The organism is Arthrobacter sp. SRS-W-1-2016, from assembly GCF_002009585.1.
Classification (GTDB): domain Bacteria; phylum Actinomycetota; class Actinomycetes; order Actinomycetales; family Micrococcaceae; genus Arthrobacter; species Arthrobacter bambusae_A.
In genome coordinates this window covers 1-91,131 of sequence record NZ_MTPV01000068.1, presented here as the reverse complement: position 1 = coordinate 91,131, position 91,131 = coordinate 1, and the positions used below count along the sequence as shown (strand labels likewise).

At 64.3% G+C, this 91,131-nt stretch carries 81 protein-coding genes, 6 tRNA genes, 1 pseudogene and 1 riboswitch; of the genes and pseudogenes, 30 read left to right on the top strand and 58 right to left on the bottom strand.

Translation table 11 applies throughout. From position 1 onward, the window contains the following. Window positions 1–204 (top strand): hypothetical protein (locus BMF89_RS19065; RefSeq protein ID WP_139359741.1); only part of this gene is annotated, 204 nt, incomplete at its 5' end. On the opposite strand, the gene BMF89_RS19060 is transcribed toward BMF89_RS19065, so the two are convergent. Next, window positions 201–398: a hypothetical protein gene (locus tag BMF89_RS19060; protein WP_078108622.1), complete on the bottom strand. Its 198-nt coding sequence runs from the start codon at window positions 396–398 to the stop codon at window positions 201–203. The two genes, BMF89_RS19065 and BMF89_RS19060, sit on opposite strands and share 4 nt — an antisense overlap. Window positions 399–401: 3 nt before the next feature. Here BMF89_RS19060 and BMF89_RS19055 point away from each other — a divergent pair, with 3 nt between their 5' ends. From BMF89_RS19055 to fabF, 5 genes are all read left to right on the top strand, one after another. After that, the gene (locus BMF89_RS19055; RefSeq protein WP_078108621.1) at window positions 402–1,646 is read left to right on the top strand and encodes a helix-turn-helix domain-containing protein; all 1,245 of its coding nucleotides are present in this window, start codon (window positions 402–404) and stop codon (window positions 1,644–1,646) included. Between the two features lie 88 nt (window positions 1,647–1,734). Further along, a complete protein-coding gene (locus BMF89_RS19050; RefSeq protein WP_078108620.1) occupies window positions 1,735–2,664 on the top strand; it encodes an ACP S-malonyltransferase in 930 nt (309 codons plus the stop codon). Continuing rightward, complete coding sequence (locus BMF89_RS19045) at window positions 2,661–3,722, top strand: beta-ketoacyl-ACP synthase III (protein ID WP_078108619.1); 1,062 nt, start codon at window positions 2,661–2,663, stop codon at window positions 3,720–3,722. Before BMF89_RS19050 ends, BMF89_RS19045 begins: the two co-directional genes overlap by 4 nt. A gap of 108 nt (window positions 3,723–3,830) precedes the next feature. Then, a complete protein-coding gene (locus tag BMF89_RS19040; protein ID WP_028267518.1) occupies window positions 3,831–4,076 on the top strand; it encodes an acyl carrier protein in 246 nt (81 codons plus the stop codon). A 140-nt stretch (window positions 4,077–4,216) separates the two neighbouring features. Further along, window positions 4,217–5,452, top strand: a complete 1,236-nt coding sequence (fabF, locus tag BMF89_RS19035) for a beta-ketoacyl-ACP synthase II (protein ID WP_078108618.1) — start codon at window positions 4,217–4,219, stop codon at window positions 5,450–5,452. Between the two features lie 99 nt (window positions 5,453–5,551). On the opposite strand, the gene BMF89_RS19030 is transcribed toward fabF, so the two are convergent. The 17 genes and pseudogenes from BMF89_RS19030 to BMF89_RS18950 form a co-directional block, all read right to left on the bottom strand. Then, window positions 5,552–6,055: a DUF3145 domain-containing protein gene (locus tag BMF89_RS19030; RefSeq protein ID WP_078108617.1), complete on the bottom strand. Its 504-nt coding sequence runs from the start codon at window positions 6,053–6,055 to the stop codon at window positions 5,552–5,554. 259 nt (window positions 6,056–6,314) lie between these two features. Then, the gene (locus BMF89_RS19025; protein ID WP_253190898.1) at window positions 6,315–7,241 is read right to left on the bottom strand and encodes a tyrosine recombinase XerC; all 927 of its coding nucleotides are present in this window, start codon (window positions 7,239–7,241) and stop codon (window positions 6,315–6,317) included. A gap of 400 nt (window positions 7,242–7,641) precedes the next feature. After that, window positions 7,642–8,867 (bottom strand): annotated as a pseudogene (gene dprA / locus BMF89_RS19020) (DNA-processing protein DprA). An 11-nt stretch (window positions 8,868–8,878) separates the two neighbouring features. After that, complete coding sequence (locus BMF89_RS19015; protein ID WP_078108615.1) at window positions 8,879–10,420, bottom strand: YifB family Mg chelatase-like AAA ATPase; 1,542 nt, start codon at window positions 10,418–10,420, stop codon at window positions 8,879–8,881. Next, a complete protein-coding gene (locus BMF89_RS19010; protein ID WP_078108630.1) occupies window positions 10,421–10,777 on the bottom strand; it encodes a YraN family protein in 357 nt (118 codons plus the stop codon). Between the two features lie 128 nt (window positions 10,778–10,905). After that, window positions 10,906–11,250, bottom strand: coding sequence for a DUF2469 domain-containing protein (locus BMF89_RS19005; protein WP_028267525.1), 345 nt, complete (start codon window positions 11,248–11,250; stop codon window positions 10,906–10,908). A 78-nt stretch (window positions 11,251–11,328) separates the two neighbouring features. Then, a complete protein-coding gene (locus BMF89_RS19000; RefSeq protein WP_078108614.1) occupies window positions 11,329–12,063 on the bottom strand; it encodes a ribonuclease HII in 735 nt (244 codons plus the stop codon). Further along, window positions 12,060–13,004: a signal peptidase I gene (lepB, locus tag BMF89_RS18995; RefSeq protein ID WP_078108613.1), complete on the bottom strand. Its 945-nt coding sequence runs from the start codon at window positions 13,002–13,004 to the stop codon at window positions 12,060–12,062. The genes BMF89_RS19000 and lepB (BMF89_RS18995) overlap by 4 nt, the downstream gene beginning before the upstream one ends. Then, window positions 13,005–13,682 carry a signal peptidase I gene (gene lepB / locus BMF89_RS18990; RefSeq protein ID WP_078108612.1) on the bottom strand — a complete coding sequence of 226 codons (678 nt, stop codon included), beginning with the start codon at window positions 13,680–13,682 and terminating at the stop codon, window positions 13,005–13,007. It abuts the gene before it with no gap. A gap of 78 nt (window positions 13,683–13,760) precedes the next feature. Further along, window positions 13,761–14,120 (bottom strand): 50S ribosomal protein L19, encoded by a 360-nt coding sequence (gene rplS, locus BMF89_RS18985; protein ID WP_059387674.1) that lies wholly within the window; start codon window positions 14,118–14,120, stop codon window positions 13,761–13,763. A gap of 289 nt (window positions 14,121–14,409) precedes the next feature. Next, window positions 14,410–15,255 (bottom strand): tRNA (guanosine(37)-N1)-methyltransferase TrmD, encoded by an 846-nt coding sequence (gene trmD / locus BMF89_RS18980; protein WP_078108611.1) that lies wholly within the window; start codon window positions 15,253–15,255, stop codon window positions 14,410–14,412. Continuing rightward, complete coding sequence (gene rimM, locus BMF89_RS18975) at window positions 15,256–15,819, bottom strand: ribosome maturation factor RimM (RefSeq protein WP_139359740.1); 564 nt, start codon at window positions 15,817–15,819, stop codon at window positions 15,256–15,258. A 126-nt stretch (window positions 15,820–15,945) separates the two neighbouring features. Then, window positions 15,946–16,188 carry an RNA-binding protein gene (locus BMF89_RS18970; RefSeq protein ID WP_028267532.1) on the bottom strand — a complete coding sequence of 81 codons (243 nt, stop codon included), beginning with the start codon at window positions 16,186–16,188 and terminating at the stop codon, window positions 15,946–15,948. Between the two features lies 1 nt (window position 16,189). Continuing rightward, window positions 16,190–16,612: a 30S ribosomal protein S16 gene (rpsP, locus tag BMF89_RS18965; RefSeq protein ID WP_059387673.1), complete on the bottom strand. Its 423-nt coding sequence runs from the start codon at window positions 16,610–16,612 to the stop codon at window positions 16,190–16,192. 196 nt (window positions 16,613–16,808) lie between these two features. Then, on the bottom strand, window positions 16,809–17,252 hold the full coding sequence (locus BMF89_RS18960; RefSeq protein WP_171983558.1) for a hypothetical protein: 444 nt from the start codon (window positions 17,250–17,252) through the stop codon (window positions 16,809–16,811). A 69-nt stretch (window positions 17,253–17,321) separates the two neighbouring features. Further along, entirely contained in the window at window positions 17,322–18,200 is an 879-nt protein-coding gene (locus tag BMF89_RS18955; protein WP_078108608.1) for a VOC family protein, read from the bottom strand. A gap of 77 nt (window positions 18,201–18,277) precedes the next feature. Beyond that, a complete protein-coding gene (locus tag BMF89_RS18950) occupies window positions 18,278–19,372 on the bottom strand; it encodes an amidohydrolase family protein (RefSeq protein ID WP_078108607.1) in 1,095 nt (364 codons plus the stop codon). A gap of 93 nt (window positions 19,373–19,465) precedes the next feature. Next, window positions 19,466–19,573: riboswitch (TPP riboswitch) on the top strand. On the opposite strand from BMF89_RS18950, the gene thiC reads away from it, so the two are divergent. Beyond that, the gene (gene thiC / locus BMF89_RS18945; protein WP_078108606.1) at window positions 19,569–21,374 is read left to right on the top strand and encodes a phosphomethylpyrimidine synthase ThiC; all 1,806 of its coding nucleotides are present in this window, start codon (window positions 19,569–19,571) and stop codon (window positions 21,372–21,374) included. (Overlaps the previous riboswitch by 5 nt.) Window positions 21,375–21,416: 42 nt before the next feature. Here the strand turns inward: thiC and BMF89_RS18940 are convergent, their stop codons facing one another. Together BMF89_RS18940 and ffh are read right to left on the bottom strand one after the other, a co-directional pair. Continuing rightward, window positions 21,417–22,166, bottom strand: a complete 750-nt coding sequence (locus BMF89_RS18940; RefSeq protein WP_078108605.1) for an alpha/beta hydrolase — start codon at window positions 22,164–22,166, stop codon at window positions 21,417–21,419. A 106-nt stretch (window positions 22,167–22,272) separates the two neighbouring features. Continuing rightward, window positions 22,273–23,838 carry a signal recognition particle protein gene (ffh, locus tag BMF89_RS18935; RefSeq protein WP_078108604.1) on the bottom strand — a complete coding sequence of 522 codons (1,566 nt, stop codon included), beginning with the start codon at window positions 23,836–23,838 and terminating at the stop codon, window positions 22,273–22,275. Between the two features lie 151 nt (window positions 23,839–23,989). On the opposite strand from ffh, the gene BMF89_RS18930 reads away from it, so the two are divergent. Further along, window positions 23,990–25,390: a glucose-6-phosphate dehydrogenase gene (locus tag BMF89_RS18930; protein WP_253190897.1), complete on the top strand. Its 1,401-nt coding sequence runs from the start codon at window positions 23,990–23,992 to the stop codon at window positions 25,388–25,390. 87 nt (window positions 25,391–25,477) lie between these two features. On the opposite strand, the gene BMF89_RS18925 is transcribed toward BMF89_RS18930, so the two are convergent. Together BMF89_RS18925 and BMF89_RS18920 are read right to left on the bottom strand one after the other, a co-directional pair. After that, window positions 25,478–25,816, bottom strand: a complete 339-nt coding sequence (locus BMF89_RS18925) for a P-II family nitrogen regulator (RefSeq protein WP_028264639.1) — start codon at window positions 25,814–25,816, stop codon at window positions 25,478–25,480. Continuing rightward, window positions 25,813–27,153, bottom strand: a complete 1,341-nt coding sequence (locus BMF89_RS18920; RefSeq protein ID WP_078108602.1) for an ammonium transporter — start codon at window positions 27,151–27,153, stop codon at window positions 25,813–25,815. The genes BMF89_RS18925 and BMF89_RS18920 overlap by 4 nt, the downstream gene beginning before the upstream one ends. Window positions 27,154–27,377: 224 nt before the next feature. Between BMF89_RS18920 and BMF89_RS18915 the strand changes: the two genes are divergently transcribed. Further along, window positions 27,378–28,622, top strand: a complete 1,245-nt coding sequence (locus BMF89_RS18915; RefSeq protein WP_078108601.1) for an MFS transporter — start codon at window positions 27,378–27,380, stop codon at window positions 28,620–28,622. A 67-nt stretch (window positions 28,623–28,689) separates the two neighbouring features. Here the strand turns inward: BMF89_RS18915 and ftsY are convergent, their stop codons facing one another. The 7 genes from ftsY to coaD all read right to left on the bottom strand — a co-directional run bounded on the left by ftsY (window position 28,690) and on the right by coaD (window position 36,755). Continuing rightward, on the bottom strand, window positions 28,690–29,913 hold the full coding sequence (gene ftsY / locus BMF89_RS18910; protein ID WP_078108600.1) for a signal recognition particle-docking protein FtsY: 1,224 nt from the start codon (window positions 29,911–29,913) through the stop codon (window positions 28,690–28,692). Window positions 29,914–29,933: 20 nt separating this feature from the next. Further along, the gene (gene smc / locus BMF89_RS18905) at window positions 29,934–33,527 is read right to left on the bottom strand and encodes a chromosome segregation protein SMC (protein WP_171983556.1); all 3,594 of its coding nucleotides are present in this window, start codon (window positions 33,525–33,527) and stop codon (window positions 29,934–29,936) included. Between the two features lie 106 nt (window positions 33,528–33,633). Then, a complete protein-coding gene (gene mutM / locus BMF89_RS18900) occupies window positions 33,634–34,599 on the bottom strand; it encodes a bifunctional DNA-formamidopyrimidine glycosylase/DNA-(apurinic or apyrimidinic site) lyase (RefSeq protein WP_078108599.1) in 966 nt (321 codons plus the stop codon). 6 nt (window positions 34,600–34,605) lie between these two features. After that, window positions 34,606–35,337: a ribonuclease III gene (gene rnc / locus BMF89_RS18895; RefSeq protein ID WP_078108598.1), complete on the bottom strand. Its 732-nt coding sequence runs from the start codon at window positions 35,335–35,337 to the stop codon at window positions 34,606–34,608. A gap of 22 nt (window positions 35,338–35,359) precedes the next feature. Beyond that, on the bottom strand, window positions 35,360–35,563 hold the full coding sequence (gene rpmF / locus BMF89_RS18890) for a 50S ribosomal protein L32 (protein WP_028264646.1): 204 nt from the start codon (window positions 35,561–35,563) through the stop codon (window positions 35,360–35,362). A gap of 32 nt (window positions 35,564–35,595) precedes the next feature. Next, complete coding sequence (locus tag BMF89_RS18885; protein WP_059387665.1) at window positions 35,596–36,123, bottom strand: DUF177 domain-containing protein; 528 nt, start codon at window positions 36,121–36,123, stop codon at window positions 35,596–35,598. Between the two features lie 131 nt (window positions 36,124–36,254). After that, window positions 36,255–36,755 carry a pantetheine-phosphate adenylyltransferase gene (coaD, locus tag BMF89_RS18880; protein ID WP_078108597.1) on the bottom strand — a complete coding sequence of 167 codons (501 nt, stop codon included), beginning with the start codon at window positions 36,753–36,755 and terminating at the stop codon, window positions 36,255–36,257. A 46-nt stretch (window positions 36,756–36,801) separates the two neighbouring features. Between coaD and BMF89_RS18875 the strand changes: the two genes are divergently transcribed. Further along, window positions 36,802–38,091, top strand: coding sequence for an aminotransferase class I/II-fold pyridoxal phosphate-dependent enzyme (locus BMF89_RS18875; RefSeq protein WP_078108628.1), 1,290 nt, complete (start codon window positions 36,802–36,804; stop codon window positions 38,089–38,091). Window positions 38,092–38,093: 2 nt separating this feature from the next. Next, entirely contained in the window at window positions 38,094–38,882 is a 789-nt protein-coding gene (locus BMF89_RS18870) for a fused MFS/spermidine synthase (protein WP_139359739.1), read from the top strand. A gap of 40 nt (window positions 38,883–38,922) precedes the next feature. Here the strand turns inward: BMF89_RS18870 and rsmD are convergent, their stop codons facing one another. The 4 genes from rsmD to thiL are packed head-to-tail and all read right to left on the bottom strand — an operon-like array spanning window position 38,923 to window position 43,883. Further along, window positions 38,923–39,489, bottom strand: a complete 567-nt coding sequence (gene rsmD, locus BMF89_RS18865; protein WP_078108596.1) for a 16S rRNA (guanine(966)-N(2))-methyltransferase RsmD — start codon at window positions 39,487–39,489, stop codon at window positions 38,923–38,925. A 51-nt stretch (window positions 39,490–39,540) separates the two neighbouring features. After that, on the bottom strand, window positions 39,541–41,820 hold the full coding sequence (locus BMF89_RS18860; protein WP_078108595.1) for an ATP-dependent DNA helicase RecG: 2,280 nt from the start codon (window positions 41,818–41,820) through the stop codon (window positions 39,541–39,543). Then, the gene (locus BMF89_RS18855) at window positions 41,810–42,847 is read right to left on the bottom strand and encodes a DAK2 domain-containing protein (RefSeq protein ID WP_078108594.1); all 1,038 of its coding nucleotides are present in this window, start codon (window positions 42,845–42,847) and stop codon (window positions 41,810–41,812) included. The genes BMF89_RS18860 and BMF89_RS18855 overlap by 11 nt, the downstream gene beginning before the upstream one ends. A gap of 22 nt (window positions 42,848–42,869) precedes the next feature. Further along, entirely contained in the window at window positions 42,870–43,883 is a 1,014-nt protein-coding gene (thiL, locus tag BMF89_RS18850; RefSeq protein ID WP_078108593.1) for a thiamine-phosphate kinase, read from the bottom strand. A gap of 97 nt (window positions 43,884–43,980) precedes the next feature. On the opposite strand from thiL, the gene BMF89_RS18845 reads away from it, so the two are divergent. Then, the gene (locus BMF89_RS18845) at window positions 43,981–44,496 is read left to right on the top strand and encodes a DUF3515 family protein (protein WP_078108592.1); all 516 of its coding nucleotides are present in this window, start codon (window positions 43,981–43,983) and stop codon (window positions 44,494–44,496) included. Window positions 44,497–44,534: 38 nt separating this feature from the next. Here the strand turns inward: BMF89_RS18845 and BMF89_RS18840 are convergent, their stop codons facing one another. The 6 genes from BMF89_RS18840 to leuC all read right to left on the bottom strand — a co-directional run bounded on the left by BMF89_RS18840 (window position 44,535) and on the right by leuC (window position 51,326). Beyond that, window positions 44,535–45,656 carry a D-alanine--D-alanine ligase family protein gene (locus BMF89_RS18840; RefSeq protein WP_078108626.1) on the bottom strand — a complete coding sequence of 374 codons (1,122 nt, stop codon included), beginning with the start codon at window positions 45,654–45,656 and terminating at the stop codon, window positions 44,535–44,537. A gap of 89 nt (window positions 45,657–45,745) precedes the next feature. After that, window positions 45,746–46,798 (bottom strand): NAD(P)H-dependent glycerol-3-phosphate dehydrogenase, encoded by a 1,053-nt coding sequence (locus BMF89_RS18835; RefSeq protein ID WP_078108591.1) that lies wholly within the window; start codon window positions 46,796–46,798, stop codon window positions 45,746–45,748. Further along, the gene (locus tag BMF89_RS18830) at window positions 46,795–47,571 is read right to left on the bottom strand and encodes a lysophospholipid acyltransferase family protein (RefSeq protein WP_078108590.1); all 777 of its coding nucleotides are present in this window, start codon (window positions 47,569–47,571) and stop codon (window positions 46,795–46,797) included. Before BMF89_RS18830 ends, BMF89_RS18835 begins: the two co-directional genes overlap by 4 nt. Window positions 47,572–47,582: 11 nt before the next feature. Continuing rightward, window positions 47,583–48,908 carry a UDP-N-acetylglucosamine 1-carboxyvinyltransferase gene (gene murA, locus BMF89_RS18825; protein ID WP_059387657.1) on the bottom strand — a complete coding sequence of 442 codons (1,326 nt, stop codon included), beginning with the start codon at window positions 48,906–48,908 and terminating at the stop codon, window positions 47,583–47,585. 350 nt (window positions 48,909–49,258) lie between these two features. Then, window positions 49,259–49,861, bottom strand: a complete 603-nt coding sequence (gene leuD / locus BMF89_RS18820) for a 3-isopropylmalate dehydratase small subunit (RefSeq protein ID WP_078108589.1) — start codon at window positions 49,859–49,861, stop codon at window positions 49,259–49,261. 10 nt (window positions 49,862–49,871) lie between these two features. Beyond that, complete coding sequence (leuC, locus tag BMF89_RS18815) at window positions 49,872–51,326, bottom strand: 3-isopropylmalate dehydratase large subunit (protein WP_078108588.1); 1,455 nt, start codon at window positions 51,324–51,326, stop codon at window positions 49,872–49,874. Between the two features lie 112 nt (window positions 51,327–51,438). Between leuC and BMF89_RS18810 the strand changes: the two genes are divergently transcribed. Continuing rightward, complete coding sequence (locus BMF89_RS18810) at window positions 51,439–52,158, top strand: IclR family transcriptional regulator (protein ID WP_028264661.1); 720 nt, start codon at window positions 51,439–51,441, stop codon at window positions 52,156–52,158. Between the two features lie 69 nt (window positions 52,159–52,227). Next, window positions 52,228–52,791 (top strand): DUF1697 domain-containing protein, encoded by a 564-nt coding sequence (locus BMF89_RS18805; RefSeq protein ID WP_078108587.1) that lies wholly within the window; start codon window positions 52,228–52,230, stop codon window positions 52,789–52,791. 177 nt (window positions 52,792–52,968) lie between these two features. Here the strand turns inward: BMF89_RS18805 and BMF89_RS18800 are convergent. Both BMF89_RS18800 and BMF89_RS18795 read right to left on the bottom strand, forming a co-directional pair. Next, window positions 52,969–53,044, bottom strand: a tRNA-Glu gene (locus tag BMF89_RS18800). 141 nt (window positions 53,045–53,185) lie between these two features. Then, window positions 53,186–53,257 (bottom strand) — tRNA-Gln (locus BMF89_RS18795). 331 nt (window positions 53,258–53,588) lie between these two features. Here BMF89_RS18795 and BMF89_RS18790 point away from each other — a divergent pair. After that, window positions 53,589–55,052, top strand: coding sequence for a hypothetical protein (locus tag BMF89_RS18790; RefSeq protein ID WP_078108586.1), 1,464 nt, complete (start codon window positions 53,589–53,591; stop codon window positions 55,050–55,052). An 8-nt stretch (window positions 55,053–55,060) separates the two neighbouring features. Here the strand turns inward: BMF89_RS18790 and BMF89_RS18785 are convergent, their stop codons facing one another. The 4 genes from BMF89_RS18785 to BMF89_RS18770 form a co-directional block, all read right to left on the bottom strand. Then, window positions 55,061–55,774 carry an HAD family hydrolase gene (locus tag BMF89_RS18785; protein ID WP_253190896.1) on the bottom strand — a complete coding sequence of 238 codons (714 nt, stop codon included), beginning with the start codon at window positions 55,772–55,774 and terminating at the stop codon, window positions 55,061–55,063. Window positions 55,775–55,786: 12 nt separating this feature from the next. Continuing rightward, window positions 55,787–57,301 (bottom strand): glutamate--tRNA ligase, encoded by a 1,515-nt coding sequence (gene gltX, locus BMF89_RS18780; protein ID WP_078108585.1) that lies wholly within the window; start codon window positions 57,299–57,301, stop codon window positions 55,787–55,789. An 85-nt stretch (window positions 57,302–57,386) separates the two neighbouring features. Continuing rightward, window positions 57,387–58,163 (bottom strand): fumarylacetoacetate hydrolase family protein, encoded by a 777-nt coding sequence (locus BMF89_RS18775; RefSeq protein ID WP_078108584.1) that lies wholly within the window; start codon window positions 58,161–58,163, stop codon window positions 57,387–57,389. Window positions 58,164–58,218: 55 nt separating this feature from the next. After that, on the bottom strand, window positions 58,219–59,001 hold the full coding sequence (locus BMF89_RS18770; RefSeq protein ID WP_253190895.1) for an MBL fold metallo-hydrolase: 783 nt from the start codon (window positions 58,999–59,001) through the stop codon (window positions 58,219–58,221). Window positions 59,002–59,139: 138 nt separating this feature from the next. Between BMF89_RS18770 and BMF89_RS18765 the strand changes: the two genes are divergently transcribed. Then, on the top strand, window positions 59,140–59,874 hold the full coding sequence (locus BMF89_RS18765; protein WP_171983555.1) for an SGNH/GDSL hydrolase family protein: 735 nt from the start codon (window positions 59,140–59,142) through the stop codon (window positions 59,872–59,874). 59 nt (window positions 59,875–59,933) lie between these two features. Here the strand turns inward: BMF89_RS18765 and BMF89_RS18760 are convergent, their stop codons facing one another. From BMF89_RS18760 to ilvD, 10 genes are all read right to left on the bottom strand, one after another. Further along, window positions 59,934–61,046, bottom strand: a complete 1,113-nt coding sequence (locus BMF89_RS18760) for a branched-chain amino acid aminotransferase (RefSeq protein WP_078108581.1) — start codon at window positions 61,044–61,046, stop codon at window positions 59,934–59,936. Between the two features lie 135 nt (window positions 61,047–61,181). Next, a complete protein-coding gene (locus tag BMF89_RS18755) occupies window positions 61,182–62,273 on the bottom strand; it encodes a 3-isopropylmalate dehydrogenase (protein ID WP_078108580.1) in 1,092 nt (363 codons plus the stop codon). Window positions 62,274–62,584: 311 nt separating this feature from the next. Next, window positions 62,585–64,144, bottom strand: coding sequence for a methionine--tRNA ligase (gene metG / locus BMF89_RS18750; protein WP_078108579.1), 1,560 nt, complete (start codon window positions 64,142–64,144; stop codon window positions 62,585–62,587). A gap of 76 nt (window positions 64,145–64,220) precedes the next feature. Then, window positions 64,221–64,976: an ATP-binding cassette domain-containing protein gene (locus tag BMF89_RS18745; RefSeq protein WP_078108578.1), complete on the bottom strand. Its 756-nt coding sequence runs from the start codon at window positions 64,974–64,976 to the stop codon at window positions 64,221–64,223. Continuing rightward, complete coding sequence (locus tag BMF89_RS18740; protein WP_078108577.1) at window positions 64,973–67,777, bottom strand: FtsX-like permease family protein; 2,805 nt, start codon at window positions 67,775–67,777, stop codon at window positions 64,973–64,975. Before BMF89_RS18740 ends, BMF89_RS18745 begins: the two co-directional genes overlap by 4 nt. Before the next feature lie 210 nt (window positions 67,778–67,987). Continuing rightward, a complete protein-coding gene (gene serA / locus BMF89_RS18735) occupies window positions 67,988–69,583 on the bottom strand; it encodes a phosphoglycerate dehydrogenase (RefSeq protein ID WP_078108576.1) in 1,596 nt (531 codons plus the stop codon). A 184-nt stretch (window positions 69,584–69,767) separates the two neighbouring features. Next, entirely contained in the window at window positions 69,768–70,793 is a 1,026-nt protein-coding gene (gene ilvC, locus BMF89_RS18730) for a ketol-acid reductoisomerase (protein ID WP_078108575.1), read from the bottom strand. Window positions 70,794–70,875: 82 nt separating this feature from the next. Continuing rightward, window positions 70,876–71,388, bottom strand: coding sequence for an acetolactate synthase small subunit (gene ilvN / locus BMF89_RS18725; RefSeq protein WP_028264679.1), 513 nt, complete (start codon window positions 71,386–71,388; stop codon window positions 70,876–70,878). A gap of 2 nt (window positions 71,389–71,390) precedes the next feature. Further along, window positions 71,391–73,292, bottom strand: a complete 1,902-nt coding sequence (locus tag BMF89_RS18720; protein ID WP_078108574.1) for an acetolactate synthase large subunit — start codon at window positions 73,290–73,292, stop codon at window positions 71,391–71,393. 408 nt (window positions 73,293–73,700) lie between these two features. Then, a complete protein-coding gene (gene ilvD, locus BMF89_RS18715; RefSeq protein WP_078108624.1) occupies window positions 73,701–75,422 on the bottom strand; it encodes a dihydroxy-acid dehydratase in 1,722 nt (573 codons plus the stop codon). 288 nt (window positions 75,423–75,710) lie between these two features. Here ilvD and BMF89_RS18710 point away from each other — a divergent pair, with 288 nt between their 5' ends. From BMF89_RS18710 to BMF89_RS18695, 4 genes are all read left to right on the top strand, one after another. Next, a complete protein-coding gene (locus tag BMF89_RS18710) occupies window positions 75,711–76,760 on the top strand; it encodes a hypothetical protein (protein WP_078108573.1) in 1,050 nt (349 codons plus the stop codon). Window positions 76,761–76,912: 152 nt separating this feature from the next. Beyond that, window positions 76,913–76,988 (top strand) — tRNA-Lys (locus tag BMF89_RS18705). Window positions 76,989–77,058: 70 nt separating this feature from the next. Continuing rightward, window positions 77,059–77,134: transfer RNA gene (locus BMF89_RS18700), tRNA-Lys, on the top strand. A gap of 70 nt (window positions 77,135–77,204) precedes the next feature. After that, window positions 77,205–77,280: transfer RNA gene (locus BMF89_RS18695), tRNA-Lys, on the top strand. 84 nt (window positions 77,281–77,364) lie between these two features. On the opposite strand, the gene BMF89_RS18690 is transcribed toward BMF89_RS18695, so the two are convergent. After that, window positions 77,365–77,853: a MarR family transcriptional regulator gene (locus BMF89_RS18690; protein ID WP_078108572.1), complete on the bottom strand. Its 489-nt coding sequence runs from the start codon at window positions 77,851–77,853 to the stop codon at window positions 77,365–77,367. A 112-nt stretch (window positions 77,854–77,965) separates the two neighbouring features. Between BMF89_RS18690 and bcp the strand changes: the two genes are divergently transcribed. The 7 genes from bcp (at window position 77,966) to BMF89_RS18655 (ending at window position 87,030) form a co-directional block, all read left to right on the top strand. Further along, a complete protein-coding gene (gene bcp / locus BMF89_RS18685) occupies window positions 77,966–78,439 on the top strand; it encodes a thioredoxin-dependent thiol peroxidase (RefSeq protein ID WP_078108571.1) in 474 nt (157 codons plus the stop codon). Between the two features lie 127 nt (window positions 78,440–78,566). Continuing rightward, window positions 78,567–78,648, top strand: a tRNA-Leu gene (locus tag BMF89_RS18680). A gap of 133 nt (window positions 78,649–78,781) precedes the next feature. Further along, window positions 78,782–80,449, top strand: a complete 1,668-nt coding sequence (locus tag BMF89_RS18675) for an ABC transporter substrate-binding protein (RefSeq protein WP_171983554.1) — start codon at window positions 78,782–78,784, stop codon at window positions 80,447–80,449. Between the two features lie 79 nt (window positions 80,450–80,528). Continuing rightward, window positions 80,529–82,034 (top strand): malate:quinone oxidoreductase, encoded by a 1,506-nt coding sequence (locus tag BMF89_RS18670; RefSeq protein ID WP_078108570.1) that lies wholly within the window; start codon window positions 80,529–80,531, stop codon window positions 82,032–82,034. A gap of 64 nt (window positions 82,035–82,098) precedes the next feature. After that, window positions 82,099–85,320 (top strand): efflux RND transporter permease subunit, encoded by a 3,222-nt coding sequence (locus BMF89_RS18665; protein ID WP_078108569.1) that lies wholly within the window; start codon window positions 82,099–82,101, stop codon window positions 85,318–85,320. 127 nt (window positions 85,321–85,447) lie between these two features. Next, a complete protein-coding gene (locus tag BMF89_RS18660; protein ID WP_078108568.1) occupies window positions 85,448–86,569 on the top strand; it encodes an LLM class flavin-dependent oxidoreductase in 1,122 nt (373 codons plus the stop codon). Further along, window positions 86,566–87,030, top strand: a complete 465-nt coding sequence (locus tag BMF89_RS18655) for a MarR family winged helix-turn-helix transcriptional regulator (protein ID WP_078108567.1) — start codon at window positions 86,566–86,568, stop codon at window positions 87,028–87,030. The genes BMF89_RS18660 and BMF89_RS18655 overlap by 4 nt, the downstream gene beginning before the upstream one ends. An 11-nt stretch (window positions 87,031–87,041) precedes the next feature. On the opposite strand, the gene BMF89_RS18650 is transcribed toward BMF89_RS18655, so the two are convergent. Both BMF89_RS18650 and BMF89_RS18645 read right to left on the bottom strand, forming a co-directional pair. Beyond that, the gene (locus BMF89_RS18650; protein ID WP_078108566.1) at window positions 87,042–87,848 is read right to left on the bottom strand and encodes a transglutaminase family protein; all 807 of its coding nucleotides are present in this window, start codon (window positions 87,846–87,848) and stop codon (window positions 87,042–87,044) included. Window positions 87,849–87,926: 78 nt separating this feature from the next. Further along, window positions 87,927–88,742 carry a hypothetical protein gene (locus tag BMF89_RS18645; protein ID WP_078108565.1) on the bottom strand — a complete coding sequence of 272 codons (816 nt, stop codon included), beginning with the start codon at window positions 88,740–88,742 and terminating at the stop codon, window positions 87,927–87,929. 123 nt (window positions 88,743–88,865) lie between these two features. Here BMF89_RS18645 and BMF89_RS18640 point away from each other — a divergent pair, with 123 nt between their 5' ends. The 3 genes from BMF89_RS18640 to BMF89_RS18630 are packed head-to-tail and all read left to right on the top strand — an operon-like array spanning window position 88,866 to window position 90,934. Beyond that, the gene (locus BMF89_RS18640; RefSeq protein WP_078108564.1) at window positions 88,866–89,534 is read left to right on the top strand and encodes a DUF1684 domain-containing protein; all 669 of its coding nucleotides are present in this window, start codon (window positions 88,866–88,868) and stop codon (window positions 89,532–89,534) included. Between the two features lie 41 nt (window positions 89,535–89,575). After that, entirely contained in the window at window positions 89,576–90,424 is an 849-nt protein-coding gene (locus BMF89_RS18635) for a fumarylacetoacetate hydrolase family protein (RefSeq protein WP_078108563.1), read from the top strand. A gap of 18 nt (window positions 90,425–90,442) precedes the next feature. Next, on the top strand, window positions 90,443–90,934 hold the full coding sequence (locus tag BMF89_RS18630) for a GtrA family protein (protein WP_078108562.1): 492 nt from the start codon (window positions 90,443–90,445) through the stop codon (window positions 90,932–90,934). The last annotated feature ends 197 nt before the right edge of the window (window positions 90,935–91,131 follow it).

The window sequence follows — 91,131 nt, the reverse complement described above, 5'->3', positions numbered from 1 at the left end:
GCCGACGGCTTCGGATTCTCCGACACCCGCCAAGCCGCACGACGCTTCTTCAAAAACGACACCCACTCCATCGTCGTCAAGGCCTTGCAGCTCCTCGCCCGCCGCGGCGAAGTTGACGCCCAGGCACCGGCCCAGGCAATCGAGAAGTACAGCCTCCTCGATGTCAACGCCGGCACCACCGGCGGGGCGGGCGGCGAAAGCTAAGCCTCCAGCGAAGCAAAGCCAAGCGACATCTCGACGGCGGTCCACACCGAAAGGTGCGGGCCGCCGTCGGGCTTTAACGCTTTTGCCGACAAGCGCCCGCGGCGCCGTTCGGTGCGGTCGGCGCGTGACGCGTACCAATCGCAGTTGTAGCCTTCGCACAAATGGAGCTTGTGGATGATGCGCCGTATGCTCAAGGCATGGCAGAGCCGATTCAAACCCCCGCGAAACGTAAAGCGGCTGCGCGCACGGTAACACCGGAAAAGGCGGAGACCCTCAAGCGGCTCCGTGCCAACGTGGGGCAACTGTCCACCACCACCATGCGCAAGCTTGAGAAATCGTTGCCATGGTACAGCCGGCTGAGCTCCGACGAACGTTCAGCTTTGGGCCTGGTTGCCCAAAACGGAATCGCGGCTTTCGTGACGTGGTACGAACGGCCGAGCTCGCCGTCGTGGATCCTGACGGACGTCTTTGGGAATGCTCCTACCGAGCTGACCCGCTCGATCAGCCTGCAAAAGGCCCTCCAGTTGATCCGGATCGTCGTCGAAGTGGTCGAGGACCAGGTCCCGGTGATCGCACCCGAAGCCGACCAACCGTCCTTGCGCGAAGCGGTCCTGCGCTATTCGCGGGAAGTTGCGTTCGCCGCCGCGGATGTCTATGCCCGCGCCGCCGAGTCCCGCGGTTCCTGGGACACCCGGCTCGAAGCGCTCATTGTGGACGCCATCCTCCGCGGCGAGAATACCGATGCCCTTCGCTCCCGGATCGCGGCCCTCGGCTGGAAGGCACAGGAGCGTTTCACGGTGATGGTGGGAAATTCGCCGTCGGAACCCAGCGCAAGCTATGTGAGCGAGTTGCGACGGACCGCCGGACGCTACGCGGAGGACGCCCTGGTCGGCATCCAGGGCGACCGCCTCATCCTGATTCTGGGTGGCGTGCAGGACCGCGACACCGCGTACCTGAAACTCAGCGAACTCTTCGCACCGGGCGCGGTGGTCTACGGACCCGAGGCCGGCTCCCTCCTGGAAGCCAGCAGCTCCGCCCAGGCAGCCTTCGCGGGGCTCACCGCCGCCAAAGCGTGGCCGTCGGCTCCGCGACCGGTCGCCGCGGACGACCTTCTCCCGGAACGCGTCGTCTCAGGCGACGACGCCGCCCGCCGCTCCCTTATCAAGAACATCTACCGGCCGCTGCTCGCCGCGTCCAACGGCCTGGTCGAGACGCTCGGCACCTATTTGGAACTAGGCCATTCCCTCGAAGCGACTGCCCGCGAACTGTTCGTCCACGCGAACACCGTGCGGTATCGTCTCAAGCGCGTCTGCGACGTCACAGGGTGGGACCCGCTCCTCCCGCGGGAGGCTTTCGTGCTCCAAACCGCGTTGGTCGTGGGCCGGCTTTCGGCCCAGCCAAAGGCGACGCCGGAGCGTCACGGTACCCGATCCGCGGGTTGAACCGTTGTAGACTTCCTACAAACTGACCCAGTGAGCTTGGTGTACGCAAACACCAGTAGTTCACGCGGCAATTTGGAAAGCTGGTTACGTGCTTGCAATCGTCTGCCCTGGACAGGGCTCCCAGACCCCTGGATTTTTGGCCCCTTGGCTGGAGCTCCCTTCCGTAGAAGGCCATTTGGCCTCCCTGAGCGAAATCGCAGGCATCGACCTCAAGGCCCACGGCACCACCTCCGATGAAGAAACCATCAAGGACACTGCCGTCGCGCAGCCCTTGATCGTCGCCGCAGGCCTCGTTGCAGCGAAATCGCTGTTCGACGTCGAACTCAGCACCCTTCCGATCGTCCTGGCCGGCCACTCGGTCGGGGAAATCACGGCCTCGGCGCTGGCGGGTGTCCTGAGCGAAGAAGAAGCCATGACGTTTGTCCGCGAGCGTGCCAACAGCATGGCCGCAGCCGCCGCCGTCACCCCCACCGGGATGAGTGCCGTCGTCGGAGGCGATCCGGCCGAGGTGCTTTCCGCCATCGAGGCTGCCGGCGCAACTCCTGCGAACGTCAACGGCGCGGGCCAGACCGTAGCCGCGGGCACGTTCGAACAGCTCCAGGCACTGGCTGACAACCCCCCGGCGAAGGCCAGGGTGATCCCGCTGAAGGTCGCCGGAGCATTCCACACCTCCCACATGGCTCCGGCCGTGAGCGCGCTTGAAGCACTCCGTCCCTCGCTCAAGCCGCAGGCCCCCACGGTTCCGTTGCTCTCGAACTTCGACGGCCGGGAAGTCACGGACGGCGGCGCCGCCGTCGAAAGCCTGATCGCCCAGGTCTCGCGCCCGGTGCGTTGGGACCTCTGCATGGAGAACCTTGTCCAGCGCGGGGTCACCGGCCTCATCGAACTGGCACCGGCCGGCACCCTCGCGGGCCTCGCCAAGCGCGGCATGCCGGGCGTGAAAACCGTTGCCGTCAAGTCACCGGACGATTTGTCCGCTGCACTTGCACTCTTCGCGGAATTGGAGGGAGACGCATGAGCGCCCCCGTACTCAAGCAGGCACCGACGAAAGAATTCTCACGCATTGTGGGCATCGGGGCATACCGCCCGGACATCATCGTCACCAACGACGACGTCTGCCAGTGGATCGATTCCTCGGATGAATGGATCCGCCAGCGCACGGGCATCGTCACCCGCCATCGCGCCGCGGCCGATGTCAGCGTCATTGACATGGCCGAAGGGGCGGCGCGCGAGGCGCTCAAGCAGGCCGGCATCGAGGCTTCCCAGCTGGGTGCCGTCATCGTCTCCACCGTCACGCACCCCTATGCGACGCCGTCCGCCGCTGCCGCCTTGACCGACCGCTTGGGCGCCACGCCGGCACCGGCCTTCGACATCTCCGCGGCATGTGCGGGCTACTGCTACGGCATTGCCCAGGGCGATGCCTTGGTCCGCTCGGGCGCGGCTGAATACGTCTTGGTGGTCGGCGCCGAGAAGCTCTCGGACGTCATCGACAACCATGAGCGAACCATTTCCTTCCTCCTCGGCGACGGTGCCGGCGCCGTGATCATCGGCCCGTCCGACACGCCCGGCATTGCCCCGTCCGTCTGGGGATCCGATGGCAGCAAGTGGAACGCGATCGGCATGACGCATTCCCTCGACGAAGTCCGCAACCTGGGCGAGTCTGCCCGCCATTCGGACGAATCCGACGATCAGGCCATTATTTCCGCAGCGCAGGATGTCTGGCCGACGCTCCGCCAGGACGGGCAGACGGTCTTCCGTTGGGCCGTGTGGGAAATGGCGAAGGTTGCGCAGCAAGCCCTGGACGCCGCAGGAATCGAAGCCTCGGATCTCGCCGCCTTTGTCCCCCACCAGGCGAACATGCGGATCATCGACGAGATGGTCAAGAAGCTCAAACTTCCCGAGACCGTGGTGGTCGCACGGGACATCGCCGATGCGGGAAACACGTCCGCCGCCTCCATTCCGCTGGCCACGCACCGGCTCTTGAAGGAGAACCCTGGGCTCAGCGGTGGCCTTGCCTTGCAGATCGGCTTCGGCGCCGGTCTGGTGTTCGGTGCCCAGGTGATCGTTCTTCCGTAGCTCGGGCGGCGTCTGCCTTCCAATTGAATAGTGCTTTGAAACCCAAGCCGTATCCGCGGTTTGCCCTCATTTCCGGCAATAGCCGGACAACAAGAAAAGGAGCCAACAATGGCTAGCAACGAAGAAATCCTGGCCGGCCTGGCTGAAATCGTGAACGAAGAGACCGGCCTCGCCACCGAAGCCGTGGAGCTGGACAAGTCCTTCACCGAGGACCTGGACATTGACTCCATCTCCATGATGACCATCGTCGTCAACGCTGAAGAGAAGTTCGGCGTCCGCATCCCGGACGAAGAGGTCAAGAACCTCAAGACCGTCGGCGACGCCGTCAACTTCATCTCGAACGCACAGGCCTAGCCTGGCCTCAACTGTGCCGGACTTCGGGTGCGACCTGTTGCATCCGAAGCCCGGCACAGCTGCTATATCTCCCAAAGTTTTTTCCTGCCTTCCCAGTGAGAACAGCACATGGGTTGGCTGATCCGACAGAGAGTGATCGCATGGCACGCAAAGTAGTCATAACCGGTCTGGGCGCCACAACGCCCATCGGCGGCGACGTCCCCACAATGTGGAAGAACGCGCTCAAAGGGGTCTCCGGTGCCCACACACTCGAGGACGAGTGGGTTGCCAAGTATGACCTTCCGGTCCACTTTGCCGCCCGGTGCTCGACGCCGGCCCTCGAGGTCCTGAGCCGCGTTGAAGCCAAGCGCATGGACCCCTCCACGCAGTTCGGTGTCATCGCCGCACGCGAGGCCTGGGCAGATTCCGGTATCACCGAAATCGACCACGACCGCCTTGCCGTGGCCTTCGCTACGGGCATCGGCGGCGTCTGGACGCTTCTGGACGCTTGGGACACGCTGAGGGAAAAGGGTCCCCGCCGGGTCCTTCCCATGACAGTTCCGATGCTCATGCCGAACGGCGTCGCCGCGGCCGTCAGCCTCGACCTTGGTGCCCGCGCCGGTGCGCACACCCCGGTTTCCGCGTGCGCTTCCGGCACCGAAGCCATGCACCTCGGCCTGGATCTCATCCGCTCGGGCAAGGCCGACGTCGTTGTGTGCGGTGGTGCCGAAGCCGCCATCCACCCGATGCCGCTTGCCGCGTTTTCCTCGATGCAGGCGCTCTCCCGCCGCAATGACGATCCTGAGCACGCTTCGCGGCCTTACGACCGCGACCGCGACGGCTTCGTCATGGGTGAAGGCGCCGGCGCCCTGGTCCTGGAAGCCGAGGAGCACGCGATCGCCCGCGGCGCGCGCATCTACGCTGAGCTCGCCGGTACTTCGGTCACGGCTGACGCCTACCACATCACGGCGCCGGACCCGGAAGGCCTGGGCGCTACCCGCGCCTTGAAGGCTGCCATGTTCGACGGTCGCATCCAGGCCGAGGATGTCGTTCACGTCAACGCCCACGCCACCTCGACCCCTGTCGGTGACAAGCCCGAGTACACGGCGCTCCGTGCCGCACTGGGCACCCACGTCGACAATGTGGCAGTCTCTGCCACCAAGTCGCAGATGGGCCACCTGTTGGGCGCTTCAGGGGCCGTAGAAGCAGTGCTGACTGTTCTTGCCGTTTACGAACGCCAGGCTCCGTTGACCATCAACCTTGAGAACCAGGATCCGGAGATCCCGCTCGACGTCGTCACTTCGGCACGCACTTTGCCCGCCGGTGACATTGTCGCTTTGAGCAACTCCTTCGGTTTCGGCGGCCACAACGCCGTCATCGCCATCCGCAACGTCTGACAGTCGCTGCAGGTCGAGGCGCAAAGGCACAAGAGGAGGGCCCCACCGTGGTGGGGCCCTCCTCTTTGCTATGGAAAAACTGTCTCGGTACTTCGTTCCCTAACCGACTTGGTGGAGCCAGCGCACAGGGGCGCCTTCGGCAGCATGCCGGAAGGGCTCGAGCTCTTCGTCCCAGGCCTCGCCGAGCGCCAAGGAAAGCTCATGGTAGACGGCGGCAGGATCTCCCGCCCCCGATTCGTAGGCGTAGCGGATGCGGTCCTCAGTCACCATGATGTTGCCGTGGACATCGGTGACGGCATGGAAAATACCCAACTCCGGAGTGTGCGACCAACGCGCGCCGTCCACGCCTTGGCTGGGCTCCTCGGTGACTTCGTAGCGAAGGTGCGCCCACCCACGCAGCGCCGAAGCCAATTGGGCACCCGTTCCAGGGACTCCTGCCCAAGAGAGCTCGGCGCGGAACATTCCGGGCGCGGCAGGTTGAGGGGTCCACTCAAGATCGGTCCGCTTGTCCACGACCGATCCAATGGCCCACTCAACGTGAGGGCACAATGCGGTAGGGGCCGAATGCACAAACAAGACACCGCGGGTTATTGCAACAGACATTCCATCCTCCATAGCTGTAGGTACGTCTTCCCCAACGACCTCTGCTCGGATGAAATTTTGTTGCGCGGGTGCCGCGCTGTTCCGGTTTCCCTACCTATCTATGATTTTTTCCGCAGCGGAAGAACATTCAAGTTTTGGTTGAAAGTTTCCCCACAGTGCTTTCATTTTGCCGTACGGACCGGAATTACGCCAGTGCGATTCCCGGACGGGCGGTTTTTCTCCCTTTTGACTCTTCGAAGTGTTGCTCGGTTTCTTGTCCTTAGGCACGAGGGTGGGCTTGTTGGTAGCTCTTGCGAAGCCGGTCCACGGAGACGTGGGTGTAGATCTGTGTTGTTGCGAGGCTGCTGTGTCCCAGAATTTCCTGCACCGCACGAAGGTCCGCCCCGCCGTCGAGCAGATGGGTAGCGGCCGTGTGGCGCAGCGCGTGGGGTCCGGTTGCCGCGGTATCCCCCAAGGCTGCAAGGAGGTCATTGACGACACTGCGGGCCTGGCGCTGATCGATGCGGTTACCCCTGGAACTGAGAAAGAGCGCCGGTCCGCTACGCTCGGTTGCGAGCCGTGGACGGCCGCGGCGAAGCCAGTCGTCGACGGCGAGCGCAGCCGGCACACCATAGGGCACCGTCCGTTCCTTGTTTCCTTTACCGAGCACGCGAAGAGTCCGACGCTCCATATCGAGATCGTCGATGTCCAGGCCGGCAAGTTCGCCGACGCGGATCCCCGTGGCATAGAGCAATTCGACGACGGCGCGGTTTCTCAACGGCATCGCAGAGCCGTCAGCGGCTGCCTCTGACAGGTTTTCGAAGATCCTGGAGACCTGCTGCTGGTGAAGAACTCCAGGGAGTGCGTGGTCCCGTCTGGGGGCCTGGAGGCGAATGGCAGGGTCCGAGGCGATGAGTTCTTCCCGCAGGGCCCAGGAGGTGAACGCGCGGGCCGTCGCGGCGTGCCGGGCGAGTGTTGCCCTGGACCGGCCGGATTCACTTTGTGCCCCCAGCCAACGCCGGAGGGTGCCGAGCTCCAGGTCCGCAAGCTCCCCCACGCCCTCTGCCGCAGCGAACCGCAGCAGGCTCTCGACGTCGGCGATGTACGCCCTTACTGTGTGGGCGGACCTGGCCCGTTCGCTTTCGAGGTAGCGACGGAAGTCCTGAACGGACCCGGCGAGTGCTTCGGGGAGCGATTTCTCTTGCACCCTTCCACTGTGCCAGCCGAGGGGCCCGGTAGTTGGCATCGCCACGTTCGGCCATCTTCACCGTTGACCGATGGACTCGTAAATCCTGTAGTACTGCCACACGAGCAACCCCTGCCAGACCGCGAAAAGAACCCAAAGCCATACCGGGCCAGGGCCGCCTTGGACGAACAAGACCGCTCCCACGATCAGAAGGAGACCGATTTGCTGTCAATCACGAACCTCGCGGGCTGCGCCCTTGACTTCATAGTCACTTCGGCTCCTTTGCTGAAACGACGGAAGGACGGTCCCCCATATCGCCCCGAGAGACTAGGCCAAAGTTCAGTTAACTGATAGTCGACTGTCGATTAAGTTGCGAATTTGAGCCCCCGAACCAGGCTCAGCCTGCCATCCGGTCCCAAAATCAGCCCTGCTTACCCGACCTCTTCCATGCCCCGCTCACTGATACCGCCAAACCCAACAGCCCAAGGCGTCCAAGACCGGCCCTGACGGACTCGGGGCTGAGTCCCGCAACGACTGCGAGCTTCTCCACCGAGCTCGTCGAGCGGACCGGCAACGCGTCGAGCAGAATCAGGTCCTCGAGAGTGAGCCCGTCGTGGTCTGAGGCCGCCGTTTCCTTGTCCCCGACGAGCCCCTCACCGCTCGACCCCGCCAGTTCAGCGATCTCTCCGACGTCCGTGACGCAAACAGCTCCGCCATCCCGGAGGAGCCGATGGCAGCCAGCAGAGTTGGCGCTGTGAATGGACCCCGGGACCGCGGCGACCGCCCTGCCAATGGATTCAGCATGATGAGCTGTATTCAAGGCACCCGAACGCCATCGCGCTTCGACCACCACGGTCACGGCTGCCAAGGCGGCGATAATCCTGTTCCGCTGAAGGAACCTATAGCGGGTGGGCGCCGAGCCCGGGGGAACCTCCGCGATGACCGCACCTTGGTTCGCCACGGCACGCAAGAGATCCTCGTTTCCGGACGGATAGTATCGATCCACTCCCCCGGCCATCACCGCGATGGTCGGCATGTCGTTTGTGCCCCCGGCCAAAGCCCCGCGGTGCGCATGCGCGTCGATCCCATAGGCTCCTCCGGAAACAACCGTGCAGCCGCGCTGACCGAGCCCATAAGCGAAATCACCCGTTACGGAGGCCCCGTAGCTTGTGCTGTCACGTGAGCCGACAAGGGCCACGACCCGACGAACGGGTGGGAACTCCAATTCGTGTCCCCGCCACCACAAGCACAACGGCTCATGAAGGCCCAGGTCTGCCAACTGCGCGGGCCACATCGGGTCGCCGGGGATGATCATGCGACCACCCAGCGTTTCATGGTGGCAAGGTCGCGTTCCGGAGCAAGGTCCGGGACCCGTGGCGCCCACCGTCGCAGGGCAGCGGCCAATCCCGCCGCGGCAGAAGAAACCCCGCTCTCACCCAACAAGGAAGCCACTTCCTGCTCAAGCGCGGGCCCGGCCTTGAGCTCGCCGCTCGCTATCTTGAGACCGTCAACGGCCCCCGCCGCCTGCACCAGCGCGAGCCCTGCCGCATCTTGCGGTTCCATCAGCCGTGATAGCGCTGCCCGGGCAAGCCGCTCCCTTTTCCCGTCCGGAACGTCCGGGGTAATCCGCTGGCCGTGTTCAGTCATGGCGTGTCCTTTCATGCGGCCGCAACCGCCTGCCGCAAGCCGAGGGCCTGTCCTATGTCGTCACTGTGGGGCTGGTCCCTGTGGCCCAGATCAGCAAGGGTCCACGCGAGACGCAAGACGCGGTCGTAGCCTCTGGCCGTGAGGATTCCGCGTTCCAGGGAAGTATCCAGAATCTTCGTGGTCGCGGAAGGCAGGCGCAGTTCGCCGCGCAGTACCCGCCCGGGAACCTGCGAATTGGTTTCCATCCCGAAACTCTCTAGCCGTTCCCGTTGCCGCGACCGGGCGGCATGGACCCTCCCGGCGACAGTAGCCGTGTCCTCCTCCGCGCCGGACTGCCCGAAGTCCGCGAGGGACACCCGTTCCACCTGGAGCTGGATGTCCACCCTGTCCAGCAACGGCCCGGACATGCGCCCGAAGTAGCGGCGCCGCATCACCGGGGTGCAGGTGCAATCGACTCCCTTGCCGGTGGCCTTCCCGCAAGGGCAAGGATTCGCAGCCAGGACCAGCTGGAAACGGGCCGGATACGCGGCGGTACCGGCGGAACGATGGATGACCAGCTCTCCGCTTTCCAGAGGCTGCCGCAGGGCGTCCAGGACCCGGCGTTCATACTCCGGCGCTTCATCCAGGAACAGGACGCCACGGTGTGCCCGTGATGCCGCCCCGGGCCGCGGCAGGCCGGAACCACCGCCGATGATTGCTGCCGCGGTCGCGCTGTGATGGGGGTTCTCAAAGGGCGGTCGGCGCAACAGCTGTACCGAGTCAACATGGACGGCCGAAAGCGAATGGATCGCCGTGACTTCCATAGCTTCCCGGTCCCCTAAATCCGGCAAGAGCCCCGGGAGCCGCTCGGCAAGCATCGTCTTGCCAGCACCGGGGGGACCACAAAGCAGCACGTGATGTGCCCCCGCTGCCGCAACCTCCAAGGCGCGGCGGGCATCGCCCTGCCCCGAGACATCGCAAAGATCCGGAGCGAGCACGGCACCCACGTCACCGTCTCCCGCAACGTCACCGTCGGCCGGGTCATAGTCGAGGGCCAGGTCCTGCGGATCGGCCCCGAAATCGAAGGCAAGGCGAGCCAGGGTCTTGTAGCCACGAACCACTGCCCCTGGAACCAACTCCGCCTCGGCGACGTTGGCCTGGGCCACCACAATCTCGGAGTGGCCTGCCTGGACCGCCGCCATGACCGCCGGCAAGATGCCGCGAACCGGTCTCAGCCTGCCATCCAGTCCCAACTCGGAGATGAAAACCGTGTCTTCGGTAGAGCGGATATCTCCGGCAGCGCGCAATACTGCCATGGTGATCGCGAGGTCGAACCCCGAGCCACGCTTCGGCAGTGAGGCCGGAATCAGGTTTGCGGTGATCTTTCGGCGACTCAGGGGGATGCCGGAATTCTGCGCCGCGGAACGAATGCGCTCCTTGGCCTCGTTCAGGGAAGCGTCCGGCAGTCCCAGGATCACGAAATTGGGGAGGGTCTGGCCGATATCTGCTTCGACCTCCACGATGTATCCGTTCAGGCCCAGCAGCGCCACGGAATAGCTTCGACCCACGCCCATCTAGCCCACGCCCTTGAGGTGTTCGAGCTTTGGCTCGCCCACGCCGTCGTCGATGATTCCCACGACATCCACCCGGCGGCGCGGGGCACGCAGTTCGTGATCACGGCACCAGGAGAGGGCCAGGCGATGGAGCCGGGCGAGTTTGGCTGCGTCAACCGCTTCGAAAGGATGCCCATAAGCCAGGTTCTTCCGGGTCTTGACCTCGGCGATCACCAAGGTGTCGCCGTCGAGCGCCACGATGTCGATCTCGCCCTCGGAGCATCTCCAATTGCGGTCCACAATCCGCATTCCCTGGGTTTCAAGGAAAGTTACGGCCAACGTTTCACCGTGCCGGCCCAACAAGTCTTTGGCTTTCATGACCACCTCCGCTTCCAGCGTGGAGGCACGGAAATACCAAAGACAGGGGGCAGTTTGGCTATGTGGGAAACTCCGTCTAACAGACGGTGTGGAGGAAGAGTGGGCGGGCCGTCCTGGTTGCCCAGGGCCTAGTTGCCCAGGTTGCCGAGATCCCCGAGGTCCCCGTCCTTCGGCAAGGAAAGTTCCTCGTTGCGCGGCAGTTCCTCGACGTTGACGTCCTTGAACGTAATGACCCGGACATTCTTCACGAATCGCGCCGAACGGTAGACGTCCCACACCCAGGCATCCTGGAGGGTCAAGTCGAAATAGACCTCGCCGTCGGCACTGCGGGCCTGCAGGTCAACGTGGTTTGCCAGATAGAACCGGCGTTCGGTCTCGACAACGTAGCTGAACAAACCAACGACGTCGCGGTATTCGCGGTAGAGCTGCAGCTCCATGTCGGTTTCGTAGTTCTCAAGATCCTCGGCACTCATAGATCCATCTTGCACCATAGAGCGGGCGCACGCCGCCACGGCCCGGCCGACCCCGTGAAGGACGCGGAAAAGCGGAGGCTAGAGCAGGTTCCAGCTGGTCCGGTGGTACGGCGTAGGACCCGATGATCTGAGCGCATCCCGGTGGAACGACGTGGCGTAGCCCTTGTTCTCGTTCCAGCCGAACGCCGGATATTCCTCGTGCAGCCCAAGCATGATGTGGTCGCGCGCTACCTTGGCAAGCACACTGGCGGCGGCGACGCTCAGGCAGCTCATGTCCGCCTTCACCCGGGTGTGGACCGGCGCCTCACAAGCGGGTCCGGAGGGCTCCGCGTCGAACAACGAACCTTGGCTCTGGGGCGAGAGCCAGTTGTGGCTCCCATCCAGCAGGACGAGGTCCGGATGCACGCCCGACGCGAGGATCTCGAACCAGGCGCGTGTGCCGGCAAGGCGCAGGGCGCCCACAATTCCCAGCGCATCGATCTCCGCCGAACTTGCGTGGCCCACCGCGGATCCAACCGCCCATTCGCGTACCAGCGGTTCCAACCGCTCGCGGTCCTCCGGTTTGAGGAGCTTGCTGTCGCGGACACCGGCGATCAAGCCGTGGTCCGCGAGGTCAACGACGGCGATCCCCACCGACACCGGCCCGGCGAGGGCTCCACGGCCTACTTCATCGACACCCGCCAGAAGGGTGACCCCCGGAGCCAGGAAACCCCGTTCGACATCCAGGGTCGGAAATTCAGGAGCGTGCTTCGTCCGCGCGGCGGGTTTCCGCTGCGTTCGAACCGGAGTTCCCGCTCCCGCCGGAACCATCATTTGCCCGCTGGAGCCGTGGGTGAAGCCGTGTTCTGGGGAGACGGCGCAGGGACGTTGCGGAAGACATCGGAGTGGTTGTCAAGGATCTGCCAACGGTTGATGGGCCACGCAATGACCGTCGCTTGGCCCTCGACGTCGGAGATATCGATGAAACCACCATTGACTGATTGGTGTTCGCGGGAGTCGGCCGAGTTGTTGCGATTGTCGCCCATAACCCAAATTTTGCCCGCAGGGACCACTACATCGAAAGACTTGGCCAGCGGAACCTGGGCAGGATTGATGTAGCTCTCGTTGAGGACCGTGCCGTTGACGCTGACGCGGGCGGAACTGTCGCAGCAGGAGACCCTATCCCCCGGCAGACCGATCACGCGCTTGACGAGGTGTTGGTTTGTCTCGTCAGGAAGCAGCCCGACGAAGACAAGTCCGTCCTGGAACCACTTGAAGGGCCCGGGCGCTGCCTTCTGCGCGGGCGGCAGCCATCCCTGCGTGTCCTTGAAGACCACGATGTCGCCGCGCTGCAGCGCGAAAGGTTGCGGGACCAGCAGATTTACGAAGATCCGGTCGTCCACGTCAAGGGTGTTGACCATGGACTCGGAAGGAATGAAGAAGGCCCGGAACAGGAAAGTCTTGATGAGGAAGGACAACACGATCGCGATGACCACCACGGTGCCGATTTCCCTGAGCCAGCCGAGGAACGGACTGCCGTGGCTTTTGCCGGCGGTTTCAGGCTGATCGCTATCGCCCGTGTCCGATCGCGGACCCCGCCGTGCAGAGCGGCGCGGAGACTCCTGCTCCCCGGAAGCGGCCGCGCTCGAGCCAGTCGCCCTGTCCGCCGCCGGATCGGCGTCGGCTGCAAGATCCATCGCGGAAGCGGACGATCCGTCAAGGAGCCGGGCGTCGTCGTCGTGCCGTTCCGGCTTCCCGGGAGTTGTCTCGGGCATCTATTGTCCGTTCTTCGAGGTTGTACCGGCCTGCGCAGGGCGAGGCAGTTCTGCAAATCTATCAAGCGGCCAGACAATCCGGACCGGACGCCCGATGACACGCTCCAGCGGCACCATCCCTCCGCCGGGTGCGCCCAGCAGCCCACGCGAATCGGCCGACCGTGAACGGTGGTCTCCCATGAGCCACAATCGGTCACTGGGGACTATGACATCGAATCTCTGCTCGCTCGGCGTGTCGCCGGGATACAGATAGGGTTCCTCAAGCGGCTGACCATTGACTGTGAGTTTGCCGCCGGCCCCACAACAAACAACGTGGTCTCCGGGGAGCCCGATGACACGTTTGACGTATGTCGTGTCGCTTCCCGTCAGGCCCAGCCAATGGCCCGTGGCGGCCACTGCGTCGGCAAACGCTCCTTTGCCGCTGTTCAGCGGGGCAAAGGTTCCCCTGCCGTCGAAGACCACAATGTCTCCACGGCGGATAGGGTCCGCGCCGAAATCGGTCCGGGACACAAGGATGCGGTCTCCGGTGCCCAGGATCGGCTCCATGGACTCGGAGGGGATGAAGTAGACGTCGAGCCACAAAGACCGGACAAGCCCGCTGATAGCCACGGCAAGGACAAATGCGAGCAAAACAAAACGCCAGCCCTGTTTCCGGGGCTGGCGTTTTGCGTGGTCCATGATTCGTTTCCTGTTGCGTTGCGGATTTCTCCGGCGCAGGCCGGACACGAATCCAGGACCCGCTGTTGGTCGAAAGACCTACTTGCCGGTGGCGAAGTCGCGCTTTTCCTTGATCTTCGCAGCCTTGCCGCGCAGTGCGCGCATGTAGTAGAGCTTGGCGCGGCGGACGTCGCCCTTGGTGACGACCTCGATCTTCTCGATGATCGGGGAGTGAACCGGGAAGGTACGCTCCACGCCGACACCGAAGGAAACCTTGCGGACCGTGAAGGTTTCGCGAACGCCGTCACCCTGGCGGCCCAGGACGAAGCCCTGGAAGACCTGGACACGGGAGTTCTTGCCTTCGATGATGTTCACGTGAACCTTGATGGTGTCACCCGCGCGGAACTCGGGAACATCGTTACGCAGCGAAGCTGCATCTACGCTATCGAGGATATGCATTAATCCACTCCTGGTGAACGCCACAGGTCATCCACTTTGGGTCACGGCGGTCAAGCCCGGGGCGCAAGGCCGTCCGGAAATTACCGCCGAAGATTTTCAAAGTCCGGTACCACCACTGATTGGCGGTTCCGGATTGTCAGGCTGTTGGTGACGCTCCCCCTGTGGCAGGCGCGAACCCAGTAGACACAAGGGTTAATTCTGCCACACCGCGGGAGTTCCGGCCAATCCCGCGAATGCGGCCCGGTTCCCGCAGACGGCTGGCGGATGAGGCTGCCCGACGGCGGGAGGCTCAGGCCGGGAGATCGCTGTCCGGGCGGCGTCGCAGCCGGCCGTCGACGACGTCGTACCCGAGTTCGCCGAAAGCCGTGCGGTCCGCGCGGGTCAGGCGGCCGGCGTCGAACTCTGCGAGGAGGTCCGGGCGGCGTTCCGCCGTGCGGCGGAATTGTTCGTGGCGTCGCCACTGGGCAATCCTGCCGTGGTTGCCGCTCAAAAGGACGGCAGGCACGTCACGATCGCGCCAGGACGAGGGTTTCGTGTAGACCGGGTACTCGAGCAAGCCGTCCGAATGGGATTCCTCCACCAACGATTCGGGATTGCCGACGACGCCCGGAAGCAATCGTCCGATGGCCTCGACCATGGCCAGGACTGCAACCTCCCCGCCGTTGAGGACATAGTCGCCCAAGCTGACCGGACGGACGGTGAAGTGTCCTGCCGCCCAATCCATGACGCGCTCGTCAATGCCTTCATAGCGGCCGCAGGCGAAAACGAGCCGATCTTCCTCGGCAAGCTCATAGGCGAGGGCCTGGTTGAAGCGCTCCCCCGCGGGCGACGGGACAATCAGGACCGGCTTTTTCTTCGGTACGTCCGATGAGGGCTCAGTTGCGGCAGTTCCGGCATCGGCACTTCGCGCGTCGGCGATGGATTCCAGGGCCTGCGCCCAGGGCTCGGGTTTCATGACCATGCCCGCGCCGCCACCATACGGAGTGTCGTCCACCGTGCGATGCTTGTCCGTGGTGAAGGTCCTCAAGTCATGGACATTGAGCTCCAAGAGCCCATCCTGACGGGCCTTGCCTATGAGGGAAAGCTCGAGCGGCGCCAGGTACTCGGGGAAGATGCTGACGACGTCGATGCGCATCTAGGCGTCATCCTTGGTGTCGGCATCGTCCGCTTCCGCGTCGCCGGCGGAAGCTTCGGTATTCAGTTCGAAGAGGCCCGGCGGCGGGGTGAGCAACACGTAGCCGTCCTCGATGTTGACCTCAGGCACGATTTCCTCGACGAAAGGCACCAGGATTTCCTTGCCGTCCGCGTCTTCAATGACCAGCAGGTCCTGGACCGGCATGGTGTTGAGTGCGGTCACTTTGCCTACGGCCTGCGAGCCGACCCGCACCTCAAGGCCGACGAGCTCATGCTCGTACCAGCCTTCGTCGTCGTCCTCTTCCAGCTCTTCCGTCTCGATGAACAGCTTCGCGCCGCGGATTTCCTCCGCCTGGTTGCGCGTGGAGATCTCTTCGAAACCGAGCAACAGGATGTCCTTGTTCCACCGGGCGCTGATGATGGTCAAGGGACCGGCCTTTGCGGGCTCCACCACGAATTCGGTCCCAGGGACAAAACGATCGCCGGGGGCGTCAGTGAGCACCTGGACGGTGACTTCGCCGCGGATTCCGTGGGGCTTGCCGATTCGGGCGACCTGGAGCTGCATGTGTTCCTCTGGTTTCTTCGCTGGGCCGACGTGGACCAGGACTGGGGATTTGCTCGTAAAACAATCCGGCCCCTCCACCATAATCTGGTGAAGGGGCCGGATCTAAGACAAGTATTGCTGAGCGCGTTACCGGCGGCGGTCGGTGTCGACGACGTCGACCCTGACCTGCTCGCCGCCTGCCAATGCCGCAATCACGGTGCGCAAAGCGCGTGCGGTGCGACCCTGGCGACCGATCACCCGTCCGAGGTCATCCTGGTGAACACGTACCTCGAGGGATTCCCCGCGGCGGTTGTTCTTGGCACTGACCTTGACGTCCTCAGGGCTGTCAACGATCCCACGGACCAAGTGCTCGAGCGCTTCTGCCAGCAATTTACTCAGCCTCGGTGGTCTCTGCTTCAGCGTCAGCGGGAGCTTCAGTTGCTTCCGACTGCTTGGCCTTCTTGGTGATGGCTTCCGGGATGATGACGGAACCCTTCTCCGGTGCAACGAAAGCAGGCTTGGCGACCTTGGTCTTCAGCGTGCCTTCCTGGCCCGGGAGGCCCTTGAACTTCTGCCAGTCACCGGTGATCTTGAGGATCGCAGCGACCTGCTCGGTCGGCTGGGCGCCGACGGACAGCCAGTACTGTGCACGCTCGGAGACAACCTCGATGTACGAGGGCTCTTCGGTGGGGTGGTACTTGCCGATTTCTTCAATCGCACGGCCATCGCGCTTGGCGCGGGAGTCCATGACGACGATGCGGTAGTACGGTGCGCGCATCTTACCGAAGCGCTTAAGGCGAATCTTTACGGCCACTTTTGTGGTCACTCCTGTTTCTGAAACGGGGTTGAGCCCGTCGTTCTGCACCCGTGGGGCGGGCCATACTTGAGGGTTCCAAAGGACAAGATGCACACACGGAGAGAGGGGCCGCGCAGATCGAGTACTTGTCCATTGTGCCAGATGGCAGACAGTATTTCGAACGCGCGGTCCGTGCGGCGGGTTTAGCGCGGCTCTACTGCTCGGCGGACCAGACGTAGAGGCCGGCACGTTCGGCCTTTTCGACGTCGCTCGCGAGCGCCGCCAATTGCTGGACGTACAGCCGGGACTGTTGGGCATCAAAGGGCATGTCCTCTTGGGCCGCCCAGCGTTCGGCGACGTCGTCGAGGATGCTTCCTTCTCCCTCGGTCTCGTAGCTGAGCAGCTCGGACAGGGCACGCACCATGGCTTCGGGGACGCCGAGCAAGGCGTCACTGGTGACGTCCACCAAAGCGAGCTCATAGTCGGCGCCAGCCGCATGCACGGCCGTGCCGGCGAGGTCGCCAAGTTGTTCTACTTCGAAATCGCTGATTCCCGGGATCCGGACCGCGGCGCCGGATACGTCACTGCCCTTCTCCAGGGCAGCGGCCCTCTTGAGTGCTTCATCGTGGGTGGCAACAAAGATTTCAGCAAAGCCCATGGAAACTACTCTCATTCATTCGTGGCGACGGAGCTGCGGCGCGGCGGCCGAATGCGCCACACCGTCGGATCAAGCGTAGCGGACGGCGACGCGCAGCCGGTTGCGCCACGGGTCCTCGAAGCGCAGCTCCTGGCCGGTGTGGTGGGAGGCGATGCCGGCAACCTTGAGGCGGTCGGCGAGCGCGCCGACGTCGTCGCCTGACGGCACTTCAATGACCACCTCGCCGAGACCGAGCGTGTCCTTGCGCGGGCCCGCACCGCGGCTGTTCCAGACGTTCATGGCCATGTGGTGGTGGTAGCCCCCGGCGGAGACGAACAGTGCCTGCCCGTGCCAGCCGGCCGTCTGCTCGAAGCCCAAGGTGTCGACGTAGAAGTCATGGGCGGTCTTGACGTCCCCCACTTGGAGGTGGACATGCCCGACGCCGGCGCCCGCCTCGTGCTGGCCGGCCACCGCCGTTTCGCTCAGGTACTGCTGGAGGTAGCGCTGCGGCGGGAGCGGCAGGCTGTCCATGACGACCGAACCGCCGTTCCACTCCCAGCCTTCGCGGGGCTTGTCGTAGTAGAGCTCGATTCCGTTGCCCTCGGGGTCGGTGAAGTAGAAGGCCTCGCTGACCAGGTGGTCGGCGCTGCCGACAAAGGCGTGGGGCTCGTACTGCGCTGCGGAGGCAACAGTTGCGGCGAGCGAGGACTGGTCCGCGAAGAGCAGAGCCGTGTGGAAGAGTCCGGCCTCTCCGCGGCCCGGGATCTGGAGACCGGAGGCGGGAGCGAGGTGCACCAACGGCTTGCCGAGCCGGCCGAAGTAGAGTCCGCCGTCTTGCTCGGCGACGATGTCCAGGCCGAGCGCCCTTTGGTAGTAGTCGCCCATGAGCTTCATGTCCCCCACTTTGAGCATGACGGTGCCCATGGTGAGTTCGGCAGGAAGGAGATCCTGGCTGGATGTGATGGTCATGTGCAACTCCCGGCTTTTGTGGCGCCGCCCTTCGGCAACCTCTATACATCTAAATTACTTGAAGCTTCAATTTATTCCTAATGCCCGGCACTTCCGAAAAGGCGTCCCCGCAACACGGTGCATTGCGGCTTCAGCACCGCCTCAAGGGACGCGCGGGGATCGTTTGCGTAGAGCACGACGTCGGCACTGGCGCCTTCGCTGATGCCGTCGGCACCCAGCCACTCGCGGGCGGACCAGCAGGCCGCGTCGAGCGCGGCGGCCGGCGGCAGGCCCGCCTGGTGCAGTTCCAGGATCTCCTCGCCGATCCGGCCGTGCTTGATGACGCTGCCGGCGTCGGTTCCGGCATATACCCGCACTCCGGCGTCGAACGCCTCGAGGACCCGCTCATGCCGACGCTCCCAGAGCGCGATCATGTGGGCGGCGTAACGGGGGAACTTCGCTTCCGCCTGCTTCGCGATGTCCGGGAACGTCGCAATGTTGATGAGGGTGGGGACGATCGGTACGCCTTGGTCCAGCAGCCGGGGAATATGGTGCGGGAGGAGACCAGTCGCGTGCTCGATGCAGTCGATGCCGGCGTCGAGCATGTCGTCGATCGTCCCTTCGGCGAAGCAATGGGCGGTCACCCGGGCCCCCTCGTCGTGCGCCGCCGCGACGGCGTCCTTGACGATGGCCGCCGGAAAGGACGGGCCGAGATCCCCGGCGGAGCGGTCGATCCAGTCCCCGACGATCTTGACCCAGCCGTCTCCGGACCGTGCCTGCTTGCGCACCGCCTCCACCAGATCCTCCGGTTCGACTTCCTCGGCCAGGCCGGGAATGTACCGCCGTCGCCTCGCGATGTGCCTGCCTGCCCGGATGATCCTCGGCATGTCCGTCCGGCGCTGCAGCCAGCGCGTGTCGCTCGCGGAACCGGCGTCGCGGATCAAGAGTGTCCCGGCATTCCGGTCCGCCGTCGCCTGCAAGCGGGCAGTCTCCTCGTCGACGGCTCCGCCCTTGCCCAAGCCAACATGGCAATGCGCGTCGACCAAGCCGGGCAGCACCCATCCGTCCAGCACGACGTCCGGCTTCGCGAGGGGTCGGACAAAGGTCAGCCGTCCGTCGACCGACCAGAGGCCGCGCAGATCCTCTTCCGGCCCGGTGAGGACGGCGCCGCTGAATTCGATGATTTCCGCCATGAATCCACCCTAGACTCAGGCGCCGTCGCCAGGGCAGTGACGTCTGTCCTCGGTCACATCTGTCTCAAGGACTCCCGGCTGTGGTAGCTTCGTCTACGACCACACGGGGGCCCTTGCAAGGGCTGAGATCGGGCTGACGCGGCCTGCGACCGTTGAACCTGTCCGGGTAATGCCGGCGAAGGAAGTGAGTAATCCTTTGAGTACCAAAGAAACACAGCTGAGCCCTACCCAAAACGGATCGGCTCAAGAAGTGACCCAGTCCCTCAAGTCGCATTCCCTCGTGTTCCTGGAAGACACTGAGACGGGAATCCGGGTTCCGGTCACGGAAATCGCCCTGGAGCCATCCCCCAACGGCGAGGCCAACGCGCCTTTCCAGGTGTACCGCACCGCCGGGCCAGGAAGTGATCCCGTGGTTGGCCTCGAGCCGTTCCGCAGCGAGTGGATCGAAGCCCGCGGCGACACCGAGGCCTACAGCGGCCGCGAACGGAACCTGCTCGACGACGGCAAGTCGGCCGTGCGCCGCGGCGCCGCCTCCGCGGAGTGGAAGGGCGCACAGCCGGTGCCCCGCCGCGCCGTCGAGGGCAAGACCGTCACGCAGATGCATTACGCCAGACAGGGCATCGTGACGCCCGAAATGCAGTTCGTCGCGCTTCGCGAGAACTGCGATGTGGAACTGGTCCGCAGTGAAGTCGCCGCCGGCCGGGCCATCATCCCCAACAACATCAACCACCCCGAATCCGAACCGATGATCATCGGCAAGGCGTTCCTGGTGAAGATCAACGCCAACATCGGCAACTCGGCCGTCACCAGCTCCATCGCCGAAGAAGTGGACAAGTTGCAGTGGGCCACCCAATGGGGCGCCGACACCGTCATGGACCTGTCCACCGGCGACGACATCCACACCACCCGCGAATGGATCATCCGCAACTCCCCCGTGCCGATCGGCACCGTGCCGATTTACCAGGCCCTTGAGAAGGTCAATGGCGAAGCCAACAAGCTCACCTGGGAGATCTTCCGCGACACCGTCATCGAACAGTGCGAGCAGGGCGTCGACTACATGACCATCCACGCCGGCGTGTTGCTGCGCTACGTGCCGCTGACGGCGAACCGCGTGACTGGCATCGTTTCCCGCGGCGGTTCCATCATGGCGGGCTGGTGCCTGGCGCACCATGAGGAAAACTTCCTCTACACGCATTTCGACGAACTCTGCGAAATCTTTGCCAAGTACGATGTCGCGTTCTCGCTCGGCGACGGCTTGCGTCCGGGAGCGACGGCAGACGCCAACGACGCCGCGCAGTTCGCCGAGCTCGACACTCTCGCGGAGCTCACGAAGCGGGCGTGGAAGTACGACGTGCAGGTCATGGTGGAAGGCCCCGGGCACATCCCGTTCCACCTCGTCCGCGAGAACGTCGAGCGGCAGCAGGAGCTGTGCGACGGCGCACCGTTCTACACCCTCGGCCCGCTCGTGACCGACGTTGCCCCGGGCTACGACCACATCACTTCGGCCATCGGCGCCACGGAGATCGCACGCTACGGAACCGCGATGCTCTGCTACGTCACCCCGAAGGAACACCTGGGCCTGCCGAACAAGGACGACGTCAAGACCGGCGTGATCACGTACAAAATCGCCGCCCACGCCGCTGACCTTGCGAAGGGACACCCCGGCGCCCATGAACGCGACGATGCCCTGTCCAAGGCCCGCTTCGAGTTCCGCTGGCGTGACCAGTTTGCGCTGTCATTGGATCCGGTCACGGCCGAATCGTTCCACGACGAGACTCTCCCGGCGGAACCGGCCAAGACGGCGCATTTCTGCTCCATGTGCGGACCGAAATTCTGCTCCATGCGCATCAGCCAGGACATCCGCGACGAATACGGCTCGGCGGATTCCCAGGCGGCCATCGCGGAGATGTACAGCGGGATGCGCGAAAAGAGCCAGGAATTCCTGGCATCCGGCGGCAAGGTCTACTTGCCCGAGCTCGAGGTTCCCGCAGGAAAACGTTGAGTGACGTCAGGAAGCCTGAACTGATCAGGAAGCTTGGACTGATCAGGAAGCTTGCACTGATCCGGCGCGGCTGACATCCGCGATGAAGGACCGGATCATCCGGTCTCCTTCAACTGAATCATGAGGCCGGTGTCCTCCAGCCGCAACGCGGTGGAGGGCACCGGTTTCCTGCAAGTAGCCGGCGATCTCTTCGTACAGGGGCTCCCAACCACCGGTCAGGACAAGCGTGGGGACTCCCGGCACGATGTGCAGGGGCGCTTCCCACGGCGCTGCCTGGAGCCTCAGCCGCCGGGCGGTACGCCGGGCCTCAGGGGTGCTGAGGACCGCCGCCTCCGAGGAAAACGCGCGGCGGACGAATTCGCGCTGGTAATCGTCATCGCTGAGTTCGTGCCGGACCCGGAACAACGGCTCCATGAGTGCCCGGTAAGCCGCAGTGGCCGGCAATTCGGCCGTCAATGACAGACAAGCCGGTTCCACCAGCACGAGCGACCGGACCAGGTCCGGCCGTTCCACTGCGGCCAACATCGCGGAAATCGCGCCTTGGGAATGCGCCACGACATGGCCTCCACGCGCCGGCCCGGGGGCTGACGCGGCCTCCCGCGCTCCAAGGCACTCCAGGATGATGTCCACATCGGCGGCAACGTCGGATTCCAAAGGCTCGGCCTGCGCATCGAACCCGTGGCGTTTCAGGAAGAGCGCATCGTACTGCAGCGCCATGCCGTGTTGTTTCGGCCACGCGGCAGCGCCGAATGTGCCTGCTCCATGGACGAACACAACGCGCTGCTTTTGCATTCCCCCAGCCTATGGCACGGGGCTGACAACCCAACTACCTCGCAGTAGTTGTCGTTATGAGCGCCCATAACGACAACAAATGCGAGTCAGTTGGGTCGGGCGGGCGTTACTTACCGAGGAACTTGTCGAAGCCCTTGGGCAGGTTGAGCTGGGAGGGGTCGAAGTCGCCGGAAGGCTGACCGAATGCCGCGCCGGTGCGAACGGCGTTCGCCCGCTTGTTCTCGGCGTCGCGCAGTTCCTGGGCAGCCTTGGCGGGGTTTCCGGAACGGGCCTTCTTCTTGGGCGCGTTCTTGCTCGCCTTGCGGGACCCGCCACCGAGGCCGGGTATGCCGGGCATCCCTGGCATGCCGCCGCCCTGGGCCAGCTTCTTCATCATCTTCTGGGCCTGGGCGAAACGCTCCAGGAGGCCGTTGACCTCGGAGACGTGCACACCGGAACCACGGGCGATGCGGGCGCGGCGGGAACCGTTGATGATCTTCGGAGCCAAGCGCTCGTGCGGGGTCATGGAGCGGACAATCGCCTCCACGCGATCGATTTCCCGCTCATCGAACTGCTCCAGCTGCTGGCGGATGTTCTGCGCACCCGGCATCATCATGAGCATTTTCTTCATGGAGCCCATGTTGCGGATCTGCTGCATCTGGGCGAGGAAGTCGTCCAGGGTGAAGTCTTCCTGGTCGGCGAACTTCTTCGCCATCCGGGCAGCTTCGTCCTTGTCCCAGTTCTTCTCGGCCTGCTCGATCAGGGTAAGAACGTCACCCATATCGAGGATGCGGGAGGCCATGCGGTCCGGGTGGAACAGTTCGAAGTCGTCCAGGCCTTCGCCGGTGGACGCGAACATGACCGGCTTTCCGGTGACGGACGCGACTGAGAGAGCGGCACCGCCGCGGGCGTCGCCGTCGAGCTTCGACAGCACGACACCCGTGAAGTTGACGCCCTCATCGAAGGCAACCGCCGTGTTGACGGCGTCCTGGCCGATCATGGAGTCGATCACGAACAGCACTTCGTTCGGGATGATCGCCTGGCGGATGCGGCGCGCCTGGTCCATCATTTCCGCGTCGACGCCGAGGCGTCCCGCGGTGTCGACGATCACGACGTCGTGCAGCTTCTGGCGGGCTTCGTCGACGCCGGCGCGTGCGACGGCGACCGGATCGCCGGTGGGAACGTCCAGATCCGAGGTGGTCCCGGGGTGCGGCGCGAAGACGGGAACGCCGGCGCGTTCACCGACGATCTGGAGCTGCGTCACGGCGTTGGGACGCTGGAGGTCGGCCGCAACGAGTACGGGGCTGTGGCCTTGGGCCTTGAGCCACTTGGCAAGCTTGCCGGCGAGGGTGGTCTTACCAGCACCCTGCAAGCCGGCGAGCATGATGATGGTGGGCCCGGTCTTCGCCAAGCGGATACGACGGGTCTCGCCGCCGAGGATCTCCTGGAGTTCCTCGTTGACGATCTTCACGATCTGCTGGCTCGGGTTCAGCGCAGCGGAAACCTCCGCGCCCAGGGCGCGTTCGCGGATGCGGGCTGTGAACTCACGGACTACGGGCACGGCAACGTCGGCGTCCAAGAGGGCACGCCGGATCTCCCGGACGGTGGCATCGACGTCGGCCTCGGTGAGGCGGCCCTTGCCACGGAGATTCTTGAAGGTTGCTGTCAACCGGTCAGAGAGTGAATTGAACACGCGCCGTGCACTTCTTTCAATGGTCTACGAATGGCGGCCGTTCCGACGCACCAATATCTTGACGATTCCTGCCCCAAACAAATCTGACTCAACTGAGGGACTCGACTATCTAGGGTACCAAGACGCGCCCGCAAGATGGCATGCTGGCACAGTGACCAGCAAAACAACAGTAAATACGTTGCTCATCCTAGGCGCCTCCGGAGATCTGACGGGCCGATTGCTGTTACCGGGCCTTGCCCGGCTCGTGGCCAGCGGACTCGCCGACGGCCTGAAGCTTGTCGGAGCCGGTTCCGACCCGTGGACTTCCCAGCAGTGGACCAAACGCGTGGGCGGGGCCTTCGAAGATGCCGCCAAGGGTGCAAATGCCGCAGGCAAGAAGGCAATCGCCGCCCTGGAGGAAAATACCGAATACCATCAAGTGGATGTCACGGCGGACGGCCAGCTCGCGACGCTCCTGGCCGGGCTCGAAGCGCCAATCGCCGTCTATTTCGCGTTGCCACCGCACATCAGCCAGAAGGCCTGCGAGGTCCTCACCGCCCAAGAGCTTCCCCCGGGAACAAGCCTGGTGATGGAGAAACCCTTCGGATCCGGTTCGGAATCCGCCCGGGAACTCAACAAGACCCTCTCCGCCTTGGTCCCGGAAGACCACATCCACCGCGTGGACCACTTCCTTGGCAAGGCCACTGTGTTCAACATCCTCGGCCTGCGCTTCGCCAACAGGTTCCTGGAGCCGGTGTGGAACCGGGAACACATCGAGAAGGTGGAGATCGTCTTCGATGAAGACCTCGCCCTCGAAGGGCGTGCGCGCTACTACGACGGAGCAGGCGCCCTCAAGGATATGATCCAGAGCCACTTGCTCCACATCATGGCGCTGCTGGCCATCGATGCCCCTTCCAGCATCGGGGAGCGCGATCTCCGCGACGCGATTTCGACGGTACTGCGTGCGAGCAGCATCGCCGCGCCGTACAAGAAGTCCACCCGACGGGCGCGCTACACCGCCGGCCGGATCGGTGACCGGGACGTGCCGGACTATGCAGCAGAGGACGGCGTGGACCCTGCCCGGGAAACGGAGACGCTCGCGGAGGTCGAAGTGGGCATCGACACATGGCGCTGGAAGGGCGTCCCCTTCATCCTGCGCTCGGGAAAGGCGTTGGGTGCCGCCCGGAAAGAGGCGATCATCACCTTCCGGCCCGTCCCCCACCTGCCGACCGGATTCGAGGGCGTGGACTCCCCCAACCAGCTGCGCATCGGTTTCGGTCCTGACACCCTGCAGCTCGACGTCGATGTCAACGGTCCCGGAAACATCTTCATGCTCAATCGCGTGACGCTCAATACGGAACTGAATGCGTCCGATCTGCTGCCGTACGGAGAAGTGCTGGAGGGTGTCATTACCGGCGATCCCCTGCTCTCGGTCCGCGGCGACACCGCCGTCGACTGCTGGCGGATCATCGAGCCCGTGATCAAGGCCTGGGCCAGGGATTCCGTTCCGCTCGAAGAGTACGACGCCGGCGGCCCCGGTCCCGCGGACTGGCCCACCGCCGTCGGGGACTAAGCAGGCGGCCGCGCTCCTGCGGAAGCCCAGATGCAAGAGGGGCCGGGTACCTTTCCAGGTACCCGGCCCCTCTTCTGCATTGGTGCCTTAGATGGCCGCTGCGCCCCGCTCGCCCGTGCGGACACGGACTGCTTCATAGACGTCCACTGTCCAGACCTTGCCGTCACCGGCACGGCCCGTGTTGGAGGAAGCAATCAGTACATCGAGGATGTCGTCTGCCTGCTCATCCGTGGCCAGGACCTCCACGCGGATCTTGGGAAGAAGGTCCACGTTGTACTCGGCTCCGCGGTACACCTCTGTGTAGCCGCGCTGCCGGCCGTAGCCGCTGGCCGCGCTGACCGTCAGTCCCTGTACCCCGTATGCTTCGAGCCCCTCGCGGATGGCGTCGAGCTTCTCCGGGCGGACGATCGCCGTGATGAGTTTCATGCCTGGACACTCTCCTTGCCTGATACGGATGCTTCGTCAGCTGCCTCGGGCTCGGCCGAGGACTTTCCGGTGATGAGGTCGTGAAGGGGCTGGAAGCTTCCGCCGTGGCCGCCGACGCCGAACTCGTATGCCGTTTCGGCGTGCAGGCTGAGGTCTGCACCGGCGATCTCCTGGCGTTCGGAGATGCGGAAGCCCATGAGCTTGTGGATCGGGTAGGCGATGATGAAGGTCATCACGCCGGTGAAGACGATCGAGCAAAGTGCCGCCAGGGACTGCGCAACCAACTGGGTGGTGCCGCCGCCGTAGAACAGGCCCGCGGGACCTTGGGTGGGGGTGGCGAGGAAGCCGATGGCCACGGTCCCGATGATGCCGGACACCAGGTGCACGCCGACGACGTCGAGCGAGTCGTCGTAGCCGAGCTTGAACTTGAGGCCGACCGCGAGGGCCGAAGCAACACCGGCTGCTACACCGAGGGCGATGGCGCCGAGCGGGGAAACGTTGGCACAAGCCGGGGTGATGGCAACCAGGCCGGCGACGACGCCCGAAGCCGCGCCGAGCGAGGTGGGGTGTCCGTCACGGATGCGCTCCACGACAAGCCAGCCGAGCATGGCCGCTGCAGGCGCGACGAGAGTGTTGATCCAGATCAGTCCGGCCTGCTGCACGGTTGCCGCAGCACCGGCGTTGAAGCCAAACCAGCCGAACCAGAGGATGGCTGCGCCAAGCATGACCAAGGGCACGTTGTGGGGGCGGTGGTTCGGGTCTTTGCCGAAGCCTTTGCGGTTGCCGATGATCAGGACGAGGATGAGGCCTGCCACACCGGCGTTGATGTGCACCACGGTGCCGCCGGCGAAGTCGATGACGGGAGCGAAGGTCTGGCCGAACCAGCCGGTTGCCGAGAAGAGACCGCCGCCCCAGACCATGTAGGCCAACGGGGCGTAGACGAGAGTCGCCCAGATCGGGGTGAACAGCGTCCAGGCCGAGAACTTAGCGCGGTCCGCGATGGCACCGGAGATGAGGGCGACAGTGATGATCGCGAAGGTTGCGGCGTACCCGACGTGGAGCAGGTCTGCCGGATCGGTGAAGTTGTGCAGGCCGAAGTGGCTGAACGGGTTCGCGAAGATCTGGAAGAAGTTGTCCGTGTTGCTCGTGGACATTGAGGCGCCCCAGAGGACCCACACGAGGGTCACTGTGCCGATGGCGATGAAGCTCATCATCATCATGTTCAGGGCGGCCTTGGCACGGGTCATGCCGCCATAGAAGAATGCCAGGCCCGGGGTCATGAACAGCACGAATGCTGATGCGACCAGGAGCCAAACGAGACCGGCGGTGAAGTCCATGTCTACGTCCTCTCTGCTTTAGATGCGGGCTGAGCCGCCTGTCCCAACGCATTTGCGTTCTACATAAGAGTTTTGCGGGGCAGTGTTTCACCTGCGAAGGTTTTAGATTGCAGGGCTGTTACAAGAACTTCTCGAACGTAAATGGTGCATATCACCCTTGTTACGGATATGTTTCGTCAGTTCCATTTCCCCCGCGTTCCGACTAGCCAGAGGACCCCGACACCATGACCGCAAGCCCCGAATCCCCCGCCGAACCAGGGGCGAGGGCCGCCAAGGCCGAAATGCCACGGGACATCAAGGTGATGTTGGCGGCGGCGTTCCTGATTGCACTGGGTTTTGGACTCGTGGCGCCCGTGCTTCCCCAGTTCGCAACCACGTTCGACGTCGGGGCAACGGCAGCCGCGGTGATCGTCAGCATTTTCGCCTTCATGCGTTTGGTGTTCGCTCCCGCCGGGGGCGCCCTGATGGGCCGCTTCGGCGAGCGTCCCGTCTACATCGCCGGGTTGTTGATTGTGGCGGCGTCGACGGCGGCGTGCGCCTTCGCGCAGAGCTATTGGCAACTGCTGGTATTCCGGGGCCTTGGAGGAGCCGGTTCTGTCATGTTCACGGTTGCAGCGATGGGCCTGTTGATCAGGCTCGCCCCTCCGGAAAGCCGCGGACGGGTCTCCGGCGCGTATGCCTCGGCCTTCCTGATCGGCAGCGTCCTGGGTCCGGTGGTCGGCGGACTGCTGGCCGGGTTCGGGTTGCGCGTACCGTTCCTCGCGTACGCGGCAGCCTTGGTCCTGGCGGCTTTGGTTGTCCGCACGCAGCTGACGGGAAGTTCAGTGGCAGCGAAGCAAGGGGGTGCGGCGGGGCCGGCAATGCGCATGAAGGATGCCTTGGGCGATTCTGCCTACCGGGCCGCCCTATTCTCCAGTTTCGGCAACGGCTGGGCTACCCTCGGGGTGCGCATGGCCACGGTGCCGTTGTTCGCGGTGGTCGTGCTGGCCGGAGGATCGGCGTCCGCGGGTTGGGCGCTGGCCGTGTTTGCGGGGGGAAACGCCCTGGCGCTGACTTTCTCGGGCCGTATGGCCGACAATTTCGGCCGCAAGCCCATGATGCTGTTGGGCTTGGTGGTCACCGGTCTGGCCACCGCGACCATCGGGTTGACCGGCACCCTTCCCGCGTTCTTCGCGGCGTCCGCCGCGGCCGGCTTCGGCTCGGGCTTGCTGAACCCGGCCCAGCAGGCCGCCGTCGGGGACATCATCGGTCGTGGCCGTTCCGGTGGCAAGGTGCTGGCGGTCTTCCAGATGGCTTCGGACGCCGGGGCAATCGTGGGCCCCGTCCTGGTTGGCCTCCTGGCGGACGGACTTGGCTACGGCTGGGCGTTCGGCGCCACCGGCGGCATCCTCCTGCTGGCCGCGGTCGGCTGGTCCGTGGCGCGCGAGCCGATGCCCCGCGCCCCGGAACCCGTCGACTCACCCAACTGACTAGCAGTTGATGTCGTTTTCAGGCCTGGAAACGACATCAACTGCGAGTTAGTTGGGCTGGAGGCGGCTAGTTGAGCAGCGCGTCGACGAAGGCTTCGGGCTCGAACGGCGCGAGGTCGTCCGGGCCCTCGCCGAGGCCGACAAGCTTGACCGGAACGCCGAGGGCCCTTTGGATCGCGACGACGATCCCGCCCTTCGCGGTGCCGTCGAGCTTCGTGAGCACGATTCCCGTGATGTTGACTACTTCGGAAAAGACCTTGGCCTGGTTCAGGCCGTTCTGGCCGGTGGTCGCGTCCAGTACCAGAAGGACTTCGTCCACTTCGGCCAGCTTCTCGATGACGCGCTTGACTTTGCTGAGCTCGTCCATGAGACCGACCTTGTTCTGCAAGCGACCGGCGGTGTCGATCATCACGACGTCGACCTCCTGCTCGATGCCGGACTTGACGGCTTCATAGGCGACGGAGGCAGGGTCCGCGCCGACGACGTGCGACCTGACGGTTGCGACGCCGACCCGCTGGCCCCACGTGGCGAGCTGCTCCGCGGCCGCGGCGCGGAAGGTATCCGCTGCGCCCAGCAGGACGTCCTTGTCTTCGGCCACGAGAACACGAGCCAGCTTGCCGACGGTGGTGGTCTTGCCCACCCCGTTGACGCCGACGACGATCATGATGGCCGGGTGGGCTCCCTTGCGTTCCACGTTCAAACTGCGGTCCATCGTGGGGTCCACGAGCTTGATGAGTTCCTCGCGCAGGAGGGCCTTGACGTCCTCCGGGCTGCGTGTGCCCTGGACCTTGACCCGTGCACGGAGGGCATCGACCAGCTGCATGGTGGGCTCGGTGCCGAGGTCGGCGAGGAGCAGTGTTTCTTCGACTTCGTCCCAGACGTTTTCGTCGATCTTGTCGCTCGAAAGCAGGGCCAGGAGACCCTTGCCGAGAATGCTGTTGGATTTGACCAGTCGCGCGCGAAGCCGGTTGAGGCGGCCCTCGACAGGCGCGGGGGTCTCCACCTGGATAAGCTCCAGGCCGGCTGCGTCGTCCGGAACGTCGGTCCCTGGTACGGCAAGGTCGGCAGGTTCGACGACGGGAGCGGGCGCCGTGCGGTCCGGAGCGGTCCCGGGGGCGTCGTCGACGATCGTTCCGCCGCCTGCCGCCGCCTTGTCAACGGGGTCGTTGGCGTCGCGCGTTCCAGCGTAAGTCGAGGAGGACTTCCGCGCCTTGAGCAGGACAGGAATCAGCCCTCCGACCACCACGATGGCAGCGACAATGGACAAAATAATGGGGAGGAGATCGTTCACTCCCCTAGCTTCTCACAAAGCTAGACCTCGGCACCGAGCCTCTGGCTGATGACGGTGGACACGCCGTCGCCCCGCATTGTCACTCCGTAGAGGGCGTCCGCGACTTCCATGGTCCGCTTCTGGTGCGTAATGACAATCAACTGGCTGGACTCCCGCAGCTCTTCGAAAATCGTGATGAGCCTGCCCAGGTTCGTGTCGTCCAGTGCGGCTTCCACTTCGTCCATGACGTAGAAAGGCGAAGGCCGCGCCTTGAAAATCGCCACGAGCAAGGCGACGGCTGTCAGCGACCGTTCGCCGCCGGAAAGCAGGGACAATCGCTTGATCTTCTTGCCCGCGGGCCGCGCCTCCACCTCGATGCCGGTGGTCAGCATGTCGTCGGGGTCCGTCAGCACCAGTTTGCCCTCCCCGCCGGGGAAGAGCCGGGCAAAGACGTGGTCGAACTGCTTGGAGGTATCGGCGAAGGCCTCGGCGAAGACCTGCTGGACGCGGTTGTCCACTTCCTTGATGATGTCCAGGAGGTCTTTGCGGCTCGACTTGAGGTCTTCCAACTGCGTGCTCAGGAATTGGTGCCGTTCCTCGAGTGCCGCAAATTCCTCAAGCGCCAACGGGTTCACCTTGCCAAGGGCTGCGAGGTCCCGTTCGGCCTTGCGGAGCCGTTTCTCCTGCTCGGCACGGACAAAGGGAACACCCTCCACGATGGCGTTCCCGTCCTCGTCCACGGGCGCCCGGAGTTCGGCCCACTTGTCGACGGAAGCGGCCGGCACGGGAACGGGCTGCTCCGGACCGAAATCGGCCACGAGTTGTTCCGCTGACAGGCCGAGCTCCTCGATGGCGCGCGTTTCCAAAGCTTCAATCCGGAGCCTTTGCTGGGCCCGGGCGAGTTCGTCGCGGTGGACCGAATCCGTCAGCCCGGCCAGTTCCTGGGCCAATTTCTCGTTGCTGCTCCGGACATCAACGAGTTCCTTTTCGAGCTGCTCCCGGACGCCCTCGGCGACATCGCGGTCGCGGGCTGCCAGATCCACTGAAACGTCAACGAACCGTATGGCCTGTTCGACGGCGGAAGCGACGGCGGAGGCCCGCTCGGCTTGCGCTTTGCGGCGCATTGCCCGGCGCGCTGCCTCCTCGCGTGCCCGCCGTTCGCTCGCGGCGGCCCGTTCGAGAGATGCAGCCCGGTTGCTGGTTGCGGCGAGCTGTTCCTCGGCGCTCCGCAACCCGAGCCTGACTTCCATCTCACGGGACCGGGCATCACTGGCGGCCATGGCCAAGGCATCGCGGTGCTCCGTGGAAGGCTCTTCCTCCTGCGGGGCCTCTTGTGCCGCGGCCAGCCGCTCGGCCGCAAGCTCAAGGGATTCCTCTGCCACGGCGATGTTCAGTTCGGCCTTGGCCAGGGACTCGGCCATTCGATCGCGTTCCGCGACGGCGCTGCGTAATTGGGAATTCAAATGGCCAAGCCGTTCCGCGACGGCAGCCAGGCGGGCATCCGAATCGTGAAGTTTGTCGAGCGCCGCGTTCGCTCGTTCCTGGGCATCGGCACGGCGGGCTTCGGCTCCAGCCAGGGCGAACTTGCCCCTTTCAAGGCGGGTAGTGAGCTCCAGGAGCCGGGTGTCGGCGTCGTCCACTGCGGCCTGGACCTCAAGAAGGGACGGCGCCGTGGCCGATCCGCCGTCCACCGTCAGGGCCCTGAAGACGTCGCCTTCGAGGGTCACCGCGGTAAGCTCCGGGTTGCCGGCAATGAGGCTTGCCGCCGCGTGCAAGTCCTCGACGACGGCGGTGCGCGCCAGGAGGGTCAGCGCACCAACCGCTTCCGTAGCGTCCGTCGCGACCAACTCGGCGGCCCAGCGCACACCGTCGGGCAGCGTCGGCAATTCCTGCCGGCCGGAGCCTGTATCCGCGGCGCTTACCGCGCCTGCCACCAAAAGAGACGCACGTCCGGCGTCGGCGTCCTTCAACAACTGCATCGCGGCGACGGCCCCCGCGCCGTCGGCCACCACGACCGCGTCCGAAGCACTTCCAAGCGCTGCGGCAACGGCGGTCTCGTACCCGGGCTCCACCGTCACGAGGGACGCAAGCGAACCCAGGATGCCGGGGTGGTCCGAGGACAGAAGACGCGAAGAGCCATCCTTGCGGTTGAGGCCAAGCTGCAGTGCATCACGGCGGGCGGTGAGCGCATCGCGTTCGCGGACTTCGTCGCGCTCGGCAGCTTTCAACGCTTCGATCTCGGCGTTGATTTCGTCAAGAAGGGCGCTTGCGTCCTCGTATTCGGCGTCGAGACTTTCTTCGCCGTCTTCAACGCCGGCCACTTGGGACTCAAGGGCCGTGAACTCGCTTTGCGCGTGGCGACGCCGCTCTTCACCGGCTGCCAACGAGTCCCTGAGCCTGCCCCGCTCAGCCTCGGCCGCTTCGGCCCGGGAGCGTGCGGCAGCCAACTGGCCGACGAGTTTCGCAAGGCCTTCACGGCGATCGGCTGCGGCCCGCAGCACTGCTGTCAGGCGTTTGTCCTCGGCCGCGGCCAGGTGCTCGGCTTCCTGTTTGGCTGCCGTGGCCTCGAGGAGGCCCGCTTGCTTCGCCAGGATGTCGTGCTCCAGCTCCGACTGCTCCTGCCGGACCCGGGCTGCCTGCCGGTCCAGGTGGTCCGGGTCGCGGCCTGAATCCGGGGCAACATCGGAGGCACCGAGGAGGCGGCGGCGTTCGGTAGCGAGTGATCCGAGGGCGCGAAGCCGGTCCCTCGCAGCGGAGAGCTGGTACCAGTTGTCCCTGGCAGCGTTGAGCCTGGGTGTGGCCTCAGCCGCGAGTTGCAAAAGGCGGATCTGCCGTTGGCGGCCTGCGCCGAGCTCCGATTCGACTACCTCGCGGCGCTCTTTCAACGCGGCTTCGTCGGCCACGTCCTTCTCCAGCGCCCGGGTGAGCTGGACAAGATCATCGGCCAACAGCCTGGATTTTGCGTCGCGGACATCGAACTGCACGGTCTGCGCGCGGCGGGCGACTTCGGCCTGTTTGCCCAGAGGCGTCAGTTGACGGCGGATTTCCGCCGTGAGATCGCCAAGGCGCTGGAGGTTCGCCTGCATGGCCTCCAGCTTGCGGACGGTCTTTTCCTTGCGACGCCGGTGCTTGAGGATGCCGGCGGCTTCCTCAATGAATCCCCTGCGGTCCTCGGGCGTGGCGTGCAGGACACGGTCCAGCTGCCCCTGCCCCACGATCACATGCATTTCCCGGCCGAGCCCTGAATCGGAGAGAAGTTCCTGGATGTCCAGGAGGCGGCATGGCGCGCCGTTGATGGCGTACTCGGAGCCGCCGGTCCGGAACAGTGTGCGGGAAATGGTGACTTCGCTGTATTCGATCGGGAGGGCGCCGTCGGCGTTGTCGATCGTCAGCGCAACGTGCGCCCTGCCCAGAGGCGGCCGCCCCGAGGTGCCGGCGAAGATGACGTCTTCCATTTTGCCGCCGCGCAGGGTCTTGGCGCCTTGTTCGCCCATGACCCAGGCCAGCGCGTCAACCACATTGGACTTGCCCGAACCGTTGGGGCCGACAACGGCGGTGACGCCCGGCTCGAAGTCGAACGTCGTGGCCGACGCGAACGACTTGAATCCCCGGACAGTCAAACTTTTCAGATGCAAGGTGTTTCGGATCACTTTCAATGGCGGCAGTGGCTGCTTTACGGCCTAAATCTACTGCCCGACGGCGGAAATCCGCGGATTTGCGGGGCAAACCCGCGAATCCTTGCTACCAGCGGCCGTTGCGCGGCTTCGGCTGGCAGATCGGGCACGTGTACGAGGAGCGGTTCATGAATTGCTCGCGTTTGATGACACCCGGAAGTCCGGCTGCGGAACAACGCCTGCACGGCTCGCCCGCCCGGCCATAGGCATCCAGGGACCGGGCGAAATATCCCGAAGCTCCATTGACATTGACGTAGAGCGAATCGAAGCTCGTCCCACCGGCGGCGAGGGCGTCGCTCATGACGTCCTTAGCGGCGTCGACGAGCCTCAGCGCATCGGCCCGCTTGAGGGTGTCTGTCGGCTTGGCGTAGTGCAGCCTGGCCCGCCAGAGGGATTCATCGGCGTAGATGTTGCCTATCCCCGAGATGACTCCCTGGTCCAACAAGGCCCGCTTGAGCCCGGTCTTGCGGGATTTGACCTTGCGGTAGAAGTCGTCGAAGGAAAAGTGCGGATCCAAAGGATCGCGGGCGATGTGCGAGGCTTCTTCGGCAATTTCCGGAAGGGGCGTCTCGCCCTGGCCGCCGGGACCGCCGTCGGGCGTCGGTACAAGCGAGGTGACAAAGAGTCCGCCGAAGATCCGCTGGTCCACAAACCGCAGCTGCTCAGGCATGCCGTCCGCACTGCTGAGGCGGAGACGGACTTTGAGGTGCTTCTCATCGGGAACCCCGGGATCCTGCATGAGGAGCTGCCCGCTCATGCCGAGGTGCGCCATCAGCGCGACTCCGGGAAGCGCTTCGGGGGTACTTGCTGTGCCGCCGGGTTCCTCGGTCCGCAGGGGCATCCACAGGAACTTGCCGCGGCGGACGACGTCCAAAACCGTGGAGTTCTCAAGGTTGCCGATAAAGTCTTCCGTGCCCAACGCGTGGCGGCGGATCGAGCGGGGGTCCAGGACCTCCACCGCAGTGATGGTCCGGCCGCGCACCCAACGTGCCAGGCCGCGGCGGACCACTTCGACTTCGGGCAGTTCCGGCATGTGGAATCAGGCGCTGTGCGCAGGATCAGCCGGAGCGTCGGCTTTGCTGTTCAGCGTGACCTTGCTGTTCAGCGTGCGCCACGCGTCTGCGGCGGCTTCCTGCTCGGCTTCCTTCTTGGAGTGGCCGGCGCCTTTGCCGTAGGCGGTGCCGCCGATCTGGAGGACGGCTTCGAAGGTGCGGGCGTGGTCCGGACCGGAGCCTTCGACGGCATAGTAGATGGACCCGAGCTGACGGCTGGCGGCAAGCTCCTGCATGCTGGTCTTCCAGTCGGTGCCGGCCCCAAGGGCTGCGGCGTCCTTGAGCAAAGGACCAACGAGCCGCATGACGAGCTGCCGGGCGGTCTCAATGTCGTTGGAAAGATAAGTGGCGCCGATGAGCGCTTCCATGGTGTCGGCAAGAATTGACGATTTGTTCTTACCGTCGGTGAGCCTCTCGCCCTGCCCGAGGTAGATGAATTCGCCGATGCCGAGATCCCGGCCGATACCTGCGAGGGCGCGGGTGCTGACGACGGCGGAGCGTCGCTTCGCCAGTTCGCCTTCCGGGAGTGCAGGGTTGTCGCGGTACAGCGAATCGGTCACGGAAAAGCCCAGGATGGAGTCGCCCAGGAATTCGAGGCGCTCATTGGTGGGAATCCCGCCGTTTTCATACGCGTATGAACGATGTGTCAGAGCAAGACGAAGCGTCTCGGCGTCAATGGAGACACCGAGACGCTTCAGAAGCTCTTCAGTTGAAGACATCCTTGTCAGCCTTGTGGCGGATTTAGACGTCTGCGACCTTGCGGCCCTTGTATTCAAGGAACAGCGCAGTCCCGGCGGAGTCGGTGACGACCTTTGCCTGGTGCGGCAGGCTGTAAACAACCTGGCCGTTTTCGATGGTCTTGACCAAGTTGGGGGCAGTTGCCTTCCACTGGGCACGGCGGGCGCGTGTATTTGCGCGAGACATTTTCCGCTTGGGAACAGCCACGGCTATCTCATTTCTCTTTTAGTCAGCACTTACTAATCAGTTTGCCGGTCGGTCTTAGCCAGTTCAGCTAGGGCAGCCCAGCGAGGATCCAGGTCCTCGTGGTGGTGCCCCGGCTCGTCTTCCAGACGCACTCCGCATATTGAGCAGAGGCCCTGGCAGTCTTCCCGGCACACCGGCTGGAACGGCAGCATGGTTACAACCGCGTCCCGCAACACCGGTTCAAGATCGATTAGATCGTGCTCGACTCGACGTTGCTCTTCATCGTCTTCTTCGTCCGAAAGCTCCACGCCCTCATAGAAGAAAAGTTCTTGCACATTGACCTCAAGGTCATACGCAAGGGGATCCAGGCATCGTCCGCATTCGCCCTTGACTTCAGCGAATACGGTTCCAGATACCAGAATTCCTTCGTGTACGGCCTCAAGCCTCAGGTCGAGCTCGATATCCGAGCCTTCCTGAACGCCAATGAGTGCCACGCCAAGGTCACTTGGCGCGGGTACATGTTCCGTGAGCGTCCGCATGCTTCCTGGACTACGTCCGAGGTCCTTGACGTCCAGCGTCAAAGGCGAACTTGCATCTCGCTTAATGAGAACTCCTGTAGAACATATGACCGACGTACCATCTTAGCCTGAACGCGTGAACGGACTCAAACCGGGTCAATTGCAACGCGTTCTGCCCGAGGTACCGATCCAGCTTACCCGTTGTGCGGCTGCTCCGCAGCCGACCCGCCAGCGAGGAGCCTCCTGAGCACCGATTTGGGCACGAAATCGGAGACATCGCCGCCGAGGAGGGAGATTTCCTTGATGAGCGTGGACGACAAGTGCAGGTAGTGGGCCTCCGCCGGAAGGAAGACAGTCTCGACGCCGGACAACTGGCGGTTCATGGTGGCCATGGGAAGTTCGTAGTCAAAATCCGAGGACGAACGCAGGCCCTTCACAATCGCCGAAATTCCCCGGTGCCTGCAGTATTCGGCGAGCAGTCCCTCACCCATGGGCTCCACGATGATCCCCCGCAAGGAAGCCAGTGTCTCCCGGGCCATGTCCATGCGCTCTTCCAGGCTGAAGCGGTACTTCTTGGCGTAGTTGGTGGACACAGCAACGACGACTTCATCGAACAAGCCGGCGGCCCTCGCGATGACTTCCAAATGTCCGTTGTGGATGGGGTCGAAGGAGCCAGGGCACACAGCGCGTCTCATGGTTCGAACCTACCCCATCCGGGGCCGCAGGCACTATGGCGATACCATGGCTGGAACGGCGGGCCGGAGGAGCCGGAAGCCAGCACCCCAGGAAGGCAGCCCCACAGTGACGAGCCCGGCCTCTCTCAGCCAGAACACGTCCGCCGCGCCTTGGCAGCGAGCCGCCAGCGGAGCCAACCTGCTTTCGGCCGACGGCAGCCTCGGAGTGACCATCTTCGAAGAAATGACCACCCTGGCACTGTCCACCGGCGCCATCAACCTGGGCCAGGGATTCCCGGACGAGGACGGCCCCGCGGAAATCAGGGCAGCGGCCCAAGCCGCGATTACGGCGGGAGCCAACCAGTACGCGCCCGGCAAAGGCATCCCTGAGCTCCGCGAAGCCGTCGCTGCGCACCAGGAACGCTTCTACGGACTGACCCCGGACCCGCAGACCGAGGTCATCGTGACCACCGGGGCCACTGAAGCCATCGCCGCGTCACTGCTCGCATTCATCGAACCGGGCGACGAGGTCCTCACCTTCGAGCCCTTCTACGACTCCTACGGCGCCATCATCGGGCTTGCCGGGGCCAAGCACGTGACCGCTCCCCTGCTGGCACCGGACTTCCTTCCGGACGTGGATGCCATGGAATCGGCATTCAGTGAACGCACCAAGGTTGTCCTCCTCAACAACCCGCACAATCCCACGGGCGCGGTCTTCCCTCGCGAGGTGCTGGAACGCGTCGTCGAGCTCGCCCGGAAATACGACGCCGTGATCCTCAGCGACGAAGTCTACGAGCACCTCACCTTCGGCGTGCAGCACCTTCCGATCGCCGGCATCCCCGGAGCGGCCGAGCGAAGCGTCACGATTTCCTCGGCCGGCAAGACCTTCTCTTTCACCGGTTGGAAGATCGGATGGCTCAGCGGACCTGCCCATCTGGTAGCGGCGATCCGCACCGTCAAACAATTCCTCAGCTACAGTTCCGGAACCCCTTTCCAAAGTGCGATTGCTGTAGGCCTTGCCTTGCCCGATGAGTTCTACGCCGGCATCGCGTCCGCCCTCCAGCACAAGCGGGACATCCTGGCCGAGGGACTACGGGCCGCCGGCTTCGGCGTCTACACTCCGCAGGGAACATACTTCATCAACGTGGACACCGCGCCCCTCGGCATCAGCGACTCCGTGGACCTGGCACGAAGGCTGCCGGAGCTCGTCGGAGTGGCGGCCATTCCCGTTCCGGTGTTTTGCCACCCGGAAGGCGCGGAGAGGACGCGCAGCCTGCTCCGATTCGCGTTCTGCAAGAAGACCGAAGTACTGGAAGAAGCCGCCGCCAGACTGGCCACCCTGCGGGACAAGCTTTGACCATGTCCGCCGGGCAAATCCACGAGGGGCGGCGTTTCCTCCGGACCACCGGCCAACATGCCGCGATCGAAACCGACACCTTGATCGACGGCGCCTACATCCTGCGCATCGGCGACGCAGAACAATCCCATGTCAATCTCGCGGAACCGGCGGAAATCTTCTACGAGTACCTCCGCAGGATCGGCCATGTGGTGGATCTCGCAGCGCCAGCCGGGCAAGCCATCACCGCCCTGCACCTCGGAGCGGGGGCCTTGACCCTGGCCCGCTACATCGAGGCGACGAGGCCCGGTTCGGAACAGCACGCCGTCGAGCTCGAACGTGAATTGCTCGACTTCGTGCTGCAGAAGTTGCCCATGCCCGACGGCACCCGTTTGGAGACCCATATCGGCGACGCGCGGGAAGCCCTCGCCGAGCTGCCCGCGGAACTCGAGTTCGACGTCGTGATCCTGGACATCTTCTCCGGTCCGGAGGCTCCTGCGCATATCGCCTGCCAGGAGTTCTACGAAGAGGCCGCGGCGCGGCTCCGGCCCGAGGGAGTGCTCATCGTCAACGTCGGCGACGAAGCGGCCCTGACCCTGGTACGCAGCCAGGTCGCCGCGATGCGCAGGGCGCTGCCCGACGTTGCTGCGTTCGCCGAGAGCGGCATGTTCGCCGGCCGCTACCCCGGCAACATCATCCTGGTGGGAACGCGCCGGCCCTGGCCCGCCGAGTGGACAGCGGAACTCCTGGCCCGGGGGCCGCACCCGGCAGCCGTGTTGAGCGGTGTGGAGTTGGACCGGATTTCCAGCTAGCGCCGCCTATCGGGCCAGCGCCGGACCTGCCGGCACTGCGCTAGACGGGTTCGGCGAACCAGAGCTTGGTTTCGCCGTACTTCTTGTCGGCAAACCGTTCCAAGGTGTCCGGCCAGTCCGGTTCGGGAGACCGTGAGGAACGCTCGACGACCACCACCGCGCCTTCATCGAGGTGGAAGGCGAGCTTGGCGAGGACTGCCTTCAGGGAAGGCTCATCCAAGGGATAGGGCGGATCCAGGAACACGAGGTCCCAGAGGACGTCATCCGCCGCGCGTTCCAGGAAGGACTCCACTTTGGAACGAGTGACGGAGACAATCCTGCGTCCCAGGACCTGGTTGGCCATGTCTGCGTTCCGCTGGCAGACCTCGGAGGCGCGTGCATCAGATTCCACGAGTTCGGCAGAGCGCGCGCCCCGGCTGGCACTTTCGATGCCGAGCGAACCCGAACCCGCATAAAGATCCAGAACCCGGGCATCGTCGATGGCGTCGAGCGCCTCGAGCCGCGAGAACAAGGCTTCCTTGACGCGGTCCGTCGTGGGCCTGGTGGCGTTTCCGGGGACGCTGACCAGCGGGTTGCCACCGACCACGCCGGCAATGATCCTGCTCATCGGCCAAGCCCCGGGGCTGCGCACACCGAGGTGCCTTCCGGATTGGAATCCTTAGCCGCGTTCAAGGAACGCCTCCTTTTCGGGGTTCAGATATTCGTCAATTGCGGCGGCCAGGGCCTGCTGGCCCTCAAGCCCGGGATCGTTGGCAACGAGCCCCTGGGCATCCGTGCGGGCGCGGGCGATCACGTCCTCATGCTCCAGGACCCGCAACAGTCTAAGCGTGGAGCGCCCGCCGGATTGCGAGGCGCCGAGGATGTCTCCCTCGCGGCGCAGCTTGAGGTCTTCCTGGGAAAGTTCGAAGCCGTCGGTAGTGGACGCTACGGCGTCAAGGCGCCTGCGGCTGGGGTGGCCGGGTTCGAGCGTCGTGACCAGCAGGCATGTGCCCGGAAGACCGCCCCGGCCCACCCTCCCGCGGAGCTGGTGGAGTTGGGAAATGCCGAAGCGGTCGGCATCAAGGATCACCATCAGCGTGGCGTTGTGGACGTCCACGCCCACCTCGATGACGGTGGTGGACACCAGCAACTGGGTCTGGTTGGCGGTGAACGAGGCCATGGTTTCGGACTTGAGCGCCGGATCCTGCCGTCCGTGAAGGGGCTCCACCCGGACGCCGCGCAGGACCGGCTCCTGGCCGAGAGTTTCTACGACGGCGGTCACCGAAGCGAGCTCGCGCGCCGGGCCCTCGTCCGAAAGTCCGGCGTCGCTTGGCTCCGCTTCGCCCGGGCTGAAGTCGCCGTCGTCGTCGTCTCCGATCTTGGGACAAACAACGTACACCTGGTGACCGGCGTCGATTTCTTCCCGCGAGCGTTTCCAGATCCTGGCCGCCCAGCCCGGATTCTCCGCGAGTCCGACGACGTGGGTGGAGATGGGTGCCCGGCCCGCTGGAAGTTCGTCGAGCACGGACGTCTCAAGATCGCCGAAGACGGTCATGGCAACCGTGCGCGGGATCGGGGTGGCAGTCATCACCAGCAGGTGCGGCGGCCGGTTGGCCTTGGCCCGCAGGGCGTCGCGCTGCTCCACCCCGAAGCGGTGCTGCTCATCCACCACAATCAGGCCGAGGTCCTGGAAAGAGGTCTTGTCGCTCAACAGTGCGTGGGTGCCGATCACGATGCCGGCGTTGCCCGACGCCGCGTCCAGCATGGCCTGCTTGCGGGCAGCCGTCGGCATGGAGCCCGTCAGCAAGGCGACCTGGACCGACCCGGGGCCGCTCCCCGGCCCGCCGTCCAACGATCCGGCGCCACCCAGCATCCCGGCGCCGCCGAACAACCCGTCGCGCGCCAGCGGGCCCAGGGTCCTCCGAATGGAATCGAAGTGCTGTGCCGCGAGGACCTCCGTGGGTGCCAGCAGTGCAGCCTGTCCGCCGGCGTCCACCACTTGCAGCATGGCCCGCAAGGCCACGATCGTTTTTCCGGAACCAACCTCGCCCTGCAGCAGGCGGTTCATGGGCGAGTCCTGTGCCAGCTCGTGGGAAAGCGTCTTTCCCACGGCGGCCTGGCCGGCAGTCAGCGTGAACGGAAGCTGCCGGTCGAAGGCGGCAAGGAGCCCTTCGGGCAACGGCCGCCGGGCGGTGGCCTCCTCGGCAGCCAACTGGGCCCGGCGCCGCGCCAGCGCAGCCTGCAGAACGAGTGCCTCTTGGTAGCGGAAACGGTCACGGGCACGCTGCCAGTCCGCTGCCGTTTCCGGGGAATGGATCAGCCGATACGCCTCCCCCACCGCCAGGAACTTCTCCCGGGACGCGATTTCGGCAGGCAGCGGATCCTCGATGCTGTCCACGTCGATGGTGTCCAGCAGCGTCGTGATGACCTTGTGGATGGACCAACTGGTGAGTTTCGCGGTGGCCGGATACACGGGAACGGGCATGGCAGCCAGCTTTTCCGGATCGACGGAACCGCCTAGCTCCGGGTCCTCGTCGAGGAGCATGAAGTCCGGATTGGTCATGCCCAGGGATCCGCCGTAGCGGCTCACCTTGCCTGAGAACATCACGCGGCGCCCCGGCTGCAGTTCGCTGCGGGCGCGGAAGCCGTTGAAGAAACTGATCTTCAATGTTCCGGGGATCTGTTCGCCGCTGGCCTCGTCCGTGACCACGACGTCCGTCAACGATCCCCGGCGTGCCCGCATTTGCCGGGTTGAGTTGGACAGGACCCTGGCAATGAGGGTGGCCTCTTCATCCAACGGCAGTTTACTGATGGGCGTCAGCTCCCCACGGTTCAAGTAACGGCGGGGAAAGTAGTTCAGCAGTTCCCCGACAGTGTCCAGGCCAAGGTGCTTCCCGATGACGGACGCGGAGCGTTTGCCGATCCGCCGCTCGAGGGGAAGGTGGAGCTCAGTATTCATGCCCGTGCTGGCCTGCCGGAAGGCCTGGGTCGCGCGGCATCGAGAGCTGGCTGACGGAGATGTCGGTGGGGTCGCCGAGTGAGCGGATGACGGCCACAGCGGCTTCAGCGTCCGGAACGTGAACGTGCACGCGCCAGCGGTAGCTGGCTTCCGCAGCGTCCTCATCGTCATCGTCGTCGTCCCCGGCACCGTTCGATCCCGACGGGTTGCTCGCGCTGCCCACCTGGCTCATGATGACGGAGTCGCCGAGTTCGTCCAATCGCTGGCGGAGCGTGGCAGCGGCCAATGGTGAAAGGCTGATGGTGCACATGACTTCGACGCCGTCGTCGGCGGGCATCCCGGCGTGGATATGCGGATCCTGCAGGTCATAGCCGTGCAGCCCGTCCAGGAGCTCATCCTGGAGTTCCTCGCCGAGCACGGCCGAACGGAGGCAGTCCAGGATCAGCAACATGCCTACCCCGCCCGCGTCCACTACCCGGGCGGCGTGCAGCGTGGCAAGTTGGTCCTCGGTTTGCACCACCGCATCCAGCGCGGCGTTGACGGCGGCGTCGAGGGCCAGGCCGAGCGCCTGGTTGCTGTCATCCCCGTTGTGCGCGGTATCGCATTCGCCGGCTGCCCTCGCGGCAGCTTCGAGGACGGAAAGCATGGTGCCCGGTACAGGCTCGCTCAAGGCCGACCAAGCCCGGATCTGGGCCCGGTTCAAGGCGGCGGCAAGGAGCGGCGCACTAAGGCGCGCGTGCCCTGCCAGCGGCTCAGCCAGTGCGCATAAGAAGACGGCAAAGAGTGTCCCGGAGTTCCCACGGGCCTGTTCCATGGCCGCCCGCCCCGCCACGGCCAGAACGACGCCGACATCGTTGACCGGCTCGTCCGTCGTGGAACGATCAGAGAAAGCTGCGGCAGCGGCGCGGACGGTGAGGTAGAGGTTGGTTCCGGTGTCGCCATCTGCCACCGGGAAGATGTTGATGGCGTTGAGACGGTCGCTGTGGTTCCCGAGCGTCGTCTCAGCTTTGCCAAGCCACCGCTTCATGGCGTGCGTATTGGCGGCAATCTTAGTCTGCAAAGTGATCCCATCCCGCGGTGTCAGCGGGCATTCCCGCTATCCGGACGCCGCTGTGCTGTCCTTCGGCAACGGCCTGGATCGAGCCTATCGCAGTGAAGCCGGAAGGTAGCTGAACATTTGCTGGAAATGTCGCCAGCAGTCCATGGTCCTCTCCGCCACCCAGGACCCATTCCATGGGATCGAGGCCAAGGGGAGCCGAGGCAGCTTCCAAGGGAGTGGCGAGGGCCTTGAGCGCGATGGGGTCGAGGTCGAGGACGACGCCGCTGGCTACGGCGAGGCGGCCGGCGTCGCGCAGGAGCCCGTCCGAGACATCCATCATGGCGGTTGCTCCTGCCTTGGCACCCAGCGGTCCTGCGGCGAGGGGCGGCTGCGGCCGGCACTGGCTGTCCATGAGTGCGCGCTGGGCAGCGTTCAGCTGGCCCACGGGTATGGTGCTTTCGAGGAGGGCAAGTCCCGCTGCAGCGCGTCCCACAGTTCCGGCAAGGGCCAGGGTGTCACCGGGACGGGCCCCGGAGCGGAGGACGGCAGGAAGCCCATGCATCGTCCCGACGACGGCGACGGTCACCGCGATTTCGCGGCCACGGCCGAGGTCTCCCCCGGCGACTGAACAATCGGGTGCCCCCAGTCCGACGATGCCGGCCGTCAGGCCGTCGGCGAAGTCCTCGACCCACAGGACCGGAGTTCCGGGCGGCATCGTCAGGCTGACGACGAGGGATACGGCAGTGCCGCCCATCGCGTTGATGTCGCTGAGATTCTGTGCCGCCGACTTCCAGCCGACGTCATACCCGGTGGTCCGGTATCCGTTGTTCCATTTCAGCCGGAAGTCCTGGTCCTGGGTCTGGGTGTCGATGGAAATCAGGGTCCGGCCGTCCGGGGCAGCGACGACGGCGGCGTCGTCGCCCGGCCCGAGCAGCACGCTGCTGCTGTGCTTCAGGCGCGGAAAGATGCGTGCGAGGAGCTCCCCTTCGGAGAGCTCACCGACAGTCTGTTGTTCTATGGACACAGCTCTACGCTATCGCGAACCGCCGACATCAAAGGGCTGTCCGCTGGCGCCCGTTGCTCCGATCCTCGGCTTGCCGCAGCCGCGATAGGCTTGATCAATGCAACAAACGAAAGCCGCTGTGTACGTTCGCGTCCTCTGTTCATTGACAGCCGCGGCGGTTTCGGTCCTCAGCCTTGCAGCCTGCTCCCCCGTGGTCGACGTCCAGCCCGCGGCCGATGCCGCGAACGCCGCCTGCGCGCCCATGATGGTGGCGCTCCCGGACACGATCGGCGATGCCGCGCTGCGGAAGACCAATAGCCAGGCCACGGCGGCATGGGGCGACCCGTCGGTGCTGATTCTGCGTTGCGGGGTCAATGTGCCCGGCCCCACCACGGACCGCTGCGTCACCGTGAACGACGTCGACTGGGTCATCAAGGAAGGCAACCCGGTATGGACCCTGACCACGTATGGTCGCGAGCCCGCCACGGAGATCCTCATGGACCCGAACAAGATCAGCTCCGCCACGGTCCTTGCGGACCTTGCACCGGCGGCGTCGAAGATCAAGGCAGTCCGCAAGTGCGTCGGCCAGCCTGAGCTGCTGCAGAACCTGCCCACCGGCGCCCCCGGCAAGTAGCAGGCGTGCCGCAGCAGGCTGTCAGCGACAGCCTGCTGTCAGCGCAGGCCGGTTTTGCGGTTGAGCGCCAGGTAGATGAGCTCGTCGATCAACTCGGCGTAGCCAAGCCCGGAGGCCGCCCACATTTGCGGATACATGCTCTTCGGGGTGAATCCGGGCATCGTATTGATTTCATTGATGATGAGTTCGCCGTCCGGCGTGTAGAAAAAGTCCACGCGGCTGAGGCCTTCTGCACCGACAGCGTCGAAGGCAGCCGCAGCGAGCTCACGGACGCGTGCAATGGCCTCGGCGGGAATATCGGCCGGGCAGCTCAGGGCTGCGGCGCCGTCCTCCACATATTTGGCGTTGAAGTCGTAGAACTCGTGTTCGCCTGGAGCTACGGCGATCTCCCCGGGCATGGAGGTTCGCGGGACCGCGGTGCCTCGTCCTTCCAGGACGGCGCACTCGATTTCGCGGCCCACAATGCCGGCCTCGATCACGAGCTTGAGGTCGTGCCTCCGTGCCTCGTCGATGGCGGCATCCAATCCGTCCATCGAGTCAACCTTGGAGATCCCCATCGAGGAACCGGCCCGGGCGGGCTTCACGAACACGGGAAAGCCGAGGCGGTCAACACGCTTGCGCACGGCTTCGGCGTCGTTGATCCAATCACGGTCAGTGACTGCCACATACGGCCCCACCGTAAGGCCCGCGGCCTCGAAAACGACCTTCATGAAATGCTTGTCCATGCCGACGGCGGATGCCAGCACTCCGGCTCCCACATAGCGGGTGTCGGAAAGCTCCAAAAGACCCTGGATGGTGCCGTCCTCTCCCCAGGGCCCGTGCAGGAGCGGAAACACGACGTCCACGGAACCAAGTTCCTCAGGCACGGCGTTCGGCGCCGTGACGATCAATTGGTGGGCTCCACCCACCTCGGCGAGGGTGACGGTCTTCCCCGAAGGAGGCACCTCAGGCAAGGCCGTTGCGCTCAGCGACCACTGGCTGATGTCAGCGGAGGGGATCACCCACTGGCCCGACTTGGCAATCCCGATGGGGACGACGTCGTACTTGTCTTTGTCGATGGCGCCCATGACGCCGGCCGCCGTCACGCAACTGACTGCGTGTTCGCTGGACCGACCGCCAAAGAGCACGGCGACGCGGGGCCGCCGGTGAGCGGCCGGCATCGCAGACTCGGCAGTTCCGGTGGATTCGGCACTTCCGGTGGAAGCGGCAGTCTCGGCAGTTCCGGCAGACAGGGATTCTTCGGTCACAGTCAGTAATCGCCTTCGGACTTCAGGGAGCGGGCCAGGAGTCTGGGCCCAAGTTCATCAACGGACAGTTTGCCTTCGAGGACGGCTACCACGGCCGCGGTGATCGGCATGTCGACGCCGAGTTTTCCGGCTAGTTCGTAGACAGCGTACCCGGATTTGATGCCTTCCGCCGTCTGGGTCATGCGCTCGGTGACCTGTTCCAGCGTCAAACCTTCGCCGAGCAAGCGTCCTGCCGTATGGTTCCTGGACAAGGGCGAAGAGCAGGTGGCAACGAGGTCTCCGAGCCCGGCGAGGCCAGCCATGGTGCGTGCCTCGCCACCGAGGGCAAGCGCCAACCGGGAGGTTTCCGCAAGGCCGCGAGTGATCACGGATGCCTTGGTATTGTCGCCCATTTGCTTGCCTTCGCAGATGCCGACGGCGAGGGCGATCACGTTTTTCACGATTCCCCCGATTTCGACGCCGACCACGTCGTTGCTCGTGTAGGGGCGGAAGTACGGCGCGGTGCAGTAGAGCGCGAATGATGCAGCCGTTGTTTCGTCGCTGCATGCCACCACGGAGGCCGTGGGTTCCCGGCGCGCGATCTCCATTGCCAGGTTGGGGCCTGAAACGACGGCGACCCGTTCCTGCGGAATGTCGAGTTCCTCGGAAATCACTTGGCTCATGCGGGAATCGGTACCGAGTTCAAGGCCCTTCATGAGGGAAACGACCACGGCGCCGGGGGCGACGAGTGGTTTCCATTTGCGCAGTTGAAGCCGAAGCGACTGCGCCGGCACGGCCAGAATGACGATCCCGGCGCCCGCAAGGACTTCGGCCACATCCGTGGAGGCCGTGATGGAATCGGGCAGCGCAATGTCTTTCAGGTACTGGGCGTTACGGTGCTCCGTGTTGATCTGGGCAACCACTTCGTCCCGCCGGCCCCAAATCCGGATGATCCGCTCCGCACCGGTGGCTATCGCAGCATCCGCCAGGACTTTCGCGAATGTGGTACCCCAGGATCCCGCGCCAAGCACGGCGACAACACCGTTATCGCCTATGAGTTCTTCCCCGGAGGTCACTTCTGTCCGTCCGTGGCGTCGGCGCCCGAGGTTCCTTCAGTCGCTTGGAAGCGACCGTGCTTGGACTGGTTGTGGGCGGCAGGGTCCCAGCGTTCCTTGGGCGGTTCCTCCCCGCGCAAGGTTGCAAGGAGCTCCGTGATGGCGTCCATGATGACGTCCGTAGCCTCAACCAGGGTAGCCCGATCCAGCGGTCGGCCTTCAAAAGCGCCGAGATCAATCGGATCGCCGACCAAGATGCGGGAAGTCTTCCGTGGGAAGACATGCAGGCGCTTGGCGTACCGGGGGAACACCTCTTGGGCACCCCAATGGGCGATGGGAACCACGGGAGCACCGGTCTGGAGCGCCAGGCGCGCCGCGCCCGTGTGACCCTTCATCGGCCACAAATCAGGATCGCGCGTCAGCGTGCCCTCAGGGTAAATGATGATGGCACCGCCGGCATCCACCACTTCCTGGGCGGCTTGCAACGAACGGTTCGCGCCCGCCGTCGAGCGCTCCACGGGAATCTGGTTCGCAGCGCGCAAAAGGTTACCCAGGACGGGGACCTTGAAGAGGCCGGCTTTCGCGAGGAAATGCGGTGGACGCTTCATGTTGTAGAGCATGTGCCCCACCACAATCGGGTCGATTTCGGTGCAGTGGTTCGGAGCCGCAATGAAGCCACGCGCGGGAAGCTTTTCGGTCCCCTCCCACTTCTTTGCCATGAGGATGTTCATGAGCGGTCGCGCAACTCCCGCAAGAACAGCGAACATGGCACGGCTCTGGGCCGATTCCTTCAAGGTATCCCCCGTTACTTGGATTCGGTGAGGTCGAAATCGGCGCCCAGCCCGGCGAGCTTTTCAGTGAAACGCTCGTAGCCTCGGTTGATGATGTCGATCCCGGTCACCCTGGACGTACCGGTCGCGGCAAGCGCCGCAATAAGGTGGCTGAATCCGCCACGGAGGTCGGGAATGTCAATGTCGGTGCCCCGCAGCGGAGTAGGTCCCGAGACGACGGCGGAATGCAGGAAATTGCGCTGGCCGAAGCGGCATGGCACGCTTCCAAGGCATTCGCGGTGGACCTGGATGGTTGCGCCCATGCGGGTCAGCGCGTCGGTGAAGCCGAAACGGTTCTCGTACACGGTTTCGTGGACGATCGATACGCCTTCAGCCTGCGTCAAGGCGACCACGAGTGGTTGTTGCCAATCGGTCATGAAGCCCGGGTGCACGTCCGTTTCAAGGACGAGGGGGCTCAGCTTTCCGCCGGGGTGGTAGAAGCGGATGCCGTCCTCGCGGATGTCCATGCCGCCGCCCACCTTGCGGTAGGTGTTGAGGAAAGTCATCATGTCCCGCTGGGAAGCACCTTCAACAAAGATGTCTCCACGCGTCACCAAGGCGGCCGAAGCCCACGACGCCGATTCATTGCGGTCTGCCAGGGCGCGGTGGTCGTAGCCGCCCAGGTCGCGGACGCCTTCGATCCGGATGGTGCGATCGGTCTGGACGCTGATGATGGCGCCCATCTTCTGGAGCACAGCGATGAGGTCGATGATTTCCGGTTCGGTGGCGGCACCGCTGAGTTCGGTGATGCCCTCTGCGCGCGTGGCGCTCAGCAGGACTTGCTCCGTAGCTCCCACCGACGGGTACGGGAGGGAGATCTTCGCGCCATGGAGGCCCTTGGGAGCGGAGATGTGGATGCCACCCGGGCGCTTTTCGACGACGGCGCCAAACTGGCGGAGCACGTTCAAGTGGTAGTCGATCGGCCGGTCGCCGATCTTGCAGCCGCCGAGATCGGGAATGAATGCTTCGCCGATGGCATGGATCAACGGACCGCACAGCAGGATCGGGATGCGGGAGTCGCCGGCGTGTGCGTCGATAGCGGTACTGGACGCAGTCTTCGCATTCTTGGGGTCCAGGGTGAGATCGCCGGTGACGGGATCCTTCTGGACAGTCACGCCATGAAGCTGCAACAGGCTGGTGACGACCTCCACGTCCTTGATCTCCGGAACGTTCCTCAGCACCGAGGGTTCGTTGCCGAGGAGGGAAGCCACCATGGCCTTGGGAACAAGGTTCTTGGCACCTCTGACGGTGACGCGGCCGGTCAAGGGGACGCCGCCGCGGATTGTCAGAACACTACTCATCTATACCGGTTTCCTCACGAGTTGATGCCCCCACACTTACGAAGGCTCCAGCTAAGCATAAAAGCTGACGTTACCGATTCGAAATGGAGGGGCGTGGCGAAGGCGGGTTTGCTGGTGCTGAAGGGGACGGAATCGGCATTGCATGGCGGACTTCTCCACATACGACGCGGCGGGCTGGCCTTTCCGCGACGCGGGGTCACTTACGGCCCATGTTGCCGCCCGGCATGGGCCGTAAGTGACCCCGCGTTCGTGCCCGGCCAACCGGAGTGCCACGCACATGAAAAGGACCGGCGCACCCGTTCCTTCGGGTGCGCCGGTCCTTTCACGGCGCAGAAGCTCGTTGATGCGAGCTACTGGATTCGCGCGGGGAGGGTTTTCGGCTTGAAGGAAGGCCTCGTGGCCTCGTAGGCCGTGATGTCTTCCTCGTGCTGGAGCGTCAGCCCGATGTCATCCAGGCCCTCGAGGAGGCGCCAACGGGTGTAGTCATCGATCTCGAAGGGTGCCACGACGTTACCGCACTCAACCGTCTTGGACACGAGGTCCACCTTGACTTCGGTGCCGGGCGCGTTTTCGAGGACCTTCCAGATGAGCTCGATGTCGTCCTGGGCAAGCTCGGCCGCCAAGAGCCCTTGCTTTCCCGAGTTGCCGCGGAAAATATCCGCGAACCGGGAAGACAATACAGCTTTGAACCCGTAGTCCTTCAATGCCCAGACCGCGTGCTCGCGGGACGAACCGGTACCGAAATCGGGTCCCGCCACAAGCACGGAGCCCGCGTTGAAGGGTTCCTGGTTCAGGATGAAGGACGGGTCTTTGCGCCACGCCGAGAACAGGGCGTCTTCGAAACCGGTACGCGTGATCCGCTTCAGGTAGACCGCTGGAATGATCTGGTCGGTGTCAACATTGCTCTGGCGCAGCGGGACACCGATGCCGGTGTGGGTGGTGAACTTTTCCATGGGGATCCTCCTAGGCGGCGTCGGTGGTGGTGGATGCGGAAACAGAGGCGGGCTCCAGGTCCGAAGGCGAGCTCAGCGTTCCGCGTACTGCCGTGGCTGCGGCGACGACCGGCGAAACCAGGTGGGTGCGGCCGCCCTTGCCCTGGCGGCCTTCGAAGTTGCGGTTCGAGGTGGACGCGCAGCGCTCCCCCGGTTCCAGCTGGTCCGGATTCATGCCCAGGCACATGGAGCAGCCGGCGAAGCGCCATTCAGCGCCGAATTCCTTGAACACCTTGTCCAGGCCCTCGGCTTCGGCTTCCAGGCGGACACGAGCCGAACCGGGAACCACCAGCATCCGGACCTTCGGGTCCTTTTCCCGTCCGCGGATGACGTCGGCCGCGGCACGGAGGTCCTCGATGCGGGAGTTGGTGCAGGAGCCCAGGAAGACCGTGTCCACCCGGATGTCCTTCATGGGCGTGCCGGCTTCGAGACCCATATACTGCAGGGCCCGTTCCGCGGCCAGCTTGGCGTTCTCGTCACCGAAGTCCGCGGGGAAGGGCACGGCTTCGTTGAGCGAAATCCCCTGGCCCGGGTTGGTCCCCCAGGTCACGAACGGCTCCAAGGTATCGGCGTCGAGGTCCACCTCGACATCGAAAGCGGCGTCATCGTCAGTGTGCAGCGTGTTCCAGTATTCGACGGCGGCATCCCACTCCTCGCCCTGCGGGGCGTGCGGGCGGCCGTACATGTAGTCGTACGTCGTCTGGTCCGGAGCCACCAGTCCGGCGCGGGCGCCGGCCTCGATGGACATGTTGCAGATGGTCATGCGGGCATCCATGGAAAGGGCCCGGATGGCCGAGCCGCGGTACTCGAGGACGTAGCCCTGGCCACCGCCGGTGCCGATCTTGGCGATGACTGCCAGGATGATGTCCTTTGCCGACACGCCTGGGCGCAGGGTGCCTTCGACGTTGATGGCCATGGTCTTGAACGGCTTGAGGGACAGCGTCTGGGTGGCCATGACGTGTTCCACCTCGGAGGTGCCGATGCCCATCGCGAGTGCCCCGAAGGCACCGTGGGTCGAGGTGTGCGAATCGCCGCAGACAACCGTCATGCCGGGCTGGGTGAGGCCCAGCTGCGGGCCGACAACATGCACGATGCCCTGCTCGGCGTCGCCGAGCGAGTGCAGGCGGACTCCGAACTCCTTGCAGTTGTTGCGCAGGGTCTGGATCTGCGTCCGGCTGGTCAGGTCGGCGATCGGCTTGTCGATGTCCAGGGTCGGCGTGTTGTGGTCCTCCGTGGCGATGGTGAGGTCGGGGCGGCGCAGGGGGCGTCCGGCGAGGCGCAAGCCCTCGAAGGCCTGCGGGGAGGTCACCTCATGCACGAGGTGCAGGTCGATGAACAGAAGATCGGGCTGGGCGTTGGCTCCTTCGCCTTCGCCCTTGCGCACCACGTGCGCATCCCAAACTTTCTCGGCCAGTGTCTTTCCCACGGCCTGCTCCCTTCGCTGCGGTTGGCTTGACTACTTCCACTGAACATCAGCGATCCGAACTGCGCCAGTGAAACAACTTGCATCTCAGATATTGAGACGGCAATATCATTACATGGACAATTCTAGTGGAGTCGGCGTCATCGATAAAGCAGCCCAAGTGCTCGACGCACTTGAGGCGGGGCCAACCACCTTGGCTCAACTTGTGGCAGCAACGGGACTGGCCCGCCCCACCGTGCACCGACTGGCGCTGGCACTCGTCCACCACCGCCTTGTGAGCCGCGATATCCAAGGACGCTTCGTCCTCGGCAGCCGCCTTGTCGAGCTTGCCTCGGCAGCCGGCGAAGACCGGCTCATCGCTTCCGCCGGCCCTGTCCTGATCCAATTGAGGGACGCCACGGGCGAAAGCGCCCAGATCTTCCGCCGCCAGGGCGACTGGCGTGTCTGCGTCGCTTCGGCGGAACGCCCGATCGGCCTGCGCGACACCATTCCCGTGGGCACCCAGCTCTCCATGAAGGCCGGCTCCGCCGCCCAGATCCTGTTGGCGTGGGAAGACCACGACCGCCTCTTGGACGGACTCCAGAACGCCCGCTTTACGCCCACCGTCCTGGCGGGAGTACGACGCCGGGGCTGGGCCCAGAGCCTCGGCGAACGCGAGCCTGGCGTCGCCTCGGTGTCCGCACCCGTGCGCGGCCCTTCCGGCCGCGTCATTGCCGCGGTATCCATCTCCGGCCCCATCGAGCGCCTGACCCGCCAGCCCGGAAGACTCCACGCCGAAGTCGTCTGCAACGCCGCCCGGGTATTGACCGAAGCCCTGCGTAAAAACAACGACTAGCCGCGTCCCGTTTCCCGACTGCTTCGCCGCGGCGCCCCTCTCGTCGAGGGGCGCAGGTAGGGTAGGCGCATGAACAGCTTTGCAGTGTTCCTGCGCGGGATCAACGTGGGCGGGATCAACATCAAAATGGCCGACCTCAAAGCGGCCCTCGCGGCGTATCCCTTCAATGACGTCAAGACACTGCTGGCCAGTGGCAACGCGGTACTCAAGAGCGAGCTCGACGCCGCGGGAGTCAAGGAGCAGTTTGAGAAGTGCCTGAGGGAAGCCTTTGGCTACGACGCCTGGGTGGTGGTCCTGACCGCCGAAAGGGTCGCCGAACTAGTCGAAGCCTGCCCCTACCCGGCCGACGACAAAGCCACGCACAGCTACATCACCCTCGCCTCTGACACTGCCATGTTGGATGAACTATTCGACGCCGGCACGGCTCTCGGGGCACCAGGGCAAGGCGGCGTCGAGCATGTCCGGCTGGGTCCCGAGGCCTCGGCATGGCTCGCCCCGGCGGGAGGCACCCTGGATAGCCCCTTCAGCAAGCTCGCCGCCAAGGCGCGTTATAAAGCGAGCACTACCACCCGGAACCTGCGCACGCTCATCAAAGTCAGGGACGCCGCGGAAGCCCTCCAAAAGACCACCTGAGCGCCACCCGTACGGCGTTCCCCTCTTTTGAAACGGGAAAGCGTTTGCGACACGGCGAATCGCCGCACCCCTGGACTTTCGCGCAGCAAACAAGGGGAGAAAGGTACGGCGTCCGACGTTCCATCCAACCGAGACAAAGAAAAATCCCCCGGAACCTGTTGGTTCCGGGGGATTCATTGGTGACCCCAGCGGGATTCGAACCCGCGTTACCGCCGTGAGAGGGCAGCGTACTAGGCCGCTATACGATGGGGCCTTGCACTTTGTTTTTACCACTTTGTGAATTCCGCTTCCGGCATTCAAGCTGAATGAGTATTTCACACATTCAGCCTTGTTTCAAATCGGCAAACCGATGAGAAACTCCGAATTCCCGCACAAATATGCGGATTATTCAGAGCTGGGATACCAGGACTCGAACCTAGAATGACGGTACCAGAAACCGTAGTGTTGCCAATTACACCATATCCCATTGGCACTTTTAGGCCGGATTCGATGGCGTAAACCTTCGCTCCGTGCCCCTCAGCACGAGTAATTACTTTACCCGAGACTTTCGATGCACACAAATCGAGCACGCAGGCGCGAGGCCGGCCCGGCCCCGTCCCGAACGAAAGGACAAACTGGGAAAAACCCTTGCAATCGACCGGATCCTAGGTTTACTCTCGGTAAGTTACCAATCGGTAACCAACGCCACGCACTTGTTTCGTGGCACAGCTCCAGGCCGGAACGCCTGTTGGCTGCGTCACATGGGGGGATCCCCGGCAGCAGTGCCGCTGCCGGGAAGTCATCGAGAGGAACTGCCCATGACACCGAACCCTGCCAATGCCACCAGAACACGAAGCCGTGCCCAGATCATCGCCATCGCCGTACTCGCACTTCTGCTCATAGCCCTCCTCGGCTTCTACACCTTGGTCATCGGGAAGATCGCGGCAGGGTCGGCGCAGCTCGATGACGGTGCCGCACAGGCCTCTGCCGGCGCCGGCCAGCTAAAAGACGGCGCAGCGAGGCTTGCAGGCGGAGCTGCGGAGGCCGGGACAGGTGCGGCGAAGCTGGCGGATGGCGCCTCAAAAGTCCAGAACGGAATCCAAGGCAAGCTGGCCCCTGGAGCCCAGCAGCTAAAGGACGGAGCAGACAAACTCGCTACAGGTGCCGTGAAAATCCAGAATGACGTCAACGCCAAGCTTGCGCCGGGGGTCTATAAAGTGGACGACGGCGCGCAGAAGCTCGCAGCCGGTGCCGTGCAACTTTCCGCGGCGCTGACTCCGACGCCCGGCGGCAACGCTGAGAACAATCTCGGCGACGGCGCCACTCAACTGAACAACGGCGCGAACCAGCTGAACAACGGAGCCGCCCAGCTCGACGCCGGTGCTGCGCAACTCGACGCGGGCGCCTCCAGGCTCGCTGCGGGTACCAATCAGCTCAAAGGTTACCCCGGAGCGGGCGACGACCCCACCAAGGGAACGGGCTCCGCCGCGTTGGCCCAGGGGCTACAGCAGCTCGCCGACGCCGCCAACGGCATCCAGGGCGTGGTGCCGCTGGCAGCGCTTAAGGCCCAGATCAATGCGCTCAACGATGGCGCACACCGCCTTGACGCGGGAGCTTCGCAATTGCAGGCCGGCGCGGGCCAGCTTTCGGCCGGAGCGACCCAACTGCATGACGGCACCGGCCGGCTTGCCGACGGCACGGGGAAGCTGGCGGCAGGGACCGGCAAGCTGACGGCCGGTTTCGCCACTCTGGCCCAGAAGCTCAACAGCCAGGATCCAGCGTCCCCGGGCGTTGTCCTGGGAACCCAAATGCTCGCCGATGGGACTGCAAAGATCCGTGTGGGCATGGACGGCGTACCGGGCGACCCCGAGCATCCGGGTCTCCTCAAGGCCACCGCCAGCATGACAGACGGAACGTCACGCTTGGCTGCGGGCACTGACTCGTTGATGACCGGAATCAAGGGCAGCCCCGCGGATCCCTCCTCCCCCGGCCTCCTGGACGGTTCCACTGCGTTGGCAGCGGGTGCCTCCAAGTTGTCGGATGGAAATGCCAAACTGGCGGCGGGCTCGGCCCAGTTGTCCACCGGTGCCAACAAACTCGCGGATGGAAATGCGCGAATCGCGGCGGGCACCACGGAACTCCATCAGGGAGCTGCGGCGGTATCGCCGTCGAGCATGACCGGGAAATCGGATACCGGCACGGCGCTCGGGCTTGTGGGCGTCCTGGGGGCGGGTTCCGTCGGGGCGTTCGTTTTCCTGCGCAAGTTCCGGCTGGCCGGGTAGCGGAAGCCTCAGGCGAGCAACCGCGTCAAGGAATCTATTTCCCGGCCGGAGAAATCGGAGTCGGGCTCGCCGGTGCGGTTCAGCCAGATGCCGCGCAATCCGGCGGCAGTGGCGCCGTCGGCGTCGAGAAGTTGGTTGTCGCCCACGAAAAGGGTCTCAGCCGGGGTGGTGCCCAAGCGGCGGACCCCTTCCAGGTAAATGGCGGGGTCCGGCTTGGGCACGCCCACGGTGTCCGTGCCGACGAGAACCGACACCCGCGCGAGTCCTGCGCTGTCGAGCTTGACCCGCTGGTAGTCATGGACGTTGTTGCTCACGGCGCCATAAGGGATGCCAAGGCCGTCCAGGGCATCGAGGACCGGCAGGACGTCGCTGAAGGCCCTGACATAACTGGGCTGCAGGCGCGAGTAGTCGTTGAGCCACGTGTGGGAGTCCTCGCCGCCAAGCTCGACGCCGAAATGCCCCAGCGCCGCACGGCCGCGCAGCAGCCGCTGCTCGTTGAACGTCAATTCACCGGCGAGGTACCGGTCATAGAAATGCGTGGTTTCGTGCGTAAAGATCCGTCCGAACTTCTCCCACCCGGCCTGGTCCAGGCCGGGCAGGAGGTGTTCGCTGACGTCACGCAGGGCCGTGGTCATGGCGTACTCAAGGTCCACCAAGGTGTCGTCGATGTCGAACAGGACGCCCCGGACCGTGCGGAATGACTCATGAAGTGCGTGGATCACGGCGTGCCTGGACTAGCCGCGGAACGCGCGCAAGCGGGTGAGCGAGGATTCCTTGCCCAGGATGACCATCGATTCGAACAGCGGCGGCGATATGCGGCGGCCGGAAATTGCCGTGCGCACGGGGCCGAATGCAAGGCGCGGCTTGATGCCAAGATCCTCCACCAAAGCCTGCTTGAGGGCTGTCTGAATGCTTTCCGCTGTCCAGTCCGCGAGCGGTTCCAATGCTGCCAATGCGGCGTCCAGCACCTCGCCCAGGTTCTCGGGGAGGCCCTTGCGGGCGTCGTCGGCGACGTCGATCGCGTCGTCGTTCTTGAACAGGAAGGCGAGCATCTCCGGAGCCTCGCCCAGCAGGGTGATCCTTTCCTGGACCAGCGGCGCGGACTCGGCGAGGATCTCTTCCTGGCGCGGAGTCAGGATCTCCCCCACGAAGCCTGCGGCACGCAGGTACGGCACAAGCCGCTGGCGGAAATCCTCCGGGCTGAGCATGCGGACGTGCGTTCCGTTGATGGCTTCGGCCTTCTTGATGTCGAAGCGCGCAGGGTTGCCCAGGACATCGTGGATGTCGAAGCTGGCCACGAGCTGCTCCACGGTGAAGATGTCCTCGTCAGCGCTCAGGGACCAGCCCAGGAGGGACAGGTAGTTGAGCAATCCTTCGCGGATGAAGCCGCGTTCCCGGTGCAGGAACAAGCTGGATTCCGGATCGCGCTTGGAAAGCTTCTTGTTGCCCTGGCCCATGACGTAGGGAAGGTGGCCGAACTCGGGCATGTATTCGGCCACGCCGATGGCGTAGAGCGCCCGGTAGAGGGCGATCTGCCGCGGAGTGGAGCTGAGCAGATCCTCGCCGCGGAGGACGTGCGTGATCCCCATGAGTGCATCGTCCACGGGGTTCACCAGCGTGTACAACGGGGCTCCGTTGGCACGAACCACGGCAAAGTCGGGCACCGATCCGGCCTTGAACGTGATCTCCCCCCGCACGAGGTCGTTGAAGGTCAGGTCTTCGTCCGGCATGCGCAGGCGCAACACGGCGTTGCGGCCCTCGGCCTTGTACTGTGCGAGCTGTTCCTCGGTGACATGGCGGTCAAAGCCGTCGTAGCCGAGCTTGGGATCGCGCCCGGCAGCGCGGTGTCGTGCCTCGATCTCCTCGGGAGTGGAGAATGACTCATAGATGTGGCCGCCGGCCTTGAGCTTGGCGATGACGTCCTGGTACATGTCGCCGCGCTGCGACTGGCGGTACGGCTCGTGCGGCCCGCCAACTTCCACGCCCTCGTCCCAGTCGATGCCGAGCCACTTCAGCGCGTCAAGCAGTTGGTGGTAGCTCTCCTCGCTGTCGCGGGCGGAGTCGGTGTCCTCGATCCGGAAAATCAGCTTGCCACCGGTGTGCCGCGCGTAGGCCCAGTTGAACAAGGCCGTACGGATCAATCCAACGTGCGGAGTTCCGGTGGGCGAGGGGCAGAACCGGACGCGGACCGGGGTTTCGGCGGTCACGGCAGGAATGGCGGCAGAGTTCGACGCAGCAACAGTAGTCATAATGGTTCCAACTTTACCCCGTGGCAGTGGGCGGAATCCCCAGTGCCACTAGGGGCGGCGGGACCTGCGGCGGCCCGCCAAAGCCTTACCGGCGCACTACCGGGTTGGACAAGCGGCCGATGCCTTCGATCTCGACCTCGTAGCGGTCGCCCTCCTGGACCAGCCCGACGCCGGCAGGAGTCCCGGTCATGATGACATCACCGGGAAGCAGGGTGAAAGCCTGCGAAACGATCGACACCAGCTCCCGCACGCCGCGGATCATCTGGTTGGTGCTGCCGTCCTGGCGGAGTTCGCCGTTGAGCCAGCCCTTGATGGCCAGGTCTTCGGGATCGAGTTCCGTCTCGATCCACGGGCCGAGCGGCGCGGAGGTGTCGAAGCCCTTGGCACGGGCCCACTGCAGGTCCGTCTTCTGGACGTCGCGGGCCGTGAGGTCATTTCCGCAGGTGTAACCGAAAATGACGTCGTCCACGCGGTCTTCGGGCACGTCCTTGCAAATGCGGCCAATGACGACGCAGAGTTCCGCTTCGAAGGAGACTTCCTCCGAGAACTCCGGCAACACGATCGGATCGTTGGGGCCAACGACGGCGGTGTTCGGCTTCAGGAAAAGCAAGGGATGCTGCGGGACCTCATTGCCCAACTCCCGGGCATGCTCGGCGAAGTTCCGCCCGACGCCGATGACCTTGCTGCGCGGAATGATCGGTGCCAGAAGGCGAACGTCCTCCAGCTTGTGGCGGACCGAGGTCCGCTCGACGCCGTTGAAGAAGGGGTCGCCGTGGATGACAGTGATGACTTCACTGCCGGGCTCACCTTCAACGACGCCGTAGACGGGATCAGAATCAACAACAAACCGGGCGATACGCATGGGTTCTAGCGTACCGTCCGCAGGCGGACGCTACGCGCGCACTGCGGACGGTACGCTAGGCGCGCAGATAGTCCAATTGCGCCGCCACCGAGGTTTCAGCGGCCCACCGAACGGAAGGATCGACGTCGGGATACACCGCATCGGTGACTGCCTGGACCCCGGCTTGGGCCCCGAGCCGCGCCAGGGCCTCACGGATCTGGTCCAGGCGCATCTCCCTGTGGGCCCGGTACTCGCGGCATACCGCGTCGACGGCCGGCAGGACGGGGCCGTGCGCGGGCAACAGCGTCGCCGGACCGAGGCTTTCGAGTGTGTCGAGGCTAGAGAGGTAATCCCCAAGCCGTCCGTCGGGATAGTCCAGGACGGTGGTGCCCCGCCCCAGGATGGTATCGCCCGTCAGCACCGAGCCATCCGGTCCGTCACCCGGAAGGTGAAAGCAGACTGAGTCGGAGGTATGGCCTGGCGTGGCCAGCACGCGGATCTCCACTCCCGCGGCTTGGATGACCTCGCCAGCCCGCAACGGCTCGCCGCCATGGCACTGCACCGGATCCGCCGCGCGGACGGGCGCGCCGGTGAGTTCATGGAAGCGCACGGAGGCCTCCGTGTGGTCCTTGTGGCGATGGGTGATGAGAACGAGCTCCACCGTTCCTGCAGCGGCGAGTGCAGCCAGGTGGGATTCGTCGAGCGGTCCGGGATCGACGATGACAACTCCCCGGGCGTCCGGACCCGCAATGATGTACGAATTGGTGCCGTCGAGGCTCATCGGGCCCGGATTGGGTGCGAGCAGCGAGCGGGTGAAGGGACTGCTGTTCTGGAAAGAGGAGTCACTGGCCGGATTCACTTCTCCATCTTGGCACACGGCGTGGACGGACCCGGGAACGGAAAGCCGGGTGCCTCGGGGCCGGCACGGCATACGACGTAGCATGGTGCCAAGGCACTGGGAAGGACGCTAGGCGACAGTTGCGGAGGAGTGGTCGAATTGCTGCGGAGCCAACCCCGGAGACACGGACTCCGGACGACGGCGATCGCAACAGTCTGTCTTTCAGCCCTCGCCTTCCTCAGCGCTTGTTCCTCCGACACCGGGCCACGGTCCGCCGCGGCCCCGGGCCAGCCCACTGTGGTGATTATCGGAGACTCCCTCAGCACGGGACACGGCACTTCCCCAGCCGATGCCTGGCCCAATCTTGTGGAGAAGGACCCCGGCTTTCAGCAGTTCCATGCGACCATCGTCAATGCCGCGCATGATGGCAGCGGTTATGTCAGCGCCGGCGACAACGGATCGACCTTCGGTTCCCAGGTGGACACGGCGGTAACGGAAGCGACGCGCTTGGTGTTGTTCTTCGGTTCCGAAAATGACATGGGAACCACCCCCGGGGAAACCGAGGCCGCGGCAGCGCGCGCGTTTGCCGCAGTCAAGTCCCGCGCTCCCGACGCCGACATCGTGGTGGTCGGGCCGCCGTCGTACACGGGAACGCCCGAGGCGGAAAGGCTCAACATCCGCGACCAGGACAGGGCCGCTGCCGCGAAAGCCGGCGCCGACTTCGTTGATCCCATCGACCTCGGCTGGATCATGAACGACGCTGCGGACCTCATTGGTCCCGACGGCGATCATCCGTCCGCAGCGGGCCAGCAGTATCTGCAGTCCAAGATGGAAGCACTCATCGAACCGCGGATCCGGCAAGGCAGCCCCGGCAACAGCCCGCTTGCGGGTTAACCGACGACGGCGACCCGCCCACCGCAGTGGGGGGCCGCCGTCGGGCGCTCTGCTGAACCTTAAGCCAGGCGGGTGAGCCAGCCGTGCTTGTCCTCGACCGTTCCGGTCTGGATGCCGAGCAACTGCTGGCGGATGGCCATGGTGGTTTCGCCGGCCTTGGCGTCCTCGGAGCCGATGAACTCGGTCTTGTCCTTGAGAACTCCGATGGGCGTGATGACAGCCGCGGTGCCGCAAGCGAAGACCTCGGCGATTTCACCGGAGGCAACGCCGTCGCGCCACTCGGCAAGGGTGATCTTGCGCTCGGACACCTCGCGGCCCATGTCCTTCGCCACCTGGATGACGGACGAACGGGTCACGCCTTCGAGGATGGTTCCGGTGAGTGCAGGAGTGACGAGTGAGCCGTCCTTCATGACGAAGAAGACGTTCATGCCCCCGAGTTCCTCGACGGCGTCGTCGTTGAAGTGGTCCAGGAAGAGGACCTGCTTGCAGCCGTTCTCCTCGGCTTCCATTTGGGCAATCAGTGATGCGGCGTAGTTTCCACCGCACTTGGCTGCACCGGTGCCGCCGCGGCCGGCGCGCGCGTATTCACGGGAGATCCAGATGGATACCGGCTTGAGCTCGCCGCCGAAGTAGTTGCCGGCCGGAGAAGCGATGACCCGGAACGAGACCTCGCGGGCCGCGCGGACACCCAGGAACGCCTCCGTCGCGATCATGAACGGGCGCAGGTACAGGGCTTCGCCGTCGCCGGACGGAACCCATTCCTTGTCCGCCTGCACGAGTTCGCGGATGGCGCCGAGGAAGTATTCCTCGGGGAGTTCCGGGAGGGCGAGGCGGCGCGCCGACTTGTTCAGGCGGGCAGCGTTGGCCTCGGGACGGAACGTCCACACGGAGCCGTCAACGTGGCGGTAAGCCTTGAGTCCTTCGAAGATCTCCTGGCCGTAGTGCAGCACCGCCGCCGACGGATCCAGGGAAATCGGTCCGTAGGCCTCGACGCGGGCGCTGTGCCAACCGCCCTTGCCCTCTGTGTCAACGCTGTAGTCGACAATGACGGTGTTGTCGGTGAAGTAGTCGCCAAATCCCGGGTTTGCCAGGATAGCTGCACGCTCCTCAGCAGACTTCGGGGTCTCCGAGAGCTGCTGGCTGAATTCGACGCCGTGGGCAGTCTGAGTCATGTTTCCTCCAGTCGGCTACCAGGCAGAGCGAACCATCTCTTGGAGGATATGGTTCAGCGACGGACCACGGCAGCAGGTAAATAATTCAAGTAAAGCTTACGCCCGGGTACCGACCCCAAAGTGCCAGTACAGGCCCTAGAGTGCGGCAGCGATGGCGTCGCCGATGGCCGCGGTGCTGCGGCTATCGCCGTCGCGGCTTTCGATATCGGCGACGACGGCGGTTTCGATCCTCCGGGCGGCCGTCGTGTAGCCGAGGTGGTCCAGCAGCAGGGCCGCGGACAGGATGGCGGCGGTTGGATCCGCCTTCTGCTGCCCGGCGATGTCCGGGGCGGACCCGTGGACGGGTTCGAACATGGAGGGCGCAGTCCGGTCCATATTGATGTTGCCCGAGGCTGCCAACCCGATGCCCCCGGTGATGGCAGCGGCGAGGTCTGTGATGATGTCGCCGAAGAGGTTGTCGGTGACGATCACGTCGAAGCGGGAGGGATCGGTGACCATGAAGATGGTGGCGGCGTCGATGTGCAGGTAATCGTGGGTGACCTCGGGGAATTCCTTGGCCACGGCCTCGACAGTGCGCTTCCACAAATGGCCCGCGAAGACCAGGACGTTGTGCTTGTGGACCAGGGTGACATGCTTGCGGGGACGCTCGCTGGCGCGGCGGAAGGCGTCACGGACCACGCGCTCGACGCCGTGGGCAGTGTTGAGCGATACCTCGGTGGCAACCTCATGGGGGGTCCCGCCGCGCAGCGTACCGCCGTTGCCGACGTACGGCCCCTCGGTACCTTCTCGGACCACGATGAAATCGATGGTGCCGGGATTGGCGAGCGGGCTACCCACCGTGCCGTAGAGCCGCGACGGGCGCAGGTTCACGAAGTGGTCGAGGCTGAAGCGAAGCTTGAGCAGCATCTCGCGCTCGATGATGCCGGAAGGAATGCGGGTGTCCCCCGGGGCCGCGCCGACAGCGCCGAAGAGGATGGCGTCGCGGGTACGCAGGTCGGCCAGGACCTCGTCCGGGAGGGTTTCGCCGGTTTCCAGCCAGTGCTGGGCTCCGAGCTTGTATTCAGTCTGCTCCAGGGTGACGCCCTCTTCGGCGACGACCTTTTCCAGGACCTTGAGGGCTTCGGCAATGACTTCGGGGCCAATGCCGTCGCCGGGAATGACAGCCAGGTTGATCGTTGCGGCGGATTGCGTTGCGCTCATGTTTTCAGACTGCCAACGCATCCACATTCTGGTCAAAATTGTCTCACCATTTGAACGCCCCGGGCTCCCGACGCCCGCTCACATATATGGCACGTTCCGTCGATCCTCGCTCACATAAGAGGGAGAAAAGACAAACGCCCGCTCCGATCTGCATGGCCGACGGACCGGATCTGAGCGGGCGTTCGCGTCAGGCACCGTATAGGTGAGCGGGCGTTCGCGTCAGGCGCCGTATGTGAGCGGGCGTTCGCGTCAGGCACCGTATAGGTGAGCGGGCGTTCGCGTCAGGCGCCGTATGTGAGCGGGCGTTTGCCCAAAAGGCGCCGTATGTGAGCGGGCGTTTAGGATTCGGCGGGCTCTTCGTAACGCGGGAAGACCGGGGCCGGAGCCGGGAGCTCCGTGCCGGGGACGATCGGCGTGGCGATGGCCGCGAACTGGCGCGCCTCGCCGTCGGGCTGTCCCAGCACCTCGAGCAGCTTGGCCGCCGACGTCGGCATGACCGGCTGGACGAGTATCGCCACGATCCGGACTACTTCCAGCGTGACGTACAGGACCGTGTTCATGCGCTCGACGTCGGTCTTGCGCAGCACCCACGGGGCCTGCTCGGCGAAGTACGCGTTCGTGTCACCCAGGACGGCCCAGATCGCCTCGAGGGCGCGGCTGAATTCCTGCTTGTCGAAGGCTGCGCGGGCCAGGTCCAGCAGTTCGCCCGTTTGTGCCAGCAGCGCCGAGTCCTCGGCCGAGAACTCGGCGGGAACCGGCACCTTGCCTTCGCAGTTCTTGGCCACCATGGACAGTGAACGCTGCGCCAGGTTGCCGAAGTTGTTGGCAAGGTCCGCGTTCATGCGGCCCACAATGGCCTCGTGGTTGTAGCTGCCGTCGGCGCCGAAGGGCACTTCGCGGAGGAAGAAGAAGCGCACCTGGTCCAGGCCGTACTGATCCACGAAGTCCTTGGGCGCCACCACGTTGCCGAGGGACTTGGACATCTTGACGCCATTGTTGGTCAGGAAGCCATGGATCATGACCCGCTTGGGCAGTTCCAGGCCGGCGCTCATGAGGAAGGCGGGCCAGAAGATCGCATGGAACCGGGAGATGTCCTTGCCGATGATGTGGACGTCTGCCGGCCAGAACTTACGGAACGCCTCCGAATCGGCATCCGGGTAGCCGACCCCGGTCAGGTAATTGGTCAGGGCATCAACCCACACGTACATGACGTGCTTGTCGTTCCCCGGAACCGGGACGCCCCAGTCGAAAGTCGTCCGGCTGATGGACAAGTCCTGCAGGCCCTGCTTGACAAAGCTGATGACCTCGTTGAAGCGGTACTGGGGAGCGCCGAATTCCGGTTGCTCCTCGTACAAGGCCAGCAACCTGTCCTGGTAGGCGGACAGCCGGAAGAAGTAGCTCTCCTCCGCGGTCCAGGTCACTTCCGTGTCGGTATCGCGTGAGTAGCGGCCGCCGTCGTCCTTCAGGACGGTCTCGTCCTCGGTGTAATAAGCCTCGTCGCGGACTGAGTACCAGCCCTCGTACTTGGACAAGTAGATGTCGCCTTTGGCTTCCATCTTCTTCCAGATGGCCTGGGAAGCGGCGTAGTGATCGGCGTCCGTCGTGCGGATGAAGCGGTCGTAGGAAATACCCAAGGCAGCGTGGGCAGCCTTGTAGATTTCGGCATTCCGGTCCACGAGCTGCTTCGGCGTGATGCCTTCCTTCTCCGCCGCCTGGGCAATCTTCATGCCGTGCTCGTCCGTGCCCGTCAAGAACATCACGTCATAGCCATCGAGGCGCTTGAAACGGGCCATCGCGTCGGTGGCGATGTACTCGTAGGCATGCCCGATGTGCGGCTCGCCGTTCGGATACGTAATGGCAGTGGTGATGTAGAACGGGGGTTTATCTGGAGACGTCACTCTACGAAGTTACCTTCTCTTGGAGATGGAAGACCGGACCGGCCGCATATGGCGACCGGTCCGGAGGCATCGGTTGCTAGTTCAATTCAGTCAGCGTATCGCTGAGCCTGACAAGCTCGTGGTCGTGCGACGCCACCAGCACGGCAATCCCGTCACTGGTGGTGTCCTTCAGGATGCTGATGATGCGGTTGGCAGAGGTGCGGTCCAGGCTGGCCGTTGGCTCGTCGACCACCAGGACGCGGGTGCCCAGGATCAGGGCGCGGGCGATCGCGACACGCTGGCGCTCACCACCGGAAAGCTGTGCCGGACGGTGGCGCATGCGCCGGCCGAGGCCCACCAGGTCAAGCAGGTCCTTGGCCATTTCGGTGCGCTGCTCCACTTCGCCGTCGGGAACGGCCGGCAACAGCACATTCTCCAAAGCGCTCATGCCGTCGATCAAGGCGCCGCCCTGGTCCACGTACCCGATCAGGGCGCGGCGGCGGTCGGCGATTTCGTCGTCGCCCATCTTCTCGAGGGAGTCGCCCTCCCAGAGGACACGGCCCGACGTCGGAAGCGTGAGTCCCGCTCCCACCGTCAGGATGCTGGTCTTGCCTGAGCCGCTTCGCCCGGCGACACAGTGCATTTCACCGGCGTGCAGGGTCAGGTTGAAGTCCTCGACGACGGTGACCGGCTCCGCCCCGCCCTTGTCGCCGCCGTAGCGGATGGTGATGTTGCTCAACTGCAAGGGCATGCCGTGGTCCGCAGCCCTCACGATGGTGTTGGCGCGGGTCTGGAACGACTCGTCGGTGGATTCCGTGGTCGCGGTCAGATCGGGTTCGAGATTGTCAGTCATTTGACCACTTTCGTTGCAATGGGAATCCAGCAAAGTACTGCCACCACTCCGGCCAAAGCGGCCCAAAGTGCGGCATAGGGAGCGAGCAGCAGGCCCAGGCCCAGCGCCCCCAGGACGCCCAGGATCAGTGCCGCGGCTCCGACCAAGGCATTTTCGAAGAATCGGACCTGTCCCAGCATGTCCGGGTTCCAGCCCATGGCCCTGAGCGTGCCGAGCTGCTCGCGCCTGGCCTGGAGCTCGAAGCGACCGGTGACCAGGGTCAGCACGAGGCCCACGAGCACGCCGCAGACTGCCAGGATGACGCTCGGCAGCGCGACGGTGGCGGAGGCAAGGCCGCTGAGGGCACTGGCCCCGGCTGCGCGCGGGATGTCGATGAGCAAGGCGATCAGGGCACCAACCGCCGCTCCGAACACGCCCACGGCCACGGCCAGCGCCACCGAGCTGAACCGGTGGGTGACCAGTTGGCGGTACGCAAACGTCAGGGGCGAATCAACTGCGATCAGCCGCTCGTCGTGTTGGGGTTCCTGGTCGACGACGTCGCGGTGCCGCAATTGCTGGGCCGCGATGTACGCGGCTGCGCAGTAAATGAGCAGCACTGATGCGGAAACAATGACGGTAGCCAGATTCCAGCTCAGAAGGCTCAGCGCAATGCCAGCCACGGCAACGATCGCCGCACCGATGCCGAACTCCTCAAGGACCCAGCTGCGGATCTTTCTTTGGGTCCAGCCCATGGCACGGAGTATCCCGGCTTCGCTGCGACGCTGGCGGATATAGCTGACTGTCGAAGCGCCGGTCAGGAGGGTGGCCCCGCACAGTGTCAGGAAGAGGAGGGTGATATTGGTGCCCGTCAGGGAACCGGAAACGGCGTCGGCGGCATCCTGCCGGACCCACGACTGCTGCACGGTGCCCAGCGCGGATTCCTTGCCGGCGTCGTCCTTGGAGTATCCCGGAACGAAGATGTTGGCGTCTTCACGCGCGGAGCCGGCCACCACTGTGGCTTCGAGACCCATGTCGCGGATCTGGGCCGCGAGCTTGTCGACCTCCGGTTGGGCTTGTTTCCAGTTGCCCGGCGCGCTGGCGCGGACCCGGACGGCGTCGATGACGTTGGCGTTGGAGTCGTAACCGCGCGCTGCGGCAAGGCCGTAGTAGTCGGTGATGGCGCCGGCGGACTGGCTGACCAGGCCGGTGGCGCTCAACGAAGGCTTGAGGCCCTTGGCTGCGGTGTCATTGCCCGAAGCATCCTTCTGGAGCGTCATCGGTGCCGGGTCATAGCCGCCCAAAGGCAGCTTGTTGACGTCGCCGGCCGCCTTCTGGATCTGGGCCGGATCGAACGTTCCATAGACCATGGGCAGCGGAGTGGCCGGCTTCGAGCCGGTGGAGAGGTTCTCCCGGTACGAACGTTCATCGACGGGCTTGCGCTGGCTCTGGTCCACCATCGCCCCGAAGGCCGATTTCTCGGGCAGCTTGTTGACGGTTACCCAGTCGCCCGGTGTTGCGGACTTGCCGACGGCTCCATTCGCGGAGGTTGCGCCGTCCGTGTACTTGGGTGCCCCTGCGAAGTCCGTGCTCCACTGGGCGGGCTGGTACAGGCCTTGGCTGAAGTTGCCCGTGTTGCCGAGCAACTGGCTGTGGTCCGTGGATCCAGGCCATTCCAGGGCGAAGGGCGACTTTGACACGAAGGGCAGGTAATCCTTGTCCAGCGAACGCGAGACAGTGCCGACGTCGTTGACGACATTGCCCGAATCGTCGATTTCCTGGATCTTGACCGAATACTTCAGATCCAGCGAAGTTCCCTGCCGGACGATCAAGGGGATGGCCTGCGAGGCATCCGTGAGCTGGCCGGACAGCTTTGCCTGCTGGTACTGGGTCATGAGGGGTGCCCAGTATTTGAGGTTGACGCCCATGAAATCCGGGCCTTGTTCGAGTTCCTGCTGCGTAGGGCTCTTCGCGAAGAGTTGTTCGAAGTAGCGGCCGATGGCTCCGGCGTTGCGGGTGTCGGGCGGCGGAGCCTTCTGCAGCGGTGCGAGGAAGTCTCCGGCCGAGCCCAGGAGCGCGCGTTCAGCTGTCGGGTCGACGGCGACAACCGACTCGGTGACCTGGGGAGCCATGGGCAGCGCCACGGAAAGATTGAAAAGGTTGTGTTCCGAGCCACCGGCAGGCGCGGGGAACTTGATGCCGGTCTCCCCCGCCGGGCCGGCGATGCGGATGCTCTTGCCGCCGGCAGTCTGCTGTTCTACGACCTGCCCCTTGCCGAGCGTGCCTTCAGCACTGGTCTGGAAGAGGGTCTGCTGGGACACCCCGTCGGAGCTCACGGCAGTGGCGGTCAGGCGGTACTTCTTGGGCTGCGCGGGGAGCACGGACTCCGGTGCGGGCCATTTCTTGGCGTCCGTTCCAGTCGGATCCCCCGCGGTGGCTCCACCAGCCAGGCCCGCGTTGTAGCCAAGGTAATCCATGGCATCAAGCCGCGGAGTTTCCAGGTTCTGCGTCACCCGGGAGACAAGGCTGATGGGCGCCGCGACGGCCGCACCGCTCAGCCCGCGGATCTTCTCGAGTTGCGGGAAGCTGATGCCACCCTGGCCATTCGCGATGTCCGGCTGGAGGAGGGCCCCGCCGTCCTTGGTGTTCGCGGACTTGGCCTGGACCAGAATGTCGTACAGGCCGCGTGAGTTCTCATCCACTGTCCGGTTCAGCGCGGCCTGCGACTGGCTCTGGATGAATACGGACAAACACATGGCGACGATCAAAATGGCCGCGGTCAGCAGAAGCACACGGCTTCTGATGAACCTCTGGACGGCGTTCATAGGGCTCCCTGAGTCCTGGATTGCGGGTGTGCACACTGCTGTCCCAGGAACCATGCCGAGGCAAGAGGAATCCACCGGGTGCGTGCAAAAGTTATTGGCCGGCCTGCCGCCGGTTCCGAAATTCGGACCAAGCCATTGTAGGCAGACCGGCCAATAATATGTCGCCGATGTGAAGTGCGGCACACATTTCTAGCTCAAGCGGTTGGGATGCTAGTCTTCCAGATCCACTTCGCGGACCATGTCCGCGCCGATGCCGGCCTTGATGGCTTCAAGGACCTGCTGCGGCACGGAAGTGTCAATAGTGAGCAGCGCCAGGACCTGGCCGCCTTCGCTCTGGCGGGCCACCTGCATGCCGCCGATGTTGATGTTGTTCATGCCCAGGATGTGGCCGATGGTGCCGATGACACCCGGGCGGTCCGCGTAGGAAACAACCACCAAGTGCTCGCTGATCGGGATTTCGACGTCGTAGCCGTTGACGCCCACGAGCTTCTGGACCTGCTTGGGCCCGGTGAGCGTCCCGGCCACGGAGATCTGGGAGCCGTCGCTCAGTGCCCCGCGGATGGTCAGGACGTTGCGGTAGTCCTCGGCCTCCGGCGTCGTGATCAGGCGGGTGTTGATGCCGCGCTGCTCAGCGATGACGGGTGCGTTGACGTAGGAGACCTGCTCGGTTACGACGTCGGCGAAAACGCCCTTGAGCGCTGCCAGCTCGAGGACCTTCACGTCAAGGCTGGAGATTTCGCCCGCGACCTCGACATCGATCTGCGTCAGGGATGCGTGGGTCAGGGCCGTGAAGATCCGGCCGAGCTTCTCGATCAGGGGGATTCCGGGGCGGACGTCGGAGGCAATCACGCCCCCGGCGACGTTGACGGCATCCGGAACGAGTTCGCCGGCGAGGGCGAGGCGCACGGACTTTGCCACGGAAACGCCGGCCTTTTCCTGGGCTTCGTCCGTCGAGGCGCCCAGGTGGGGCGTCACGATGACGTTGTCCATGCCGAAGAACGGCAGGTCGGTGCTCGGCTCCTTGACGAAGACGTCGACGCCTGCGCCTGCGATCTGGCCGTCTTCCAAAGCCTCGTGGAGGGCTTCTTCGTCGATCAGGCCGCCACGGGCTACGTTGATCACATACGCCGTTTCCTTCATCTTCTTGAAGGCATCCGCGCCCAGCATGCCGACTGTTTCCGGGGTCTTGGGCATGTGAATGGTGATGAAGTCCGACTTCTCCAGAAGCTCATCCAGGGTGACGAGCTTGACGCCGAGCTGGGCGGCGCGGGCGGAGGTGATGTACGGGTCGTAGGCGAGAATCTCAGTCTCGAAGCCCTGCAGGCGGGCGGCCACGAGCGCGCCGATGCGTCCGAGGCCGATGATGCCGATCTTCTTCTCGAAAAGTTCGATGCCCGTGTACTTGGAGCGCTTCCACTCGCCGCCCTTCAGGGCGGAGCTGGCCTGCGGGATGTGGCGGGCAAGGCTGAGGATGTGGCCGACCGTGAGTTCAGCGGCGGACACAATGTTCGAGGTCGGGGCGTTGACCACCATGACGCCGGCCTGGGTGGCGGCCTTGATGTCGACGTTGTCCAGGCCCACGCCGGCACGAGCGATGATCTTGAGGTTCTTGGCTGCGGCAATTGCCTCGGCATCCACCTGGGTGGCTGAACGCACCAGGATGGCGTCGACGTCGACGATTGCGGAGAGCAGCTGGGAGCGGTCCGCACCGTCGGTTTGGCGGATTTCGAAGTCCGGACCAAGGGCTTCGATCGTGGCGGGCGAAAGTTCCTCAGCGAGGAGTACTACTGGCTTGGTGCTAGTCACCGGTGACCTCTTTAGCTCTCTTTTTCAGGTGGGGTTTTGGTGAAACGATTCTTTGACGACGAAGGCCGGACCCGGTATACCGGGTCCGGCCTCCATGCCGGGCGGCTTCATTTCGAGCCTATCCCGAACGGTGTTCTGTGTTGAATTGCTACGGCGCCTGCCGCGGCTTCAACGGGTGCCTTGACTAGCGGGCTGCAGAGCCTTCGACGTAGTCCTCGTCCTGCTGCTGCCAGGAGAACAGGGAACGCAGCTCGCGGCCGACACCCTCGATCGGGTGTTGCTCTGCCTTGGCGCGCAGTTCCTTGAACTCGACTGCACCGTTGTCCTGGTCGTCGATGAAACGCTTCGCGAAGGCACCGGACTGGATGTCGGCGAGGACGCCGGCCATGTTTTCCTTGACGCGGGGGTCGATGACGCGCGGGCCGGAGACGTAGTCGCCGTATTCTGCGGTGTCGGAAACGCTCCAGCGCTGCTTGGCGATGCCGCCCTCCCACATGAGGTCGACGATGAGCTTGAGCTCGTGAAGCACCTCGAAGTAGGCGATCTGCGGCTGGTAGCCGGCTTCGGTCAGGGTCTCGAAGCCGTACTGGATCAGCTGGGAGACGCCGCCGCACAGGACAGCCTGCTCGCCGAAGAGGTCGGTTTCGGTCTCTTCGGTGAAGGTGGTCTTGATGACGCCGGCGCGGGTGCCGCCGATTGCCTTCGCGTAGGACTTGGCCAGCTCCCAGGCGGAACCGGAAGCATCCTGCTCGACGGCGATGATGTCCGGGATACCGCGGCCGGCTTCGAACTCGCGACGCACGGTGTGGCCGGGAGCCTTCGGGGCGATCAGGATGACGTCAACACCCTCGGGCGCCTCGATGTAGCCGAAGCGGATGTTGAAGCCGTGGGCGAACGCAAGGGCCTTGCCGGCCGTCAGCTTGTCCTTGATGGAGTCGTTGTAGATCGCGCGCTGGTGCTGGTCCGGCGCCAGGATCATGATGACGTCGGCCCATTCGGCGGCGTCGGCAACGTTCTTGACCGTGAAGCCTGCGTCCTCGGCCTTGGCGATCGACTTCGAGCCTTCCTTGAGCGCGATGACAACCTCGACGCCGGAGTCGCGCAGGTTCAGCGCGTGGGCGTGGCCCTGGGAACCGTAGCCGACAATGGCAACCTTGCGACCCTGGATGATCGACAGGTCTGCGTCGTCGTCGTAGAACATTTCAGTCACTTGCGTAACTCCTCTTGAGTGGTTTTGTAGATATTGTCTGTGGTTCGGTATCGGGCTGCCGCGCTGTGCCTGGGACAGTGTCCTAAGCGGAGCGCAAAGCCCTGTCACTCATGGAGCGGGATCCCCGCCCAACGGCCAAGGTGCCGGACTGCACTATTTCGCGGATGCCGAACGGCTCGAGCACTGAAAGCAGCGCTGCGAGCTTTTCCGGGGTACCGGTTGCCTCAATGACCACCGAGTCTGTGGAAACGTCAACCACTGAGGCACGGAACAAGTCTGCAGCTTGGGTGACCTGCAGGCGTGTCGCGGCATCCGCACGTACCTTGACCAGGATGTGGTCACGTTGCACGGAAGATTCTGAAGTCAGCTCGACGATCTTGATCACGTTGATCAGTTTGTTGAGCTGTTTGGTGACCTGCTCGATGAGGTCGCCATCGGCGTCGACGACGACGGTCATCCGGGAAATCCCGGAGACCTCGGTGGGACCGACGGCCAAGGAGTTGATGTTGAAGGCCCGCCGGGCGAACAGGCTGGCCACGCGGGTCAGCACGCCGGGCTTGTCTTCGACCAGAACGGACAGTGTGTGGCGGCTCATGGCTAGTCCTCCTCTTCCCATTCCGGGGTCATGTTGCGGGCAACCTGGATCTGGTCGTTCGAGACTCCGGAGGGGACCATCGGCCACACCATGGAGTTCGGGCTGACCACGAAGTCGATGACCACGGGACGGTCATTGATTTCCAAGGCCTTCTGGATGGTGGCGTCGATGTCCTCGTCCCGTTCGCAGCGGAACGCGGCACAGCCGTAGGCGTCTGCCAGCTTGACGAAGTCCGGGATGCGGACGGTGTCGTGGCCGGTGTTCAGGTCGGTGTTGGAGTAGCGGCCTTCGTAGAAGAGGGTCTGCCACTGGCGCACCATGCCCAGCGAAGAGTTATTGATGATGGCAACCTTGATGGGGATTTTGTTGATGGCGCAGGTGGCCAGTTCCTGGTTGGTCATCTGGAAGCAGCCGTCGCCGTCGATCGCCCACACCACGCGGTCGGGTTCGCCGACCTTGGCGCCCATGGCTGCCGGCACGGCATAACCCATGGTGCCGGCACCGCCGGAGTTCAGCCACGCATGGGGACGCTCGTACTTGATGAATTGGGCAGCCCACATCTGGTGCTGGCCAACGCCCGCGACATAGATTCCTTCCGGACCAGTGAGCGCACCGATGCGTTCGATGACCCGCTGGGGGGCGCTGAGTCCGTCTTCCGGTTCGGTCCAACCCAAGGGGTAGGTATCGCGGAGATTGTTGAGGAAGGCCCACCAGCCGCCGAGGTCCGGGGTGCCGGACAGTTCGAAAGCGGTACGGACAGCCTCGCTCAGTTCCGGAATGATCTCCTTGACGGAGCCCACGATCGGAACGTCGGCCGTACGGTTCTTGGAGATCTCCGCGGGGTCGATGTCAGCGTGGATGATCTTTGCGTGCGGAGCGAACGTGCTGAGGACACCCGTCACGCGGTCATCGAAGCGCGCACCAAGGGTGATCAACAAATCAGACTGCTGCAGCGCGGTTACCGCGGAAACCGTGCCGTGCATGCCGGGCATGCCGACGTGCTGGGGGTGGGAGTCCGGGAACGCGCCGCGGGCCATGAGGGTAGTCACCACGGGAGCGCCGGTGAGTTCCGCGAGCTCACGAAGTTCGGCCGATGCGTGGGCCTTGACCACACCGCCGCCGACATACAGGACGGGCTTGTTTGCCGCAGCGATGAGCCGGGCAGCCTCGCGCACCTGCTTGTTGTGGCCGCGGACCACCGGACGATAGCCCGGCAAATCGATCTTGGGCGGCCAGGAGAAGGTCATGGTGCCCTGCTGGGCGTTCTTGGCGATGTCCACCAATACGGGACCGGGACGCCCGGTGCTCGCAAGGTAGAAAGCCTCGGCCATGACATGCGGAATGTCGTTGGGATCCGTCACCAGGAAGGAATGCTTGGTGATCGGCATGGTGATGCCGACGATGTCCGCTTCCTGGAAGGCATCGGTGCCGATGACGGAAGCCGATACCTGGCCGGTAATGGCAACGAGGGGCACGGAGTCCATGTGGGCATCCATGATGGCGGTAACGAGGTTGGTGGCACCGGGGCCAGAGGTGGCGATGCAGACGCCAACCCGTCCGGTAACCATGGCGTAGCCTTGCGCTGCGTGGCCGGCTCCCTGTTCGTGACGGACCAGGACGTGATTCATCTTGGAGGCCATCAAAGGGTCATAGGTGGGGAGGATCGCGCCACCGGGCAAACCAAAAATATCGTCGACGCCGAGTTCTTCGAGCGAGCGGACAATAGCTTCCGAGCCGGTCATCACCGTTGGGGGTACAACGTTGTTCGGCCCGAGTACAGGAGAGGGAGTTGCAGCAGTGTCGACGACGGCGTCAGCCGGACGGTCGACCTTTTCCGGAGCTTTGGGGGCTCCAGCGGACTTTGCAGCCATCAGCGAGGGGCTGATCGGCGATCCTTTGCTCATCGGACTCTTCCTTTGGGGATCTTCAATTAGTGAAAGTTACTGCGGGTACTGCGTTCATGCGGGTTCTTGCTCAAATGCGCGGTCCCCTGCGGGAAATAAAAAAACCCCTCAGCCTTGCGGCTCTTCGAGGGGTTGCGCGTGACGGTTCGTTACCAGTCGGGCTAGGAGGCCACGCGCTTGGTAAGTACGACAGTGCCCACGGTGGCGCCGACAGTAACGAATGCGATCATGCGTTCAGTGTTCCCTCTTAGTGAGATGGGTGTCAAACGATAAAGAAGTCATCTCACTATATGGACGCCATTGTCCACGGATTGGTCCTACCCCGGCTGCCCAACTAACTCGCAGTTGTTGTCGTTATGAGGCGTCAAAACGACAACAACTGCGAGTCAGTTGGGCCGGAACCCGGAACTAGCCGCAGTAAGCACCCGTGGAGGCGCTGTGCACCAGCTTGGCGTACTTGGCGAGGACGCCCTTGGTGAACTTGGCCGGGAGGGGCTCCCAACCGATCTTGCGGAACTCGAGTTCGGCTTCGTCCACCAGGAGGTCGAACGAGCGGGCGGCGATGTCCACGCGGATCTTGTCGCCGTCCTTGACGAAGGCGATGGGTCCGCCGTCGACGGCTTCGGGCGCGACGTGGCCGATGCAGAGGCCGGTGGTACCGCCCGAGAAGCGGCCGTCGGTCAGCAGGAGCACGTCCTTGCCGAGGCCCGCGCCCTTGATGGCGCCGGTGATGGCGAGCATCTCACGCATGCCCGGGCCGCCCTTGGGTCCTTCGTAACGGATCACGACGACGTCTCCGGCCTTGATCTCGCCCTTGTCCAAAGCGTCGAGCGCGCCCTGCTCGCGCTCGAACACGCGGGCGGTTCCCTCGAAGACATCGGCGTCGAAGCCGGCACTCTTCACGACGGCACCTTCCGGAGCCATGGAGCCGTGCAGGATGGTGATGCCGCCGGTCTTGTGGATCGGGTTGTCCAGGGCGCGCAGGATCTTGCCGTCGAGGTCCGGGGGGTTGATGGACGCCAGGTTTTCGGCGAGGGTCTTGCCGGTGACGGTCAGGCAGTCGCCGTGCAGCAGGCCGGCGTCGAGCAGCGCCTTCATGATGACGGGCACTCCGCCGATCTTGTCGACGTCGGTCATGACGTAGCGGCCGAACGGCTTGAGGTCGCCCAGGTGCGGGATCTTGTCGCCGATGCGGTTGAAGTCGTCCAGGGTCAGCTCGACCTCGGCCTCGCGGGCGATTGCGAGCAAGTGCAGGACGGCATTGGTGGAACCGCCGAAGGCCATGGTGACCGCGATGGCGTTCTCGAACGCCTTCTTGGTCATGATGTCCCGGGCGGTGATGCCGAGGCGGAGCAGGTTGACCACTGCCTCGCCGGACTTGCGGGCAAAGTCATCACGACGGCGGTCTGCCGAGGGCGGGGCAGCCGAGCCCGGCAGGGACATGCCGAGGGCCTCGCCGATGCACGCCATGGTGTTGGCCGTGTACATACCGCCACAGGCGCCTTCACCAGGACAGATCGCGCGTTCGATGCGGTCGAGGTCTCCGCGGCTCATCTTTCCCGCAGCGCACGCACCCACGGCTTCGAAGGCGTCAATGAGGGTGACTTCCTTCTCCGAACCGTCCTCGAGCTTGACCCAGCCCGGCATGATGGAACCGGCGTAAAGGAAGACGCTGGCGAGATCCAGGCGCGCGGCTGCCATGAGCATGCCCGGGAGGGATTTGTCACAGCCGGCCAGCAACACGGAGCCGTCGATGCGCTCGGCCTGCATGACCGTTTCAACCGAGTCGGCAATGACTTCACGGGAAACAAGGGAGAAGTGCATGCCCTCGTGGCCCATGGAAATGCCGTCCGAAACGGAAATGGTGCCGAACTGCATGGGGAATCCGCCGCCGGCGTGGACGCCTTCCTTGGCGCCCTGGGCGAGTCGGTTGAGCGAGAGGTTGCACGGCGTAATTTCGTTCCACGAGCTCGCGACGCCGATCTGGGGCTTGGCGAAGTCGTCGTCGCCCATCCCTACGGCCCGGAACATGCCTCGCGCGGGGGCGGCATGGATGCCGTCCGTTACGACCCGGCTGCGTGGCTTGATGTCCGGCTGGTTGTCTGTCGCAATGGGGGTGTGGTCACTCATGGGCATGAGTCTATGACTCCTGAGCTGCGGCGAACGAACACGATCGGCGGGTTAAGGCGAATTTGTCCCTATTTCGTGCAATATTTCATTCAAATAATGGACAGTCGTCTCAATATGTGAGACGAACATTTTAAGGGCATCTGCAATTCCGTCCACCTGGATCAGAGAAGCCCGGAAGGCCGCGATTCGATTGACCTATCTGGATTCACTAATCTAGACAGCCCCGCGACACGGACGTAACGTCAAATCACGACACACCTGCGCCACTCGAACAGAAGGGCTCCTCCCATGGATTGGTTGATCTGGGTCATTGTCATTGTGTTGATCGTCGCAATTGTTTGGTGGCTCTTGAGCCGAAATAGCTCGAAGTCATCCGCCGGCGCCACGGCCTCGTCCTCTCCATCCACTACCGCCGCATCACCACAAATGGACGTCGCTTCCGCCGCGTTGACAGGCTCCGCCCCGTTGGTGGCCACAACCGCGGCTGCCGATCCAGACCCGGCCGCATCACGAACAGCCGCACCCGAACACGAACCGGAGCCGGAACCGGCTACCGAAGCGGGCGACGTCGACGACTGGGAGCGACTGGCCCCACTCCTTGAAACCGAAGCGGCGGCCCCGGAAGAGTCCCCCGCGGCCGAAACTCCGGTCGAGGAACCCGCAATCGAGGAGCCCACGCTCTCGGAGCCCGTACTGTCCGAGGCCGCGGTTTCCGAAGCCGCCGAGCCTCCTGGCGCCGAGCCGGAACTTGAAGGGGGCGTAACGGCCGACGACGTCGCAGTAGCCGACGCCGGACCTTCCGTTCCGGCCGACGCCGGCGCTCCGGCGTCGTCGGCCACGGAGCCGACCACTCCCGAACAGTTGGCCGACAGCGCAGAGTGGGAAGCCACCTGGAGCGAAGGCGGCGCCCCGGCCACCCCCGCGCCGATCCACCACCGCGAGTACACCGACGCCCACGCACCGACGCTTCCCGGGGCCGAATCCGCTGCGGCGGAGGCAGTCGACGCTGCCGCGGAAGGCACGCGGGAAGACCGGGCCGGAACTCCCGACGCCGCCTCGGCCCCTGCTGAGCCGACGGCCCAGGCCCCGGACTCGACGGGCGCGTCGCCTTTGGGCGGGCATCTCGCCGCCGATCAGCCATACGGTGAAGGGTCGGCTGCGGCGGGCGCTGACGGGAGCGGCCCCGATGGCTACACCGTCAAAGGCAATGCGGACACCATGACCTATCACGATGAAGACAGCCCGTCCTATGACGAGGTCAAAGCCGAGGTCTGGTTCGTTTCGAGCGCTCACGCGGAGGCAGCAGGCTTCCGGCCGCCCCGCAGGAACCGCCGCTGAGAGCCTCAAGGAGCTCAAGAGACGCCTCCCAGGCAGAGCCGCGAGGGAGGCGCTGGTCGATTTCACACTTCGGCAAGTGTCGTGTAGAGTTACATGTCGTTGCGGAGATCAACGAGGGAAGAAAAGCCCTCTGCGGATCGAAATCGACAAATGCACCTCTAGCTCAATTGGCAGAGCAATTGACTCTTAATCAATGGGTTCCGGGTTCAAGTCCCGGGGGGTGCACCAAAGGGAAGGGCCCTTGGGCGGCAACAGCCGCTCAAGGGTTATTTCTTTGCGTTGTGAGCAACAAACAATTGCACCTCTAGCTCAATTGGCAGAGCAATTGACTCTTAATCAATGGGTTCCGGGTTCAAGTCCCGGGGGGTGCACCAAAGGGAAGGGCCCTTGGGCGGCAACAGCCGCTCAAGGGTTATTTCTTTGCGTTGTGAGCAACAAACAATTGCACCTCTAGCTCAATTGGCAGAGCAATTGACTCTTAATCAATGGGTTCCGGGTTCAAGTCCCGGGGGGTGCACCAAAGGGAAGATCCCTGGATGGCTGAATGGCCGTCCAGGGATCTTTTTGTTTTTCGGCCAGCTTCGCGGACCAGGGCTTCGCAGGCCTAGTTGGAAGCCTCGCTCGCCGCCGCGCCTGAATCCACTGCGGCAACAATGTCATTGACAATTGCCGAAGAATGATTGCTCGCCAATTCGCGTACCAGCGCCTGCAGTTCCCGCCGTAGCTTGGCCGTGTCCACGGGAACCGGTGCAAGAACTTCGCGTTCCAACTGCGTGGCGAGGCCGAGGGTGCGCTCCCCCGCGTCGGTCAGGCTGACCACCTGGCTACGGCGGTCGGACACGCTGCGTGCGCGGCTGACGTGCCCGTGGGCCTCCAGCCTCGTGAGCGTCTTCCCCATCGTCTGCGCCTGAACCCGGACGATCTGGGCGAGCATCGACTGGGTGGTCGGTCCGTTGACGGCAAGTACTTCCATGACAATGACCCCGGCATGGGTCAGATCCATACCGCGCAGTTTCTCGTTCCAGGCATGCTCCACGAGGCGCGCGGCCGTTGAGAGCAGGCGCCCAGTGGGCCACCTTTCCATATCAGGCATAAAGGCCAGTATATAGACCGTTCGGCGAAGATCCGGCCGTGGGTAGTTCAATTCGTGAAGCGCCCGGCCCGTCACTAAGCTTGGTGGTCGCGGACGCGAGCAAGGAGCACACATGGCTGAAAGACTCATTCCAGGGGACACCGCCCCGGATTTCACCCTCAAGGACCACACGGGGCGCGAGGTCAGCCTGGCCTCGCACCGCGGCCGCAGTACGGTGATCTATTTCTACCCCGCGGCGTCAACTCCTGCATGCGCCAAGCAGGCCTGCGACTTCCGCGATTCCCTCGCCAGCCTTCAGGCCGCCGGTTACGACGTCCTCGGAATCTCCCCGGACACCGTGAAGGACCTGGAAAAGTTTGTGGCCGAAGAGGCACTGACCTTTCCCCTGCTTTCCGATGAAGGGCACAGGGTCGCTGACGCCTATGCCGCTTGGGGCGAAAAGAAGAACTATGGGCGCACGTACCAAGGGCTGATCCGCTCCACCATCGTGGTGAATCCCGACGGCAAGGTGGCGGTGGCCCAGTACAACGTGCGGGCCACGGGCCACGTGGCCAAGCTCCGGAGGGACCTCAAAATCGACAAGTAGCCGCCACCCTCCGGCACAGACGCGCGCCCGCCACGATTGAATCGGCCGACGCGAAACCGCGGGTACAATGGAGGCCGGTATATGACCGGAGCGGAAGCCCCGACTCCCGGTTCGGGTACCAACACCAGCGCGAGTGGTGAAATTGGCAGACACGCAGGATTTAGGTTCCTGTGCCTTCGGGCGTGGGGGTTCAAGTCCCCCCTTGCGCACTTTCAGGAAGTGCCCCGGTCCTTGGCCGGGGCACTTCCGCTTTCCAGCCGGGACTCAGGGCCCTGAACTAGACTGGACTGCGGTCCGGCTGCCGCGGGCCCAAGCCCGTCCAACTGCCTTGAGGGGACAAGAGTGGTAAGCAGCAAGCTTCGCCGAATCACGCTACAAATCGGCGCAGGCCTTCTGGCCGTTGCCTTGACCTCGTGCACGGTAAGTCCTGGACCAGCACCGTCGACCTCGGCCGCGGGCGGCGCTTCGGCAGAGCCGAGCAAGACCTTCAACTTCGGTACCCCGTCGATGCCCCTTGGACTCGACCCCGCACTGACGAACGACTCCGAGTCGTATCGCATCACGCGGCAAGTCATGGAAGGCCTGGTGGGGGTCGATGCTTCCACCGGCCAACCAACACCCCTGCTTGCCACCTCCTGGTCACAAGGGAATGACGGACTCAGCTACGACTTCACGTTGCGGTCGAAGGTCACCTTCCAGGATGGAACCGCCTTCGACGCCGCCGCCGTCTGCAGCAACTTCAACCGTTGGTTCAACTTTCCGGCAACGCTGCGTCAGCAGGCACCGGGCATCGCATTCAAGAGCGTCTTCAAGTCTTTCTCGGACGACGCTTCGCTTTCCCTCTTCAAGAACTGCAAGGTCGTCTCTCCCGGCCACGTCCAAATCAACCTGACCAAGCCCTTCACGGGCTTCCTGCAGGCTTTGACGCTGCCGGCGTTCGCCATGTCCTCCCCGAAGGCCTTGGCCGACGAGACCGCCAACGTCCTGGACAAGAAACTGTCAGGACAGCCGGCGTCGGCCTACGCCTCGCACCCTGTGGGCACCGGCCCTTACGTTTTCTCCTCGTGGAGCCAAGACCGGATCACGCTCAAGAGCTACAAGGGCTACTGGGGCGACCGCGGAGAGATTGCCACGGTCAACTTCATTCCGTTCGACTACCCGCAGGCCCGGCTCCAGGCCCTGCTCGCGGGAACCATCGATGGATACGACCTCGTCACCGCCGGCACCTTCGACCAACTCGTCAAGAAGGGCATGCAAATTGTCCAACGGGACCCGTTCTCCGTCATGTACCTGGGGATGAACGAGTCCGTGGCGCCCCTCCAGAACCTCGGGGTGCGCCAGGCAATCGAGATGGCCATCGACAAAGACACCCTCATCCACAAGTTCTTCATCGACAACACCTCACCGGCGTCCCAGTTCGTTCCCCCCAAGCTGAGCGGCTTCAACAACAACGCACCGTCCCTGGGATACGACCCGGACAAGGCCAAACAGTTGCTCGCCAAGTCCGGGTACAAAGGCGAGGAACTCAAGTTCTACTACCCGCTCAATGTCACGCGCGCCTACCTTCCCACTCCGGAGAAGATCTATGCGGAGATCAGCGCCGAGCTCACCGCCATCGGACTGAACATCAAACCGGTACCCGTGAACTGGGATGACGGCTACCTCCAGAAGGTTCAATCCCCCGGCGACCACGCGCTCCACTTGCTCGGTTGGAACGGCGCCTACTCGGACCCGGACAATTTCGTGGGCACCCTCTTCGGAGAGAGCAACGGCGAGTTCGGCTACAGCGATCCACAGGTGTTCTCGAAGATCGACCGGGCCCGGGGACTCCCCGAAGGCGCTGACCGCAACTCGCAGTACCAGACCATCAATGCCCAGATCGCGGCGACCGTCCCGGCAGTGCCCATCGCATTCCCCATCTCGGCTTTGGCCCTCTCCGACCGCGTAGAGAAGTACCCGGCATCGCCTGTCTTAAACGAAGTTTTTACAAACGTTCGCCTGAAGTCTTGACGTCCCGCCGCAATTTCAGTTATGTGCCCACGCGGGGATATTCTGTGACAGCCAGTGCCGCCGCTATCGGAGATAGATCGTGACCTTCATTTCCAAGACACACCACGCTGACGTCGTCCTTATTGGGGGCGGGATCATGAGCGCAACCCTGGGTGCGTTCATCAAGCAACTCGAACCCAGCTGGACCATCTCCCTCTTCGAGCGACTCGACGAAGCCGGCCTGGAAAGCTCCGGACCGTGGAACAACGCGGGAACCGGGCACGCAGCGCTCTGTGAGCTTAATTACTCACCAGCAGCGAAAGACGGGTCCGTTGACCCGTCCAAGGCCCTCCACATCAACGAGCAATTCCAGCTCTCCCGGCAGTTCTGGTCCCACCTCGTGGACAACAAATTGATCGGCTCCCCCAAGGGCTTCATCAACACGGTTCCGCACATGAGCTTCGTCATCGGCGACAAGCACGCAGACTTCCTCAAGACGCGCTATGAAGCACTCAAGCCGAACACGCTCTTCCGCAGCATGGAATACACGGAAGACCAGGCACAGATCGCCAAGTGGGCTCCGCTGATCGTCAAGGGCCGCGACGCCAAGCAGCGCGTTGCCGCCACCCGCGCCGCGGAAGGCACCGACGTCGACTTCGGCGCCTTGACCCGCGAGCTGACCGGCTACCTCGCCGCCAACGGCGTTGAAGTCAACTATGGCCACGACGTCACCAATGTGAGCAAAGCCTCCGACGGCGGCTGGGACCTTTCGCTCAAGTACCCGGCATCCGGCGAACACAGCCGGATCCACGCCAAGTTCGTCTTCGTCGGCGCCGGCGGGGGAGCACTCCACCTGCTCCAGGCATCGGGCATCCCGGAAAGCAAGGGCTACGGCGGTTTCCCGGTGTCCGGACAGTTCTTCCGCTGCACTGACGAGGCCATCGCCGGCCAGCACGGCGCCAAGGTCTACGGCCAGGCCTCCGTGGGCGCCCCGCCCATGTCCGTGCCGCACCTTGACACCCGCTACGTTGACGGCAAGCGTTCCCTGCTTTTCGGCCCCTACGCCGGATTCTCCACCAACTTCCTCAAGACGAGCAGCTACCTCGACCTGCCGCTGTCCATCCGCCCCGGCAACATCATCCCGATGCTGGCCGTGGCCAAGGACAACATGGACCTGACTGCGTACCTGATCAAGGAAGTGGCCAAGCGCCACGACGCCAAGGTGGAGTCCCTCCGCGAGTACTACCCCCAGGCCGACGGCGCCAACTGGGAGCTCATCACCGCGGGCCAGCGGGTGCAGATCATCAAGAAAGACTCCAAGAAGGGCGGCGTGCTGCAGTTCGGCACCGAAGTGATCACGGCCCGTGACGGCTCCATCGGAGCACTGCTCGGGGCCTCCCCCGGAGCCTCCACTGCCGTCCCCATCATGATCGAGATGCTCCAGCGGTCCTTCCCGAAGAACTTCAAGGGCTGGCAGTCCAAGCTCAAGGAAATGATGCCGGGCTACGGCGTCAAACTGAACGACAATCCGGAACTTGCGGCCGAGTTGGAAGCGAGCACTGCCCGTTCGCTCCAGCTTGAGCCTGCCGACGCCGTCCAGCACTAGCAGCCGTCCGGGCTGCGGCCGGTTCGAGACAAGAGACAGACCGTAGATCCCAGGAGACAGTGCAATGTTCCGTCTGGCAAAGCTTTCACTGGCGAACAGGGCATTGATCGCGCTGATCACCGTCTTCGCGGCGGTGTTCGGCGTGATCACCATGTCGTCCCTGAAGCAGGAGCTCATTCCCTCGATCGAGTTCCCGCAGATCTCGGTGATCACGTCCATGCCGGGCGCGTCTCCGGAGGTTGTCGACAAGCAACTCAGCCGCCCGCTCGAAACAGCGCTGAACAGCGTCGAGGGCCTCGAGTCGACAACGTCGACGTCACGGAACGGTGTTTCGCAGATCACCATGGTGTTCACGTACGGTTCGAACCTGGACCGGGCACGCAACCAGATCGATCGGGCCATCTCCAATGCCAAACGTGTGCTGCCGGCCGACGTCGAGCCGCAGTCTTTCGCCGGCAGCATCAGCGACTTCCCGATCGTGTACTTGGCCGTGTCTTCGGACAAGCCTCTCAGCGAGTTGAACACGGATCTGCAGCGCTTGAGCGTTCCCCGGCTCCAGAAGCTGGACGGGGTCCGCAGCGCTGACGTGACAGGCGGGGCCACCCAGCACATCCTGATCCAGCCCAAAGCCCCGGCGATGGCCGCCAGCGGCGCCACGGTCCAATCGCTCACGAATGCCCTCAAGAACAACGGGACCCTGGTCCCGGCCGGGACCATCGAGGACCAGGGCAAGACCCTCTCGCTGCAGATCGGCAGCCCGGTGGACTCCCTCGACGTCATCAAGGGCTTGCCCCTCACAGGGGCGAAGCCCGGCACCACCATCGGCGGCGTTGCCGACGTCAGCATCCAGGACGACGCCGCAACATCCATAACCCGGACCAACGGTAAACCGACGCTGGCCCTGTCCATCACGAAGAAGCCTGACGGCGACACCGTCGCCATTTCACACGCCGTCAAGGATTCCATTCCCCAGATGGAAGCCGAGCTCGGCTCCAATGCGCACTTCACGCCGGTGTTCGACCAGGCCCCGTACATCGAGAAATCCATCAAGGACCTCACCACTGAAGGCCTCCTTGGACTTGGCTTCGCAGTCGCAGTGATCCTCGTTTTCCTGATGTCCGTGCGCTCGACGCTCGTGACGGCGGTGTCCATTCCGTTGTCGCTCCTGATCACGTTCATCGGAATATCGGCGACCCATTACTCGCTCAACATCCTGACCCTCGGAGCGTTGACCATCGCGATCGGCCGGGTGGTGGACGATTCGATCGTGGTGATCGAGAACATCAAGCGGCACCTGAGCTACGGCGAACACAAGCTCGCGGCGATCCTCAATTCCATCCGGGAAGTCGCCGGTGCCATCACGGCGTCCACCCTCACCACGGTTGCCGTCTTCCTGCCGATCGCCTTCGTGGGCAACCTGGCAGGCGAACTGTTCCGGCCCTTCGCCCTGACGGTGACCATCGCCCTGTTGTCCTCGTTGCTTGTGTCCCTCACCATCGTTCCGGTGTTGGCTTACTGGTTCCTCAAGTCGCCATCCGCTGCCGCGGCGGTGGACGCCCATGCCGCGGAGAACGCCCGGACAAGGGCGCACGAGGCAGAGCAACGCAGCCGGCTGCAGCGCGGCTATTTGCCCATCCTGTCCACAACCCAGAAGCACCCGGTCGTCACGATCGTGGCCGCGGTCCTGGTATTGGGTGGTACTGCGGCCATGTCCCCGTTGCTCGCCACGGACCTGCTCGGCAACTCCGGCCAGAACAGCATGACCGTGCGCCAGGTCCTTCCTGCCGGCACCAGCCTGGAGCAGACCGGCGCCGCCGCTGCGCAGGTGGAATCGGTCCTGCGGGGCATCGATGGCATCAAGGATGTCCAGGTCACGTCGGGCAACCCCCAAACGGGCTTCGCCGCGCTCACCTCAAGCGGGGCTTCCAATTCGACATTCACGGTGGTGACCGACGACAAGGCCGACCAGCAGAAACTGCAGGACACGGTCCGGTCCCGGCTCGCCAGCGCCTCGGCTGCCGGGAAGGTCACTGTCGGCGCACAGCAAGGCGGGCTGGGCACGTCTTCCAGCGTGGACATCACCATCAACGCCGCCAACGCAGCGGATCTCAAAACAGCAAGCGACGCCGTCGCGAAGGCCATGGACGGCGTGCCCGGAAGCGCCGAGGTAGCCACCAACCTGGACGCGAGCCAGTCTGTGGTCCAGGTTAAGGTCGATCGCGCCAAGGCCGTCGCAGCCGGGCTCAACGAAGAACAAGTTGCCGGCGTCCTGGCGTCCACGGTCAGTCCCATCCCTGCAGGAACTGTCCGTATCGACACCACGGACTTCCCGGTACAGATCGGCGAAGGCACGCACTTCAGCAGCATTGCCGACGTCAGCGCCATCAGTCTCCCGACGCCGGCCGGACCCGTTCCGCTGTCCAATATCGCGTCGGTGGAGCAGGTGGACACTCCCGTATCCATCACCAGCAGCAACGGCCAGCGCACCGCGAAGGTGACCGTCACGCCGTCGGGCTCCAACCTTGGCTCCGTCAGCACGGCAGTCAGTGACCGGCTGGCCGCCGTGCGGCTGCCGGCAGGCGTCACAGCCACGATCGGTGGCGCCACGACGCAGCAGGCGGACTCGTTCAGCCAGCTCGGCCTCGCGCTCCTGGCCGCCGTCGCCATCGTCTATGTCATCATGGTGGCGGCGTTCAAATCCCTCATCCAGCCCCTCATCCTGTTGGTGTCCGTGCCGTTCGCGGCGACCGGCGCCATCGCGTTGCTCCTCGTCACGGGTGTTCCGCTCGGGCTGCCTTCCCTGATCGGCATGCTGATGCTGGTGGGAATCGTGGTGACCAATGCGATCGTCCTGATCGACCTCATCAACCAGTACCGCAAACCACACGATGGCAGTCCCGGGATGAGCGTGGCGGATGCCATCACCCACGGCGCCAGGCAGCGGCTACGCCCGATCCTCATGACAGCGCTTGCGACCGTATTCGCCCTGACGCCCATGGCTTTGGGCCTCACGGGAGGCGGCGGGTTCATTTCCCGGCCGCTCGCGATCGTCGTGATCGGCGGCCTTGTGTCGTCCACGGCTTTGACGCTCGTCCTCGTTCCCGTCCTCTACAAGCTGGTCGAAGGCCGGCGGGAGAAGAAGGCGCTGCTCAAGGCGCTCACGCAACGCCCCGACGTCGTGAACGACGGCATCGCCGGCCACGGCGAGGGCGAGCACCTGGACTGGACCACCGGTGTGACTCCCAAAGTCACCGGCCGCCGGTCCGCTTCCAGCCCCGCCGAGTAGGGCGACTCACCGGGAACAAAATGGCGTTGTGCCCTGTTGCAGGCAGTGATACATGCAAATGCATCTATTTTGGGATAGACTGGTTGGCAGAGCCCGGACACCAATCGGGCAGGCAGAAAGGCACATCATGGAGATCGGCGTATTCAGCGTCAGCGACATCACCACCGACCCCACCACGGGCCACACCCCCACGGAGAACGAGCGCATCAAGGCCGCCGTGGCGATCGCCAAGAAGGTCGAAGAGATCGGCATGGACGTCTATGCGATCGGCGAGCACCACAACCGCCCCTTCTTCTCATCGTCCCCCACCACCACGCTTGCCTACATCGCAGCGCAGACTGAAAGCATCACGCTGTCGACGTCCACCACGCTGATCACCACGAACGATCCGGTCAAGATCGCCGAGGACTTCGCAATGCTCCAGCACCTGGCGGATGGCCGCGTGGACCTCATCATGGGACGCGGCAACACCGCTCCCGTCTACCCCTGGTTTGGCAAGAACATCCAGGACGGGATCGAACTTGCCGTGGAGAACTACTCCCTGCTGCGCCGCCTCTGGGACGAGGACACCGTCAATTGGAGCGGCAAGTACCGCACCCCGCTGCAGAACTTCACCTCCACGCCCCGCCCGCTCGACGGCGTCGCGCCCTTCGTCTGGCACGGCTCCATCCGCAGCCCGCAGATCGCGGAACTTGCCGCCTACTACGGCGACGGCTTCTTCGCCAACAACATCTTCTGGCCCAAGGAGCACTACCAGCAGCTGATCGGCCTGTACCGCGAACGCTACGAGCACTATGGCCACGGCAACGCCGACCAGGCCATCGTGGGCCTCGGCGGACAGTTCTTCATGCGCAAGAACTCCCAGGACGCCGTGAAGGAGTTCCGCCCCTACTTCGACAACGCCCCGGTGTACGGCCACGGACCCTCGCTCGAGGACTTCACGTCCCAGACGCCGCTGACCGTCGGCAGCCCGCAGGAAGTGATCGAAAAGACCTTGACGTTCCGCGAATACTTCGGCGACTACCAGCGCCAGCTGTTCCTGGTGGACCACGCCGGACTGCCGCTCAAGACCGTCCTGGAACAACTGGACCTCTTCGGCGAGGAAGTCCTGCCGGTCCTGCGCAAGGAATTCGAGGACCGCAAGCCGGCCCATGTACCTGACGCACCCACCCATGCATCCCGGGTGGCGGCATCCGTGCTCGCGTCCGCCAGTGAGGCGGTTGCCGATTCCGCCGGGCGGAACCCGTGACCACCACCGCGCCCACCTCGTCCGCCGTGCGCCTCGCCGCCGAGACCTGGGAGTCCTTGTTCCGCTCCCAGGTGGCGGTGATGCGCCGGCTCCAGGCTGGGCCGGCCTTCAAGAAGCTTCCCATCAAGGAGTACGACGTCCTGTTCACTCTGTCCCGTTGCCCCACCGGCAAGTTGCGCCTGAACGAGATCAACGATCACGTCCTGCTCAGCCAATCCAGCCTGAGCCGGCTGGTTGACAGGTTGGAGAAGCGCGGACTCGTGGAACGCAGCATCGCCCCCGACGACGGACGCGGGATCCTGCTCGGGCTGACCGCGGCGGGGCAGGAACTGCAGAAGGAGATCGGCCGCGAGCACATCCGCGACATCGCCGAACTCGTGGCACCGGCCCTGACAGCGGACGAACAACGCGAGCTTCTACGCCTGACCGAAAAGCTGCAGGCGTTCGTCGCGCACAAGTAGGCGCGCGACGGCTAGCGGAGGACGACGAGCTTTGCCGGATCCTCATCCGGCAACTCGTCGGCCACCACCGCGGTGACTTTCAAGCTCTTCAACGACAGGCTGCCGCCCACCGTGGAGAGGAACGCCGTGTCCGAGGAATCGCGTCCGGCTGTGATGCGAAGCATGGATTCGCGCGGAGCCAGGCCGGTGGGATCGATGACGTACCACGTGCCGTCGAGGTGGGCCTCGGCCACGGCATGGAAGTCCATGGGGCTCAGGCCGGGCGCATACACAGCGGCGAGTCGCGCAGGAATGTCCTTGGAGCGCAGGAGGGCAATGGCAAGGTGCGCGAAGTCGCGGCACACGCCCTTGCGGTGCAGGAGCGTTTCCACCGCACCGTCCGTCCCGCGCGAGGAACCACTGACGTACCGGAGTTCGTCGTGGACCCAGTTCCGGACGGCCTGCAACAGCTCCTCGCCGTGCAGCCCGCCGAACTCGGCATACGACGTCGGAAGGAGCCGATCGGACTCTGCATAGCGGCTGGGCCGGACATAGCGGATGAGCTCCATCCGGGAGGACTCGTCGGGGAGGCCGAGGCCTTCCACCGAGGCACGGTAATCAACCGTGACCTCGCTGGGTTCGGCGAACTCCATGTAGTGGAAGCGTCCGCCGTGATGGTCCCCCAGCTCAGTCAGCGGTACAGCTTCGCCTTCCACCGTGACTGACAGCTCTTCGGTCAACGATTCGTAGCCAGGATTGCTGGCCACGGCTATTGCCATCGCCACCTTGGTATTGGCTACGGTCTTGAAAACGAGCTGGGCAGCAACGTTGCGTTCCATGGATCTCCGGAGTGTTGCGGCTGGACAACCCACTAATGAGGCAGAGTTGGCGCCGACGAATGTCTGTCAACCGTGGTTCTACAGATTGACCTTCAGAGACAATAGCATCCGCTGGACATTGGCGAATTCCGAACTCTGGTCAACATACTTGGCGGCTTGGTCCAAGGTATCGAAGGACTTCGCCGGAGCAACCACTTCGTCGGTGGCGAAGGCATGCACGGCGGGCATGTCCCCGAAGTAGTAGTTGCCCTTTCCGGTGGGCCCCACCACGAGGTTCCGCAGCTGGCAGGCCTGGCCGTCAGTTCCGGCCACCAGGTTGGTGATGCCGTATGAACCGAAGAACTTGTAACCCTGGATGACCCGGAACACCACGTGCGGCGGGATCATGGAATCGCCGTCCGCGTGGGGCAGGTCAATGGGCACGCTGCTGACCACTGTGTACGGCCGCTTGGCGGCCGGATTGCAGTCGGCCGGACTGGCCGAGGGCAGTCCGGTATGGAGCGTCGCCAGATACCCGCCCTTGGCGTCTTTGACCTCGATCTTCAGCGCGCCTGGCATGGAGCCGGCGTCGGGCGTGACCGATTGCGCAATCCAGTCTGTCGGAAGATCGAAGCTGACCTTCTTGGCTGCGTCGGAGTACGTCTTCCACGCCGCGGCCGTGGCCCCCGCCGTCGCCGTGCTTCCCGCGGAGGGGCTTCCCGAAGCAGTGGAACCGGCCGACGGCGGGGCTGTACCGGAGCCCGACGGCGACCCGCTCCCGGGTGCCGCACTGTTGGACCCTGCCGTCCAGACCGGGCCGCCCGCGCCCTGGGAACTGCAGCCAGCCGCGGCGACCACGATGAGCGCACCCAGGACGGAGACTGAAAACTTCAACGGGATCCGCTTTGCTCTCATGCGCACCAGCCTAGCGGCGCTGAGCCGCCCGGCTGACCGTCCGGAGCGGCGTTTCGCATCTGCGAAGCCGGCAGATGGACTCCGGCGCCGCTTGGGCCCGCATCGTAGGACTAGGCTGGACGCATGGCTCCCGATCTGCTTGATGAGGACGAAAACAATGTGGCGGACATCTCCGCCGTGGACATCGCGGACTGGCGTTTGCGGACGTTCGCCATGTACGACGACGTGCGCAAGATCGCATTGGACGATCCCTTCCAGGCACATGTGTACTGGCGCCAGGAGCGGGACCGCATGTTCGGAACCCACCCGGCCTCGGCGCTGACTCCCGCCCGCAAGCAGGCTTTCTCGGGCTTGCGCACCGCGGACTACGATTCCCGGTTCCGCCGCTATGCCGCCCTTTCGCCGGAGGGCGCGGGCCAGGAGATGAACGTCCAGACCGGTACCGACGGGGTGGTGCCGTTTGTCCGCCTCGGCACCTTTGACCTCGACGAGCTTGGCTCGCTGGCCGTGTGGCGCCTGCGGAGCTATGGCGGCGGCATCTTCGTGCCCTTCCGCGATGCCACAGCCGGCAAACCCGGAGGAAGCTACGGCGCGGGCCGGTATTTGCTGGACACGATCAAGGGCGCTTTCCACGGCCTTCGCGGATCCGGGCAGCAGGAGTTCGTCCTCGACTTCAATTTCGCCTACAACCCGTCCTGCGCCTACAACGAGGCCTGGGCCTGCCCCTTGGCCGGGCCGGCGAATCGCCTGGCCGCGGACATCCCGGTGGGGGAGCTCTACCTGCCGGTCTAAATGGGACGGCCTCATGAGGCCGAAGGACGTAGGATGTCTTCATGACTTCCTCCCGTGCACGCCGGATCGCCCGCGTCCGCCCACTCTCCCCCACCTCACCGGACGAACACTTCTTCGTCGCGAACGACGCGGTCGACTTCGCCTCCGCGGAAGGCCGGAGCTGGACCGTGGTGGACAGCCCGTTCCCTGGCTCCCCTGCAAACCGCAGCAGCACCGGGCGGCCCGGCTGGGTTGGAGGCTCCGAAGTTTCCGAGGACGCGTTCACGTTCCTGGCGCCATCTGTTCCGGCCAATGTCTTCGGCATGGCGCACAACACCGGTCAGCCCGGCCGGGATTTACCCGCCCAGGCGTTCCACAAGGCCGCCACAAGCGTCGTCGGACCGGGTGACGCCATCGAACTCGCCTCGGACGTCGGCTACGTGGACCCCGAAGCGGAACTGACCGTCGTCGTCGGACGCAAGGTCCGCGGGCTCACGCTCGACACCGCGCGCGACGCCATCCTCGGTTTCACGATCGGCAACGACGTCTCGGCGAGGGACCTGCAGAAGACCGACGAACTGTGGATCAGCGCGAAAAGCCAGGACACCTTCACCCCCGCTGGCCCGTGGATCGTCACGGATCTCAACGACGGCGATCTTTCAATCGGCATCGTGCACAACGGCCGGGAATTGCGCACCGCCAGCACCGCGGACCTCGGCTGGAAGGTAGACGAAATCCTTGTCTACCTCACGTCGTTCATGACCTTGCACCCCGGCGACCTGGTCCTCACCGGCTTCCCGGCCGAGTGCGCCAGGATCGAACCCGGAGACCTCGTGACTTGCCGCATCGAGGGCATCGGAGAGCTCAGCAACCCCGTAATTGCAGCATCTTGGGAGAAATTTCCCAGCTAGATATGAAAGGCTTGAGCCATGGAGCCTCCTGCCGTGCCGGCAATTGAGACGCGGCAGACGTCCCTTTCCAGGCCAAAGACAAGCAATCGCCGCAAAGGCGTGCTGCGCTATCCGGTGGTCAGGCAGCTCATCCGTTTCACCGGCGTCGGGATCATCTGCACCGTCACCTCGCTGGCGCTGTATGCGCTGTTCCGGCCGTGGATGGGACCCCAACCTGCCAACGCCGGAGCACTGATCATCACTTCGCTCATGAATACGGCCCTGAACCGGCGGCTCACCTTCAAGATCACCGGCAACCGGAAGATGACCCGGGACCACCTGAACGGACTGATCGTGATCGCCGTCGCGCTGGTCATCACGGGCGGGAGCTTGGGCGTGCTGCATGCGTTGCGGCCCGAAGCCACCCTTGCCGAAGACCTCTGGACCACCACGCTGTCCGGATTCGTCGCGACGGCCGTGCGGTTCACCATGCTGCGGCATTGGATTTTCCGCCGGGCCCGCCACGTTTGATTCCCAACTAGCTCGCATTTGCTGTCGTTTTGAGCCGTCTAAACGACAACAAATGCGAGTTAGCGGATGAGCGCCGCTGGTGCGCCGTGGGCCGGGAAAGTATGCGTCTGGCTCACCAAGACTCTGGCTCTCTCCGGGCGGCTCGGTGATCATGGAGGTGTTCGTCTCGGTGAACGCCGACCCAACTTGGTGCCTTG

Excerpts from the sequence above, each read along its gene's own strand:
- BMF89_RS19055 (WP_078108621.1), top strand. The coding sequence starts at position 402 with ATGGCAGAGCCGATTCAAACCCCCGCGAAACGTAAAGCGGCTGCGCGC.
- BMF89_RS19045 (WP_078108619.1), top strand. The coding sequence starts at position 2,661 with ATGAGCGCCCCCGTACTCAAGCAGGCACCGACGAAAGAATTCTCACGC.
- BMF89_RS19040 (WP_028267518.1), top strand. The coding sequence starts at position 3,831 with ATGGCTAGCAACGAAGAAATCCTGGCCGGCCTGGCTGAAATCGTGAAC.
- fabF (WP_078108618.1), top strand. The coding sequence starts at position 4,217 with ATGGCACGCAAAGTAGTCATAACCGGTCTGGGCGCCACAACGCCCATC.
- BMF89_RS19030 (WP_078108617.1), bottom strand. The coding sequence starts at position 6,055 with ATGTCTGTTGCAATAACCCGCGGTGTCTTGTTTGTGCATTCGGCCCCT.
- BMF89_RS19015 (WP_078108615.1), bottom strand. The coding sequence starts at position 10,420 with ATGGGCGTGGGTCGAAGCTATTCCGTGGCGCTGCTGGGCCTGAACGGA.
- BMF89_RS19010 (WP_078108630.1), bottom strand. The coding sequence starts at position 10,777 with ATGAAAGCCAAAGACTTGTTGGGCCGGCACGGTGAAACGTTGGCCGTA.
- BMF89_RS19005 (WP_028267525.1), bottom strand. The coding sequence starts at position 11,250 with ATGAGTGCCGAGGATCTTGAGAACTACGAAACCGACATGGAGCTGCAG.
- BMF89_RS19000 (WP_078108614.1), bottom strand. The coding sequence starts at position 12,063 with ATGATGGTTCCGGCGGGAGCGGGAACTCCGGTTCGAACGCAGCGGAAA.
- lepB (WP_078108613.1), bottom strand. The coding sequence starts at position 13,004 with ATGCCCGAGACAACTCCCGGGAAGCCGGAACGGCACGACGACGACGCC.
- lepB (WP_078108612.1), bottom strand. The coding sequence starts at position 13,682 with ATGGACCACGCAAAACGCCAGCCCCGGAAACAGGGCTGGCGTTTTGTT.
- rplS (WP_059387674.1), bottom strand. The coding sequence starts at position 14,120 with ATGCATATCCTCGATAGCGTAGATGCAGCTTCGCTGCGTAACGATGTT.
- trmD (WP_078108611.1), bottom strand. The coding sequence starts at position 15,255 with ATGCGCATCGACGTCGTCAGCATCTTCCCCGAGTACCTGGCGCCGCTC.
- rimM (WP_139359740.1), bottom strand. The coding sequence starts at position 15,819 with ATGCAGCTCCAGGTCGCCCGAATCGGCAAGCCCCACGGAATCCGCGGC.
- BMF89_RS18960 (WP_171983558.1), bottom strand. The coding sequence starts at position 17,252 with ATGGGCTTTGCTGAAATCTTTGTTGCCACCCACGATGAAGCACTCAAG.
- BMF89_RS18955 (WP_078108608.1), bottom strand. The coding sequence starts at position 18,200 with ATGACCATCACATCCAGCCAGGATCTCCTTCCTGCCGAACTCACCATG.
- BMF89_RS18950 (WP_078108607.1), bottom strand. The coding sequence starts at position 19,372 with ATGGCGGAAATCATCGAATTCAGCGGCGCCGTCCTCACCGGGCCGGAA.
- BMF89_RS18940 (WP_078108605.1), bottom strand. The coding sequence starts at position 22,166 with ATGCAAAAGCAGCGCGTTGTGTTCGTCCATGGAGCAGGCACATTCGGC.
- BMF89_RS18925 (WP_028264639.1), bottom strand. The coding sequence starts at position 25,816 with ATGAAACTCATCACGGCGATCGTCCGCCCGGAGAAGCTCGACGCCATC.
- BMF89_RS18920 (WP_078108602.1), bottom strand. The coding sequence starts at position 27,153 with ATGGACTTCACCGCCGGTCTCGTTTGGCTCCTGGTCGCATCAGCATTC.
- BMF89_RS18915 (WP_078108601.1), top strand. The coding sequence starts at position 27,378 with ATGACCGCAAGCCCCGAATCCCCCGCCGAACCAGGGGCGAGGGCCGCC.
- mutM (WP_078108599.1), bottom strand. The coding sequence starts at position 34,599 with ATGCCGGAACTGCCCGAAGTCGAAGTGGTCCGCCGCGGCCTGGCACGT.
- rnc (WP_078108598.1), bottom strand. The coding sequence starts at position 35,337 with ATGTCTTCAACTGAAGAGCTTCTGAAGCGTCTCGGTGTCTCCATTGAC.
- coaD (WP_078108597.1), bottom strand. The coding sequence starts at position 36,755 with ATGAGACGCGCTGTGTGCCCTGGCTCCTTCGACCCCATCCACAACGGA.
- BMF89_RS18875 (WP_078108628.1), top strand. The coding sequence starts at position 36,802 with ATGGCTGGAACGGCGGGCCGGAGGAGCCGGAAGCCAGCACCCCAGGAA.
- BMF89_RS18870 (WP_139359739.1), top strand. The coding sequence starts at position 38,094 with ATGTCCGCCGGGCAAATCCACGAGGGGCGGCGTTTCCTCCGGACCACC.
- rsmD (WP_078108596.1), bottom strand. The coding sequence starts at position 39,489 with ATGAGCAGGATCATTGCCGGCGTGGTCGGTGGCAACCCGCTGGTCAGC.
- BMF89_RS18860 (WP_078108595.1), bottom strand. The coding sequence starts at position 41,820 with ATGAATACTGAGCTCCACCTTCCCCTCGAGCGGCGGATCGGCAAACGC.
- BMF89_RS18855 (WP_078108594.1), bottom strand. The coding sequence starts at position 42,847 with ATGAAGCGGTGGCTTGGCAAAGCTGAGACGACGCTCGGGAACCACAGC.
- BMF89_RS18845 (WP_078108592.1), top strand. The coding sequence starts at position 43,981 with ATGCAACAAACGAAAGCCGCTGTGTACGTTCGCGTCCTCTGTTCATTG.
- BMF89_RS18840 (WP_078108626.1), bottom strand. The coding sequence starts at position 45,656 with ATGCCGGCCGCTCACCGGCGGCCCCGCGTCGCCGTGCTCTTTGGCGGT.
- murA (WP_059387657.1), bottom strand. The coding sequence starts at position 48,908 with ATGAGTAGTGTTCTGACAATCCGCGGCGGCGTCCCCTTGACCGGCCGC.
- leuD (WP_078108589.1), bottom strand. The coding sequence starts at position 49,861 with ATGGAAAAGTTCACCACCCACACCGGCATCGGTGTCCCGCTGCGCCAG.
- BMF89_RS18810 (WP_028264661.1), top strand. The coding sequence starts at position 51,439 with ATGGACAATTCTAGTGGAGTCGGCGTCATCGATAAAGCAGCCCAAGTG.
- BMF89_RS18805 (WP_078108587.1), top strand. The coding sequence starts at position 52,228 with ATGAACAGCTTTGCAGTGTTCCTGCGCGGGATCAACGTGGGCGGGATC.
- BMF89_RS18790 (WP_078108586.1), top strand. The coding sequence starts at position 53,589 with ATGACACCGAACCCTGCCAATGCCACCAGAACACGAAGCCGTGCCCAG.
- gltX (WP_078108585.1), bottom strand. The coding sequence starts at position 57,301 with ATGACTACTGTTGCTGCGTCGAACTCTGCCGCCATTCCTGCCGTGACC.
- BMF89_RS18775 (WP_078108584.1), bottom strand. The coding sequence starts at position 58,163 with ATGCGTATCGCCCGGTTTGTTGTTGATTCTGATCCCGTCTACGGCGTC.
- BMF89_RS18760 (WP_078108581.1), bottom strand. The coding sequence starts at position 61,046 with ATGACTCAGACTGCCCACGGCGTCGAATTCAGCCAGCAGCTCTCGGAG.
- BMF89_RS18755 (WP_078108580.1), bottom strand. The coding sequence starts at position 62,273 with ATGTGGATGCGTTGGCAGTCTGAAAACATGAGCGCAACGCAATCCGCC.
- BMF89_RS18745 (WP_078108578.1), bottom strand. The coding sequence starts at position 64,976 with ATGACTGACAATCTCGAACCCGATCTGACCGCGACCACGGAATCCACC.
- BMF89_RS18740 (WP_078108577.1), bottom strand. The coding sequence starts at position 67,777 with ATGAACGCCGTCCAGAGGTTCATCAGAAGCCGTGTGCTTCTGCTGACC.
- ilvN (WP_028264679.1), bottom strand. The coding sequence starts at position 71,388 with ATGAGCCGCCACACACTGTCCGTTCTGGTCGAAGACAAGCCCGGCGTG.
- BMF89_RS18720 (WP_078108574.1), bottom strand. The coding sequence starts at position 73,292 with ATGAGCAAAGGATCGCCGATCAGCCCCTCGCTGATGGCTGCAAAGTCC.
- ilvD (WP_078108624.1), bottom strand. The coding sequence starts at position 75,422 with ATGAGTGACCACACCCCCATTGCGACAGACAACCAGCCGGACATCAAG.
- BMF89_RS18710 (WP_078108573.1), top strand. The coding sequence starts at position 75,711 with ATGGATTGGTTGATCTGGGTCATTGTCATTGTGTTGATCGTCGCAATT.
- BMF89_RS18690 (WP_078108572.1), bottom strand. The coding sequence starts at position 77,853 with ATGCCTGATATGGAAAGGTGGCCCACTGGGCGCCTGCTCTCAACGGCC.
- bcp (WP_078108571.1), top strand. The coding sequence starts at position 77,966 with ATGGCTGAAAGACTCATTCCAGGGGACACCGCCCCGGATTTCACCCTC.
- BMF89_RS18665 (WP_078108569.1), top strand. The coding sequence starts at position 82,099 with ATGTTCCGTCTGGCAAAGCTTTCACTGGCGAACAGGGCATTGATCGCG.
- BMF89_RS18660 (WP_078108568.1), top strand. The coding sequence starts at position 85,448 with ATGGAGATCGGCGTATTCAGCGTCAGCGACATCACCACCGACCCCACC.
- BMF89_RS18650 (WP_078108566.1), bottom strand. The coding sequence starts at position 87,848 with ATGGAACGCAACGTTGCTGCCCAGCTCGTTTTCAAGACCGTAGCCAAT.
- BMF89_RS18645 (WP_078108565.1), bottom strand. The coding sequence starts at position 88,742 with ATGAGAGCAAAGCGGATCCCGTTGAAGTTTTCAGTCTCCGTCCTGGGT.
- BMF89_RS18640 (WP_078108564.1), top strand. The coding sequence starts at position 88,866 with ATGGCTCCCGATCTGCTTGATGAGGACGAAAACAATGTGGCGGACATC.
- BMF89_RS18635 (WP_078108563.1), top strand. The coding sequence starts at position 89,576 with ATGACTTCCTCCCGTGCACGCCGGATCGCCCGCGTCCGCCCACTCTCC.
- BMF89_RS18630 (WP_078108562.1), top strand. The coding sequence starts at position 90,443 with ATGGAGCCTCCTGCCGTGCCGGCAATTGAGACGCGGCAGACGTCCCTT.